The sequence below is a fragment of the Streptomyces sp. CNT360 genome, from assembly GCF_000424785.1.
Map to the genome: position 1 here is coordinate 301188 of NZ_KE384243.1, position 114427 is coordinate 415614.

Genomic DNA, 114427 nt, shown 5'->3' on the forward strand with positions numbered 1-114427 from the left:
CGGGGACGGCCACCGTGTCGGGCCTGGTCGCGGTGGCGTGCCTGACGACGCTGCCGCGCCTGGTCATGGTGCCGGGCGGAGTCACGCTGTTGTGCCTGACGACGACGCCCCGTCCGGTCATGCTGCCGCGCATGGGGACGCTGCCGCGTCTGGTCGCGCTGCCGGGCCTGTTCACGTTCCCGGATCCGGTCGCGCTGCCGGGTCTGGTGACGGTGCCGTCCATGACGACGCTCCCCGGCGGGGTCACGCTGCCGCGCACGACCACGCTGCCGCGCAGGGTCACGGTGCCGAGTCCGGTCGCGGTGCCGTGCGTGACGACGCTGCCGCGTCCTGCCACGCTGCGGGGTTCCGGTCAGGCTGCTGTGCCTGACGACGCCGCCGGGCAGGGCCACCCCGCCGCGTCCGGCCACGCCCCCGTGCCTGCTCATGCCCCCGTGCAGGGCCACGCCCCCGCGCAGGGTCACGCCCCCGTGCCTGCTCATGCACTCGTGCAGGGCCACGCCCCCGCGCAGGGCCACGCCCCCGCGCGTGACCGTGCTTCCGGGGCGGGCCGGTCCCGGGCAGTGCCGGACAGGCACCTTTCCGTACCGCACCGTTCGCTCGACAGCGAGAGGAACTCATGACCGCCACGGGGACGCACACCGTACGCAGCGACGCCGCACACGAACCCGGCGGGACCGGCGACCCCGGGCGGTGGGACGACGAGAGCCGGCGGCTCCACGCGGCAGCCCAGCAGGGGGCGGCGGGGGACCAGTACGGGTACGCCGCCCACCTGGTGGGCCGGGGCCGCGTCGACGACGCCCTCCCGTGGCTGGAGCAGGCGGCACGGGGAGGGGAGGCCGGGGCCGCGCGGCTGCGCGCGGTCGTGGCCAGGGACCGCGGCCAGCTCTCCGTCGCCGGCTACTGGTACCGCACCGCGGCCGACCGCGACGGCGACTGCGCGTTCGGCCTCGCCGAGCTGCTGTGGAAGCGGCTGGAGGACCTGGAGGGCGCCGCCGAGTGGTACGCCACGGGGGCGGCCCTGGGCAGCGTGAAGTGCCGCACCGACGGCGCCCTCTTGATGCTCGCGCGCGGCCGGACCGACGAGGCCAGGGCGGAACTCGCCCTGGCCGCACCGCACGACGAGGTCGCCGAGAGGATCGAGGAGCGCCTCGGCACGCTGAGCGGCTGGATCGCGCGGTGCCGGGCCGATGTGGCCGAGCTGTCCGCCCAGTTCGCCCTGCCGCCCGAGGAGCGCACGGCGGACCTCGCAGAGCGGCTGGCCCGGCTCCTGGAGGACGAGGAGCCGGAAGGGCCGCGGGCCGCGCTCGACGCCGACCCGGAGTGGTTCCGCGCGTTCCCCTCCTTCCTGCCGGAGGCCGAGGAGGTCTACCGGGAGGCCCGCGCACTCGACGACCCGCGTACCGATGTCCGGCACGCGCTGCTGCACTGGCACCTCGGCCGGTACGAGGACGCGTGCCGCGTGCTGGCGGAGGCCCTGGTGCGCCACCCCGGCTCACGGCTGCTCACCCGGGCCCTCGCCGACATCCACTTCGGCCAGGGCCGGCGCGAGGAGTACGAGACGGTGCTGACCGCCGGCGCCGAAGCCGGCGACCCTGACCTGCAGTTCCGGCTCGGCGGCACCTGCCTGTCCCAAGGCCGGCTGACAGAGGCCCGCCGCTGGCTGGAGGCGGCCGCAGCGGGCCTGGCGGACGACCCCGGCTACGGGGAGGACGCCGTTGCCGAAGTGGCCGGGCGCCTGGCGGAACTGGCGGAGAAGGAGCGCGCCCGGCCCGCGGCCCCCTCCGCCGCGGAGCAGCAGCGCGTGACCGGGCTGCGCGCCGCCGCCGAGGACGGTGACGCCGGAGCCCACCTGGAACTCGGCCGCCTGGCCGGCAAGGCGCGCCGCTGGACGGAGGCGACCCGCCACTACCGGTCCGCCGCCGCCGTCCCCGACGACCCGCGCGCGGCTACGGCCTCCTACGAGCTGGGCCGGATGCTCCACGAGGAGTGCTACGCGGACGAGTCCGCGATCGTCCCCCTCTACCTGGCCGCCGCCCGGGCGGGCGACCTGGACGCGACGGAGGCGCTGGGGGCCCTGCACGTCCGCTCCGACCGCCCCGAACAGGCGGAGCCGTGGCTGCGGAAGGCCGCCCGGTTCGGCAGGCCGGAGGCGGCGGCCTGGGTCGGCAACCGGGCCGGTGACGTGTACGGCGACATGGAGGAGGCCATCCGCTGGTGGACGCGCGCGGCGAAGGGCGGCAGCGTCTTCCACGGCTGGCGCGCCGGCAAACAACTCGTCCTGCGCCGGCGGTACGAGGAGGCCGAGACCCCGCTGCGGCTGGCCTGGTCGGGCCGCGCGGACAACGCCCCGCTGCACGAGGCCGCCTACTGGCTGGGGTGCGCGGCGAAGGGCCGCGGCCGGACCGGGGAGGCGGTGGAGTGGCTGCGCACCGCGTGCGAGGTGCACCCCGTCGTGCGGCAGGGCTACAGCGGCTTCCTGCTCGCCACCCTCTTCGACCCCGCCGTCGACCTGGCGGAGCTGCTGGTCGTGCGGGTGGCGCCGGAGGCGGGGGACGCGGCCGGGGACGGGACGGCAGCGGGCGAGGCCGGCCAGCACGGGAGTGCGGACAACGACGACGCGGAGGAGGCGTACGCGGAAGCCGAGGCACTGCTCGCCCCCGTGCTGGAACACACCCCCCGTCACGCCACCGCGCACTACCTCCTGGGACGGATCGCCGAGCGGCGCGGCGACCAGGAGACGGCCCGCTTCCACCTGGACCAGGGGCAGTCCCCGGACGACGGCGAACAGCCGCACCGGATGCGGGAGGCCGTGTCCCTCGCAGACACCCTCCGCCACGTGACCGCCTGACCCCCGACGACGGGGACGGCGCTGCCCGCCGGAGCGGCCCCGTTACAGTGGCGACATGAGTGGTGGCGGACAGGTGGCACGGGCGCGGCAGCGGACCGCGTTGCTCGCCGGGCTGCTGCTGCCGCTGCTGCTCGCCTCCGTGTTCACCGTGTGCGGTGCCGCGGCTGCGGAGGCGGGGACGCCGCACCGGACGGCCCCCTCGGCGACGTCCGCCGACTCCCACGCGGACGTGTCCGGCACGCTCGCCGCCGCCGACGACGCGGGCCCCTCCCGCTGTCACAAGTCGAAGGGCGAGGGCGGCGGGGCGCTCCCTGCCGCGCCGTCCGCCGGACAGCAGCAGTCGCTGGCGCTGCCCGCCTGCCCGGCCCCCGAGTCGCACACCGCGATCGGCGCGGCGCACGAACGGCCGCCGGTGCGCGGCCCCGCCCCCGCACCGCCCCCCACCCCCGTCGAGCTCTCCGTCCTGCGCGTGTAGAGGCCCCGGCCGACGCGGCGTGCCCGTACGAAGGCGCACACGGCTGCCCGTACGCACGTCGGCACGCGGCAGCAGCACGCGGCAACCGCGTGCCGGATACCGCGTGCCGGATGCCCGTACTCGGGCGCGTGCACCTTCGACGCGCCCTCCCCGCGTGCCCACCGGCTCGCACGGGCGAGGTGTGGTCGGCGTCGGCCCGGACGACCTTCCGTCCGTCTCTCCGCGTACTCGACAGGAGTCGATTCCGTATGGTTCCGCTCGCTCTGCGTGCGGTCGCGGTCTGGTCCGCCCGGCGCTGGGGCGCCGCCGCCGGGGCCGCCGCGCTGACCGCGCTCGTCGTGGGAGTGCCCACCGCCGTCGTCCCGACCCCGCTGTTCGGCCGCACGGTGCCCACCCCGTGGTGGGCCTGGCCCACGCTGGCGCTCACGGCCGTCCTGACGGGGCTGCTGCTGGCCACCTACGTCCGTGTCGCCGGCCAGGACGGTGACCGGCGGTCCGCCCGGTTGGGCACCGTCGGCGGGGCGCTGAGCTTCTTCGCCGTCGGCTGTCCCGTCTGCAACAAGCTGGTGCTGCTCGCGCTCGGGACCTCCGGGGCGCTCACCGTCTGGCAGCCGGTACAGCCCGTCCTCGCAGTGGCCTCGTCGGCGCTGCTCGCCGCGGCGACGGTGCGGCGGCTCGCGGGAGAGGCCGCGTGCCCCGCCACCGGCGACCGCGCCACCCCCGCCTGACCGCACCCTCCCCCCTCCACTTCTTCCCCCTTTCCCTCTCCTCCAGGAGCTCCGTATGTCCGCGAAGCCGCCCACCACCAAGGCGTCCTCCACCCCCACCTCGTCCTCCCGTCCCCGCTCGCGCAAGGGTGTGGTCATCGGTGCGCTCGTCGCCGTGACCGCGCTGCTGGCCGGCTGGCTCTCGCAGTACATGACCGGCGGGACCGGAGGCTCGGGCGGAAGCGGTGCCGGCTCGTCCGGCAACTCCGCCGCCGACGAGGGCCGGTCGGAGAACACGGCCGTCGGCGACCCCGCGCTGATGAAGCTGGCACGCCGGGACGCCGACGACCCCTTCGCGCGCGGCGAGGCGGACGCCCCGGTCGTGATGATCGAGTACGCCGACTTCGGCTGCTCGTTCTGCGGCAAGTTCGCCCGCGACACGGAGCCGAAGCTGGTGAAGAAGTATGTGGACAAGGGGGTGCTGCGCATCGAGTGGCGCAACTTCCCGGTGTTCGGGAAGGGCTCCGAACGGGCCGCGCTGGCGGGGTACGCGGCGGGCGAGCAGGGCCGGTTCTGGCAGTTCTACCAGGCCGTCTACGCCGACAAGGGCAACGAGAAGAACGCCTTCGGCGACGCCCACCTCCACGAGATCGCCGACCGGGCCGGGGTGCGCGACCTCGACCGGTTCGACCGCGACCGCGCGAGCAAGGCCGCCGGGAAGCTGCTGGAGAAGGACAGCGCCGAGGCGTACGCGCTCGGTGCCGGCGCCACTCCGGCCTTCCTGGTCAACGGGCAGCCCATCGCCGGTGCCCAGCCGGACGAGGTCTTCACCGACGCCGTCCGGCGCGCCGCGGCGGCCGCGAAGAAGGGCGGAGCCGGGGCCGGGTCCGGTGACCGGAAGCGGGCGGGACAGGACTGATGGACGTCGGATACCTGGCCGCCTTCCTCGGCGGCCTCCTCGCCCTGCTGAGCCCGTGCAGCGCCCTGCTGCTCCCCGCGTTCTTCGCCTACTCGATCGACTCGACGGGCAGGCTGCTGGCCCGTACCGGCATCTTCTACCTGGGCCTGGCCACGACGCTGGTGCCGCTGGGGGCGGCCGGATCGTTCGCGGGCCGCCTCTTCTACGGCCACCGCGAGCTGCTGGTGCCCATCGGTGGCTGGCTGATCGTCGCGCTCGGCGTGGCGCAGATCGTCGGCCTGGGGTTCGCCCCGCGCCGGCTGCGGGAGGTCTCCGGCCGCATCCGCCCGACCACCGCGCTGTCCGTCTACGCCCTCGGCGCGGTCTACGGCCTGGCCGGCTTCTGCGCGGGCCCCGTCCTCGGCAGCGTGCTGACCGTCGCCACCGTGAGCGGCAACCCGGTCTACGGCGGCATGCTGCTGGCGGTGTACGCGCTGGGCATGGCCGTACCCCTGTTCGTACTGGCGGCGCTGTGGGACCGCTTCGACCTGGGGCGGCGGCGGTGGCTGCGCGGGAGGGAGATCGCGATCGGCAGCCGGTTCCGGATGCACACCACCTCGCTCCTGTCCGGCCTCTTCTTCGTCCTGCTCGGCGCCCTCTTCCTCGCCTTCGACGGTGCCGCAGGACTGCCCGGGCTGACCGATGTGGACGGGGCCTTCGCCGCGGAGACCTGGGCCCGGCGGGTGGGGGACGCCGTGCCGGACGCGGTACTGCTGGCGGTTCTGGCGGCGGCGGCCGTCGCCGTCGCCCTGGTGGCCGCGGTGCGTGGGCGACGGCACCGGCGGGCGGGGGGTGGCGCCTAGCCCCGCGACGGCGGCGGCGCCGCTGCACCGGGCACGCGCGGGGGGTGCCCGTTTCCTCCCATATGTCCGCCTAGTGTGACGGGTATGAGCGAGGAACCGGAGTGGTCCGAGCGCCGACCGGACCCGGCACCGCCGCACCGCACCCACGCCCGGCACGGCGCCCGGCGGAGCCTTCCCGACCTGTGGCGGGACTTCAAGGACTCGCCGTTCCTCCCGGCGACCGTCCTCGTACTGATCCTCGCCGCGGGTGCGGGGCTCTTCGCCGGGTCGTACACGTACGCGATGGCGAATCCGACCCCGCACCACGTGCCGGTCGCCGTCGTCGGCAAGCCGGACAGCGCGCAGGACCGCGCCGCGTTCGTCGCGGGTATGGAGAAGGCGCTGGGCTCCTCCCTCGCTCTGCGCCACTTCCGCAACCACGGACAGGCGGAGCACGCCATCGAGGCCCAACGCGTCTTCGCGGTCATGCGGATCGAGCGGCCCAAGGGCGTGGAACTGGACGTCTCCAGCGCGTCCGGTGCCTCCGTCGCGCAACTGTTCCAGGAGGCGGGACCGAAGGTCGGCAAGAAGATCGGCGTGCCCGTCCAGGTCCGGGACCTCAAGCCCCTGGCCAAGGGCGACCCGCGCGGCCTGGCGATCTTCTACATCTCGCTGGCCGCCGTCATCATCGGCTTCGTCGGCGCCATCCAGCTCAGCGTCCACGCCCGCGGGCTCAACCCGCCCGAACGCATCGCCTACACGGCCGCCTATGCGCTCCTCGGCGGCTTCGTCATCGCCGCCGTCGTCGACTGGGGACTCGGAGCACTGCAACTGCCCTTCGTGCACTCCTGGTTGATCCTCGCGCTGACGATGTTCACCAGCGGCATGGTCTTCACCATGTTCAACACCCTCATCGGACGCTGGGCCATGGCCCCCACCTGGGGCGTCATGGTCCTGCTGGGAAACCCCTCCTCGGGCGGCGCCGTCTCCTGGCCGCTGCTGCCCTCCGTCCTCGGCGAGATCGGCCGCTGGCTGCCTCCCGGCGCCTCCGTGAACGCCCAGCACACCGCGGTCTACTTCCCCGAGTACCAGCTTCTCCAGCCCTACCTGGTCCTCGCGGCCTGGGCCCTCGTCTCCTGCGGCGTCTTCTGGATCTGGCGCCACCGCCACCCCGGCGGCCGCGACCGCACCGCCGCCCACGCCGCCGCCCCGGGCTGACCCGCCCCCCACCCCACGCACGAAACAGGCCCCGTCCCAAACGGAACGGGGCCTGACTCGTGCGGTGTGGCTGGGGCCGGGGTCGAACCGGCGACCTTCCGCTTTTCAGGCGGACGCTCGTACCAACTGAGCTACCCAGCCGCAGCGGTCCTGACGGGATTTGAACCCGCGGCCTCCACCTTGACAGGGTGGCGAGCACTCCAAACTGCTCCACAGGACCAAGCGTTCGTGCGAGCTCCAGTCTCGCACAGTGCGACCCGTGCTCCCAACCGCTTTCGCGGCTTCCCGGGGGCTCCCCAGCAGGGGTGACGTCGCCGGAAAAGACTAACAGACCCGAGGGGCTGCCCCGTACCGGAGCAGTGCGGCTCGCGGCGGTGTGTGCACATGCGAAAGCCCCTGGCCGGACGAGAGCGACCAGGGGCTTCGGCGAAGGTCCTGCAAGGGTGCCCCCAACGGGATTCGAACCCGTGCTACCGCCTTGAAAGGGCGGCGTCCTGGGCCACTAGACGATGAGGGCGAGTGGCTCGGCCGAGCGCCCGGACAGCGCTACGGCAGGCTTCGGCAGCATATGGGATGCGCGGACCGTTCGCCAAAACTTCGTGTGCCGTAGCCGATGGCGGCGTCGGGTCGGTGCGGGGGTCAGCGGCCCGTCGCCGGGCTCTACCGCGCGACCCGGACCCTGACGGGGACGAAGGCGGGGACGGCGACAGGGACGGGACGGGGGTGAGCCGGGCTGCACCTCTTCCGGGAGGTGGCGGGAGACCTCCGCCTTGGACAGGCCGAGGCCGCCCAGGGTGAGCTCGTCCCAGGCCTGGAGCCGTCCGGTGAATCGGTCCAGGTAGAGGACGGAGGCCTGCCCCTTGTCCCGGTGCTCGCCCTCGACGGCAGGCAGCCCGCTGCCGCCGGTCGAGCCCTGGGTCACCAGCCGGGTGTCGCGCGGCAGCACCTCCGTCCGCCGGTTGTGCGTGTGCCCGGTGAGGGCCAGCGGGACCCGGCCTTCCGTCTGCCTGGCCAGTACCGGATCGTGGCCGACCGCGATGTCGACCGCGATGTCGACCGGGGGGGCCGGCCGCGTGCTGGGCCCGCAACGTGGCGGCCAGTTCGCGAACGGCCGACCGCTCCGCCGGGTCCCCCTCGGGCGCCACGGAGCGGTCCGGGGCGAACTGCGGGTCGCCCCAGCCGGAGATCCGCAGGCCCGCCACGTCGACGGTCACGCCCCGGTCGAGTACGTGGACCTGCGCACCGTCCTTGCCGTCCAGGTTCTCGACGGCCCGCTGCGTGGTGGCGGAGTCGTGGTTGCCGCGGACCCACACGTAGGGGGGCGCCGAGGTCCGTGAGCGGGTCGAGGAAGCGGTTCTCGGCGGCGGTGCCGTGGTCCAGGGTGTCGCCGCTGTCGACGATCACGTCGATGCCGTACTGCTCGACCAGCGACCGGACGAGGTGCCAGACGGCCGGGTCGAGGTGGATGTCGGAGACGTGCAGCAGGCGCGTCGTCGAGGGGTCGGGCTGGTAGGCGGGGAGGGCGGAGACCGCGTCGTACAGCTTGGTGACGTTCGTCACCAGGCGGCCAACTCCTTGTGAAAGACGTCGAACTCGGTCGCGATGCTGCGCGCGTTGCCCACCACGGCCAGCAGGCCGGAGAACCCGGGCTCCAGCACCGACTTCGGGTTCCACATCGCCGCCGTGGTCCCGGCGGAGGCCACCAGGAGTGCGAGGGAGAGGCCGTCGGCGGCCAGTGCGGTGCGCGGGCGGCGGTGGACGGCCAGGGCGAGGGCGCAGGAGCCGGACGGTACGGCGACGGCCGAGCGCAGCCCGAGGTCCAGCGCACCCGCCCCGACGTCCCGGGTGATCTCGTCGTCCAGTCCCTCGATCCGCTCGGGATGGTCGACGAGCGTCGCGGCACGCTCCTGGTCGAGCTGGTCGACGTCCACGTCCAGCCGCAGTGGGGCGGCGTGGCTGCGCAGTTCCAGTGCGCCCAGCGGGGAGACGTCGGCCTTGATCCCCCGGTGAGGGAGGGCCGCAGTGTCGACCGGGCCGACCGGCGTACGGACGTTTCCGACGACGAGGAGGCAGCCCGGCCCCGAGCAGCGTGACGACGACGAGGACGGCTGCGCGTCGGCAGGGCCCGGGCCCCGTCGACGGTGGCCTCCACCGGGCGGCCGCAAGGACGGCCCGGCCCGGCGGGAGGGCGGGCCGGAGGCGGCGCCGGGGCTCCGGGCGACGGATCCTCAGCCGTGCGACGTGTTGCCGGTACCGGCGCGTCAGGGCACGCGACAGCCGGGAGGCAACGCCGGCCATGTCGGCCGGTGTGCCCCTCGGGCGGGGCGATGCGCCCGCTCCGGGCGGGGGCCCGTACGCCCGCTCCGGGGCACATGGGCCCCGCGGCTGCGGACGTGGCGTGAGTCCTGTCACGGCGGACGCGGGCAGGTGTCCGGTGACCGGGGGAGGACGTCAGCGGGCGGGCTGGCCGACAATGGGCGCGTGCTGGAGATGACGCGTGAGGACTTCGAGGAGCTGGTCGCCGAGGCGCTCGACCGGATACCGCCCGAACTGACCCGGCTCATGGACAACGTGGCGGTCTTCGTCGAGGACGAGCCGGCCGCGGACGATCCCGAGCTGCTCGGGCTGTACGAGGGGACGCCGCTGACCGAGCGCGGCGAGTGGTACGCGGGTGTCCTGCCGGACCGCATCACCCTCTACCGCGGGCCCACCCTGCGCCTGGCCGAGCGGGATCACGGGGGTGACCGGGAGGGTGTCGTGGCGGAGGTCGAGATCACCGTCGTGCACGAGATCGCCCACCACTTCGGCATCGACGACGAGAGGCTGCACGCGCTCGGTTACGGCTGAGGCGCGGCCCCGCCCCGGGAACCAGGGCGCGTGCGGGCCGGTCGAGCGCCTTGTGACGCGCCGTGAGCGCTGCGAAGCGTGACCTGTTGGGGTGACGGGGAGTTGGGCACTGCACTGGCCGTAACCCGCGCAGGAGGTCCCGCCGTGCGCCTGTCCCATCCCGCCTCCCCTGTTCCTCCCCCGTCCTCCGCGTCCGGCACCGGCCGCGTCGCCCGGTCCACGACCGTCGGCGCGCTGGTGCTCGCGGCCGTCTCCACGCTCAGCGGCTGCATGACGGTGCAGGGTGCCGACGACGCGGGGGACGGCCGCACCGTACCCGTGGGGAGCCGCTCGGACGACCACAGCGGCGCGACGGAACCCGAGGGCGGTCTGGACGGCGCGGGATACCGCGACGGGCGCGTCCCCGGGCAGGGGCACGGCGGCGCCGGCCACGACGGGCGCGGCCGGGGCGCGGGCGAGGGGCACGGCGAACGCGACCAGCAGGACCGGCAGGGCAAGCGGGACAAAGGCAAGGACGTGGCGCACTCCGCGGGCCGCGGCAGCACGGGCGGAGACGGCGGCGACGGAAGCTCCGGTGCGTCCGCCGGTACCGGCTCCTCCGGCGGGGACTCGGGCGGCGACCGCGGGCGTCCGCGGCCCCGGCCGAGCGGCGGCACCGGGGGTTCGGACGGTTCGGGCGGCGACTCCGGCTCCCCGACCACGTCGCCGTCCCCCACCCCGAGCGAGCCCGACCCGGACCCGTCGCCGACACGCACCACGGCGTCACCCGGCGGAGCCTCCCGGTCGCAGGTCGGGGGAGGTGCCGACACCCTCTCCCCGCAGTCCCTGCCGCACCCGGCATGAGCCCGCGGGACCCCCGTTTGCACCGTGCAGCGCGGGCCGCGTATGCTGGTAGATCGTTTGATCCCATTTGCCCGGCGCCCCCATCGAAGCGCGCCGTGTGGCGCGTTCTCTCCTGCCGTGGCTGACCGCATCGAGGCGGTTCCTTGCGAATTTCACGGAGTTATGGGCGCGTGCCAGTGACTCCGGAAGGTTCGCATTTCGCATGTCTGTCACCACCGCTGACGCCGTCGACCCCGTACCCGCGGACGACGCGTCGCACGCTGCCGTAGCAGCCCCCGAGACGGCCGAGGCCCCCGAGACGGCCGGAACGACCGAGACGGCCGAAACCTTGGCCGAGACCGCCGAGGCGCAGGCCGAGGAGGCGGTTCCCACGTTCGCGGACCTCGGGCTGCCCGAGTCCGTCGTCCGCAAGCTCGCGCAGAACGGTGTGACCGCGCCGTTCCCGATCCAGGCCGCCACCATTCCGGACGCACTGGCCGGGAAGGACGTGCTGGGCCGTGGACGTACCGGTTCCGGCAAGACCCTCTCCTTCGGGCTTCCCCTGCTGGCCCGCCTGAGCGGTGGCCGCACCGAGCGCAAGCGCCCCCGCGGTGTGATCCTCACCCCCACCCGCGAGCTGGCGATGCAGGTCTCCGACGCGCTCCAGCCCTACGGGGACACCCTCGGCCTCAAGCTGAAGGTCGTCTGCGGCGGCACCTCCATGGCCAACCAGATCTCCGCGCTGGAGCGGGGCGTCGACGTCCTCGTCGCCACCCCGGGCCGGCTGCGTGACCTGATCAACCGGGGCTCCTGCTCCCTCGACGACGTCCGCACGGCGATCCTCGACGAGGCCGACCAGATGGCCGACCTGGGCTTCCTGCCCGAGGTGACCGAGATCCTCGACCTCGTCCCCGAGGGCGGCCAGCGGATGCTCTTCTCCGCCACGATGGAGAAGGAGATCGACTCGCTGGTACGGCGCTACCTGGTCGACCCCGTCTCCCACGAGGTCGACGCGGCGCAGGGTGCGGTGACGACCATGACGCACCACGTGCTCGTCGTGAAGCCGCGCGACAAGGCGCCGGTGACGGCCGCCATCGCCACCCGCAAGGGCCGCACCATCGTCTTCGTCCGCACGCAGCTCGGTGCCGACCGCGTCGCCGAACAACTGCGTGAGGTAGGCGTGCGCGCCGACGCACTGCACGGCGGCATGACGCAGGGCGCCCGTACCCGCACGCTGGCCGACTTCAAGGACGGCAAGGTCAACGTGCTGGTCGCCACCGACGTCGCGGCCCGCGGCATCCACGTCGACGGCATCGACCTCGTCCTCAACGTCGACCCGGCCGGCGACCACAAGGACTACCTGCACCGCTCGGGCCGCACCGCGCGGGCCGGCGAGTCCGGGACGGTCGTCTCCCTGGCGCTGCCCCACCAGCGGCGGCAGATCTTCCGGCTGATGGAGGACGCCGGGGTGGACGCCTCCCGGCACCTCATCGGCCGCGGCGACGTCTTCGACGAGGACGTGGCCCGCATCGTCGGCGCCCGCTCCCTCACCGAGGTCCAGGCCGACTCCGCCGTGAACACCGCCCGCCAGGCCGAGCGCGAGGCGAAAAAGCTCAGCCGCCAGCTCGAAAAGCTCCAGCACCGGGCCGCCGAGCTGCGCGAGGAGGCCACCCTGCTGATCGCCAGGGCCGCCCGCGAGCGCGGCGAGGACCCGGACGCCGCCGTCGCGTCCGCCGCCGAGGAGGAGGCCGCCCAGGCCGCCGAGGAGGCCCGCGCCGAGGCCGCCCGCCAGGCGAAGGCCGAGGCGGAGCGACGCGAGCGCGAGCGCGCCGAACGCGACCGCGACCGCGGCGGCCGTCCGTCGTACGACCGCAAGGACCGCAACCGGGACCGGGACCGCGGCGATCGCCCGTACGGCCGGGACCGGGGCGACCGTTCCTACGGCCGTGACGACCGCGAGCGCGGCGACCGCCGCTCCTCCGACCGCGGCGACCGCGGCGACCGCGGCGACCGCGGTGACCGCGGCGGTTTCCGCCGGGACCGCGACCGGGACCGGGGTCGTGACGAGCGTCCGTACGGCGGACGCGACCGCGACCGTGACCGTCGCGACGGTGGCCGGGACGGCCGGGACGGCGACCGTGGCGGTTACCGCGGCGACGGCCACCGCCGTGACGCCGGCGACCGCCCCGTCCGCCGGGACGGCTTCCGCGGCGGCGAGCGCTCCTTCCACCGGGACCGCCGCGACGACCGCCGCCCCCAGGGCCGTACCGGCGACCACCGCTCCAGCTCCCCCCACGGCCCCGGCCGCGGCGCCCCCCGCACCACGGACCGCCGCGCCGACAAGCCCCGCTGGAAGCGCAACGGCTGACCCCGCGCGGCCCGCTGCCGAGCCGCCGTATGCCGGCCCGACCGCAGCCCCGATGGCGTGCAACCCGGAATGCCTTCGAACTGCGCCGGACGGCCGGGCTATGCTGCTCGGTGCGGGCCGTTAGCTCAATTGGCAGAGCAGTGGACTTTTAATCCATTGGTTGTGGGTTCGAGTCCCACACGGCCTACCGTCGACGGGGCGGGCTTCGCCCGCTGACCTGCGAGGGAGCGCCCGGGCCGAGATCATCGGTCCGGGCGCTTCGGGGTTTTGGGGTGCTGTGCGTGAGCAGGAGAGACCAACCATCGCAGGTAGGGCGAACGCCTGGGCTCCAGCCGGCCGGTTCACAGCTATGTCGGCAACCTCACAGTCGGCCTCACCGCGCCGGCTCGGGTGCGAAGCCGCAGTGAGTGCGAGGTCGCCTGCCAATCCTGGCCCTGCGCCTCCGACTCGGGCTCGCCGCTGCCGACGCGGCGTGCGCCGCGAGAGCGGTCGCGGCGCACGGGACCTGACGGCGTTTTCCTCTACTTCCTCTACTTCGCTTTCCCCCCGTTGCGCAGCAGGGGCGGGCTGAGCAACCAGGCGTTCCCGCGACGGTAGAGGGCGGCGGGACGTCCGGCCGCGGGGAGCCGCTGGGCTCCCGTCGACTGGACGAAGCCCGCGGTGTTGAGCACCTTGCGGCGGAAGTTGCTCGGGTCCAGGTACTGCCCCCAGACGACTTCGTACACCGTGCGTAGTTCGCTCAGCGTGAAGGTTTCGCCGCAGAAGGCCGTGGCGACAGCGGTGTACTCCAGCTTCCCGCGAATCTGTTCCAGCGCGTCCGCGAGGATGGATACATGGTCGAATGCCAAGGCTTCTTGGTCATCGGCCAGTTCTGACGCGGGAAACCAGTAGGCATGTCTAGCGTCGGTGCCGCCAGTGGGAGCGGGAAGGTCAGGCCCCAACGCGAGGTAGGCGATCGTGACGACGCGGCCCCTGGGATCACGCCGGGGATCGCCGTAGGCGCCCAGCTGCTCGAGATGCAGGCGGCTACCGTCGATGCCCGCCTCCTCCCAGAGTTCACGCTGAGCCCCCTCGCGCAAAGTCTCGTCCTTCTGTACGTACCCACCTGGTAGCGCGGGGCGACCCAGGAAGGGTTCTACGCCGCGCTCGATCAGGAGGACCATCAGCCGGCCGTCCCGGATGGTGAAGATCGTCAGATCGGCTGTCACCCAAGACGCTTCCACCTCCGTGGAGTGATTGAGCCAGTCATCCACCGGGGACCCCTTAAAGGTCGTATTGACTATAACGCGTTGAACATTTAAGGTCACCTGAACCATAACGCGACCCAGGGGACGGGCATGATCACCTCCCACGCGTCACCAGCCAAGGAAGCGCCCGGCGAACCCACCACGGCCACTCGTCACTTATGCGCCGGCGTCTACGTGGACGAACGGTTCCGTGACCTGGTGATCGACGAGGTGTGCACCGCCCCGCACCGCCGCGTCGCTCCCTCGTACGGGTTCGACATCGTTCCGGTCATGCATCACGCCTGGCGGGCCGCAGCGTTGAGCGCACTGCATCGCGTGACGCTTGTGGGGGCGGTGGGCGGCCCGGCCCTCGCGGGCGCCGCACCCGCTGCCATCGTGGCGATGTGCGGTATCGCTCTTCTGTGGCACATTCACCTCGCGAGATCGCTCCCTGAGGCGGGCCCGGACCCAGGCTTCGGGCAGAAGGCGCGGCGCCGCGTGCCGGCACAGCGACGGGAACAGCGGGGACGGCGCGGTCTCCTCGCGCTGATCTTCACCGAAAGAGATCCAGAGATACGGCGCAAGCTCAGGCGCCTCGGCTGGACCGCTCTCACGGTGGCTCTCACCGGCCTGGCCGTCGCGACGCTGTACCCGGCCGACGGTGCTCTAGCCCTGCTGTTGCTCGGAACAGTTCTGGTTGTGTGTCTTGCCGTCGGAGCCCTGCGCCAGGTGTTGCTGAACCGCATTCTCCGGGCGGGCAGCCTCAGGCCACGCAGGCTGTCCCGTCGACAACGGGCTGCGGATGCGCAGCAGCAGCACGTCTGTGTCGTGTACTGCCGTTCCCGCCACACCGAGGAAGAGGACGACGAGGACGACCTGACCATGTTCACCGTCTTCGGCGACGCGTCACCGTTTGTCGGGGCCGGGGAACTGGTTTATCAGTGGAACCCGCCGATGAGCATCCAACTGCTGCGTCCCGGTGACGACGAGGAACCCTTGCACGAGCGTGAGCACCCCACGCCTCCGTTCCAACCGCACGAGTTGGTCGATCATTTACGGGAAGCAGTCGGGGAGTTGGCGGCGGATGATTTCGACGTCCGGCTTCCTGCACAGGTGCGCGACCGCGTCTATGTCGCGGATACCGACGTCGCTGCCGATCGTGCTCTGCTGCCCCGGCGGATCGGCGAGCTCGACATGCGGGAAATCATCGACACGCCAGGAGCCAAGCAGCACCACTTCCTCGAGGTCATCACACCCACTGGCGGCGGGGAGTTCGTCGCCACTCTGCTTCTGCACGTCAATGTGCAGGGGCGGACCCTGAGCATCTCCACGGCAGCATGCGTGCTCTCACACACGCCCAGGTCCTTCCAGCGAGTCACGGAGTTCGGGCAGCACGGCGCACCAGCCGTCATCTGGGCCGCATTCGGGGAAATCGCCAAGTTGCCGCAAGAGATTCCGCGGCTATGGCGGATCGCTCGCTACGCCTACACCCTGGGCAAAGCCGCGCTGCTCCCTCGTGATCTGACGAGGGCACGGATTCGCAATGTGCTGATCGGAACCCGGGTCAGCATCCGGCAGGAGATGTCACAAGCATGGCCCAAGATACAGCTGGAGAAGAGCCACATCCTCGGTCAAATGAAGACGATCGAGTGGCGCCTGCTCCGGGCGGCCGGCGACTTTCTGCGCTCCCGGGGCGTGGAGATCTCCGATTTCAACGACCGAGCACTCAAGATCATCAGTAGTGGCATCGTCAACATAGGCGACAACAATACCTTCACCAACAATGCGGTAGGCAGCGGAGCTCAAGCTGGCGGCCCCGCGGGCGCACCACCTGGTTCAAGCGCTCAGAGCAGCGGAGGGGAATCATGACGACCAATCGCGGCATCTTCAGTCGCGGAAACAACAACGTCTTCACCAACAATGCCATCGGGGAGCATGCACAAGTCACCGGGGGCGCACCTTCGCCCGAGCCCGGTACCCACTCGGCACAGGGCTTCGAGGGAGCCGACGCCTGGGACATTGGGGTCGTCGCGATTCTCAGTGAGGAACTGCGGGCAGTGGTGGACGAGTTGCAGCTGGAGCGTCACAGGGCGCCCGGTGGACTCTTCTTCTATCAGGGCCGCTGTGCTGGCCCTGATGCGGACATCCGAGTCGTGGCTACGCAGAGCCAGAGTCAAGGACAGCGATCGACGATGGCCGCCTTCGAAAATCTGCGCCGGAACTACAGTCCACGACTGTGGGCCCTTGTCGGCGTCGGCGGAGGCATCCACAAGGCGCATGCCCGGATCGGCAACGTCATCGTCGCGACCGACATCGTCTACTACGAGAACCGCAAGATCAATCCCGGCGGGAATGTTCGACGTCGTGGGGAGCACCGCCAGGCCCCAGCATCGGTAATCCATGGTGTGAATGCTTATTTCGCCGATCACGGAACCCCCGCGCGGATCAATGGTCAAGTCTCCTCACATGCGTCGGACATGTTCGAGGTCTATCCGGGAGTCATCGGGTCGGGCGAGGCTGTGATCGCCGACCGGGAAAGCGACATCCGCAGCTACCTCAGCACCTACAACGAGAAGGTTCTGGCGGTGGACATGGAGGCCGGTGGACTGAGTCAGTACTGGCAGGAGAACTCCGTACATGGCGAGCACAACCCCGGCTGGGTGGTCGTCCGTGGCGTATCCGACAACGCCGACGAGAACAAGGGCCACGGACACCACGAGCTTGCGGCGCGCAACGCGGCGCACGTGCTGCAGCAACTCCTGCACTACCTGTGTTGAGCGCATCTGCGGGACCAGTAGACCACTCACAACGCAGGGAGGGTTCGGATGACCGGTTTTCTGCTCGGGGTCCTCAGCTCTTTAGCGGCCAGTACGATCGTGCTCGTTCTCGGACTGCTACGCGGCTCACGCCCACTATGGTGGTTGGTCGCCCTCGGCTCCCGTTGCACGGGCACCGGCCTCGGCCGTGTGTACCGTCACCAGTCCGCCGCAGAGCCGGATTTGGCCCGGGACCTGAGCCGGGCCCGCTGGATCAAGGTGCTGGCAGGGCGTGGAAACGTACTCACACGTGAGGCATTCTCCCCGGTGTGGACGGGTGCCCTGCCGATGGATTCGGTACAGGTTCTCCTTCCCGACCCGCACCCCGGGGCCGGCTCATGGCTTGAGCGGCGCTCGCGCGACGTGGGAATGTTCGACGCGGGTTTCACTCCCGATCTCCTCCGGAGGCAGGTCGAGACGAACATCAGCTATGTCTCCCGGGCCGCAGGCGCTCAGCGAAACTTCGAACTTCGAAAATTCGATACGCCCCACACCTGCCGAGTGATCGCGACGGACCATTTCGCCTACCTCACCTTCTACAGCAGTTCCATGCACGGCAGGAACTCACCGTGCCTCTACGCGCGAGCACCGGGCGTTCTGTACGCCATCGCCTTGCAGCTCTTCGACGCGACCTGGGTGGGCAGTTCGCCGGTCAACCCCTCGACGTGAGTCCTCGCTCAGCGGGTATTCCTCCGTGCGGAGCACCCTCGCGGCATCGTGCCCCCGCATAAGGTGTCGCTCTCGCGTACGTTGCACGAACGGGGGATGTCATGGTGCGGGGGACGACGGCGGTGGGCATGGTGGGGTGTGCCGTCGCGCTGACGGCTTTGCTTACCGGGTGCGGCGAGCGGGCAGCGCACCAGGATCAGCGGGGCCCCGCGGCCTCGGGCACCTCGTCGACTGCGGCGCCGTCGAGCAGGCCGACGACCGCGCACCCCACGGCACCCGGCGCCGACGGTGGGGACGTGGCGGACCGGGCCTTCACCGAGGCGGAGTTGCAGGCCGCGCTGCTGCCCGCCGGAGCGTTCGGCACGCAAGCACGAGTGACCGAGACGCACGTGGGGGGCTTCGACGAGTGGGGGCAACCGGGGTACGACTGGAGCGGCTGCGGTGCGGGGGATGAGCTGCGCAGGGAGATCACCGGCCTCCGTGGGGCGAGTGCTGCGCAGATCGTCGACCTCGGACCCGGCCCGGACGACGCCGACAGCGCCACCGTCATGCTCGTGTCGATGCCGTCCTCGCACACCGAGCGCTATCTGAGGCTCCAACGCGGCCTGCACAGGGACTGCCCCACCGCCGTGGTCGACACGGAGGCCGCCCCCGTCGAGGAACACCACGAGATGCAGGAGGTCCGCGGGCTGGGTGACGAGGCGGTGCTGGAAGCCTCGTGGTGGACCGGCGGGCCGGAGTACGACCGGAAGCGCTCCTACCGGGTCGAGTCCCGGGTCGGGGGAGTGCTCGTCGTCGCGAGCGCGGAAGGCGGCGTCGCCGAGGACGGCCATGAGCACAGCCTCTCGCTCGCCGTACGGGCGGCCCGGCGCGTCCACTCCGAGCTGTACCGGGCGGACGGTTGAGAGCGTGCCCCGGGCTCCTCGGCCCGGCGCTCCCCGTCCGGGGGCGCACAGGGTGTCAGCCCGGCAAGGCGTGCTCGTCGCGGGGGCGGTCAGTGGAAGGCGAGCTCTTCGCAGTGGTCGACGCTGCGTCGGATCGAGGCGCGGTCGATGCCGAGGAGTGCGGTGAGCCACAGGCCGTTCTGGGTGACGTCGATGTCGGTGGCGCGCCGGCTCGCTTCTCCCCGGGGCAGGTCCGGGCGGGCCGCCCGGATGAGCGCCGTGAGGCCCTTGCGGTAGCGCTTCTGGGCGGCCGTGTTGATCTTCTCGAAGTCGGGGTGCGCCTGTGCGAGCGCCCACAGTTGCAGGCGGAGGGACAGGTATTCCGTCGTCAGGAACTCGGCGTCGGCGACACGGCGGAGGGCGGCGCGGAGGTTGTCCTGCGGGCTCTTGGCCGGGTCCGGCTCCACCAGGGCGACGTCCTGCTCCTCGATGCGGCGCAGGGCGGCACAGATGAGGGTGACCTTGTCGGCGTAGTAGTAGCTGACCAGTCCGAGCGCGACTCCGGCCTGCCGGGCCACCGCGCGCATGCTGACCCCCGAGATGCCGTGCCGGGACAGGAGGGCGAGGACGGCGTCGAGGATCTGCTCCTGCCTGCCGCCCTGTCCTCCGGCGTCCGCGACCTTCGTACCCGCCTCGCTCACGGAGCCGATGCTAGCCACGCGGGCGCCCGGCGTGCACGGCGCGGGGCGCGTACCGGGCGTACTCCGGGACGGGCGGGCGCAGGAGAGGGCTCGGGCTCAGGGCGCGGGCCGGTCCTCCACCAGGGCGCGGTAGGCGTCGAGGACGAGGCCGTGGAAGTGGTGCACACCGTGCTCGGAGAGGCCCGGCGCCCTCTCGGGGTCGTGGACGATCCGGCCCTGGGAGAAGGCGGGCGTGCTCATTCCGCGCTGGACGCTCTCGACCAGGTCGATGTCCTGCACCTGCAGCACCTCGTCGATGTAGCGCACCGACTCCTCCTCCGCCTCGTCGAGCTCCGTGCCCTCCAGGAAGAAGTCCCAGGTCTCCGTGGTGCGGTCGGGGCCGGCCGGAAGGATCTGGAGGACCATGAAGTTGCCCCGCCCGGGGTAACGCAGCAGGCAGGTGTTGGGCCACAGCCACCACACGGCGTGCTCGGTGACGGTCGCGTCGGAGGTGTCGTAAGCGGTGTTCCGGGACGTGCCCGCGTCGGCGAAGTGGCTCGACCAGATGCCGTGGGTCTTCACGTCGTAGGTGTTCATGTCGACGAGCGACACGAACTCCTTGTGCGCGACGTGGCAGTGGTAGCACTCCAGGAAGTTGTCGACGACGTTCTTCCAGTTGGTGCGGATGTCGTAGTGCAGCCGCTTCGCGTGCGTGAGCTGCGCGATGTCGGGCGCCCGCCGGGTGATCTCGGCGGCGAGGCCGGGTGCCTGCTGGGCCAGTGACCGGGCGCGCGGGTCGAGGTTAACGTAGACGAAACCGCAGAACTCCTCGACCTGGACCTGGTCGAGGCAGATCCGCGACGTGTCGAACGTCGCCATCCGGTCCGTCCTGCGGGCAGCGATCAGGCTGCCGCTCAGGTCGTACGTCCACGCGTGGTACGGGCACACGAGAGTGCGCGTGGTGCCCGAGCCGGACAGGAGTGCGTGCGCCCGGTGCTTGCAGACGTTGTAGAACGCCCGCAGCTTCTGTGACCCGTCCCGGACGACGACCACCGGCATCCCGGCCACCTCCGTGGCGACGTAGCTGCCCGGCAGCGACACCTTCTCGCTGTGACAGACCCACTGCCAGGTGCGGGCGAAGACCGCCTGGAGGTCCGCGGCGTGCCACTTGGGCTCCGTGTAGGCCTCGGCACGCAGGGACAGGGAGTGCGCTGGATCCTTGTCGTACCCGGCGGCGACCGCCGTGACCTCGTTCGCGGTGACAGCGTCCATGCATCGACGATAGGGCCCGACTGGACGACCGTTCAATAGGTGAGTGGACGCTCGTCCCATGCGGGTCCGCCCGTGCGGTCTGCCTCCGCCCGCTCCACGGGAACCCGGAGTCCCGGTGGCCTGATGGCCCGACAACTCAGCGGCCCCGCGCCGTTGGCTCGCGGCTCAGCAGCCCTGTGCTCCGTGCAGGGTGAGGGCGCGATGGCGGGGTCCGGGCAGGGCACTCCCAGGCCGGCGCGGGAGCTTGCGCGCGGGCGGCCGGAGAACCATGCGTGCGGTAACCGCGTACAGCGTGCGCGACCGCAGTGGGCGGACAGGCCGGTGGCCCTGGGTCTTCCCGGGCCCCGTGGCGGACCACGGCGAGGGCGTTTACTTCCGGCGACCCCCGCGTTCCCCGCGCTCCCGCGATCTCCGTGAACCTTTTCGCCGATCCCGTCATCGAACCCAGTGAACAGCCCGACAGCGGGGGAACACAGCAGGGAGTTGACGGCGATCATGACACGGGAACAGGACATCGCGGCCGGACAGGACGAGCGGGCGGTCACCGACGGCGGCCGGGCGGCACGCGGGACACGGCGCGGCCTCTCCCGCCCGGCCAGGATCGCGACGGCCACGGCGGCCCTGCTGGCGGCCGGCGGCCTGCTGACGGCGTGCGGTGGCGGGGAGGACGACGCCTCCGCCGGTCACCGGGCCGGAAAGGCGGCTCCGGCCGGCTCCGTCCAGAGCGAGGGCAGCCTCGGCGGCGGGAACGACAGCGACAGCGGCAGCGGAAGCAGCGGCGGGGACACCGGGGGCTCCACGGCCGGTGGCGGGTCGACCAGCGGCGGCGGGTCGACGACCGGTGGCGGGTCGACGAGCGGTGGTGAGTCCAAGACCGGCACGGTGTCCTCCCGGAGCGGCAAGGACAGCGCCCACTACGGGTCCAGCTCTTCGGAGGCGTGCACCACCTCGGACCTGAACGCGAAGATCGGCCCGAACCACCCCGGTGCGGGGCAGGAGAACTTCGCGCTCGTGCTGACCAACACCTCCCCCGGCACCTGCACGCTGCACGGCTACCCCGGCTTCGCCTTCCTCAACAGCGACGGCGACCAGGTCTCGGTGGACCCGGAGCGCAACGGCGACAGCGGCAAAACCGTCCGGCTCACCTCCGGCGAGAGCGCGTGGGCCCCGCTGTCCTTCAGCAACCCCGGCATGACCGGGGTGCCGACGGTCACCCCCGACTCGGCCCTGATCACGCCGCCCGACCAGCGCGCGTCCCTCAAGGTCGACTGGCAGGGCGGGGCCGTCTCGGCCACCGGCAAGGCCTCCGTCCCGAAGATCGGCGCCCTCACTCCCGGCACGGGCGCCTGATCCACGAGGCGCGGAGCGCGCGTTTCGGGCGGGCAGGGGTCGGGAACCGCGTGGGTCATGATTCGTCAGACTTGCGCCGGAGCGGTGGCCGGTGCCGCCGGTACGACGGCGCTCAACGCGGTCACGTATCTGGACATGGTGCTGCGGGGGCGGGGCGGGAGCTCGGCCCCCCAGCAGCTTGTGGACGAGGTCAGCGAGCGGACCGGCGTGCCCGTGCCCGGGGAGGGCGAGACGCGGGAGAACCGCACGTCCGGCCTGGGTGCCGTGCTGGGGATGCTCACCGGGGTGGGTGTCGGCGCGCTGTACGGGGCCTCGCGTGCGCTCCCGTGGCGGCCGGCGGTCCCGGTCGCGGGCCTGCTGACCGGGGTGGCGGCGATGGCGGGCTCGGACGTGCCGATGGCCACGCTCAAGATCTCCGACCCCCGCACCTGGCGGGGCTCGGACTGGCTCGCGGACATCGTGCCGCACCTCACCTACGGGGTGGTCACGGCGGCCGTCTACGAGATGACGACCCCCGCCCGGCGCCGCTCGTGCCGCGCCTGAACCCGCCTGCGGGAGGGTAGGAGCCCGGCAGGACGAGGGGCCGGGCAGCCAGGCGGCCGGATGGCGGCGAGTGGCCGAGTGGCCGACGACCGGGGTGGCCGGGTGGCCGGACGGCGGCGCGATGCGGCGCTTCGGCCGATGAGTTCCCCGCCTCGCGCGGGTCCGTACCCCCGTACGGTCCCGACCGAGGAGGCACCCGTGGCTGCGGAACCCGCGACCCGCTCGACCAGCACGACCCGCACGCTGCCGGTACCCGGTGCGACGCTCACCTACGACATACGCGGTGACCTGGCGCAGGCCGGCCCGCACCGCCCGGTGCTGATGCTGGTGGGTTCGCCGATGGCCGCCGAGGGGTTCGCGACGCTCGCCTCGTACTTCACCGACCGGACGGTGGTCACCTACGACCCGCGCGGCGTCGGGCGGAGCGTCCGCCAGGACGGGCACGGGGAGTTGCGGCCCGAGGAACACGCGGAGGACCTGCGCCGCGTCGTCGAGGACCTGGACGCCGGCCCGGTCGACCTGTTCGGCAGCAGCGGCGGCGCGGTCAACGGACTGGCGCTGGTGGCGGCGCGGCCGGACCTGGTACGCCGGTACGTCGCCCACGAGCCGCCGGTGGCCACCGTACTGCCGGACAGCGCGCAGGTGTCGGCCGCGTGCGCCGACATCCACGCGACGTACCAGCGCAGCGGCACCGGCCCCGCGATGGCGAAGTTCCTCGCGCTGACCAGCAGGAAGGGCCTCTTCCCGGACAGCTCGGCGGACCCGGACGGCGAGGGTGAACCGGCGCTTGATCCGGCCGCGTTCGACCTGCCCACCGAGGACGACGGGACCCGCGACGATCCGCTGCTGGGCCAGAACCTCCGCGGCTGCACCACCTACCGGCCCGACTTCGCGGCGCTGTCCGCCGCCGGGACCCGGATCGTCCTGGCAGCAGGCGAGGAGTCGGAGGGCCAGATGTGCGCCCGCGCCGCCGAGGCGGTCGCCGACCGCCTCGGCACGCGACTCGTCAGCTTCCCGAGCCACCACGGGGGCTTCCTGGGTGGCGAGTTCGGGCAGCAGGGCGAGCCCGAGCCGTTCGCGTGGGCGCTGCGTGAGGCGCTGGAGTAGGCAGCGGGACGACGCAGAAACGGCATGCATGCCGAGGCCACGGCTCGGTCGAAAGGGTTCGCCGTGGACCAGGCGATGGACGCCGCCATGGAAGCGTCCCGGGAGCGGGTCGGGCCGCCACCTCGGACCAGGGCCTGGTGGACAGCACGGGGCTGGGACGCGGCAGCCTCTACCGCGCCTTCGACAGCAAGCACGGACTGTTCGAGGTCCGCCGAACGGGAGCAGAACGCGCAACATGCTGAATTGCGAAAGTTTGCAATTCATTAGATGCTGTGCTGCCTGGGCCGGCTGGTAGCCGCCGGCCCAGGCCGTTGTTTCGTCCCCTGGTGGGGCGCTGTCGGGGAAGTTGAGGCGACGTGTCCGGTCCGCTGTCACCACGAAAGGCGTTCGTGTCCGTAGGCACTCGGCTGCTGGGGCTGCTGCCCCGGCGCGCCGATGCGGCGCAGGTGCGCCGAAGTCCGCGCGGCGATCTGCTGGCCGGGCTGACGGTGGCGATCGTGGCGCTGCCGCTCGCGTTGGGCTTCGGGGTCTCGTCCGGTCTCGGCGCCGAGGCGGGGCTGGCGACCGCGGTGGTCGCGGGTGCGGTGGCCGCGGTGTTCGGCGGTTCGAATCTGCAGGTGTCCGGGCCGACGGGAGCCATGACGGTGGTCCTGGTGCCCATCGTGGCCGAGTACGGGCCGTCCGGGGTGCTCACCGTCGGGTTGATGGCGGGGGTGATGCTCGTCGCGCTGGCGGCGCTGCGGGCCGGCAGGTACATGCGGTACGTGCCCGCGCCGGTCGTCGAGGGGTTCTCCCTCGGCATCGCCTGCGTGATCGCCCTTCAGCAGGTTCCGAACGCTCTGGGCGTGGACAAACCCGAGGGCGAGCGGGTGCTGGCCGTCACCTGGCGCGCGGTGCGGGAGTTCGCGCAGCACCCGAACTGGACCGCCGTCGCGTTCGCCGGTGCGGTCGCCACCGTCATGCTGGTCGGATCCCGGCGGTGGCCAAAGGTCCCCTTGTCGATCGTCGCGGTGGTCGCAGCCACGGTGGTCGCGCAGCTCGCCGGCCTCGATGACGCCCGGCCGATCGGTGACCTCCCCTCGGGCCTGCCCGCGCCGTCGCTGGCCTTCCTGGACGTGTCCGCGCTGGGCTCGCTGTGCACTGCGGCGGTGGCGGTGGCGGCGCTGGCCGCCCTGGAGTCGCTGCTGTCGGCGTCCGTCGCCGACGGCATGACGGTCGGCCAGGAGCACGACCCCGACCGCGAGCTGTTCGGACAGGGACTGGCGAACATCGCTGCCCCCCTGTTCGGCGGGGTCCCCGCGACCGGCGCCATCGCCCGTACTGCCGTCAACGTGCGGACAGGCGCGCGCTCCCGGCTCGCAGCGTTCACCCACGCTGTCGTGCTCGCGGTGATCGTCTTCACTCTCGCACCCCTGGTGTCCCGGATTCCGCTCGCCGCGCTCGCCGGTGTCCTGCTGGCCACCGCGGTCCGCATGGTCGAGGTCGGCTCGCTCAGGGCCATGGCCAGGGCCACCCGGTCGGACGCCCTGATCCTGGTGCTCACCGCGGTGGCCACGCTCGTGCTGGACCTCGTCTACGCGGTGGTCATCGGCCTCTTGGTCGCGGGTGCCCTGGCGCTGCGGACGGTGGCCAGGCAGGGCCGTCTGGATCAGGTGCCGCTCGATCACGCGGACCACAGTGCCGAGGAGCACGCCCTGCTGGCCGAGCACATCGTGGCCTACCGCATCGACGGGCCCCTGTTCTTCGCCGCGGCCCACCGTTTCCTGCTGGAACTGGCCGAGGCGGCTGACGTCCACGTCGTCATCGTGCGCATGTCCAGGGTGACCACCGTCGACGCCACCGGTGCCCTGGTGCTGAAGGACGTCGTGGAAAAGCTGAACCGGCGCGGCATCGTCGTCATGGCCTCCGGCATCCGGTCCGACCAGCGCCGCGTGCTCGCATCGGTCGGCGCGCTGGATGTGCTGTGCCTGGAGGGGCGCGAGTACGCGACGACACCCGAAGCGATCCAGGGAGCGCGCAGCTATCTGGAGCGCGCCGGTGTGCTGCCCTCGCTGCCCGCTCAGGCGTCCCGGGCCGCCGGTGTCCCGGCAGAGGACGCGGTGCCGTGAGCACTGTCCTCGCCGATGTCCTCGCCCGATGCGCATGGTCGGGGCGCCCGGGACGGAGGCCCTGTGGCTGCTGGAGGGCAGCACGCTGGGCCGCGTGGTGTACGTGAGGCGGGGCGCAGCCGTCGTACGACCGGGCCGTCACGGGTGGGAGACGGGCCGTGCGGTGGTGCGCACCCCCGCGCCGGCCGCCGCGATGCCCGCGGTGGCGAGCTACCACGTGGACGAGGTTGCTCCGGCCGCTGGCGCGGGCTGGTCGGTCACCGTCACCGGCCCGCTCGATGCCGTCACCGACCCCGACGAGGCGGCCCACTACCGGCGCCCCCTCACCGGCTGGACCCGCGGCCCGCACGACACGCTGCTGCGCCCGCATCCTCACACCGTGGCCGGGTTCCGTCTCGCTCGCGGGGTGAAGCGATGACCGCGCTGCGCGCACCGCTGCCGGACCGGCCTGTGGTCACGCTGCCCGCTGAGCCCTCGGCTGCCCGGCCGGTCCGGCGCACCGCCGAGCAGGTCCTCGCCGGGCAGGGGTGCACGCCTGCCGTGCCACCGTGGGCCCGCCCTGCTGATGCTCAGCGAACGGGTCAGCCGCATCCGCCACGCCGTACCGCTCTCGGATCGGGTGAGGGCCGTCTCCGCGGTCGGTGCGGACTGCCTGGCGTGCGCCGTCCACGACCGTCACCGTCGCCGAGGTGGCCCGCCGTCTTCGGTGGCGGCCGGAGCCCGGAGCCGGCCGGCAGCGCCACTGCACCGCGGGGCCGGGGGCGGTTCAGGAGCGGGCGTAGCCCGTCAGCGGTGGCGTACGCAGGGCGATGACGGCCTTGTCGTCGTGACCGTCGCTGGGACGGTTGTCGACCAGCGCCCGGCACAGTTCGTCCGGTGGCAGACCGGCCAACCGGGAGGCGGCGACGGCCAGGGCGTCCAGCCCCCGGTCCAGCGGCTGGCCCGGCACCTCCACCAGGCCGTCGGTGAACAGTACGACGGTGCTGTCCACCGGCACCGTCTGGCAGTGGTCGGGCCGCGGCGGGTCCGGGACCACTCCCAGGGGAACTCCGGGCTCGGTGTCCAGGTAGCGGACCCGTCCGTCGGGCGGCAGCACGAGCGGAGGCGGGTGCCCGGCACTGGACCAGCGAAGATGCCAGGCGCAGTCGGCCGGTTCCAGCCGGGCCAGCAGGGCCGTGGCCATGGGCGCCTCGTCCAAAGCGGCGCCCATGATGCGGTCGAGCCGGGCGAGGGAGGCGCTGGGCGGGGCGTTGCTGTCGAAGCACAGGGCACGCAGCATGTTGCGGATCTGGGACATGTCGGCCGCGGCCCGCAGATCGTGCCCCACGACGTCCCCGATCACCGCCGCGCACGCCCCGTTGGGCAGCAGCACGGCGTCGTACCAGTCGCCACCCACCGCGGCCGGGGCGCTCGCCGGACGGTAGGCCGCCCCGGCTGCGAAGGGCCGCAGGTCGGGCAGGCGGGGCAGCAGCAGCCGCTGGAACTGCTCGCCGCTGTTGCGGACCTGCTGGTACAGGCGGGCATTCTCGATCGCCACGCCCGCCGTTCCGGCCAGCGCACGGATCACCCCTTCGTCGTGCGGGTCGAACGGCTGCCCGTCCTTGCGCTCGGACAGATACAGATTGCCGTACACCCGCCCCCGTACGCTGATGGCGACGCCGAGCAGGGTGCGCATGGGCGGATGCCCGGGTGGGAAACCCGCCGACTCCGGATGGCGCGCGATGTCCCCGACCCGCAACGGCTCGGGATGGTGGATCAGATGCCCCAGCAGGCCCCTGCCTCGGGGCAGCTCCACCCCCTCCAGTTCGGCCAGCTCCTTCGCGGTGAGCCCCAGCGGAACGAACTCCTCCAGGAGCCTGCCCTCTTGGTCGAGCACGCCCATCGCCCCGTAGCGGGCACCCACCAGATCCATCGCGGTGCGCACGATGCGCCGCAGCACCATGGGCAGCTCCAGCTCACCCGTGATGTTCACCACTGCCTGGAGCAGCTCCTGCAAGGTGCTCTGCGCACGGGCCAGAGCGTGCAGCTGCTCACCGATCCGGTTCAGGTCCGAGCTGAGCGGCAGGCCGAGCAGTGAGGTGTAGGGCTCGTCGGGGCCCTCGTCGACCCGGTCGTCCTCCGGTGGCCCCTGCCGGTCCGCCGCCATCACATCTGCCTTCCCTCGCCCGTCCGGGTGCCTCGCGCGGCCCGCCCCGCATCCGGCAGGTGCCGTTGCGCATCCGGAGCGCACTGCGAGCCCGATCCGCTGGTCGAAGCGGCCCGCTGCCAGCATCACCCGGCAGCCGGACGGGTGCCGCCCACGGGCAGCCGGTCGGCGTAACACCCCGGCGCCGCGGGGTGCCGTCGATCCGGTCCGGGGAATGCGGCCGCACGTGCCACACCGGCGAGGATGGACGGCATGGTGACGACGACGAGATGCACGCGGCGTATTGCGGACCGGGCGCCGGGAGCCTGCGGCTGCCGGGACGCGGAGAAGGCGGTGGCCCGGTGAGTGCGCCGCTCTACCAGCTGAAGGCGGAGTTCTTCAAGACGCTCGGTCACCCGGCCCGCATCCGCGTGCTGGAGCTGCTGAGCGAGCGGGAACACGCGGTGGCCGAGATGCTGCCCGAGGTAGGGATCGAGCCGGCCCACCTGTCCCAGCAGCTCGCCGTACTGCGACGGGCGAACCTGGTGGTGTCCCGCAAGGAAGGCTCGACCGTCTACTACGCGCTGACCAGCCCGCAGGTGGCCGAGCTGCTCAGGGTCGCTCGCACCATCCTGTCGGGAGTGCTCGCCGGGCAACAGGAACTGCTCGCGGATCTCCGGTCCGGGCCGCCCCCGACGCAACCACCGGCGTAGCGCCGTCCACCAGGGACCCGCGCGGCGGCTTTTCACGGCCCTCTCCGAGGCGAGCCCCGCGGTCACGGGCAGTCGCCCGCCCGACCGGGGCCAGGCTGGAGCGGCCGGCTTCGGCCTGCTGCCCAGCCGTTCCCGGCACGTTTCCCCGCGCGTCCCGGCGCCGGGGACGCGTCGTTGTTCTCACCTGGTTGTGCTCACTTGTGCGCGTGCTCGCCCAGGTAGAAGAGCAGCCAGAGGAAGCCGGCGAGCAGGTGTGTGCCGAAGATGTAGAAGCCTGCCCGGAGGGCGATGCCCCGTTCCATCCAACGTTCCTCGTTCCTCTTGTTCCCCTTCTTCGGCGGCTTCTTCGGCGGCGGTTCTCCGTCGGGCTGCGCAGCGCTGGTCTCCTGGCTCATCGAGTCGCCCTCCGGTCTTCGGTCCCCCGCACCTCACCGGGCGCCGGCATGGCCGCAGGTGCCGTCCGCCCGGACGCCTGCCGGGCGCCGCGGTGACGGGGCAGCCCGGCGGCGCGCAGCCGGACGCTCACGACGTCGGCTCCACGGTCTGCAGTTCCTCGAGCAGCCGCTGCTGTCCCGCGATCAGGACGGACAGAATGCGCCTGGCGGCGGCCAGCAGATCGGCCACGTCCCCGCCGGCCAGCTCGTACACGGCGGTGGAACCGGTGCGGGTCGCGGTGACGATGCCGGAACGGCGCAACACCGCGAGCTGCTGTGACAGGTTCGACGGCTCGACCTCGATGTCGGCGAGCAGCTCACGCACGGGTTTCGGCCCGTCCTGAAGGAGTTCCAGTACACGGATCCGCACCGGGTGTCCGAGCAACCGGAAGAACTCCGCCTTCGCCTCGTACAGCGGAACGGGCATCCCGCTCAACTCTTCTCCACTTCCGCTGCCCGGCCACGGGCCGTCAGCGCCTCGGCGATCCCACGCACCCGCACTCCCTCCGCAACGAAGACCTTCAGAACCATTGCAATTTCCTAATTGAAGAACTCTTCAATTCTACTCCGGTGTCCCGCAACCACACACCCCCTGGGGCCGGGACAGAAGCCCTCCCGCGACCGATGTCCGGCCGGCCCGCCCCTCGTGCAGAACGTGCGCAGACCTTACGGACGACGGCGCCACCCGTGCCCCCTGCTCCGTCCCGGCGCACGCGGCGGGGGCGGCTCCACTGCCGGTGACCGGCGGCCGAGCCCCGGGGCGGCGCCGGCGCTGTACTGGCCCCCGGAGACGGCGGTGCCCGCCGCCTCACGCGGTCCGGTAAGTTGCCTGCATGCCTGATCTCAGTTGGTCCTCGCCCGCCGAGGCGTACACCGCGCTGCTGCAAGGCAACGAGCGCTTCGTCCGGGGCGAGCGGCTGCACCCCAACCAGGACGCCGACCGCCGAGCTGAACTGGCACCGCGGCAGCGCCCGTTCGCCGTCCTCTTCGGGTGCTCGGACTCCCGGCTCGCGGCCGAGATCATCTTCGACCGGGGCCTGGGAGACTTCTTCGTCGTCCGCACCGCCGGCCACATCTCCAGCGCCGAGGTGCTCGGCAGCGTCGAGTACGGGGTCGAGGTGCTGGGCGCACCGCTCGTCGTGGTCCTCGGGCACGACTCCTGCGGCGCCGTCACCGCGGCCTCCGAAGCCGAACGCAAGGGCGTGGCGCCCGCGGGATACATCGGAGACGTGGTGGAACGAGTGATGCCGAGCGTGCTCGCGGCGCGTGCCCGGGGCTGCACCGAGGTCGACGAGTTCGTCGACGAGCACATCGGGCGGACCGCCGACGCACTGGTGGGACGATCCGTGATCCTGGCCGACGGGGTGGCTGCCGGCCGGTGTGCGGTCGTCGGCCTGTCCTACCGACTGGCCGACGGAACGGTGAACCGGGTAGCGGCTCACGGACTCGACGCCTAGCGGGCCGGGCGGACAAGACGCCCATGACCGACCGGGAGACATTCCACCGGTGAACCCGTCCGGTTCCGTCCGGAACGCTCGCGGTGATCAGCATCGGCAGCGCCCTGGACGAGGAGAGCGCGTCGGAGCCTGCGCGGTCCGCCCCCGTGCGCCGGCTCGGCGACGCCGGGTCCGAAGACCGGAGGCCCGGCCCGACGACCTGGACGGCGCCCGGGGACGACCGCCTCTCCGTGGACCGGCACGTGGCGAGGCGGGGCGGCCACCCGGTGGACATCGTCCCGCTCTCCGTTCGGCCGGCTGCCTTCCGGGCGGACTGCCGGGATCGTGGCCCGGAGTCAGGTGGGAGGCCCGATTCCTGTGCTGCGCGGATCTGGTCGGGCGGTCACCGGTCGTGGTCCTGCGGGGATCCGTCGACAGCTGTTCAGCTTCGCGGGACCGGCCCGGCCCCTGACTCACATCCGGGAGATCCCGGGGCCGACTCACCGGCCGGTGGCGAGAATCCACACCCCGGCCGTGAGCATGAGGAGACCGATGACGAAAGAGAAGGCAGTCTCATGGATGCGCCTGCCTCTGAGGTCGATGCGCGCGTTCTCCGGGGCGTCGGGAAGGTAACGGACCGGAACCTCACCGCCCACCGGCAGGCCCTTGACCCCCGAGAGACCGGCCTGGAACGTCTGCCGACGGCCCAGCGCGTCAACGAATTCGATCACCGCGAAGTGGACCGGGCCGTCCTTACCGCTCCGCACCTGGTGGTGCACCACCAGGCCGCTGACGCTGATCCCCTCCCGCTGGAGACGGCGCTGGATCACGCTCTCACGGATACCGGCCCCCAGCCCTAACAGACCGGCCAGCAGACATATCGCAATCCACACCCTGGCCTCCCCACGGATGTTCGGTGCGCTCCCCGTGCACCTCCGCCGTGGAAGCTGACGCCGCGTCGACGGGCAGTAATTCCCGGCCGGAGCGCCCGGCTGCTGAGCAAGCGTAGCTGGCCTGTGCGCTGAGCGAAGAGGATCCCGGACAGGGCGGCTGGACGCTCCTCGTCGGCGCTTCCCTCCGCCTTGCCAGGGCACGCACCAGGCCCTCGCCGTTCCCGGTACCGGTGCGCTGGGCGCCCCCGTCGCTCGCGACCTCGCCCGGCGCGGCTTCCCCGTCCGCGCGGGGAGCCGCATCGTGCTGACGAACGGGGTGGGCGAGAGGCTCGCTCTGTCCGAGGGGCCGGGCGTCGATGCGGCGCGCGTCGTCGGCGCCGTCACCGGCGGGCCGAGGGACAACGCCCCCCAGGTCACGGCCGTCGCGATTCAGGGCAAGGACTTCACCGTCGCGGCGCCGTCTCCGCCGTTGACGACGCGGCCGGGGGTGCCCGGCTCGTCCCGGAGGCCGCCCGGCGCGCGGGGGCGGTTGGACGGAACGGAGGCGGGTCCTCGGGCCGACGGCAGGCCCGAGGACCAGTGGGCTCAGGTCAGCGGGCGGCCGCTGAGCCACGCCGGCAGCGGCCGGTAGACGGTCAGCGGGGTGGCGGGCTTGTCGATGAGCAGCGCCGTGGGCGAGGGCGCCGCCTCGCCGTCGTACGAGCACAGCGTGCCCTCCGGGACGCCGGTCAGGTGCAGGCGGCGCCCGCGTGAGGCGGCGTGCACCGGCGAGCGGTGCAGGACACCGGCCAGCGCGGAGGCCACCAGCCGGGTGCGGGCCCAGCGGCCGGCCTTGACCAGGTGGATGTCGAGCATGCCGTCGGCCAGGTTGAACCGGCGCGCGCCGCCGGGCCCGCCACCGATCGTGTGGTACGAGCAGTTGCCGACGAACAGCAGCCACAGCGACCGCGTGCGGCCGTTGATGCGGGCCTCGAACGGGCGCGAGTGCCGCAGGACGTGCACCGCGGCGATCAGCCCGGCCGCCCACGGGCCGATCCGCTGCCGCCAGCGGTCCCGCACCTCCACCAGGTCGCCGTACGCGCCGAGGCTGAAGGTGTTCACGAAATAGCCGGGCTCCCGCGCGTCCGGGTCCGGCCCTCCCTCCGTACCGCCCCCGGCGGGCGCGCCCGCGCTGCGCGGCGGGCCGAAGCGTGCCACGTCGACGGCGATGGCGTGGCCCTGGGAGACCGCGCTCGCCAGGTCGCCGCAGGTACCGATGCCCAGGTCGAGGGCCAGGTGGTTGTGGGTGCCGCCGGGCAGTACCGCGAGCGGCACACCGCAGTGGAGGGCGGCGCGGGCCGCGGCGTTGACGGTGCCGTCCCCGCCGAAGACACCCAGGGCGCCGCCCTCCTCGGCCGCGCGCTGGGCCTCCTTGGCGAGCAGCTCAGGCAGCCCGCACGTGTCCGGGTCCCAGCGGGTCACCCGCGCGGCGGGCAGTGCCCCGGTGACCTCCTCCACGAACGCCGCGGACCCGGAACCGGGGTTGGCCACCACCGACAGGCCCCGCCCCTCGGGCAGCGCGGGCGCCTCGACCAGCGCCTGGGCCGGAGGTACCCGGCGCCGCGCCTCCAGCACCGTCCGCACGCCGAAGGCGGCCGCGACGCCCAGCGTGGCACCCACCAGGACGTCGCTCGGGTAGTGGACACCGGTGTAGACCCGGGAGAAGGCCACCGAGGCCGCCACCGGGGCGACCACCGCACCCCAGCCGCGCGACTCCAGCGCCACCCCGGTGGCGAACGCGGCGGCCGACGCCGCATGTCCGGACGGGAACGACGTGCTGGTCGGCAGCCGCTTGAGCCGCCGTATCACCGGCACGTCGTCCAGCACCGGACGGTTGCGCCCGAAGGCGCCCTTGGCGAGGGTGTTGACCGTCGCGGACGCCAGCGCCACCGAGGCCAGCCCGCGCAGCGCCCCGCGCCGGGCCCGCGGGCCGCCGATGCCCGAGAGCACGATCGCCGCGGCGGCCCCCGTCCACAGCTTGCTGTGGTCGGCGGTACGGCTCAGCCGCGGCAGCACGCCCTCCGCACGCGGCCAGTCGGTGACGGCCACCCGGCGGAAGAGGGCGCGGTCCCATTCGCTGAGCTTGCCGCGGACGGTCGCCCGCGCCCCGGTCGCCCCCGCACCGCCCGGTACCCGCACCCTGCCGGGGCGACCGGCAGCGCGCCGCGCCGTACGGGACCGTCCCCCCGCAAGAACCCGTCCGCCCCCGAGAGTCCGGGCGGCCCGGACTCTGGCGGGCCAAGGCCGCCGGTGCGTCTCCATCGGGGTGCCCCCTCGCTTGTGTCGTGTGCGCCGAACCGGCCGGGTTTCCGCGGTACGGCACGTGCATGCCGCATCGGTCTCCGCCGGCTCCCACCGGCCCGTCCCTGCGGGTCGCGGCGTACCGGCCCGTCCGTACCGGCTGTTCCGTACCCGGGTCTGCCGGAAGCATCCCTCATGCCCGGCACCGCACACGACGCACCCGGCGGGTGAGGTGAGGGGTCTCACTCCGGCGGGGCGCCTGGCGCCGGGCCCTCATGTCCACCGCGGGAAGGGGAGCGGGCGGCACACGCCGCGTACCCGGTGAGCACCACCAGCGCGGCGGCCACGCCCAGGGCCAGGCCCGCCGCCACGTCCGTCGGCCAGTGCACCCCCAGATACAGGCGGCTGGCCCCGGCCGCCAGGCACAGCAGCAGCGCACCCGCCCACAGCGCCGCACGCCCGGCACGGGAGGCGATCCCGGCCGCCGCGACGTACGCCAGGACCAGCAGCACGGCCGTGGCGATCACCGTGTGCCGGGACGGAAAGCAGAAGCCGTCCTCGTGGACCGCCCACAGCCGTGCGGGCGGCCGCGTCCGGTCCGTCACCTCCTTGGCGACGGTCGCCATCGCGACGGCCAGCGTCCCCGTCGCCCCCACCAGCGCGAGCGGCAGCCAGGAACCGCGGCGCCAGGACAGCCACAGCGCCGCCAGCAGCGCGACGGCGAGCAGCGGACCCTCCGACGCCTGCGAGACCACCGTCATCGGTCCGTCCCACGGCGCCGCCCGGTGCCGTACGGCCTCGTCCAGCGCGGGCCGGTCCACGACACCCGCGTCCACGCCGAGCGCCAGGTACGTCAGTACGGCGAACAGCGTCAGGCTGACCGACAGCCCGACACCCAGCGGCCGCAGGGGCATCCGCCGCGGCGCCTCCTCCCGCTGCCGCACCTCGCTGCCCTGCGGCAGCGGTACGGACACCGGTGCGAGATGCCTGAGCAGCCGCCGCGGGTCCACGGATTCCGGTGCGCCGCCCTCGACGGGACCTTCGCCCTGCCCCTCGTCCGCCTCCCAGCACGGCTGCCGGGCCCGCACGGGTTCGTACGGTCCCGGAGTCCCGGACGGCGACACTGAGAACTGCCCGCTCATCGGTGGGCTCCTTCGGCAGCTTCGGGGCACGACCTCGAAACCCAGTAGACCGGCCCCGCACCCCCCGTGCGACCGGAAGGCGGCTGCGCGGGTGGCTCCGTGCCCCGGACGCCACCGGCCTGATCCGTTCTCGCCCCGAGCCAGGGACCTGGTCCGCTGCCACGGCGCAGGGCCCCACCGCCTCGGCGGTGGGGCCCTGCTGCCTGCCCGCCCGGCGAGACCGGACGGAGGCGTCGCCGCTCACTTCGCGGTGGCGTGTTCGATCCAGTCGCGGTGGGCGGTCAGGTCGGTGTAGATGCCGGGGCCGGTGGCGCACTTGGGGTCGCTGTCGCCGTCGCGGCTGGTCGCCCCGATCAGTTCCCAGTGTCCGGGACGGCCCTTGAGCTGCGGACCGCCGGAGTCGAGGATGCACGCCTGCGCGTTCTTGGTGGGGCTGTCGGTGCACAGCTCGTTGTCCCCGTTGTAGTTCTCGCTGCACCGGTCGCCGGGCACGAGCTCGGTGTCCAGCTCCTGCAACCGCTTCGGCGGGTTCGGGCACTCGCTGCCGTCCTCACAGGTCATCCCCCAGCCCAGGATCCGGGTCTTGGTACCCGCAGGACCGGAGTCGGCAGCCAGCTTGACGGGCTTCGCGTCCACGGGGTGGTCCAGCTTCATGACGGCCACGTCGTTGCGGAACGGCTCGTAGGAGAAGTGCGGGTGGGCCACGACCTTGGTGACCTCCGCCTCGGCGCCCTTCGTGCGGTCGCGGTCGCCGACCCGCACGGAAAGCTGCTTGGGCTTGACGTTCACCGTGCAGTGCCCGGCGGTCACGATCCAGTCCCGCTTGATCAAGGACGCTCCGCAGTAGTGGTGCCCGTCCTTCTGCACGCTCGCCATGAACGAGTACGACGAGGTGGCGTCGTGCCCGCCGATGATCGCCGATGCCTGCGGTGCCCCTGCCAGAGTGAGCGTGACCGCCCCCGCCACAGCGCACAGTGCCGCCTTGCCTCGCTTGATCATCAGTCCTCCTGCGTCTCGTCTCGTCTGTCTCGACTGCCGCGTCGTCCCCGGCTGTCTCGTCCACGGGCCGGTCACACGCAACGGCTGCGACGGCTGCAACACCGTGGGCGCTGCCGACGACGCGGGGTACCGGCTGTGACCCGACACCGTCGATCCTGTGCCGGCCGGCACCCTCGCCGCGTCCCCCTCTCCGCTCGACCGGCCGTGCCCGAAAGTCGTACGGCCCACCGGCCGGATCGTGCTGCGGGACGACCGCGGGTCCGACGGTGGATAGCGTGTGCCGGGCGATGTGGCCCGTACGCGGACGAGGTGGTGGCGTGAGTGACCGTGAAGGTGGTTCTGCTCGACGACGAGGAGTTGGTGCGCAAGGGGCTGCGGCTGATCCTCGAAGCCGACCCGGACATCGAGGTGGTGGCCGAAGGCGGTGACGGCTCGGCGGCACTGGAGCTGGTGGCCGGGCACCGCCCGGACGTGGTGCTCACCGACATCCAGATGCCCCACGTCGACGGACTGGAGGTCGCCCGGCAACTCGCCGCGCTTCCCGACCCGCCCGCCGTCGCCGTCCTCACCAGCTTCGACGTCGACGAGTACGTCCACGCCGCACTGCAACAGGGCGCGGCGGGGTTCCTGCTCAAGGACACCCTGCCGCGCGAACTGGCCGGCGCGGTACACGTCCTCGCGCGCGGTGAGGCGATGCTCTCCCCGCGCATCACCACCCGGCTGCTGGCCACCTTCGCCGCCGGCGCAGCCGCCCCGCGGGCACGCTCACGCATGGCGGAACTGACCACTCGGGAGCGCGAGGTCGCCGTGGCGGTCGCCCGGGGCCGCAGCAACTCCGAGATCGCCACCGACCTGTTGATGAGCCCGTCCACGGTCAAGGTCCACCTCAGCCGGATCATGACCAAGCTCGACGCCACCAACCGCACCCAGGTCGCCCTCATCACCCACGACGCCGGACTGACCCCACCCACGACGTAGGGCCCCACCGGCGAACCGGTGGGGCCCTACGTGCAGCCCGGTGAGGCTGGGCGGAGGATACGAGATTCGAACTCGTGAGGGGTTGCCCCCAACACGCTTTCCAAGCGTGCGCCCTAGGCCACTAGGCGAATCCTCCGCCGCAAACAATACAAGACGTCGAGGGGTGCTCGCGAACACGTCTCCGGGGGGTGGGGGTGGGCGGGGAGGGAGGTCGTCGGGGGGTCGGGGGATCGGGTAGGCTGGCGTCAGCCCCTCACGTGGCGCTATCTGACTGAACTCCCCCAGGGCCGGAAGGCAGCAAGGGTAGGTCGGCTCTGGCGGGTGCGTGGGGGGCGTTTGCGTGGGCCGGGTGACCGGACAGGGGCCCGGCGGGTGTGGGCCATCTCTCACCGGGTGCCGTGGCAAGCGAATGCCGCCTCGTGAGGGCGGCCGTTCACGGGTGGGCGTCACTTGTCGGTGCGCGCCTATATCGTCGGGGGTGTGTCGTCCCTCGCCCTGTACCGCCGCTACCGCCCCGAGACCTTCGCGGAGGTCATCGGGCAACAGCATGTGACCGACCCGCTTCAGCAGGCGCTGCGCAACAACCGTGTCAACCACGCGTACCTCTTCAGCGGTCCGCGTGGCTGCGGGAAGACGACCAGCGCGCGGATCCTGGCCCGCTGCCTCAACTGCGAGCAGGGGCCCACGCCGACGCCCTGCGGCACGTGCCAGTCCTGCCGTGACCTGGCGCGGAACGGGCCCGGGTCGATCGACGTCATCGAGATCGACGCCGCCTCGCACGGCGGTGTGGACGATGCCCGCGAGCTGAGGGAGAAGGCCTTCTTCGGGCCGGCCTCCAGCCGGTACAAGATCTACATCGTCGACGAGGCGCACATGGTGACCCCCGCGGGGTTCAACGCGCTGCTCAAGGTCGTCGAGGAGCCGCCCGAGCACCTGAAGTTCATCTTCGCGACGACGGAGCCGGAGAAGGTCATCGGGACCATCCGGTCGCGCACGCACCACTACCCCTTCCGGCTGGTTCCGCCGGGAACGCTGCGGGACTACCTGTCCGAGGTGTGCGCGCGCGAGCAGATTCCCGTGGACGAGGCGGTGCTGCCGCTCGCCGTGCGGGCCGGAGCCGGTTCCGTCCGGGACTCGATGTCCGTCATGGACCAGCTCCTCGCCGGCGCGGGGGCCGACGGTGTGACGTACGCCATGGCCACGGCGTTGCTCGGCTACACGGACAGCGCGCTGCTGGACGAGGTCGTGGACGCCTTCGCCGCGGGCGACGGCGCGCGTGCGTTCGAGATCGTGGACCGCGTCATCGAGGGCGGGCACGATCCGCGCCGGTTCGTGGCGGACCTGCTGGAGCGGCTGCGGGACCTGGTGATCCTCGCCGCCGTTCCCGACGCCGTCGAGAAGACGCTGATCGACGCGCCGGGGGACGTCGTCGAACGGATGCAGGCCCAGGCCTCGGTCTTCGGCGCCGCCGAGCTCAGCCGCGCCGCGGATCTCGTCAACACGGGGCTGACGGAGATGCGGGGTGCCACCTCCCCCCGCCTCCAGCTCGAACTGATCTGCGCGCGGGTGCTGTTGCCCGCCGCGTACGGCGACGAGAGGTCCGTCCAGGCCCGGCTCGACCGGCTGGAGAGAGGCATCGCGTTCGCGGGAACGGGAACAGGTGCGGGAGTTGGGGCCGGAGCCCTTGGGGGTGGCACCCCGGGTGCCCCCCCGGGTGGTGCCTCCGCTCCCGAGGGCGCCGCGGTCGGCGCGGGGGCCGAAGCGGGTGAGTCCGGCGCCGGGGCGCCAGCGGTGCCGCCCCCCGCCTCAGCCGACGCGGGGGGCGTATCCGGCACGGCCCCGCCTCCGTCCAGCCCGACCGCGGCCGAACCCGCACGTCGCCCCGGCGCCTGGCCCGGTGCCACCGCACCCGGCGGCGGGGCACCCGGGGCGGCACCCGGCACCGCGGCACCCGGCACCGCGGCACCCGGTGGCACAGGGCAGGGCAGCGCGGGACAGGGCGCCGCCGCACCCGGGACCGCCGCACCCGGGGCCGCCGCACCCGGGGCCGCCGCATCCGGTGACGGCGGTCACGGGGATGCGCCCGCGGAGTCCGGGCGCCGTCCTGGCGCGTGGCCCGGTGCGACGGCCCCGGGCGGCGGTGCGCCGTCCGCCTCCCCCACGGGAGGGGACCCGGCGTCGTCGGCGCCCGCTCCCTCGTCGGCCTCGGCGCCCGCCCCCTCGCCCGCGTCGGCCCCGGCACCGGCGAGCGGCGGGGGCGATCCCGCGCAGATCCGGCAGATGTGGCCGCAGATCCTGGAGGCGGTCAAGAACCGGCGCCGCTTCACCTGGATCCTGCTGAGCCAGAACGCGCAGGTCGTCGGCTTCGACGGGAAGACCCTCCAGATCGGTTTCCCGAACGCCGGTGCGCGCGACAGCTTCGCCAACGGCGGCAGTGACGAAGTGCTGCGCCAGGCGCTCAGCGATGCGCTCGGTGTGCAGTGGCAGGTGGAGGCGCTGGTCGACCCCTCCGGCGGGGCGGGCGGCAGCGGGGGCGGTCCCGGGGGCGGTGGTCCCGGGGGCCCTAGCGGGCCGGGTTCCGGGTTCGGCACCGGGCCCGGCGCACCAGGCCCGGCGGCGGGCGCCCGCAGCGCGACGGCGGCCCCGGCGCAGGCGGGACCGCCCCAGCAGTGGTCGGCCGGTCAGCCCGCGCAGGGGGCGCCCGGCGGGGCGGGGCAGCCCGCGGCGCCTGCTGCGGCCGCCGTCCCGCCGTCCGCTGCGGTGCCGGCCCCTGCTGCGGAGCCGGAGCCCTCGCACGCGAGCCCTGCCACCCCGCCCCCGTCCCGGCCCTCGCCCGCGCCGTCGGCCGGTTCCGTGCCGTCGGCACCGTCCCCGTCCTCGTCCGCGTCGGCCTCGGGATTCGGGCTGGAGGACGACATGCCTGCCGAGGACGATCCCGACCTCGACGACTCGGCTCTCTCCGGCCACGATCTGATCGTCCGCGAGCTCGGGGCGACGGTGGTGGAGGAGTTCCAGCACGAGTGACCATGGGTGGCGCATGCTGGCATATGAGTGACCCACGGGCGGCCTGGTAGGGGGCGGGTGGGGCGGGCGCCCGGGGATCGTCCGGGGCGGGGCGCCGTGCCGGAGCGGAGCACGTAGGCTCGGAGACGTTCAGTACGGCGTCTAGTGAGCCAGGAGCGATCCGATCGTGATTCCCGGTGGTGGGCAGCCCGACATGCAGCAGTTGCTGCAGCAGGCGCAGAAGATGCAGCAGGATCTGGCCTCGGCGCAGCAGGAGCTGGCCGAGACGTCCGTGGAGGGCACGGCGGGTGGTGGCCTGGTGAAGGCGACCGTCAGCGGTTCCGGTGAGCTGGAGGGTCTGGTCATCGACCCGAAGGCCGTCGACCCGGAGGACACCGAGACCCTCGCCGACCTGGTGCTGGCAGCCGTTCGGGATGCGAACGGCGCGGCTGCCGAGCTCCAGCAGCAGAAGCTGGGCCCCCTCGCCCAGGGCATGGGCGGCATGCCGGGCCTTCCGTTCTGACCTGCTGCTGCGAGTCGCTGTGCCTTCTGCCGACGGGCCGAAGGAGCGGCGGGGCTCCCGGGCCGGCCGGGTCCGGTCCGGCAGTCGGTGGCAGTGGCTAGTGGTGGCCCGTACGGGCCACTAACGTACTCACAGAACGAGACCTGCCCGGGCCCGAGGCCCGGGCAGCGAGCGCAGGCGGGAGCCGTCCGTGTACGAAGGCGTGGTCCAGGACCTGATCGACGAGTTGGGCAGACTGCCCGGCGTCGGTCCCAAGAGCGCGCAGCGGATCGCCTTCCACATCCTGCAGGCCGAGCCCGCGGACGTGCGCCGGCTCGCCGCCGCGCTGACCGAGGTGAAGGAGAAGGTCCGGTTCTGCGCGGTGTGCGGGAACGTCGCGCAGGAGGAGCAGTGCCGGGTCTGTCTGGACCCGCGCCGTGATCCGTCGGTCATCTGTGTGGTCGAGGAGCCCAAGGACGTCGTCGCGATCGAGCGGACGCGTGAGTTCCGCGGCCGGTACCACGTGCTGGGCGGGGCGATCAGCCCCATCGAGGGTGTCGGCCCCGACGACCTGCGGATCAGGGAACTCCTCTCCCGCCTCGCCGACGGCACGGTCACCGAGCTGATCCTGGCCACCGACCCCAACCTGGAGGGCGAGGCGACGGCCACATACCTGGCGCGGATGGTCTCCGCGATGGGGCTGAAGGTGACGCGGCTGGCGAGCGGGCTGCCCGTGGGGGGAGACCTGGAGTACGCGGACGAGGTCACCCTGGGGCGGGCCTTCGAGGGAAGGCGGCTCCTTGACGTGTGAGCTTGGCGGGGAGCTCCGTAAGTGCGAGCGCAGGGGAGAGGTTGCCCGATGTCCGATGCGACGTTGAACGCCATCACGCAGGATCCCGACGACTTCGCCGTCCAGATCGGCGACCAGATCCAGAGCTTTCTCGTCTCTGTCGCGGAGGTCGCCAAGGGCGACGAGCCGGACAGCGCCGTGCCCTATCTCCTGCTGGAGGTCTCGCAGCTCCTGCTGGCGGGCGGCCGGCTGGGCGCGCACGAGGACATCGTCCCGGACGAGCGGTACGAGCCGGACGTGGGCCCGGAGCCGGACGTGGACGAATTCCGCGAGCGGCTGGCCGCGCTGCTGGACCCGGTGGACGTCTACTCGGAGGTCTTCGACCCGTACGAGCCGCGGTCGGCGCCGGTCGCGTGCCGGATCTCCGACGACCTGGCGACCGTCGTGACGGATCTGCGGCACGGCATGGCGCACTTCCGCGAGGGCCGGGTCAGCGAGGCCCTGTGGTGGTGGCAGTTCTCCTACCTCTCGAACTGGGGGCCGACCGCTTCGGCCGCGCTGCGCGCCCTCCAGTCGCTGGTGGTCCACGTGCGGCTGGACAAGCCGCTGGACGAGCTGAACGGCCTCGACACCGACAGCGGCGCCGCCGGCGACGACGACGGTGACGGTCTCCTGGAGGCGGAGGCGGGCGCGGTGATGGCCGCCGAGATCGGCGTACCGCTCGGCCTCAAGGAAGCCTGAGCCACCCGCGTCGACCGGCCTCCGCGCGGCCGGGCCGTTCTCGCACCATCCTCGGTGGAAAGTCCCACAGGCCCTTCGTTCGCGTACGCGGAAGCGTCCTGCGCCTTCCGTGTCCGCGGGCGGAGTTCGTGAACTTCGTGAACAGGGTCACGTTTCCGTGTCATCCGTGGCGCGGCGGGCAGGGGTTTCGCCGGGCGGGTGCGGAACCCGCCCGGTCGTTACACTGAGCCGATCAGTGGATCCCTTCCTTCCGGGCAGCGTCGCGCGGAGCGCCGGGGTCCCGGGAAATGATTTCGAGGAGCGAGCAGACGTGGGCCTTGTCGTGCAGAAGTACGGCGGCTCCTCCGTTGCCGATGCCGAAGGCATCAAGCGTGTCGCCAAGCGAGTCGTCGAGGCCAAGAAGAACGGCAACCAGGTTGTCGTGGTGGTCTCGGCGATGGGTGACACGACGGACGAGCTGATCGACCTCGCCTCAGAGGTGTCTCCGGTTGCCTCCGGGCGCGAGTTCGACATGCTGCTGACCGCCGGAGAGCGCATCTCCATGGCGTTGCTGGCGATGGCGATCAAATCCTCCGGGCACGAGGCGCAGTCGTTCACCGGCAGCCAGGCTGGTCTGATCACGGACTCCGCGCACAACAAGGCGCGGATCATCGATGTCACCCCGGGGCGGATCAAGGACTCGGTGGACGAGGGCAACATCGCGATCGTCGCCGGCTTCCAGGGCGTCTCCCAGGACAGCAAGGACATCACCACGCTGGGCCGCGGCGGTTCGGACACCACTGCGGTGGCTCTGGCGGCGGCGCTGAACGCCGAGGTCTGCGAGATCTACACGGACGTCGACGGTGTCTTCACCGCCGACCCGCGGGTGGTCAAGAAGGCGCGGAAGATCGACCGGATCTCCTTCGAGGACATGCTGGAGCTGGCCTCGTCCGGTTCCAAGGTGCTGCTGCACCGCTGTGTGGAGTACGCGCGCCGATACAACATCCCGATCCACGTGCGGTCGTCCTTCTCCGGCCTGAGGGGTACGTGGGTCACGAACGAGCAGCCGGACGGGCAAGGGGAAGAGTCGATGGAGCAGGCGATCATCTCGGGTGTGGCACACGACACGTCCGAGGCGAAGGTCACGGTCGTCGGGGTGCCGGACAAGCCGGGCGAGGCCGCGGCGCTCTTCCGCGCCATCGCGGACGCGGAGATCAACCTCGACATGGTCGTCCAGAACGTCTCGGCGGCGGCCACGGGTCTGACCGACATCTCCTTCACCCTCCCCAAGGCCGAGGGCAAGAAGGCGATCTCGGCGCTGGAGAAGGCGCAGGGCAGTGTCGGGTACGACTCGCTGCGCTACGACGACCAGATCGCGAAGATCTCGCTCGTCGGTGCGGGCATGAAGACGAACCCCGGTGTGACGGCGACGTTCTTCGAGGCGCTGTCCAACGCCGGGGTCAACATCGAGTTGATCTCCACGTCGGAGATCCGCATCTCGGTGGTGACCCGCGAGGAGGCGGTGGGCGACGCGGTGCGCGCGGTCCACTCGGCCTTCGGGCTGGACAGCGAATCGGACGAGGCCGTGGTCTACGGCGGCACCGGCCGCTGACGAGCCGGTGCGCCGAGGGGCGCCACCGGTCGCTGCGCGCACGCCTGTTGCGGGCCGGTGTGTGGGTGGTGTGTGCTCCCTGCGTGCGCGGTGTGTGCGCCGGGCCCCTGGCCACAGCGGCACCCGCTGACGGACAATGACGCTCCCCGCCCCTGCAACCGGCAGGCGGCGGGGAGCGTCTTTGTCCCTTCCGGGCCCGTCCCGGGACCGCGCTGGGGGAGTGCGGGACACAGGACGGGAGACTGACCGGAGGAACGGGACGCCGAACGGGGTGCGTGTGAAGACTGAGAGATGTGTGTATGACGACATGCGGTGTGTTTCCCGGCACATGGCCTGTCGCGTACAACCCTGACGGGGGGAAACGTGTCAAACAGGCGTGGCAGAGGTACTCGGAATCGCAACGGCCCCTGGCCGACCCGGCCCCGCGGCGCGCGCCGGCGGGCTTCCGGTGGCCGGCGGCATGCCGGTGATCGCGCCCTGGTCCGCCGCGCGGCCTGCGCGCCCGCTCGCACAGCGTGGGGACGCTGACGAGGCAATGGCATCGGGCACCACAGTCGACCATCTGACCGAGACCTACCGCGCCCATTACAAGTCCCTGCTCGGGCTCGCGGCGCTCCTGCTGGACGACACCGCCTCCTGCGAGGACGTCGTCCAGGAGGCGTTCATCCGGGTTCACTCCGCCCGCAAGCGTGTCCGCGACCCCGAGAAGACCCTCGCCTATCTGAGGCAGACGGTCGTGAACCTCTCCCGCTCGGCGCTGCGCCGCCGCATCCTCGGGCTGAAGCTGCTGTCCAAGCCGATGCCCGACATGGCGAGCGCCGAGGAGGGGGCCTACGAACAGCTCGAACGGGATCAGTTGATACAGGCGATGCGCGGCTTGCAGCGGCGCCAGCGTGAGGTTCTGGTGCTGAGGTACTTCGCCGACATGACCGAGGCTCAGGTCGCCGAGGTGCTCGGCCTCTCCCTCGGCTCGGTGAAGGCGTACGGCTCGCGCGGTATCGCCGCGCTGCGCACCGCCATGGAGACGGCGTCATGACTGAGGGCAAGGAGCCCCGTGAGGAGAGAGAGCCCCGGTCGGGCGCTCCCCGGGGCGAGCACGAGAAGGCGGCGGCGGACCGCTCGTCCGACGACGAGATCTCCCTGGACTTCGCCGACGAGTCCCCGCTCGGCTCCGACGAGGAGGCGTTCCGCCGTCTCCTCCAGGACAGCGTCCGGGGCATCGACCCGCCCCCCGAGAGCGTCGACCGCACCCTGGAGCACCTGCGCCGTGCGGTGCCCGCGCGGCGTGCGCACCGTCGCCAGGCGATGGTCGGCGGGGCGGCTGCCGTGCTGGTGGCGGCCGTCGGGGTGCCGGTGCTCCTCTACGGCGGGGTGTCCGGCGGCGGGGACGACGACCATCCGGTCAGCGCCGCCAGCTCCCACGGCCAGACGCGCGGCCCCGAGGCCGGTGACGGCGCGGACGGCGGCAAGGGCAAGGACGACCACGGCGGCGCCGAGGACAAGGACAAGGACAAGGGCGACAAGGACGACGACGGCGCCCACCCCTCGCCCTCCGGCGGGCCCGACGGCAGCGGCGGCGGCGCGGACGAGACGCTGAGCGCCAGCGCGCCCGCCTGCGGCAGCGACCAGTTGGGGCGGGGCCTTGCCCAGTCGGGGTCCCCCGACGGCACGGGAACCGTCTACGGCAGCTTCCGGGTCGCCAACGTCTCCAGCGACACCTGCACGGTGGAGGGCGAAGGCGTCGTCGGCGCCTCCTTGCAGGGCGGCGCCCGGGGCCAGGTGGCGGTCGTCGACCACACGGCCGGTGACGCGGCCCCCGGGCTCGGCGATCCGGCGGTCGCCCGCGACGAGGTCGTGCTCCAGCCCGGGCAGTCGTACGTGGTGAAGTTCGCGTTCGTGCCGAGCGGGACGTGCGGCGGCAACTCCCCGGCGCCGCAGGGCGGGCGGAACGAGGGCGAGCCGTCCGGCGGCCCGGACACAGGGCCCGGTGACGGCGGCCAGAACAACGGCGGCGGTGACGGTTCCAACGGCGGCACCGGTACGCCCGGTGAGGGCGACGGCGGGGGCGGCGACGCGGGCGGCGGCGCCGACGTGCTGGTCTCCCACACCCCGGAGGGCGGCGCCCCCGTCGCCAACACCCGCCTGGCGGGCACCTGTCCCGGCGGCACCCTGTACCGCACGGGCGTCATCCCCCAGGGCTGACAGGGCTGACAGGGCTGACAGGGCCGACAGGGCCGGGACCCGCGGGGCCGGATGCGTCGTCCCCGCGGGGTGCGCCCCGCGGGGACAGCGGTGCCCTCACGAAGCGGTGCGCAGGCCGGGGCGTACCGTGGTGGTGTGTACCGGTTCCTGCTGACCCCGCGGTGGTGGGGGATCAACATCTTCGCCGTGCTGGCGATTCCGGTGTGTCTGTTCATGGGGAGCTGGCAGTTGAGCCGGTTCGACGACCGGGTGGACCGGCACCACGAGCAGCAGGCGCAGTCGCAGAGCGCGACCCATGAGAAGGCGCGGCCGCTGGCGTCCCTGCTGCCGGTGACGGAGGGCACCGTGGGCCACACCGCCGAGGTGCGGGGCCGGTTCGATGCGGAGCACCCGCTGCTGGTGCCGGACCGCACCGTCAAGGACGAGCGCGGCTTCTACGTGCTCTCGCTGCTGCGCCCGGACGGGCCGCAGAGCGGCAAGGCGCTGCCGGTGGTGCGGGGCTGGCTGCCCGGCGATCCGGACCCCGCGCGGGTGCCGGCGGCGCCCAGGGGCGAGGTCACCGTCAAGGGTGTGCTCCAGGTGTCCGAGTCGCAGAACGACGCCGGGGCCGGGGCGTCGGGCGCGCTGCCGAAGGGCCAGCTCGGCTTCGTCAGCGCGGCTTCGCTCGTGAATGTCGTGCCGTACGGCGTGGAGAACGCCTGGATCACCCAGCAGCGGACCGAGCAGCCGCTGCGCCCGGTGCCGCCGACGGCGCCCGAGGGCACCGGGCTGGACATGAAGGCGTTCCAGAACCTGGGTTACACGGCGCAGTGGTTCGTCTTCGCCGGGTTCGTGGTCTTCATGTGGTTCCGCTTCTTCCGCCGTGAGGCGGAGACGGCCAAGGACGCCGCCCTCGGTCTCCTCCCGGAGGGCGAGCCCTCGCAGGAGGAGACCACCGGCGCGGGCGCGGTCACGCCGAGGGGAGACGATCCCTTGGAGCCTGCGCCGGAAGGTGCCGGAGCGCGAAGTCGATCTCCAGCCTGACCTGCTTGATCCGTTCCTCGACGACGAGCGAACCGTGCCCGGCGTCGTAGCGGTACACCTCGTGCGGGTGGCCGCGCTCGGCGAGCCGGGTCACGTAGTTCTCGACCTGCCGGATGGGGCAGCGCGGGTCGTTGACCCCGGCGGAGATGTAGACCGGGGCGCGCACCTTGTCGACGTACGTCAGCGGGGAGGACGCCTCGAACCGCTCGGGCACCTCCTCGGGGGTGCCGCCCAGCAGCGTGCGGTCCATGGACTTCAGCGCCTCCATCTCGTCGTGGTAGGCGGTGACGTAGTCGGCGACGGGGACCGCTGCCAGGCCGAGCGCCCACACCTCCGGCTGGATGCCGAGTCCCAGCAGGGTGAGGTAGCCGCCCCAGGAGCCGCCGGCCAGCACGAGCCGGTCGGGGTCGGCGAGCCCGGAGTCGACGGCCCAGGCCCGCACCGCGTCGATGTCCTCCAGCTCGATGAGGCCGACCCGGTGCTTGAGGGCGTCGGTCCAGGCGCGGCCGTAGCCGGTGGAGCCGCGGTAGTTGACGCGGACGACGGCGAAACCGTGGTCGACCCAGGCGGCGGGCTGCCCGGCGAAGGAGTCGGTGTCGTGGTGGGTGGGCCCGCCGTGCACCTCGAAGACGGTGGGGAAGGGCCCGTCACCGGCCGGCTTCTGGATCAGGGCGTGGACGGTGCCGCCGGGCCCCTCCACCCAGGCGTCCTCGACGGGCACCGAGCCGGGCGCCGTCATCCCGGGCGGGTCCAGCACGGTGGCCCCGGAGGTGGAGCGGACCTGCGGCGGCTGGGCGGCCGACGACCACAGGAACTCCACGGTGCCGTCGGGCCGCGCGGTGGCGCCCATCACCGATCCGGCGGGGGTGTCGATGCGGGTGAGGGCGCCGCTGTCCAGGTCGAACCGGAACAGCTCGTCGCGGGCCTGGTGGCTGTGGGCGATCAGGAGCGCCGAGGCGTCCGGGTACCACTCGGCGCTCAGGTCGCCGGGCAGGTCCAGCTCCAGGTCCCGTTCCGTGCCGGTCAGCGGGTCCCAGATCATCGGCTCCCAGCGGCCGCGCCGCTGGTGGCCGACCAGCAGCCGCGGATCGCCGTCCACGGGGGCGAAGCCGAGCACGGTCGAACCGAGCTCCTCGGTGCCGCCCTTGCTGTCGTCGAGCTCGGCGACGGTCGCGCCGTCGGGCCGTACGACGCGGAGTGCGGAGTGCATGGCGTCGCCGTGCTCGGTGTGCTCGATCACCAGCAGCGTGCCGTCGTGCGAGAGGTCACCGACGCCCGCGGACTCGGTGTGCCGGTAGATCTCGACGGGCGCGGGGGAGCCGGGGCGCTTGAGGTGGATCGTCGAGCCGTCCTCGTCGGTGGAGCGCCCGACAACCACGGTGCCGTCCCGGCCCAGGGCCAGGCCCGCCGGGTAGGAGGCGTCGAGGCCCTCGACCGCGCGGACGTCGGGGCCGCCGCCGAAGGGCTGGCGCATCCAGACGCCGAACTCGTCGCCGTCGGTGTCGGAGAACCACCAGATCCATGCGCCGTCGGGGGTGAGGGTGCCGTCCGTGGTCCCGTTCGGCCGGTCGGTGGCCTGCCGCTGCGTACCGGTGGTGCGGTCCCAGGCGTACAGCTCGAACGTACCCGTCGCGTTCGAGATGAACAGCGACCGGTCGGGGGCGTCCTCGGCCCACTCGGGCAGCGAGACGCGCGGCGCCCGGAACCGCTTCTCCCAGTCGGGCATGGCCCCGCCGGGTGCGGCCTTCTCGGGCTGGTCGGGCAGTGCGTTCGGATCCATGGGCCCCATTGTGGACCGGGACCGGTGGTGGGGGTGCGGGGAGGCGGACAGTAGGGTTCCAGCCGTCCCCTGTCCGCAAGCCCGAGGTGCCGCACGTGACGTCCCCCGCCCCCCGCCGTGACGTCGCCGCGCCGGCCGGTGTGACCGTCGTCGGCATCGGTGCCGACGGGTGGGCGGGGCTGCCCGCGCCGTCGCGGGAGGCGCTGCGCGGGGCGGAGGTCCTGGTGGGCGGCGCCCGTCAACTCGGCCTGCTGCCCGCCGCCGAGTGCCCGGGGGAGCGGGTGACGTGGCCCTCGCCGCTGGGCCCGGCCGTGCCCGGGGTGCTGGCCGCGCACGCCGGACGCCGGATCGCGGTGCTGGCCAGCGGCGACCCGTACTTCTACGGCATCGGGCGCACGGTGACCCGGGCCCTGGGGACGGTGCCCCGTGTGCTGCCGCACCCCTCCTCCGTCGCGTACGCGTGCGCCCGGTCGGGCTGGGCGCAGGAGGAGTGCGAGGTCGTCAGCACGGTGGGCCGCCCGGTGGCGCGGCTGGCCGCCGTGCTGCACCAGGGGCGGAAGGTGCTGGTCCTCAGCGCGGGGGCCGCCACGCCGTGCGAGGTGGCCGCGCTGCTGCGGGAGCGCGGGTTCGGCCCCAGCCGGCTGCGGGTGCTGGAGCAGTTGGGCGGTCCCGGCGAGCGCGTGACCGAGGGCACGGCAGCCGACTGGCCGCATCCGCCGGGTGACGCCCTCAACATCGTCGCCGTGGAGTGCGTCCGCGACGGCGGCCCGGCGGGCGGGCCGCGGCTGGGCGCCGTGCCCGGCCTGCCCGACGAGGCGTACGAGCACGACGGGCAGCTCACCAAGCGCCATGTGCGGGCCGCGACGCTGGCCGCGCTGGCGCCCGCGCCCGGCGAGCTGCTGTGGGACGTGGGCGGCGGTGCGGGCTCGATCGCGGTGGAGTGGCTGCGCACGCACCCGGTGTGCCGCGCGGTGACCGTCGAGCGCAACGGGGAGCGCGCCGCGCGCATCGCCCGCAACGCCGAGCGGCTCGGGGTCCCCGGGCTCCGCGTCGTCACCGGTACGGCGCCGGGTGCCCTGGCCGGACTCCCGGCCCCGGACGCGGTGTTCATCGGCGGCGGACTGACCGCCCCCGGTCTGCTGGCGGCCTGCTGGGCGGCGCTGCCTGCGGGCGGGCGGCTGGTCGCCAACACCGTCACCCTCGAATCGGAGGCGCTGCTGGTGGAGTGGTACCGGCGGCACGGCGGCGAACTGGTGCGGCTGGCCGTTTCGCACGGTGTGCCCGTGGGCGGCTTCACCGGCTGGCGCCAGGCGATGCCGGTGACCCAGTGGGCAGTGACCAAGCCCGCCGCGGACGGCTCCGAGGGGGACGGCGGCGACGGTGCCGGGCTCGTCGAGTGCGGCGCCGGGCAGGAGAGCGGGGGAGCCGAGGCCGGGAGGCCGGGAGCGGTGGGAGACGAGAGTTGACCGTGTACTTCATCGGCGCCGGACCCGGCGCCGCCGACCTGATCACCGTGCGGGGTTCCCGCACCCTGGCCGCCTGCCGGGTGTGCCTGTACGCGGGCAGCCTGGTGCCCCGCGAACTGCTCGCCGAGTGCCCGCCCGGCGCGCGGCTGGTGGACACCGCGGGACTCGACCTGGACGCCATCACCGACGAGCTGGTCCGCGCCCACGCCGACGGGCACGACGTGGCGCGGCTGCACTCGGGCGACCCGTCCGTCTTCAGCGCCGTGGCCGAACAGATGCGGCGGCTGGACGCGGCAGGGGTGCCGTACGAGGTGGTACCCGGCGTGCCCGCGTTCGCCGCGGCGGCCGCCGCCCTCAAACGGGAGCTGACGGTGCCGACCGTCGGCCAGACGGTGGTGCTCACCCGCGTCGCCCGCCAGGCCACGCCCATGCCGGACGGCGAGGACCTGGCCACGCTGGGCCGCAGCGGCGCCCTGCTGGTGCTGCACCTGGCGGCGCGGTACGTGGACGAGGTCGTCGCCGAACTGCTGCCGCACTACGGCGCCGACTGCCCGGCCGCCGTGGTGGCCTTCGCCAGCCGCCCCGGCGAGCTCGTCCTGCGCGGCACCCTGAAAGACCTCGCGGACCAGGTGCACGGTGCCGGGGTGACGAAGACCGCCGTCATCATGGTGGGCCGCACCCTGGCCGCCGAGCACTTCCGCGACAGCCACCTGTACTCCGCGGAACGGGACCGGCACGTGTGCTGACCCTCCCCTTTACCCGCGGGTCAGGCCACGGCGCTGCGCCCCACCACGGTTCCGGCGCGGTCGATGCACAGGACGTCGACCCATACCGGCGCGCCCCGCAGCACCGACAGGGCCTCGTCGCGCGCTGTTTCGGCCACCACGTCCCCCAGGGGCACCCCGGCGGCGGTGCACAACTGGAGCGCCGCCAGCCCGGTGTTGGCCTCGGCGACCGAGGCCGCGAGTGCCTCCCCGGCGCCTCCGCGCCGGGCCAGATCGGCCAGGAAGCCCTTGTCGACCTGGGACCGTTCGGAGTGCAGATCCATGTGGCCTGCGGCGAGCTTGGACAGTTTGGCGAACCCGCCGCAGAGCGTGAGCCGTTCCACTGGGTGGCGGCGCACGTACTTGAGGACGGCGCCCGCGAAGTCGCCCATGTCCAGCAGCGCGTCCTCGGGCAGCCCGTAGGCGGCGACCACCGTGCGCTCCGACGTGGAGCCCGTGCACCCCGCCAGATGGGTCCGCCCGGCCGCGCGGGCCACGTCCACGCCGCGGCGGATCGAGTCGATCCACGCCGAGCAGGAGTAGGGCACGACGACGCCGGTCGTGCCCAGGATGGACAGCCCGCCGAGGATGCCCAGCCGCGGGTTCCAGGTGGAGCGGGCGATCTCCTCGCCGTTCTCCACCGCCAGGGTGATCTCCACGTCGCCGCTGCCGCCGTACCGCTCCGCGACGCGGGCCACATGCTCGCGCATCAACTGCCGGGGCACCGGATTGACGGCCGGCTCCCCCACGTCCAGCGGCAGCCCGGGCCGGGTGACGGTGCCCACGCCCGTACCGGCCCGGAAGACGACACCCGCGCCGGGTGCGAGGGGGCGCACGGTCGCGCTGACGACGGCGCCGTGGGTGACGTCCGGGTCGTCGCCCGCGTCCTTGACGACGGCCGCCGTCGCGTACCCCGGGCCCAGGTGCTCGCGGGACAGCGCGAACGACGGGGTCTCGCCCTTCGGCAGCGTGATGCTCACCGGGTCGGGGAACTCGCCGGTCAGCAGCGCGGTGCAGGCGGCCGTCGTCGCGGCTGTCGCACAGGCGCCCGTCGTCCAGCCGGGCCGCAGACCGGTGCGCCGAAGCTGGGCTCCGCGCCCGCCGACGGCCTCACTCACGGAGGGAACCGGGCGTCGTGCACGTACTGATCCTGGGCGGGACGAGCGAGGGCAGGCAGCTTGCCGAGCTCCTGCGGGACGTGCCCGACCTGAGAACCACCAGCTCGCTGGCCGGGCGGGTGGCCGCCCCCCGGCTGCCGGCGGGTGAGGTGCGGATCGGCGGCTTCGGCGGCGTCGCGGGGCTGGCGGAATGGCTGCGCACCCACCGTGCGGACGCACTCATCGACGCCACCCATCCCTTCGCCGAGACGATCAGTTTCCACGCCGCCGAGGCAGCGGCCCACGCCCATGTTCCCCTGCTCGCCCTCCGCCGGACCGGCTGGGTGCCCGTCGCGGGCGACCTCTGGCACGAGGTCCCCTCCCTGGAGGCCGCCGCCGCCCGGCTGCCCGCCCTGGGGCGGCGGGTCTTCCTGACGACGGGACGCACGGGCCTGGCCGCCTTCGCCGGGCCCCGCACCGCCGGCCTGTGGTTCCTCGTCCGCTCCGTGGACCCGCCGCAGCCGGGTACGCCCGTCCCGGCGCGGACCGAGCTGCTGTGCGCGCGGGGCCCCTTCACCCTGGACGGCGAACGGGATGTGCTGCGCCGCCACCGCATCGACGTCCTCGTCACGAAGGACAGCGGCGGCACCGCCACCGCCCCCAAGCTGCGGGCGGCCCGCGAACTGGGGGTGCCGGTGCTCCTCGTCCGCCGCCCGCCGGTGCCGGAGGGGGTGCGCGTGGTGCACAGCGCTCAGGCGGCGGCGGAAGCGCTCCTGACCGGCCGTCCCGGAGCGGAGCGCAGCTTCGGGGAGGGCCGCGCCCCGCAGCAATGACGGGTCCGGGGACGCCGGGTTCAGGGCACCGGGCGGGCGGTCCCACCGGCGGCTCCGTCGGCCCCGGCGGCTCCCTCGTTCCCGGCGGCTCCGGCGGTCCCGGCGGCTCCCTCGTTCCCGGCGGCTCCGGCGGCTCCGGCGGTCCCGGCGGTTCCGGTGGCTCCGGCGGTTCCGGTGGCTCCGGCGGTCCCGGCGGTTCCGGTGGCTCCGGCGTTCCCGGTGGCTCCGGTGGCTCCGGTGGCTCCGGCGGTCCTAACGGTGGCTCCGGCGGTCCTGGTGGTCCCGGTGGCTCCGGTGGTCCCGGTGGTCCCGGTGGTCCCGGTGGTCCCGGTGGTCCCCGCGGTCCCGGTGGTCCCGGTGGCTCCGGCGGTCCCACCGGTGGCTCCGTCGTTCCCGGTGGCCCCGGTGGTCCCGGTGGTCCCGTCGGCTCCGGTGGCCCCGGCGGCCCCGTCGATGATGTCCGCGAGCGTCGGACCGGCACGCAGGAGCGCGAGCATGCGTTCCGCGAGGGCGTCGATCCTCGACTCCAGGGCGTCGAGCGGCCGGCCGACGTCGTGCAGGTCCCGCAGCGCGGTGAGCGCCCGGTGCACGTCCGGGATGCGGTAGCCGGCCGCCCGCAGTGCGGCGGTGATCCGCGCCTCCCGGACCGCGGGCAGCGGATACCGGCGTGCCGCGCCCGCCGCGGTGGTGACGCGCTCGGGCGAGACGAGCCCGGCCTTCTCCCAGAACCGGAGCGTCGAGGCCCGCACGCCGAGCGCTCCGGCGAGCTCGCTGATCGTCATGGTGTCCGCCGCGGCCGGCGCCGCGTCGGTCTCCGCCTCGGCGCGCACCGCGCGGAGCGCCCGCTGCGCGGCCAGCGCCTCGTCCCGCTCCCGGTGCAGCGCGGCGTGGCAGGAGGACACCAGGGCGAGGGCCTCGGCGCGGGGCAGCGTACGGATCTCGCGCATCGCCCGCCGCGCCACCACGGGTCCCACCGCGTGGGCGAGGTCCCGGTAGGCGCGAAGGTCGCGCACGTGGTGCGCGGAGAACCGGCGGTACCCGTTGGCCGGCCGGCGCGCGGCCGGGACGACACCCCGCGCCTCCAGGTCCCGCACCTGCTGCGCCGAGTAGCCGGTGAGCGCCGAGACGTCTGCCGTGCCGAGCACACCGCGTCCGTCGGCCTCCAGGCCGCCCTGCACGTCTGCACCGGTCACCGGAAACCCTCCACAAGCACTTCAACCTCACACTTCAAGCATGAGCACTCCCAGCGCGAGTATGGAGCAGATCCTCGCCGCCGTGCGCGGCTTCGACGGCGTCCTCGAACTCGCCCCCACCGAAGGCAGCGCCCACCCCGAGATCGCCTGGGGCGACCACTTCTTCTACTACGCCCCCGACGGGCAGGTCCCGCAGCGCACGCAGCCCTACGCCACCGCCGTGACGAAGGACTACCCCGGCGACACCCTCTCCGTGCTCGACCCGCCGGGGCGTTGGCGCCTGAACATCCACGTCGGGCGCGCCGCGTTCACCGAACTCCTGGGCGCCGGCCCCGGAACCCTGCCCGCCCCCGCCGACTTCAGCACCCCCGATGTCCTGCTCCCCCACCCCGTCCACGGGGCGCACGCCTGGATCGCCGTCGTGAACCCGGGCCCGCGCACGGCCCCCACCGCGCTCGCCCTGCTCCGGTCCGCCCACGAGGCCGCGCGGCGCCGGTTCCTGCGCCGCGGAGCTGACGGCACATGAGCGGTCGGTGCCCCGTGCCGCTACTGCCCCGGTACGAGACGACATCGGACCGGTGCGGGACGACTCGGCGGCGGCCCCGGGCGTAGCTTGGCGGCAGCGGGCGGACGCAGCGGCGAGGCCGCGTGTCGGCGGGGGTGCCGGGCGCGGAGGGACGCGTCGGGGCCTCGGCGCCGGTGCTGTCCGTCGCAGGCGGGGAGCGGCGGGCGTGGCACACGCACTGCCCGGAGGGGACCGGGGGCGGCGATGACGGAGATCGATCACCACGAGGCGCAGCTTGCGGCCGCACGCGTCCAACGGCTGTCGGACGAGCACTGGCACGCACTCGACGCCTCGTGCAGCGCCATGGAGGACGACGCCTGGGTCGGCCCGGTGGGCCGCCGCTTCCACGAGGAGCTGGAACAGCAACGGCTCGCGCTGCACCTCCTGCTGCAGGAAGCCGTGCACAGCGCCAAGACCAAGGAGCACTCCCTGCGGAGGAAGCCGTGACCACTCCCAGCGGCAACCCGGAATTCTCCGGGGCCAAGCAGCCGGCGTTCGACAATCTGACGCGCAGTTACGTGCGGGCCGCGTCCGCACTGGAACAGCTCGCCCGGGACCTGTGGGCCCAACTCGACCGGATGGGTGCCGACACCTCCTCGGCGGTGGAGATCCGCGACCTCGCGCGCCGCGTACGCGGCCGGGTGACCGACTTGCAGGCACGAGCGGGCCGGGTGCACGCGATGCAGAACAGCGGCAAGGGCTCCGTGCACACGGCCGAGGGCATCTTCTGGCCGTTGAACGAAGCCGCCACCCCCTCCCCCCGGCCCGGGATGCCGCCCCCCAGCGACCCGGCGCTGCTGTCCTACGAGCTGTACGACGCGAACTACCTGCCCCGCACGGAACGGCTGCGGCCCGACGGCAAACCCTTCTCCGCGGAGGAGAACGCGGTGCTCAGCTGGATCAGCGCGCACCGGGCGACCATCGTCGAGGAAGCGCGGAAGTGGAACATCTCCCCGCAGGCGATCGTGGCCGCGATCTCCTGGGAGGCGATGAAGAACGTGCAGCTGGCACGCCATCCCGTCCCGGCAGGTTCGGGCCTCGGCCACCTCAACAAGCGGCTGGCCCGCTGGGCGACCGGGCCGGGGAAGGTGCACACCGACTTCCCGTTGGTGAAACAGGTCGAGGCGCGGGGCTATCTGCCGCGCCGGAGCCTGGCGGAGCGGGAGGCGCTGCTGAGCACCGACGAAGGGGCGATCAAGTACATCGCCGCCATCATGGGTGCCTTCGCCGACAGCACGGACCGGGACGGAAGGTTCCACATCCGCTACGACGTCCCGAAGCTCACCCACCTCTACCAGGGAACCGACCTGAAGCAGTGGGAGGACCACCTTCGTCACAAGCCCCCGGGCGAGCCCTTCAGGACGGGCAACGACATGTCGGAATGGGCCGCACGCAATCGGGTCTTCCTCGACGAGTCCCTGCCGTTGCGGCCCTGGGAGAAGGACCCCGTCCCTCACACCCCCGCCCCCACCCCCGAGCAGCCGCACACCCCGCGCCCGACTCCGGGCACATGCCCCACGCCCCGCTGAGGCGGACCGCGCCGACGGGTCCGGGTCACTCCCGGGGGCGCGGTTCCCCGTCCGGGTAGCGGCGCGGTGTCCAGGTGAGGGCCGAGCCGCCGGAGCCCGGCAGCGCCCCGTCTCCCCGGTGGCAGACGCGGGTGCGGGACGAGCCGACGATCAGCAGGGTGCGCATGTCGACCTGGGCCGGGTCGAGCGCGGCCAGCGGCACCACCTGGACCCGCTCGCCGTCCCCGCCCACGTCGCGGGCGACGACCACGGGTGTGTCCGGCGCCCGGTGCTCCAGCAGCACCTCGCGGGCCTTGCCGACCTGCCACGTGCGGCTCCGGGAGCCGGGGTTGTAGAGGGCGAGCACCAAGTCGGCCGCGGCGGCGGCGCGCAGCCGCTCCGCGATGACCTCCCAGGGCTTGAGACGGTCGGAGAGGGAGAGGACGGCGTAGTCGTGGCCCAGGGGGGCGCCCGCCCGTGCCGCCGCCGCGTTGGCGGCCGTCACCCCGGGCAGCACGCGGACCGGCACACCGGTGTACGGCTCCTCCGCGGCGGCCTCCAGGACGGCCGTCGCCATGGCGAACACCCCCGGATCGCCGCCCGAGACGACCGCCACCCGCCGTCCGCGCAGCGCCAGGTCGAGGGCGAACTCGGCGCGCTCGGCCTCCACCCGGTTGTCCGAGCCGTGCCGGCGCTGACCGTCCCGCCGGGGCACCCGGTCCAGATAGGTGGTGTACCCGACGAGGTCGTCGGCCGCGGCCAGCGCGCCCCGCGTCTCGGGCGTCAGCCACAGGGGCCCGGCCGGACCGGTCCCCACGACCACCACGTCCCCGGTCACCTCACCGGGAACGTCACCGGCGTCACCGTCGGCACCTCCGGAAGCCGGATCCTCCCCGGTGGCCGCTCCGTGCCCGTGGGCCGCCGCGTGTCCGTCGGCCGGTGCGCTCACGGTGTCCGGCTCGTGCGCGGCGAGGAGAAGCCGTTCCCGAGCCCGTGCGGCGGCCACCTTGCTGGGCAGGACCGCCACCGAGAAGTACGGCACGGAGTCCGGGTCGATGTCCGCGACGCGGCCGGTGCGTTCACCCTCCATCGTGGCGCGCTCGACGTAGCGCGCCTCCGCCAGCCGCCCCGAACGCTCCAGCGCACGGCGCACCTTGGGGAAGGTGCGCCCCAGCTTCATCACGGCCACCGCATCGCTGGAGGCCAGCCGCGCGGTCAGCTCCTCCTCGGGCAGCGTGCCCGGCAGGACAGTGAGGGCCTCCTCGGCCTCCGAGAGCGGGGTGCCCAACCGTGCGGCCGCCGCGCTCACCGACGTCACCCCCGGCACCACCTCCGTGGGGTAGCGGTGTGCCAGCCGCTGGTGCATGTGCATGTAGGAGCCGTAGAACAGCGGGTCGCCCTCGGCCAGTACCGCCACGGTCCGCCCCGCGTCCAGGTGGCCGGCCAGCCGGGCGGCCGCCTCGGCGTAGAACTCCTCCAGTGCGCCCCGGTAGCCACCGGGGTGGTCGGTCGACTCCGTCGTGACGGGGTAGACGAGCGCCTCCTCCAGGTGGTCGGCGCGCAGGTACCGGGCGGCGATGGACCGCGCGATCGACCGTCCGTGCCGGGCGCTGTGGTACGCGACGACATCGGCCTCACCGATCGCCTCCACCGCCCGTACGGTCATCAACGACGGGTCGCCGGGCCCCAGTCCGACCCCGATCAGCCGTCCGCCGGCCGGCCGGGCGGCCGACGCCGCGCTTCCCGTCCACGTCTGCGTCCCTGTATCCCCTTCCGTCCCTGCCCTCGTCTCCGTCTCCACCGCGGGGGCCGTCACCGGGGCCGGGGCGTCCGGCGGCTGCGGGCGCGCGGGGGGCTGCGGGTGCGGGGTGGTCACCTGGCTCACTCCTCCTCGCTGGCGATGGCGTTGAGCGCGGCCACGGCCAGGGCGCTGCCGCCCCGGCGCCCGTGCACGACCAGGTGGTCGAGGCCCGAGGGGTGCTCGGCCAGCGCCTGCTTCGACTCGACGGCCCCCACGAACCCGACGGGCACGCCGATCACCGCAGCCGGCCGCGGCGCCCCCTCGGCCACCATCTCCAGCAGCCGGAACAGCGCGGTGGGCGCGTTGCCGACCGCGACGACCGCCCCCTCCATGCGGTCCCGCCACAGTTCGAGGGCGGCGGCCGTGCGGGTCGTCCCCAACTCGGCGGCCAGCGCGGGGACCCGCGGGTCGGACAGGGTGCAGACCACCTCGTTGTCGGCGGGCAGCCGCCTGCGCGTCACGCCACTGGCCACCATGGCGACGTCGCAGAGGACGGGTGCCCCGGCCCGCAGCGCGGCGCGGGCCCGCGCCACGGCGTGCGGAGTGCAGGCGAGATCCTGTACGAGGTCCACCATGCCGCAGGCGTGGATCATCCGTACCGCGACCTGGCTGACGTCCGCGGGCAGCTCCGCCAGGTCCGCCTCGGCGCGGATGGTGGCGAAGGACTGCCGGTAGATGGCAGCGCCGTCCTTCTCGTACTCGAACACTGTTGGTCTGCTCTCGCTCATCGGGTCGCATTGTCGGAAGAACCGGGAGAAGTCGCACTGTTGCCGGGGCCGTGCCCCGCGCGGGCCGCCGCCACGGCCACGGCAAGACGTGTGCGGGCACCGAAGGGGACGAGGGCACCGGTGGACGCGGGGGAGTGCGCCGGTGGGGCGGCGGGTACCTCCGTGACGCGGTAACCGTCCGGCTCCGCGACCACTTCCACGTGGGCGCCCCGGGGGTGGCCGCACCGGCGCGCGCAGCCCGACCAGTACACGGGCAGGCCCCCGGCGTGCCCCGCGCCGGCGGGAGCGGTAGCGGTGGCGTCGGCCCGTACGTCCGCCAGCGCCTTGCCGCAGCCCGGCCGCCCCGTGCACGCCCCCACCCCGCGCCAGGGCGAGCCGGACTCCGTCACCAGCCCGGCGTCGCCCAGCGCGGCCAGCGCGCCCCGCGCCCGCCCGGCCGCCACCCCTGGCACGACCACGCCGCGCCACGGCGTCACCCGCACCTCGCCGGTGCCCTCGCGCCGCGCCAGGCGCGCCACCGACCGCCACTGCTCGCCGCTGAGGCGGCCCAGCGGGGCGAGTACGGACAGCGCTGCGCGCCCGCCCCCGCCGGGGTTCTCGACGATCCCCGGCTCGGGACCGCCGTCGGGCGCGGAGCGCGCCGCCGCCCGCAACGGGACGGAAGCCAGGCACGCGGCGCCCTCCACCCGGGCTGCGACACGGCGCAGGAGCGCCGCGCCGCCGGTGGCGAGGCCGGTGCCGGGGCGGTCGGCGGCACCGGCGCCAACAGCCCCGGCGGTGTCCGTGCCCGTGCCCTCCGGCGGCAGCTCGGCGATCCGCCACACCCGGGCGCCGCGCTCCCGGGTGACGGTGAGGAAGACCTCGGCGGCGGCGAGCGCGGCAGCCGGCGCGTGCGTACCCGCCACCCGCACAGCGGTCCGGTCTCCGTGCCCGCCGGCCCCCAGGAGGAGCAGCGCGTCACCGTCGGGCGTCGCGAGCAAGGTCACATCCGCGTCGAGCCCCAGGACGTCCCCGCGCCCGTCGTCGCACGCGAACAGGAAGCGCCCCGACAGTTCACCGGCTGCTTCGCTTTCGCACAGCAGGCGGTCCAGTCCGGAGACCCACGCCGCTACGTCACGGTGCCCGCCGGCGTCCAGCCCCGACAGCGGGGACGCCACGATGTTGCGTACCCGCTCGTGTGCGGGGGAGGGCAGCAGCCCGGCGGCCGCCAGCAGCTGTGCCAGCCGGGTGCCGGACTCGGCGGGCAGCCCGCGGAGTTGGATGTTGCCCCGGGACGTCAGGTGCAGGTGCCCGTCGCCGAGGTGCAGGGCGGCGTCGGCGAGGGCTTCGGCCTGCGCGGCGTCCAGCACCCCGCCGACCACGCGTATCCGGGCCAGTGCGCCGTCCTCCGCCTGGTGCAGCCGCAGCGCTCCCGGGCAGGCGTCCGCACGGGGACGCGGCGCCGCGCCAGGCGTCGCGCAATGCGTTGCATCGGCAACGTGCGCGGCGTCCGGCGGGGACGAGCTGGAGGGGGTCGGGGCCATGGCGGCGAGCATACCCACCGCCGGGAACGCCCTCCCGGGGCCACGGGGCGGGCGGGGTGCGCCCGGGCCCGGCGGGGGAGGGCGCCCAGGGTGCGCCCTCCCCCCGCGCAGGGAACCCCCGTACGATGCTCTGGGCGGATCACCCGGTCCGCCCGCATCGCCGGTGACGGCGACAGGGGAGGAAGCCCGGTGCGAATCCGGCGCGGTCCCGCCACTGTGAGCCCGCTCTCGAAAGAGGGAGGGGCGAGTCAGGAACTCCCTTCCCCGCGCCTCCGGCCCGCCGGAGCGGGGGGACCCCATTCCGCAACCCGGGGCGTGGACACCCCGAGGAAGGGCCGACCGCAGCATGCTGCTTTCGTCAGGCGACGCCGCCCAGGGCGACGACACCCCGCGGGTGATCCTTCTCCTCTCGACCTCCGACACGGACCTGCTCAGCGCCCGCGCGGCGAACAAGGGCGTCGGCGCTGCGGAAACCAGCGCCCAGGTGGCGGCGGACGACCAGGAGCAGGCACCGGTCACGTACCGGTACGCCAACCCGAGCCGCCTGTCCCAGGAGGCGCTGGAGGACGACCTGCGGGAGCTCCTCGACGGCGTCGACCTCGTCGTCGTCCGCCTCCTCGGCGGCGTCCGCGCCTGGCAGCAGGGCATCGACCTGCTGCAGGCCGGCGGGCTTCCCCTCGTCGTGCTGACGGGTGAACAGGCCCCGGACGCACAGCTGATGGCGGTCTCCACGGTGCCGATCGGGGTCGCCGCGGAGGCGCACGCCTACCTCGCGCACGGCGGCCCGGCCAACCTCACCCAGTTGGGACGGTTCCTCGCGGACACCGTGCTGCTGACGGGACACGGCTTCGCGCCCCCGGCCCCCGCACCGTCCTGGGGCCCGCTGACCAGGGAACCGGGCCCGCACAACGCGCCGCTTCCGGCGGATGACGAGGGCACGCCCACCGTCGCGGTGCTCTACTACCGCGCCCACCACATGAGCGGGAACACCGCCTTCGCGGTGGCGCTGTGCGAGGCCGTCGAGGCGGCGGGCGCCCGGGCGCTCCCGCTGTACGTGGCGTCGCTGCGCACGCCGGAGCCGGAACTTCTCCAGGAGCTGCGGGCTGCGGACGCGATCGTCACCACCGTGCTGGCGGCGGGCGGCGCGGGCGGCACCGCCCCGGCCGAGGCGGGCGCGGGCGGCGACGACGAGGCGTGGGACGCCGGCGCGCTGACCCACCTGGACGTGCCGATCATCCAGGCGCTGTGCCTGACCGCGCCCCGCGCGGACTGGGAGCGCAACGACGAAGGCGTCTCCCCCCTGGACGCGGCGAGCCAGATCGCGGTCCCCGAGTTCGACGGCCGACTGATCACCGTCCCGTTCTCCTTCAAGGAGATCGACGCCGAGGGCCTGCCCTCGTACGTGGCCGACCCGGAGCGGGCGGCGCGGGTCGCGGGCATCGCCGTGCGGCACGCGCGCCTGCGGCACATACCGGCCGCCCGCAAACGGCTCGCACTGGTGCTGTCCGCCTACCCGACCAAGCACTCCCGGATCGGCAACGCGGTCGGCCTGGACACCCCGGCGAGCGCCATGGCACTGCTGCGGCGGCTGCGGGCGGAGGGCTACGACTTCGGGCCCGCCGAGGACGTCCCGGGCCTCCTCGTGGCGGAGGACGGCAACCACGGCGGGAACGGCGACAACGGCGCGGACGCCGCTCACGACGGCACGGACACCGACCACGACGGTGACGCCCTCATCAACGCCCTGATCGAGGCGGGCGGGCACGACCAGGAGTGGCTGACCGAGGAGCAGTTGGCCAAGAACCCGGTCCGCATCCCGGCGGCGGACTACCGCCGCTGGTACGCCACCCTCCCGCAGGAGCTCCGCGACGCGGTGGAGGAGCACTGGGGGCCGCCCCCCGGCGAGCTGTTCGTGGACCGCACCCACAACCCCGAGGGCGACATCGTGCTGGCGGCGCTGCGCCGCGGCAACCTGCTCGTCCTCATCCAGCCGCCGCGCGGCTTCGGCGAGAATCCGATCGCCATCTACCACGACCCCGACCTGCCGCCCTCGCACCACTACCTGGCGGCCTACCGCTGGATCGCGGCCCCGCAGGACGAGGGAGGCTTCGGCGCCGACGCGATGATCCACCTGGGCAAGCACGGCAACCTGGAGTGGCTGCCGGGCAAGAACGCGGGCCTGTCCGCCGCCTGCGCCCCCGACGCCGCACTGGGCGACCTCCCCCTCGTCTACCCGTTCCTGGTCAACGACCCGGGCGAGGGCACCCAGGCCAAGCGCCGGGTGCACGCCACGCTCGTCGACCACCTCGTCCCGCCGATGGCCCGCGCCGACTCCTACGGCGACATCGCGCGCCTGGAGCAACTGCTGGACGAGTACGCGCAGATCAGTTCCATGGACCCGGCCAAGCTGCCGGCCATCCGCGCCCAGATCTGGACCCTCATCCAGGCCGCGAAGCTCGACCACGACCTGGGGATGCAGGAGCGCCCGGACGACGAGGGCTTCGACGACTTCCTGCTGCACGTCGACGGCTGGCTGTGCGAGGTGAAGGACGCGCAGATCCGTGACGGCCTGCACGTCCTGGGTGCCGCGCCGTCCGGCGCGAGCCGGGTCGACCTCGTCCTGGCGATCCTCCGCGCCCGCCAGATCTGGGGCGGGCAGCGCACGCTCCCCGGTCTGCGGGAGGCCCTCGGTCTCGACGAGTCGGCGGCCACCCGCACCTCGGCCGACGCGGCGGAGGCGGCGGCCCGCGCGCTGGTGGAGGCCATGGAGGAGGCCGACTGGGACCCGGCGGCGGTCCCCCGCGTCGCGGCCGGGCACTCCCCCCACGTGGCGGACATCCTCGACTTCGCCGCCCGCGAGGTCGTACCCCGGCTGGCCGCCACCACCGCCGAACTCGACCACACCGTGCACGCCCTGGCCGGCGGCTTCGTCCCCGCTGGCCCCTCCGGGTCGCCGCTGCGCGGGCTGGTCAACGTCCTGCCGACGGGCCGCAACTTCTACTCGGTCGACCCCAAGGCCGTGCCCTCCCGCCTCGCGTGGGAGACCGGTCAGGCGCTGGCCGACTCCCTCCTGGAGCGGTACCGCACCGACACCGGCCAGTGGCCCACCTCCGTCGGGCTGTCCCTGTGGGGCACCAGCGCCATGCGCACCGCGGGGGACGACATCGCCGAGGCCCTCGCGCTGCTGGGCATCCGCCCGGTGTGGGACGACGCCTCCCGCCGGGTCACCGGCCTGGAACCGGTGCCGTCGGCCGAACTGGGCCGGCCCCGTATCGACGTCACCCTCCGCATCTCCGGCTTCTTCCGTGACGCGTTCCCGCACACGGTGGGGCTGCTGGACGACGCGGTGCGGCTCGCCGCGTCGCTGGACGAGCCGGACGAGAGCAACCACGTGCGCGCCCACGCCCGCCAGGACCTGGCCGAGCACGGTGACGAACGCCGCGCCACCACCCGCATCTTCGGCTCGCGCCCCGGCACGTACGGCGCGGGGCTCCTCCAGTTGATCGACAGCCGCGACTGGCGCACCGACGCGGACCTGGCCGAGGTCTACACCGTCTGGGGCGGCTACGCGTACGGCCGCGAGCTGGACGGCCGCCCGGCCCGCGAGGAGATGGAGACGGCCTACAAGCGGATCGCGGTGGCGGCCAAGAACACCGACACCCGCGAACACGACATCGCCGACTCCGACGACTACTTCCAGTACCACGGCGGCATGGTCGCCACCGTCCGCGCCCTGCGCGGTACCGCCCCCGAGGCGTACATCGGCGACTCCACCCGCCCCGAGACCGTCCGCACCCGCACCCTGGTGGAGGAGACCTCCCGCGTCTTCCGCGCCCGCGTCGTCAACCCCAAGTGGATCGAGGCCATGCGCCGCCACGGCTACAAGGGCGCCTTCGAACTGGCGGCGACCGTGGACTACCTGTTCGGCTACGACGCCACCACCGGCGTCGTGGCCGACTGGATGTACGACAAACTCACCGAGGCCTACGTCCTCGACGAGACCACCCGCACCTTCCTCCAGGACGCCAACCCCTGGGCCCTGCACGGCATCGCCGAACGCCTGCTGGAGGCCGAATCCCGAGGCATGTGGTCCAAGCCCGACCCCACGGCCCTCGACGCACTCCGCCAGATCTACCTGGAGACGGAGGGCGAACTGGAAGCGGACGACCAGGAGTAACGCCCCGACTGCGCCGCTCCGCTCAACTCTGCCGGTCCCGCCGGTCCCGCCGGTCCCGCCGGTCCTACCGGTCCCGCCGGGGTCGGCGGCGCCCGCCGGATCTGCCGGGTTGGTCGGTTCCGGCAGGCTGTTCGGGCCCGCCAGGCGGGCTGGGGTGTCCGTGTGTGCCGGACCAGCCGAACCGTGGGGTGGGCTGTTTCCGCTCGGCGGTCTGGGTGCGTCGCGGTGGCTGGGTCCGTCGGGTCCGCCGCTGGGTCGGCTGAGCGGAATGGGCTGCCCGGGGTGGCCGGTTCCGCCGGTGCGCCGGGTGGGCTGGGTCTGCCGGGTCGACCCGGTCCGTCGGCTCCCGGGTTGCCGGGTTCGTCGGGCGGTTCGGGTCCGCCAGGTGGCCGGGCCAGCCGGGGCAGGCACGCCGACTGGGTCTGCCGGGTCGGCCGGGTTCGCTGGGCCGGTCGGGTCCGCCGGGGGCGGCCCCGGTCCGCAGGGCTGTGCCGGTTCGTCGGACCGGATGCACCGGCCGGGGGACGGACACTTCGGGCCGGACGCCACGCGGCCTCCGGGGAGCGTCGCCACGGATCGCCGGTTCGGGGCCACGAGCCGGGCTCACCGACCCGGACTCGTAGACAGCCGCTCGTGGGTCCGGGCGCGCGAGCCCGGAGCGTGTCGGCCCGGATCACCCGGGGCCGTACATCGGGGGTCGGCCCCGGGACCGGAGGTCCCGGGCCGGGTCATCGGCCCGGGGTCACCAGGCCCACCTCGTAGGCGAACACCGCCGCTTGCGTGCGGTCCCGCAGCCCCAGCTTCACCAGGATGCGGCTCACGTGCGTCTTGACGGTGGACTCCGCGACCACCAGATGCCCGGCGATCTCCCCGTTGGACAACCCCTGGGCGACCAGCGACAGCACACCCGTCTCCCGCTCGGTGAGGTCCTCGACGCGCTCCCGCGCCTGCGGGCGCGGCCCGCCGAGCCGCGAGAACTCGCTGATCAGCCGCTTGGTGACGGCCGGCGCCAGCAGCGCCTCGCCGGCCGCCACCACCCGCACCCCCTCCGCGAGCCGCTCCGTGGAGGCGTCCTTGAGCAGGAAGCCGCTGGCACCGACACGCAGCGCCTGGTACACGTACTCGTCCAGGTCGAAGGTGGTGAGGATGAGCACTTTCGCCCCGCTCTCCCCCGCGGAGATCTCCCGGGTGGCCTCCAGGCCGTTCATGCCGGGCATGCGGATGTCCATGAGGACGACGTCGGGGCGGAGTCCGGACACCTTCGCGACCGCCTCCGTGCCGCTCGCCGCCTCCCCCACGACCTCGATGTCCGGCATGGCCCCCAGCAGGACGGAGAAGCCCTCGCGGACCATGGCCTGGTCGTCGACGATCAGCACCCGGATCATGCGGCACCCTGCCCGGAGCCGTTGCCCCGCGCGGGCCCGCCCGACCCCGCCGACCCACTCGGTGCCACGGACTCCAGCGGCTCCGGCGCATCCATCGACTCGATCCCTTCCGTCGGGCCCGTCGGCAGGAAGGCGGTCACCTCGAAGCCGCCCGCCGCCGTGGCACCCGTGCTCAACTCGCCGCCCAGCACCTGCACCCGCTCCCGCATGCCGAGCAGACCGTGCCCGGCACCCGGCTGCGAGGCGGTGGGGCTCTCCGCCGCGCCGGGCGCCCGGTCCGGCGCCCCGTTGACGATCCGCAGCTTCAGTCCGCCCGGCACGTACCCGAGTTCCACCCTGGCGGCGGCGCCGGGGGCGTGGCGGAGCGTGTTGCTCAGCGCCTCCTGCACGATGCGGTACGCCGACAGCTCCATCCCCTGCGACAGCGGCCTGACCTCACCGGTGACCTCGCTGTCCACCGCCAGCCCGGTGGTGCGCACGCTGTCGAGGAGGGCGTCGAGGTCGGCGAGGGTGGGCTGTGGTGCCTGCGGAACGTCGGTCGCGCAACCGTCGGGGTCCTCGGCCCGTACGACCCCCAGGATGCGGCGCAGTTCGGTCAGCGCGGCCACGGCGTTCTCCCGGATGGTGGCGAAGGAGGTCGCCAGCTCGGGCGGCGTCTCCGCTACCCGGTAGGGCGCGGCCTGCGCCTGGATGGCGATCACGGACATGTGGTGGGCCACCACGTCGTGCAGCTCACGGGCGATGGTGTTCCGTTCCTCCAGCAGCGTACGGCGGGACCGTTCGCGCGCGGTGACCGACTCCGTCTCCACCACGTGCTGCCGCTCCTGCCACCAGGCCCGCACCGCGGCGGCGGCCACCAGCAGCAGTCCCGCGTACGTGGCGAGCGCGGCCACGGCAGAACCGACGCTGCCCGTGACGGCCCCCGCCAGCGCGCTGAAGACCACGGTGGTGATCAGCCACATCTCCGCCGCGACCCGGGGCCGCGTACGCAGCACCACGAGCACCAGCACCAGCAGATGGCACACCATCGCCACCTCGCTGCGGGGTGCGGCGAGGTTCGGCACGCCGAGCGGCACGCTGACCACGAGCCCGAGCAGGGAGAGCCAGTACGCGGCCGCCGGACGGGACAGCACCAGGGCCACCGGGGCCGCCATCAGCGCCATGAGGGACAGGTTGAAGAGCGTGTCGGGCGGCGCCCCGAAGTCCGCACTCTGCTGGAGACCGGTGACGAACAACACCACGGCGGCCACCATGATCAGCACATGTGGCAGCCACCGCAGGCCGCGGCCCAGCCCGCCCGGCAACTGCTGCGCCCACCGGGCCACCGGACCGCTGTCGGCCGGCGGCAGCGGGCGGTGGGCGAGCGCCCCGGACAGCAGGTCCTCCCGCAGGGCCGACCACCCGCTCGTGGCGGACCGCGGCTTCGAGGGAGTTTCTGCGCGGGACCGGGTACTGGCTTCGGTGTGCTTCGTGATCGTCATGCGGCCACGTTATGCAGGCACCCTTCCTGCCCGCGTCCGCAGGAAAGACGAACCCTCCGCGTCCGCCTCAAGTACTACGCGGCTACCCGGGGCGTACCCGACCGAGCACCCCCACCCCCTTCCGCGTCGCTTCGTTCCGCTCCTTCTGCCGGACATCCGGCACATCCGTCACCGCGACCGACCCCGTTCGCCTCGCACGCAGCACCTGCGCAGCCGCTGGGCAGAGCATCCGGTGACGGCGGCCGCGGAGACTGCGGCTTCCGCGCTGCGGGCCCTCACGGACCATGGTGTGCCGACCGCCGACCGCCGACCGCCGACCGCCGCCGCACTCCGGGCGGCGGCTACGCGGCGTCCCGTACGGGACCGAGATGCTCGTCCAGGAAACGCTCCACGGCGCGGTACACGGTGATCAAATTCTCCGGGTTCTCGATGGAGTGCCCTTCGTCCGGCATGAGTATGTACTCGACGGGGACCCCGCGCGCCCGGAGGGCTTGGACCATGTTGTCGGATTCTGCCTGCGCCACCCGGGCGTCGTTGGCGCCCTGGGCGATGAGCAGCGGTGTGCGGACCCGGTCCACCCGGCTGATCGGTGAGCGGGCCAGCATGTCGGCCTCCTGCTGCGGATCCGCGGGGTCGCCGACCCAGCGGAACCAGTTGGAGGCAAGGGCCGGCCGGACGAACTCCGGCTGACTGCGCAGGAAGTCGGCGAGGTCGGAGACGCCGAAGACGTCCACCGCGGCGGCGAAGACATCGGGGGTGAAGGTGACGCCGACCAGCGCCGCATAGCCCCCGTAGGAGCCGCCCAGGACGGCCACCCGGTCCGGGTCCGCGTATCCCTGGTCGACGGCCCAGTTCACGCCGTCGATCAGGTCGTCGTGCATCTTGCCGGCCAGCTCCCCGATGCCTGCCCGCATGAACGACTTGCCGTACCCCGTTGAGCCGCGGAAGTTCACCTGAAGCACCGCGTAGCCCCGGTTGGCCAGTAGTTGGACGAGAGGGTTGAAACCCCAGCTGTCCCGGTCCCAGGGACCGCCGTGCACGAGCAGGACCAGCGGCAATCGGTGCGGCTCCGTCCCGACCGGCAGTGTCAGATGGGAGGGGAGCGCGAGGCCGTCCCGAGCGGTGACGGTCACCGGTGTCATCGGTGCCAGCTTCTCGGGATCCAGGTGACCACGGGGCCGGAACAGCAGGCGGCTCTCGCCCGTGGAGTGGTCGTAGAAGTATGTGGCTCCGGGATCACGGTCGTGGGTGAAGCTGACGACCCACCGCTGCTCGCTCTCGTCGGACGAGATGTCGGCCAGGTCGCCGTCGGACAAGTTCCCCAGGTTCTCCAGGACCTCGGCGAAGTGCGGGTCCAGTGCGTTGATCACCAGTCGTTCCCCGAGGTAGCGCACTCCGATGAGCTCGCCGGTACGCCGACTGAAGATCAGGGGCGAGGGCAGTGCGGGGAAGACGCGGGCTCGGGTGTCCAGGTCGTACTGCGGGTGGGAGTCGACCTCCGTCTCCTGCCCTGTTGCGGTATCCAGCCGGGCCAGGCGCAGTCTGTCCGTGCCCCGGTGCGAACCGAGCAGAACGCCGTCGGCGTCGGTGGTGACTTCCAGCGGATAGACGCCCAGCGGATGGTCCGCACCGTCGAACTGCGCGAGATGGCGCCGTGTTTGCGCGGGCTCGCTCCAGCGGGAGAGCCGTAGGTCACCCCGTTCGGTCACCTCGTTGACGAGGAGGTCCCCGCTGCCGCCATGGATGAGGGTGGTGGCAGCGCCCCCGGTGTTCTCCGCAAGCGTCCGCAGGTCACCGGTGGCGATGTCCAGCTCGAAGAGGTCGAACGCGGCGGGGTCGCGGCTGTTCGAGGAGAACACCGCCTTACCCGGCTGCGCGGCGGGCAGCTTCAGATCCATGATGCGTGCGCCGGGGAAGGGGGTCAGGTCAGTGGCCCCTGCGTCCGGGTCTTCGAGATCGACGCGGTACAGGTGCCGGTTCTCGTCGCCCCCCTGGTCCCGGGTGAAGAGCAGCCACCTCGGATCGTCGGTCCAGTGATAGCTCAGCAGGTTGCGGTCCTCGCAGGTGACCCGCCGCGCGTCCCCTGGCGCGTCGACGCTCTCGATCCACAGGTTGAGGTGGTCTCGCCAGGGAGCCAGGTACGCGATCTTGGTTCCGTCCGGCGAGAGGGAGGCCCTCGAACGGACGGGAGGGGCGAAGAGCTCCTCGACGCTGATCGGCTTCGGCAATGCCATGTGGTCCCTCCTGTGGCTGTCCCGGACAGCGAGTGATGAGGCCCCGGTGGGGGTCGGCAAGGGCTCTGAGCGGGTTCGCAGCCTCGGGCCGGGTACCGTTCCGCGGTCGAAGGCTGTCACTTAATGACACTGGCACTAAGTGACAGCGATGGCAAATGTGTCGCGCGTCCAGCCGTCACGGGTCGTCGGTCGCGGCTCCTGCTGAGACTGCGTCCTTGAGTTGGCCCGGGTGAGCGTCGTGGTTGGCCCGCAATCAACGCCCCTGTCCAGAGGGTGGTTGTTCGGCGAACGAGGTGCGGTAGGTGCGTGGGCTGGTCGCCAGGCGCGATGCGAAGTGCTGGCGCATGGTGACCTCGCTGCCGAAACCGGACCGGCGGGCGACCTCGGGCATGGGCAGGTCGGTGCGTTCGAGGAGTTTCTGGGCTGACGCGATGCGGTGGTCCAGAAGCCAGCGCAGCGGGGTGGTTCCGGTGGCCGCCGCGAAGTGCCGGGTGAAGGAGCGCGGTGACATCCCGGCACGGGCGGCGAGTGCGGACACGGTGAGCGGCTCGTCGAGATGCGCCAGGGCAAAGGCGCGTACCTGGGTCAGTGCGTCCGCGTCGCGGGCGGCGTGTGGGGTCGGGTGTTCGATGAACTGGGCCTGGGTGCCGGTCCGGAACGGTGCGGTGACCATGGATCGGGCGACCGTCGCGGCCGCCTCCGCGCCGTGCATGGTGCGGAGAAGGTGCAGGCACAGGTCGATGCCGGCGGCCGTGCCGGCGGACGTCCACAGATTGCCGTCCTCGACGAACAGGGCGTCCGGCTCGACCCGCACCCGTGGGTGCCGGTTCCGCAGCAGGTCGGCCAGTGCCCAATGGGTCAGCGCCCGGCGGCCGTCCAGCAGGCCCGCCTGGGCGAGCGTGAACGCGCCGCCGCACAGCGCGGCGATGGTGGTGCCCCGGGCGTGGGCGCGGCGCAGTGCCGCGAGGACCGGCTCGGGTGCCGGGGGGGCGTGGTCGTCCAGGCCGGGTACCAGGATCAGATCGGCGCGGGGTAGCCAGGCGAGGGTGCGGTCCGGTGTAAGTGCGAGCCCGCCGCGCATCGGTACCGGTTCGGGGCCGACGGCCACCCGGTGCAGCTCGAACGTGGGCACTCCGCGGTCGGTGCGGTCCACGCCCCAGACCTCGGTGATCACCGAGACGTCGAAGGCCCGGATGCCGGGGGAGGCGAGCAGGGCGATGCGGTGGGCCGGGGCCGGTTGTGTCACCGTGGCAGTAAACCATCGATCGCTGTCTTTCTGCCTCCTGTGGACCGGCCCGGACCGGCGGCAGGATCGTGGGCATGGAGATCACACAGAACGCGGCGCTGGTAGTGGTGGACGTGCAGAAGGGCTTCGACGAGTCGGAGTTCTGGGGCCCGCGCAACAACCCGTCCGCCGACGACAACATCGCTTCCCTGATCACGGCCTGGCAGGAGGCGGACCGGCCGGTCGTCTTCGTACGGCACGACTCCGACAAGCCCGGCTCGCCGCTGCGGACCGGGTACGAGGGCAACGACTTCAAGGAGTACGTCGAGGAGCGGCGCGGCAAGGGCGGCGGGCCGGAACTTCTCGTCACCAAGTCCGTGAACTCGGCGTTCTACGGCACCCCCGACCTTGACGACTGGTTCAAGGCGGCGGGCATCACCCAAGCCGTAGTGGCCGGTATCCAGACCAACATGTGCGTGGAGACCACCGCCCGCATGGGCGGCAACCTCGGCTACGACGTGCTGGTCGCCCTCGACGCCACCCACACCTTCGACCTGACCGGCCCGAACGACTGGCACCTGACGGCCGACGAGCTGGCCCGGGCGAGCGCCGTCTCACTGCATGGAGGAGGCTTCGCCCGGGTGGTGACAATCAGCGAGCTGGTGGCCGCCGTCCACCCCTGACACCCCGATCAGGGGTGCAGGCCAACCCCGGCGCTCACCCGGGCCAACTCGGCCGCTCACGGGCCAGGTCAAGGACTCAGTCGCACCTGCGCCTCCGGGTGGCCGACCGGTCGACGGCAAGCCTGTGTTGCAGGTCACATGTGCAGGGGTGGCGAAATCTGTCACTAAGCGTCAACCTAGCAGTTAGTGACGCGACGGTGAGGCTACGCGTGGCGCACTTGGGGAGAGCCGACCGCCATGAAGAGCGCGAGCTGCCTGCTGTGTGTCGGGCGAACCGTGGTGCGGATCCATGGCGCCTTCGAGTGGTGCAGTCCCGTCGAGTCAGGAAAAGCGCTGTGCCGACAGGCCGACGGCCCCTTGCGGGCCGCGCCGTGCAACAGGAACCGGGCCTGTTGCCACGTATTCAAGGAGTACCCATGGATCTTACGCTTCCGCAGCAGATCTACCTGTGCGCCTACGCCTTCAAGAAGGACAAGTTCCCGGCCACGCTTCTGCAGTTCCGCGGGCAGCGGATACGCGCTGCCGCCCTGACCGAGCTGATCCTTGCGCAACAGGCCGAGACCGACGGGCGCCGGGTTCGCGTACTTGGAGACCGGTCACCGGCGGATCCGTTTCTTGCCTCTGTGTGGGAAGAGCTGCACGCGGGGCCGAAGAAGTGGATGGCACTGGTGCACAACAGGGCGCATACGGCGGAGAAACCAGTCGAGGACCAGTTGATGGCTGCCGGGATCATCGAAAAGAAGACCGGCCACACCTTCAGCCTGCTCAGGGGAAGCAAGGTTGTCCTGCGGCAAAAAGAGGAGGCCCGAGCCGTGCAGCAAGCGTTGCGCACGCGGGTCACCACCACTCCCGACCCGTCCACGCTGCCCCTGGAGCAAGTGGCACTGCCGGTGATCGCCCTGGAGAGCGACGCGACCATGGGGGTCGTGCTGGACCGATCCGAGCGCCGCCAACACAAAGAGGCTCTGGAGGAATCGGCCCGGAAGTTCGATCGAGAAGTACCGGGCCTGCGTAAAGCCCTGTCGAACTCGGTGCTTTCCAGCCGGGCTGTCGGCGGCGGATGGAGCTGAGCAGGCCGAACCTGCAATTGCGCGACCCTCGGCATGCGACTCCGAGGAAAGAAGCCAAGTGTCGAGCTCACGTCCCTCCCTTGGCTCGCCCCGACCACCGTCGGCGTCACAGTCGTTGCAACGCGGTGGCGGACAAAGAACGGCCACTGCAAGACGAACAGTGCAACGGAACACCGCCGTACCCGATCGCGGTTCATACGCGCCGCACCTACCGCCCGCGACCGGTGAATGCACCACCGGTGAGCGGGAGCCGGACGCGCCGCAACGCTTTTCCGGCCGTCTGGACGACGTCACCGGAACCGCAACCGTCCCTCCCGTACTCCCGGCGGGCCTTGTGCTGCACCCGGGGCGGTCGGAACGCCCGGGCGCCGACAGACGGCTTGGCAGTGCACGGCGGGGAGCGGTGGTGGTGTGGCTCACTCGGCGTCGTCCAGCTCGGCCACACGGAGGAGTTCGGAGGGCGTGCCCGGCGTATCGAGGGTGACGGCTGCACCGTGCCGAATGCGGCCTGGTGGTTGGCCGCTGTGGGTGGTGGTTGGCCGCGCCGCGGTCGAGCATGAGGCCGACCGCAGCGGTGGACACAACGCCATGGCTGGTGCCGTGCTCGCCGGGCAGCCATGGCCGATCTGCGAGCTGCGCGGCGCACGTCGGCGCTCGTCCTGCCCCGAGCGCCGACGTGAACACCGCCGTTGCCCCGGGGGATCGGCGACCCGTGTCCGTCGTAGGTCTGTTCCTACCGGGGCCGACCCCCTGTCGGGGGGCCTCACTCCCTTTGGCCGACAACTCGGCGAGGTCGGCGCGGAGTATGTCGGCAGGAGAGGGGAGGCCCGGCCTCATCTCTCCCCCGGTGTCACCTGCCGCCGTGCGGTCGGAGGTCGCGCTGCCCGGAGTGTCGGCGGGCACGCCGTTCTGCGCGGCGCGGACCTGGTACTGGCGTACACACCGTTACCGGGCGTCGCCTGACGGGAATGCGGCGGGGGCCGACGGGCGGCATCCGGTCCGGCGCCGATGGCCCGACCTGTCGGTCGGCCTGGGTCATACACGGGGAACAGTGCGGGAGGCCGGCTCAGGCAGATGCCGAACGGGACACCGAATGCCGGTGTCCGTACGGTCCGACGGAGGTCCCGCGTACGGATCTCAGGCCGTAGCCGCGTCCCCCACGGCGCCTCCCGTGGCGCTGCGGACCGCCTGGGCCAGGAGCTGGTGCGCATGAGCGAAGCGGCGTACGTCGGCACCGCCGAGCAGGGCCTCGCCGATCTCCTCGTTGACGACCCGTAGGGCGCCCGAGGCGGCTGCCGCGTGCTTCTGCACCCTGATGTCGTCGGCCGGCAGGTCAAGTCGGCCGGCGATGCTCTCGGCCAGTACGTGTTCCAACTGGTCACAGGCCATCAGCCAGGCCGTGCGGAGCGCGGGCTCCCTGCTGCCGAGCGCGATCATCTTCATCGCGAGCGCATCGTCGGCGCGCTCCGCCCTGTCGGTGCCGCGGCCATGCATGCTCATCTCATCGGCGAGGTGGTCATCCAGGGGGACTTCGGGTTTCCAGCGTCGCAGGGCGGCCATCTCCCATGCGACGCCACGCAAGATGATCGGTTCGGCACAGCTCTCCTTGCTCCGGAAGTGCCGCCAGACGGTACGCGTCGACAGGCCCACTGCTTCGCCGATCTGGTCGCCGCTGGTCGCGGCAACGCCCCGTTCCCAGAAGAGACGCGACGCCTCCCGAGAGATCTCCAACCGGACCCGGCAGCGCCGCCGCTCGCGCATCCCAGTTCCGACGCGACTGCTCACCTGCACGGGTTCACCTCGTCATTCATCCCTCGGACGCAGACGTCGTCCAGCGGCGGCTCTGCCGTTCACCGGCGGCTCTGCCGACGAAGGCCAGGAAGTGCCCGGCCGTGTGCTCGCCAGCGGCGGCGCGGGGCCGGCGACCCCGCAAGAGACGACGCCTGTGGTCGCGGCAGTGCGTATGCGTGTGCCCCGAACGGGCCGTGGGCGGCCGATCCGGGGCACACGCGGAGCGGAGCCGTTGGTCAGGTGCGCTTGGCAGGCAGCAGCCCTACGGCCTTCAGCCGCTTGTCGGAAGCCCGGGCGGCCCAGGCGACGGTCAGGAGGCCGACGGCGAGGAGCGGGTAGCCCATGGCGATCTTGGCGAAGCCCAGCGAGCCGACCTCGTCGGCCTGGTAGAGGTACTGCTGGACGGCGAACCGGGCGCCGAAGATGGCGGCCAGCACCAGGGTGGCGATGTCGTAGTAGATCCGCGAACGCTTGTCCGCCCGCCAGACGGTGCCCTTGCCGGTCATCGAGTTCCAGATCAGGCCCGCCAGAGGCCGGCGCAGCACCACGGAGAGGACGAAGGCGACGGCGCCGACCAGGCTCGCCCAGATGCCGATGAGGAAGAAGTCCTTGGCGGATCCCGTGTACCAGGAGATGCCGGCGGCGATCGCCACGCCGAACACGCCGCCGAGCGCGGGCTGGAGCGACTCCCTGCGCATCAGCCGATGCACCGCGATGCCGCAGGCGACGAGCAGAGCGGCGAGGATGCCCACCTTGAGCCCACCGGCGCTGTGGGCGACGACGAACACCAGGGCGGGCAGCGCCGAGTAGACGACCCCCTTGGTGCCGCCCGCCTGTTCCAGCGCCGACTTCTTCTTCTGGCCTGCCGCCTGCATGCCGGTCGCCGCCTCCTGGGAAGTTGTGGTCTGCACGGTGATCCGCTCCTCCGGGTTGGCCTGCGGTTCGTCACTAAGTGACATCCTGGCACCTAGTGACGATCGGAGCCACCTCATGCGGTGTGACCTGAGTCACTTCTGGTTGAAACCCCAGCTCAGCGAGGTGCCCGTCTTCAGGTGAGGCGATCACGGTCGGGGACGTCCCCGGTGGGCTGCGGCTGACGCGCACCATTGCGCGCGGCCCGGCTTTCCCGCCCTCGGTCTGCGCCTGCCCCCACCGTCGTCCGCGGCGTGCTCGCGCAGGTCCTCGGACATCGACGTCCGACGACCCGCACCCGCGCCACCTCGACGGCCGCGACCACCACGGAAGTCGGCGGCGCCGCACTGAGCGAGACGACTGGGACAGGCCGACAGTGATCGGCGCACCGCCGTACACCTCGGCGTCGCAAGAAGGCGGACGGGCCTGCACCGGCCCGGCAGCCGGACACTCCTGACGCCTCCGGTCGGCCCGACCGTCACCGCGCGCCCGCGCCCGGTGCCGCGCCCAGAACTTGGCGCGGTGTGATCCTGCTGTCCATGCTCCTGGACCCGTCGCGGACGCCTGGTGACAGTTCCGGCGGGTCCGCGGCGACCGCCGTGGCCGTCGCGCCCGTCGCGGCCGGAGTCGTCCCGGTCTGGGCGGGCACGACGGCGGGGGCTCCGTCCGGGTCCCGGCTGCGGCCTGCGCGCTGTTCGGACTCAAGCCGGGGCGTGGCGACGTCCCGCCAGGGCCTCACGCCGACGGAGGCTTCCACGGCACCGCGGTGCAGGGCGTGCTGTCGCGCACGGTCCGTGACTCCACCGCGATGCTCGACGTCCTGGTCGGCTCCCCACCGGAGGGTCCGTACCGGGTGGCCCCGGCGGAGCGTCCGTACGCCGACGCCGACGCCGACGCCGACGCCGACGCCGACGCCGACGCCGACGACCCGCGCCCGCCGCGGATCGGGCCGACCCCGGTGGCCTCGCTCGGCTGACCGCTCGACCCACAGGCCACCGACGCGGTGCGGGACGCGGGGGAGGCTGCTCATCGGCCCCTTACCCAACTGGCGGACGTGACCGGGTACGCGGCGGCATCGGTGCCGCTTCACCGGACGTCGAGCGGGCCGCCGCTCGACGTCCGGTCCGTCGGGCACCCGGGCCCGGAGCCCGAACTGCTCGCACGGGCCGCACAGTGGAAGCGGGCGCGGCCCTGGGCGCGCCTCCGGCCGGAGGCGCCCGCACGCCGTCCGCAGCCTGACATCCTCTGAGGACGATTTCCGTATGACTACTGTTCCCACGCATCATCGCCGGGGAGCTGCCCGGACGCTTCGCCTGGCAGGATCCCTGTGAGGCCAGGGCAGCAGGCAGGTGCCAGGCGCCACCGCTCGTTGCAGCCGGGGTGGAGAGCCGACGTCTTCGTCGGACCGGCCGGAACGACGCCCTGAGCCACGCAGTTCGCATAGGCGCCACGGCGTTGTCGTGTGCAGGGAGCTCGGCAGTTGAGCGGCGTACACAGCACGTGCAGCAGCGGGCGGGTCCCCTCCCGCGTCCGCGACCGAGCCCGTCGGAGTGTGCCCCCTCGGGGGCACCGCTTACTGCTGTCGAGCGGCGGCGCCTTCCTCCGGCTCGGCGGGCGCCTCGTCGAGGTGGACCGGGTCGCCCACGGCGCCCCCCGTGGCCGTGCGGACCGCGTCCGCGATGAAGGCGAAGTTCTCGTCCCCGAGCTCCCGCGGATCGGTGCCGTCCAGAAGGCCGGCCCCGACGTGCTCGTTGATGACTCGCAGAGCAGCCGCAGCGGCCGCGGCGTGCAGACGTACCTGTAGGTCGTCGGGCTTGCATCCGAGCCGAGTCGCGATGACCGCGGCCAGCTCGTGTTCCACCTGGTCGCAGGCCATCAGCCAGGCCGTACGCAGGGCCGGTTCGGTCTCGGCGAGTCGAACCATCTTGACGCCCAGCCCGGTGTCGGCCTGCTCCAGCGGGCTGATCTCGCTGACCAGCCGCTTGGCCTCCGTGGCGAAGTGCTCCTCCAAGGAGCGGTGCGGCGGCCAACTGTGCAGAGTAGCCAGTTCCCACTCCACGCTCTGGGCGACGATCGGCTCGGCGCAGCTCTCCTTGCTGCGGAAATGACGCCAGATGGTGCGGGTCGACAGGCCCACCGCCTCCGCGATCTGGTCACCGCTCGTGCCGTCCACGCCCTGCGCCCAGAACAGGCGTGCCGCCTCCCGCGAGATCTCCAGACGTACACGACGGCGCCGCTGCTCACTCATCCCGCCACGGCTGCGTCCGGTCGGTGCCACGTCGTCGGTCATCTTTCCGCCACCCTTCACCAGGATATTCGCTAAGTGCCATATTGGCATTAAGTGACGCAACGTGCTAGCTGGTGTGACCGAGGCTTCGGACTTCGCTCGCTCCCGGCCCGCACGCCGAGCGCATCCGTGGGAGGGCGTCGCCGCCCGCACGGGCATGCGTACGGGGCGCGCCCTTGTGAGTGCTCGCTGAAGGCGTCATGGTGCGCCGTCCCGCACCCCTCCCTCGCCGCGACAGGCTGTGGGGCTGCCCGGGATCCACGTCCCATGTCTGCCACTTGATGAAGTCGGTGGTGGTCTCGTCGGGCAGCGTGACTGCCCAGCCCCTGTAGTCGCCGGAGGGCAGGGCGCCGGTTTCTACCAGCGGGCCCGCGTCGACGGGCGGATCGAGCGACTCTTCCGCGCTGTGGGCGGGAGAGCGCGGTGCGCCAGGTGTCTGCGTCGCGGCTGACCTGGAGGAGGCCGAAGTCGGTCCCGACCCGGGTGACTTCTGTCATTGCACGGTAGGAGTCGTCCCAGTTGCGAGGCCGGGCCCAAGCCCCGGCGCATCTCGGCGGCGACGATGTGGAGGTGATCGTCCGCGTGGTGCACGGCGCTCCATCGGCAGCCGTCTGGGGCGTTGCCGGTGACGTGCAGGACCCGGCGGGCGAGGGTGGCCCACGCGGTGTCGGTCAGAATGCGGTCCTCGGGGGCGGCCCCGCGCGAGCGGTGCCCCGCGTGTCCCTCCGGGCCTTGGCCGCCGGACGGCTTGCCCCGCAGGCCGGGCGCCTTGACGAACTGGCCCGTCCGCTTCCTGTGGCTGGGGCTGCCTTCCGGGCCGGGGCCGGGGTCGGGGGGCGAAGCTGTCCCAGGAGGGGACGATGTGCTGATCGGTGTACACGGTCGCCGTGCCCGGCCGACAGACCAGCATGCCCCGGACATTGCTTCCCGGCTGGACGACGTCCGCGATCAGGCCCGGCCCTGTCTCTTGCCCGGACGCCGAGGCTGCTGCCGATTCTGACGATCTGTTCCGCAGCTACGCCGTCCTCTCACAGGCCAAGGGGGAGGTGCAGATCACTGATGAAGACATCCATACCGCCTTGTCGGATTGGACGCAGTCGGTCGACGAAACATGAGCCGTTGGCCCCCTTTCGAGAACTCGATCCAGAGATGCGGGCGTTCGATGTCCCGTACGCGCGAGCGGTCCGAGCGACAGCTCGGAGCATGGGCGGTGGCGCGGGTCGTCGGCGCCGCTTCCTTGGCCAAGACCGGGCAGGGGGGCTCGTGTCGAGCTGGTTCGAGGGCTGTGGATGCACACACGCGGAACAGTGGGATGCCAGATGCGCGATGTCCGACGAGACGGGTCACGGGCTCGTCTGGAAGAAGACGACCAGGATCTTCTCCGATCATCTCCCAAACGATCTCCAGCAACCACTCAGGGGCCCGACCCGCTCTCACGGATCAGGCCCCTGACCTGGTATTTCCTCTGTCGGGGTGGCGGGATTTGAACCCACGACCTCTTCGTCCCGAACGAAGCGCGCTGCCAAGCTGCGCTACACCCCGAAGCAACGAGGACTACTTTAGCTCAGGGGGGCGCTGAGGTGAAATCGGGTTTCGCGGGGTGACCGCGGGCGTCTCGGAGGTCAGGAGTCGCGGGGGTGGAGGGTGAGGAGGGTGGCCTCCGGGGGGCAGGCGAAGCGGACGGGGGTGTAGCGGTTGGTGCCGCAGCCGGCGCTGACGTGGAGGTACGACTCGGTGCCGCCTGCCCGGTGGGTGGACAGGCCCTTCACGCGGTCCGTGTCGAGGTCGCAGTTGGTGACCAGGGCGCCGTAGAAGGGGACGCAGAGCTGGCCGCCGTGGGTGTGACCGGCCAGGATCAGCGGGTAGCGGTCCGCGGCGAACGCGTCGAGCACGCGCAGGTACGGAGCGTGTACGACGGCGAGGGAGAGGTCCGCGTCCTCCTCGGGGCCGCCGGCCACCTCGCCGTACCGGTCCCGCTTGATGTGCGGGTCGTCCAGGCCGGTCAGTGCGATCTCCTGGCCGCCGTCCAGCTTGAGGCGGCCCCGGGAGTTGGTGAGCCCGACCCAGCCCGCGGCGTCGAAGGCGTCCCGCAGCTCTTCCCAGGGGTTGTGGACGGCGCCGACGGCCGGCGGGTTGCCGTTGAGGCCGTGCCTGCCGCTGGCCTTCTCCAGAAGGTACTTGGCGGGGTTGCGCAGCTTGGGCCCGTAGTAGTCGTTGGAGCCGAAGACGTACGCCCCGGGGTACTCCAGCAACGGGCCCAGCGCGTCGAGGACTTCGGGTACGCCCTCGGGGTCGGACAGGTTGTCCCCGGTGTTGATCACGAAGTCGGGACGCAGGGCGGCCAGCTCGCGCAGCCACCGCTGTTTCCTGCGCTGGCCGCACACCATGTGGATGTCCGAGACCTGCAGGACGCGCAGCGGGTGCATGCCGGGTGGCAGCACGGGCACCGAGACCCGTCGCAGGCGGAACGAGCGGACTTCGACACCCGCCGCATATCCCACGCAGGCCGCGCCGAACGCGGTGAGGCCGACGGCTGTCTTCAGGGGGATCCGGTATCGCGCGCGCATGGCCCCATGGTGGCAGACCCGGGCCCTTCGGCGGAGGTCTCGCAGCGGTCGAGGCAGCGATCAAGGGGGGTCGGTCCGGGCGTCATATGCCGGGCGTCCGGCGTACGCAGGGTGGCACACTGACCTCATGACCACGCTCAAGTCCCGGCTGCAGGACGACCTGACCGCAGCGATCAAGGAGCGCGACGAGCTCCGTTCCGCCACTCTCCGGATGACCCTGGCCGCGATCACCAAGGAGGAGGTCGCCGGCACCAGCGCCCGCGAGCTCTCCGACGACGAGGTGCAGAAGGTCATCGCCCGTGAGGCGAAGAAGCGGCGTGAGGCGGCCGAGGCGTTCGCGGGTGGTGGCCGTACCGAGCAGGCCGAGCGGGAGCGGGCCGAGGGCGAGGTGCTCGCGGACTACCTGCCGCAGCAGCTCTCCGACGAGGAGCTGGAGGCTCTCGTCGGCGAGGCCGTGGACGAGGCGCGGGCCGGTGGCGCCGAGGGTCCGAAGGCGATGGGTGCCGTCATGAAGATCGTCAACCCGAAGGTGGCCGGGCGCGCGGAGGGCGGCCGTGTCGCAGCGGCGGTCAAGAGGCGGCTCGCCCAGTGAGGCGCCTCCCGTGGCCGCACTGCTGCTCCGGCAGGTGAAGCGGCTCCACGGGTGAGGCCCCGGTCCGGGAACGCTCCCGAGCCCGGTGACGCCCCGCCTGGGAGAACTCCCGCCCGGTGACGCTCCCGCCCGGCGCGGCTCCGGCCTGGTGCCGCTCCACAGGAGAGACGGTGCCTGTACGGAAGCTGCTCCCGCAGTGAGGTGGCTCGAACGCCGCCGTCATCTGGTGAACAAGGCTTACAGGTAAGGGGCGCCCTCCATGGGAAGGCGCCCCTTACCGTTGCTCCGGTGCACCTGGTGCACCCGGCGCACCCGGGTCGGACGGTCTACGGCCAGCCGCCTCCGCCGCCGACATCCCAGCCACCGCCCCCGTCACCGTTCCCGCCGTTGCCGGGCCAGTCGCCGCCGATGCCTCCGCCGTTGTCGCCGCCGCCGATGATGTCCGGCGGCACGCTCGGGTGGTCCCAGTCGCCGCCGGGCTGACCGCCTCCGCCGTGATCGGCGGCGTCGTCGTCCGGCTTGTCCGCCGGCGGCTTGTGGGACGGCGAGCGGGGCTTCTTGTTGCCGCCCCGGATCGGTACGTGGTGGAAGTCGGGCGCGTCCTCGCCGTCCAGTGCGCCCGCCATCGCGTCGCGCCAGATCGGACCGGGCACCTCACCACCGAAGACCTTCGCGTACTGGTGGCCGCCGATGCTGATGTCGACCATCCTGGTGCGGTGCGCGGGGTCGCCGACCCAGACGGCTCCGGACATGTTCGGGGTGTAGCCGACGAACCAGGCGGCGTACCGTTCGTCGGTCGTACCCGTCTTGCCCGCGCTGTCGCGGCCGCTGAGCCCCGCCTTCTTGCCGGTGCCGTCCTCGACCACGCCGCGCAGCAGCGAGTTGACCGTGTCGGCGGTCTTGGTCTTCATGGCCCGCTTGCAGTCGGTCTTGGGCACGTCCATCTTGTGGCCCTGCGCGTCGGTGATCGACTCGGTGGCGACGGGTGTGCAGTGCACGCCGCGGTTGGCGAGGGTGGCGTAGCCCTCGGCCATCGTCAGCGGCGACATCTCCTGGGTGCCGAGGGAGATCGAGGGCACCTGGTCGATCTTCTTCCCGTCGGCCCGCTGGACGCCCATCTTCTTGGCCATGTCGGTCACCGGGCAGATGCCGGTGTCCCCTATCAGGGAGACGAAGTAGGTGTTGACCGACTTCGCGATCGCCTCCTTCATGCGATAGGGGCCGACCTCGGAGGAGTTCTCGTTCTCGACCGGCGCCTTGCCCCGCCAGGTGCCCTCGCACTTGTCGACGGGCGAGGGGTACTGCATGCGGTACGGCGAGGCGTACGACCGGTAGGGGCTGACGCCCTTGTCCAGCGCGGCGGCGGCGATCACGGGCTTGAAGGTCGAGCCGGGCTGGTAGCCGGCGCCGCCGCCCATGTTCCCGTTCACCGAGAGGTTTATCTGGGTCTCGTTGTCCTTGGCGTCGAAGCCGTAGGGGCGCGACTGGCCCATGCCCAGGATCTTGCCGGTGCCCGGCTGGACGAGCGCCGCCGCGGTGGCGACCTTGTCGGACCGGTTCACATGGGACCTGATCGAGTTCTGGACCGACTTCTGCGCCTTGGGGTCGAGTGTGGTCCTGATCGTGAGGCCGCCCCGGTTCCACCGCTTGACCCGGTCCTTGTGGGTCTTGCCGAACGCGTCGTCGGAGAGGAAGACGCGTCGGACGTAGTCGCAGAAGAAGCCGGACCCCGAGGTGGCGGTGATGCAGCCGTTCTTGGGGCTGCTCACCTTCAGACCGAGGGGTTCGGCCTTGGCCTTCTTCGCCTGGGCGCGGGTGACGTGGCCGTGGACGGCCATCCGGTCGAGCACCACGTTGCGCCGTTTGAGGGCCGTCTTCTCGTGCAGGACGGGGTCGTACTGGGTGGGGGACTGGACGAGCCCGGCGAGCAGGGCCGCCTCGTCCAGGTCGAGATCCTTCGCGGACTTGGAGAAGTACCGCTGCGCGGCCGCCTCGACGCCGTACGCCTGCTGTCCGAAGAAGGAGATGTTGAGGTAGTTCTCCAGGATCTGCTTCTTGCCGAGCTCTTCTTCGACCTGGATCGCGTACTTCAGCTCGCGGATCTTCCGGCCGATGGTCTGCTGGGTGGCCTGGGCGACCTTGTCCCGGTTGTTGCCCGCCTCCTCCACGAAGACGTTCTTCACGTACTGCTGGGTGAGGGTGGAGGCTCCCTGGGAGACCTGGCCGGAGCGGGCGTTGCGGTTCAGCGCCCGCAGGACGCCCTTGAGGTCGACGGCGCCGTGCTTGTAGAAGCGTGCGTCCTCGATGTCGACGATCGCCTTGCGGACGTACGGCGACATGTCGTCGAGGTTCACGACCGTGCGGTCCCGGGAGTAGACCTTGGCGATCTCGCCGCCCTCGTTGTCGAGGATGGTCGTGCGCTGGCTGAGCGGCGGTCGCTTCATGTTGGCGGGCAGCTCGTCGAAGCCCTCGACCGTGCCCTTGGTCGCCAGCCCCAGCGTTCCGACGGCCGGCAGCGCGAGCCCGGCCATCACCGTGCCCGCCAGCACACTGACGCCGACGAACTTGGCGATCTGCTGGGGCCGGCTCGCTCCGCGACCCGCACGCTTCTTAGCCATGAAGAAAAGCCTACGACGGCCGGGCCGTCAGCAGACCGTGGGGAACCGTGGCAAACGCCGGACAGCGCCGCGCCGGTCGCCTACGCTGGGCCTGTCGTCACTCTGACCTCCCTCGTCACCACCGCCCCACCTGCTGTTTCGCCCCGTTCCGGTTTCTGTTTCGGTTCTCGATCCTGTCGTGGGCATGCCCCACCGCTGTCGTAGGGCTGTCGAGCCTCCGCCGTACGGCTCCGGCGCACTCGTCTGCCGCCCGGGTGGCGCCTCCCCGTGACCTCCGGGTCACTCCGTTGGGTGATGTGGTGCGCACGCATAGTCCGTTCGGGCCATGCAAGATTGGGCCCGAAGGGGGTGTTGCGCCCGGACTGCTCTTCCGTAACGTCCTCAACTGGCAACGGTGAATATGCCGTTCGCCGCCGTGGGGGAGCCTCGATTCGGGAGAGGACGGCACCGGCAATGAGCTGGGTGACAGACTGGAGTGCGCAGGCGGCATGCCGCTCTACGGATCCGGACGAACTGTTCGTGCAGGGGGCCGCGCAGAACCGCGCGAAAGCCGTGTGCACGGGCTGCCCGGTCCGTACGGAGTGCCTCGCCGACGCACTGGACAATCGCGTGGAGTTCGGGGTGTGGGGCGGGATGACGGAGCGCGAGCGCAGAGCCCTGCTGCGCCGTCGGCCCACGGTCACCTCGTGGCGGCGCCTGCTGGAGACGGCGCGCTCGGAGTACGAGCGCGGCACCGGCATGGTGCTGCCGGTCGAGGTGGAGCCGGTCGGCGTGGAGCTCGGTGCGGAGGAGCGTGAGCCGCGGTACGCCGCGGTGGGTTGACGCCGACACGGTGCGCGGCGCCGAGCCGGTCGGAGCGGATGCGCCGGGTGGCAGGCGTTCTCGGACGTAGCGGAAACGATACTGCGCTGGTCGAAGCCCTCGCCGGCCCCCGGTGAGCCGCTCAGGCCCTTACGGTTCCTCAGCCGTCAGGGCATCCGGGTCCTCGCGGGCCCTCGGTCCTTACGGACTCTCGGCCTCGCGGGTCCTCGGCCGTACGCTCGCGCGTCCTCGGCCGTACGGTGCCTCGGGCCTTACGGATCCTCGCGCTGCCCGGACAGTCGGTCCCCGATGGCGCGCAGCCCGGCCAGGTCGTGCACGTCGCCGGGGAGCGCCGCCACCTCGGCCAGCGGGACGTCCGGGTGCCGGGTGGTGAAGCGGTCACGGGTGTGCCGCTCGCGGGCCATCAGGCGCAGGCGTGCGGCGTGCAGCCGCAGGAGACCGGCGGCCAGTCGGACGGTCTCGTCGGTGGTGTCCTGCTCCACCACGCCGCCGGCAAGGTTCTCGGCCGCCGCGAGAGCTGCCTCCGCGCTCAGTCCGGCCGCGTCGCTGCGGTGCATGCGGTTGAGTACCAGACCGGCCAGCGGCATCCGGTCGGCGGCCAGCCGCTCCACGAAGTAGGCCGCCTCGCGCAGCGCGTCCCGTTCCGGCGCGGCGACCACGAGGAAGGCCGTGCCGGGCGCCTGGAGCAGTCGGTAGGTCGCGTCCGCGCGGGTGCGGAAGCCGCCGAACATCGTGTCCATCGCGGCCACGAAGGTCTGCACGTCCCGCAGCAGCGCCGCGCCGAGGAGCTTGTCGAGGGCGCCGGTGAACAGGGACAGGCCGGCCATGGACAGGTTGACGAACTTCATCCCGGCCCGGCCGCCGACCCGCGCGGGGGCCATCAGCAGCCGGATGAGCTTGCCGTCGAGGAAGGAGCCGAGCCGCTTGGGGGCGTCGAGGAAGTCCAGAGCGGAGCGGGAGGGCGGGGTGTCGACGACGATGAGGTCCCACTCGTCGGCGGCGCGCAACTGGCCGAGCTTCTCCATCGCCATGTACTCCTGCGTCCCCGCGAAACCGGCCGAGAGCGACTGGTAGAAGGGGTTGTCCAGGATGGCCTTGGCGCGGTCCGGCTCGGCGTGCGTCTCGACGATCTCGTCGAACGTCCGCTTCATGTCGAGCATCATCGCGTGCAGTTCGCCTCCGGCCCCGGTGTCGACGCCGGGGACCTGGCGGGGGACGTTGTCCAGGTGCGTGAGGCCCATCGACTGGGCCAGCCGCCGTGCGGGGTCGATGGTCAGGACGACGGTTCGGCGGCCCCGCTCGGCCGCGCGGAGCCCCAGGGCGGCGGCCGTGGTGGTCTTGCCGACGCCGCCAGAACCGCAGCAGACGACGATCCGGGTCTCCGGGTCGTCCAGCAGCGGGTCGACCAGGAGAGGGTCGGCCAGATGGTCCGGCGGCACGCTCATGGACGCTGCTCCTTCCGCCGGCCGGGCGGGTTCTGCCACTGGTGGTGCAGCTCGGTGGCGAGCCCGTACAGGCCCGCGAGGTCGACACCCTCGTCGAGCCGGCCGAGTTCCCGTACGGGGAGGCCCTGCGCGTGCAGGTCGTCGCGGAGCCCCCGTTCGAGCGCGACCCGCGCCGCGTGCTCCCTGCCCTGTTCCAGCAGTGGCGCGACGAGCTGCTCGGCGTGGCCGCTGGTGCGGGTGAGGGCACGCGTCAGGGTCCGTGCGAGGGCGTCCGGGCGCTGATGCGCCGTCAGAAGCTGCTCCTCGCCGGGAAGGCGGGGGCGCACCATGTTCACCACCACGGACGCGGCCGGCAGGCCCGCGGCCCGCAGGTCGGCGATGCCGTCGACCGTCTCCTGCACCGGCATCTCCTCCAGCAGGGTCACCAGGTGCACCGCGGTCTCGGGCGACTTGAGGACGCGCATCACGGCCTGCGCCTGGTTGTGGACGGGGCCGACCTTCGCGAGCCCGGCCACCTCCTCGTTGACGCCGAGGAAGCGGGTGATGCGGCCCGTGGGCGGGGCGTCCATGACGACGGCGTCGTAGACGGGGCGCTGGTTCCTGTCCCGGCGGCGGACGGCCTCGCACGCCTTGCCGGTCAGCAGCACGTCGCGCAGCCCCGGCGCGATGGTCGTCGCGAAGTCGATGGCGCCGAGCTTCTTGAGGGCGCGTCCCGCGCTGCCGAGCTTGTAGAACATCTGGAGGTAGTCGAGGAGGGCCCGCTCGGCGTCGATGGCGAGCGCGTACACCTCGCCGTTGCCGTGCGAGACGGCGATCTTGCGCTCCTCGTAGGGCAGCGGCTCCGTCTCGAAGAGCTGCGCAATGCCCTGCCGGCCCTCCACCTCGACGAGGAGCGTCCGCTTCCCGTCGCGGGCCAGCGCCAGCGCGAGTGCGGCGGCGACCGTCGTCTTGCCGGTGCCGCCCTTGCCGGTCACTACGTGAAGCCTGCCCACGGCTGGGAGCCTAACCAGCCCGCGCGGCGGCTACGCGTGCGGTCCCGTTCGTTAGGGTCTTCCCCATGACGAAGTGGGAATACGCGACCGTGCCGCTCCTCGTGCACGCGACCAAGCAGATTCTGGACACCTGGGGCGAGGACGGCTGGGAGCTCGTCCAGGTCGTGCCAGGACCGAACAACCCCGAGCAACTGGTGGCCTACCTGAAGCGGGAGAAGCAGGCGTGAGTGCCGCCGAGGACCGGCTCGCGCAACTCGGGCTGTCCCTGCCGGAGACCGCCGCCCCGGCCGGTGTCTACGCGCCGGCGGTGCAGACCGGCCCGTACGTGTACACCGCGGGCCAGCTTCCGCTGGTGGCGGGCACCCTGCCGACGACCGGGAAGGTCGGCGCGGAGGTCACCCCCGAGGAGGCCAAGGACCTGGCGCGTACGGCGGCGCTGAACGCGCTGGCCGCCGTCAAGTCGGTCGCCGGGGACCTCGACCGTGTCGCGCATGTCGTCAAGGTCGTCGGTTTCGTCGCCTCCGCACCGGACTTCACCGGTCAGCCGGGCGTCCTCAACGGCGCCAGCGAGCTCCTCGGTGAGGTGTTCGGCGACAAGGGCGTGCACGCGCGCAGCGCGGTCGGTGTGGCCGTCCTCCCGCTGGACGCCCCCGTCGAGGTCGAGATCCAGGTCGAACTCGCCGGCTGACGCCCCCCGCCTGCGTGGGGCCGCCGGGGCGCCGCTCCTCGCGGTGACGCCCCGGCCCGCCCCTCGCAGCTCCCTCGGCCCGCTGCCTCTCGAACATCGGGGCGGCGGGCCGTAGCATCCGGGCATGCCGTCCACGCCATCCACGCCGCCCATGCCGTCGAGCCCGTCCGCCGCGGCCCCGGGCGGCGGACAGCACGGGTCCCCCGCGGGGAACGGCCAGTGGTACCCGCCCGAGTGGCCCGAGCGCATCAGGGCCCTGGCCGCCGGTGAGCTGACACCGGTGACGCCGCGCACCGCCGCCACCGTCATGCTGCTGCGGGACACCCCGGAAGGGCCCGCCGTCCACATGCTGCGGCGCCGCACCTCCATGGCCTTCGCGGGCGGTGCCTACGCCTACCCCGGCGGCTCCGTCGACCCCCGGGACGCCCGCGCCCTGGAGGCCGCCGGGCCCTCCGCGGCCGAGTGGGCCGAGCGGCTGGGCACCGACGAGGCGACCGCGGGGACGATCGTGTGCGCCGCCGTGCGGGAGACGTTCGAGGAGGCCGGTGTGCTGCTGGCCGGGCCCGACCCGCACACCGTCGTCGACGACACCACCGGCGACGACTGGGAGACCGACCGTGCGGCGCTGGCCGCCCACTCCCTCTCGTTCGCCGACTTCCTGCAGCGCCGCGGACTCGTCCTGCGCGGTGATCTGCTGGGGGCCTGGGCCCGCTGGATCACACCGGAGTTCGAGAAGCGGCGCTACGACACCTCCTTCTTCGTCGCCGCCCTGCCCGAGGGGCAGCGCACCCGCAACGCCTCCACGGAGGCCGACCGCACCGTCTGGGTGCGCCCGCAGGATGCCGCGGACGGCTACGACCGGGGCGAGCTGCTGATGATGCCGCCCACCATCGCCACCCTGCGCCAGCTGACTCCGTACGAGGCGGTGGCCGACGCGCTGGCCGGGGCCGGCGGACGCGACCTGACGCCGGTGATCGCGCAGGCCCGCATGGAGGGCGGGGCGCTCGTCCTCAGCTGGCCCGGACACGACGAGTTCACCAAGAGGATCGATCCCGCATGACCGACCCCGCAGCACTCCCCGGACGGCCTCTCGGCGCCGTCGGCGGCCGGGCGAGCCCCCGTGCCTACTGCGTCCTGGCCCCCAATCCCTCTCCGATGACGCTGGACGGCACCAACACCTGGATCGTGGCCGAGCCGGACTCCGCGTCGGCCGTCGTCATCGATCCGGGCCCGCTGGACGAGGCCCACCTGCACCACGTCGTCGCCGCCGCCGAGCGGCTCGGCAAGCGCGTGGCGCTCACCCTGCTCACCCACGGCCACCCGGACCACGCGGCGGGCGCGGCGCGGTTCGCCGCACTGACCGGTACGTCCGTACGCGCGCTCGACCCGGCGCTGCGCCTGGGGGAGGAGGGGCTGGCCGGTGGCGATGTCGTCACCACGGGCGGGCTGGAGCTGCGCGTCGTCCCCACTCCAGGGCACACCGCCGACTCGCTCTCCTTCCACCTGCCGGCGGACGCCGCCGTGCTCACCGGGGACACGGTGCTGGGGCGGGGCACCACCGTCGTCGCCCACCCGGACGGCAGGCTCGGCGACTATCTCGACTCGCTGCGTGCCCTGCGCTCCCTCACGGTCGACGACGGCGTCAGCCACGTCCTGCCCGGACACGGCCCTGTGCTCGCCGACGCCCAGGGGGTCCTCGACCACTACCTGGCGCACCGCGCGACCCGGCTGGCCCAGGTGGAGAGGGCCGTCGAGGAGGGCCACCGTACGGCGGCCGAGGTCGTGGCCCACGTGTACGCGGACGTGGACAGGGCGCTGTGGCCCGCAGCGGAGCTGTCCGTACGGGCACAGCTCGACTATCTGGCGGGACGCGGCCAGGTCTAGAGCCCGGCAGTGACTGCGCGGTGCCGGGCATCGGTAAGGGGCGCCCTCCATGGAAGGGCGCCCCTTACAGGTACGGAGCCGGGACGGCCGTCGGCAGAGGTGGCCGTCGTCAGCGGGAGCGCTTGGCCAGCCGCTCGATGTCCAGCAGGATCACGGCGCGGGCCTCCAGCCGCAGCCAGCCGCGCCCGGCGAAGTCCGCCAGCGCCTTGTTGACCGTCTCGCGGGAGGCGCCCACGAGCTGGGCCAGCTCCTCCTGCGTGAGGTCGTGCACCACGTGGATGCCCTCCTCGGACTGCACGCCGAAGCGCCGCGACAGGTCCAAAAGCTGCTTGGCCACACGCCCGGGGACGTCCGAGAAGACCAGGTCGGACATGGAGTCGTTGGTGCGCCGCAGCCGCCGTGCGATCGCCCGCAGCAGGGCGGAGGCCACCTCCGGGCGGGCGTTCAGCCAGGGCTGGAGGTCGCCGTGGCCCAGGCCCAGCAGCTTGACCTCCGTCAATGCGGAGGCCGTGGCCGTGCGCGGGCCCGGGTCGAACAGGGAGAGCTCACCGATCAGCTCGCCGGGGCCCAGGACGGCGAGCATGTTCTCCCGCCCGTCCGGCGAGGTGCGGTGCAGCTTCACCTTGCCTTCGGTCACCACATACAGACGGTCACCCGGGTCACCCTCGTGGAAGAGGGCCTCACCGCGAGCCAGCGTCGTCTCCGTCATGGAGGCGCGCAGCTCGGCGGCCTGCTCCTCATCGAGCGCCGCGAAGAGCGGGGCGCGCCGCAGAACGTCGTCCACGAGTTCTCTCCTTGTCGACCTGCCCATGGGGTCCGTGACTCCCATGATGCCGGACGGTGAAACCATGCGATCAGTCACAGCAATCAGTCCCAAGTTTGAAGCATCCGTGCGGTGAGCCCCAAGGCGGGGCGCGCTAGGGCTCCGGATCGCGCTGCACGGCCCACGAATGTCGGCGGGCGCCCTTACGCTGGCCGAGTGTCCACTCTCCCGTGAAGCAGACGTACGGGCGGGGGGCTGTACGGGTGACGGCGACAGAGGATTCCGCTGTGAGCGAACATGAGCCCCCCAGGGGGACGACGGGCCGGACGACGGCCGAGGCAGGCACGGGCAAGAAGGCCTCGCCCGGCAAGACGGTCACCAAGAGTACGGCCGCCAGGACGGCCTCCGCGAAGTCCTCCACCACGAAGAAGGCCGCCACCACGAAGAAGGCCGCCGCCGGGAAGAAGGCGGCTGCGAAGAAGGGCGGCGGGGCCGCGAAAAAGGCCACCGCTGCCCGGCAGGCTTCCGGCAGCAAGCCGGAGTCGCAGGGGTCGAAGGCGAAGCGGGCGGCGCGGATCAACGACGCGCTGGCGGAGGTCTACTACTACGCCCACCCGGAGCTCGATTTCGAGAATCCGTTCGAATTGCTGGTGGCCACGGTCCTCTCCGCGCAGACGACCGACCTCCGCGTCAACCAGACGACCCCCGCTCTCTTCGCCGCGTACCCCACCCCCGAGGACCTGGCCGCAGCCAACCCCGAGGAGCTGGAGGAGCTGATCCGTCCCACCGGGTTCTTCCGGGCCAAGGCGAAGTCCCTGCTGGGGCTGTCGGCCGCGCTGCGGGACGACTTCGGCGGCGCCGTCCCGGACACCGTGGAGGACCTGGTGAAGCTGCCGGGCGTCGGCCGCAAGACGGCCTTCGTGGTGCTCGGCAACGCCTTCGGCGTCCCCGGGCTGACCGTCGACACGCACTTCGGGAGGCTCGTGCGCCGCTGGAAGCTCACCGAGCAGACGGACGCCGTCAAGGTCGAGCAGGAGATCGACGACCTGCTGCCCGAGAGCGAGTGGACGATGTTCTCGCACCGCACGATCTTCCACGGCCGCCGCATCTGCCACTCCCGCAAGCCCGCCTGCGGAGCCTGCCCCATCGCGGAGCTGTGCCCCTCCTACGGGGAGGGAGAGACCGACCCGGAGAAGGCGAAGAAGCTGCTCAAGTACGAGATGGGCGGCCAGCCGGGGCAGCGGCTCAAGCCGCCGGCCGACTACCCGGGGCAGCCCGCGCCACCGCTGCCCGGGCGTGCGGCGGACCGGGCCGGCGCCGGGACCGCCCGGTGACGCCTGCCAGGCACCCCGAGGGCCGGGTGACGCCGGAGGGCGCCGACAGCCGGACGATCCCGGGCGGCCCCACCGGCCGGGCGGCCCCCGACGGCTCCTCCGGGACCTTGCCCGCCGTCGAGGTCAGCGGGCAGGGCCTGCCCGCGTGGCTGAGGCCGGTGCGGGACGCGGCCGAGACGGTGGAGGCGCGCCAGCTCAGCCGTTTCCTGCCCCCGCAGGACGGCGGCGGCCGCCCCTCGGCCGTCCTCGTGCTGTTCGGCGAGGGCGCGGAAGGCCCCGAGCTGCTGCTCATCCAGCGGGCCTCCAGCCTGCGCGCGCACGCCGGTCAGCCGTCCTTCCCCGGCGGCTCCCTCGACCCGGAGGACGGCGACCCGCAGGGGGACGGGCGGCTGCGTGCCGCGCTGCGCGAGGCCGAGGAGGAGACGGGGCTCGATCCGTCGGGCGTGCAGGTGTTCGGCGACCTGCCGAGCCTGTACATCCCCGTCAGCGGTTTCGTCGTCACGCCGGTGCTCGGCTGGTGGCGCAGCCCGAGCCCGGTCGCGCCCGTGGACCCGGCGGAGACGGCGCGGGTCTTCACCGTCCCCGTCGCCCACCTCACCGACCCCGCCAACCGCGCCATGGCGGTCCACCCCGCCGGGCACGTGGGGCCCGCCTTCATGGTCGGCTCGGCGCTGGTGTGGGGGTTCACGGCGGGGCTCATCGACCGGCTGCTGCACCATGCCGGGTGGGAACGCGCCTGGGACCGCGACCGCCGGGTCCCGCTCGACTGGCACGCGTGATCGCGCCGCGCGTCCGCATGAGACGGTGTCCTCCCCGCTGTCCGTACGGTGCTCCCTGCGTGCCGTACGGTGCCCCGCGGGCCGGGGCCGGGGGACAGGCGGGGCGGAACGGGACTTTCGTGGCGAACTCAAGGCGAGGCTGATTCGGTGAACGTGCTGGACGTACTGCTGATCGTGGCAGCCGTGTGGTTCGCGATCGTCGGCTATCGCCAGGGCTTCGTCGTCGGCATCCTGTCCGTCGTCGGCTTCCTCGGCGGCGGGCTGGTGGCGCTGTCGGTGCTGCCCGTGCTGTGGGACCAGTTCACCGACGGGAACCGGCCCGGTACGGGGATGGCGGTCGGCGCCGTGGTGCTCGTCATCGTCTGCGCCTCCGTCGGCCAGGCCCTCACCACGCACCTGGGCAACAAGCTGCGCCAGTACATCACCTGGTCCCCGGCGCGGGCACTGGACGCGACGGGCGGCGCGCTCGTCAACGTACTGGCGATGCTTGTCGTCGCCTGGCTGATCGGCTCCGCGCTGGCCGGCACCGCGCTGCCGACGCTGGGCAAGGAGGTCCGCAGCTCCAAGGTGCTCGTCGGCGTCTCACGGGTGATGCCCCAGCAGGTCAACGGCGCCTTCGCCGACTTCTCCTCCGCCCTGGCCAAGAACGGCTACCCGCAGGTCTTCTCGCCCTTCTCCGACGAGCCGATCCGGGACGTGGCCCCGCCCGACCCCCGGCTGGCGGGCAGCCCCGTGGTCCAGAGGGCCCAGCGCAGCATCGTGAAGGTCGTCGGTACGGCAGCGGGCTGCGGCAAGGAACTGGAGGGCACCGGCTTCGTCTTCTCGCCGGGCAAGGTGATGACCAACGCCCACGTCGTCGGCGGCGTCCGGGAGCCCACCGTGCAGATCGGCGGGGAGGGGGCGCGCCACGACGCGCGCGTCGTCCTCTACGACTGGAAACGCGACATCGCCGTCCTCGACGTCCCCGGGCTGGGCGCGCCGGCGCTGCACTTCGCCCAGGAGGGCGCCGACAGCGGGGACGGCGCGATCGTCGCCGGCTTCCCCGAGAACGGCAGCTACGACGTACGCTCCGCGCGGGTGCGCGGCCGCATCCACGCCAACGGGCCCGACATCTACCACCGGTCCACCGTCACCCGCGACGTCTACTCGCTCTACACCACGATCCGGCAGGGCAACTCCGGCGGCCCGCTGCTGACCCCGGACGGCCGGGTCTACGGCGTCGTGTTCGCCAAGTCCCTGGACGACGACCGCACCGGCTACGCGCTCAGCCTCGACGAGATCCGCGAGGACGTCACCAAGGGCCGCACCGCGCAGCGGCCGGTGGACAGCCAGGGCTGCGCGATCTGAGCCGCCCGCGCGGGAGTCACCTCGGGGCCGGTCTCAGGTGCGGGTGGTGTGCCGCAGTCTGGCGCCGACCCAGCGTGCGCGGCGGCGCAGGATGCGGGGGATGCCCAGCTCGGCGTCCGCGAGGTGCGGCCAGGTGGCGGCACGGGGGGAAGCCTGTCCACGCGTCTGCCTCAGATGGCCGCGGTTCCGTGCCACGTCACCGAAGTCGTGCGTCAAGCCCATACCGGCTTCCTTGCCCCTGTCCCAAGGTCAGTAATCGTGCGTTCGCCGCCCGTTCGGTCTATGCGGCAGGCATGTGTGCGAACGGCGGACGCGAGGGGCGCGAGACCGGGAGGAACCGGGCCGGAGGCGTGGAGGAGACCGGCTCAGCGGTCCGGTTCAGGGTCGCTGAGCCAGTGCACCAGTTCGCTGGTGAAGGCTCGCGGATCCTCCTCGTGCGGCCAGTGCCCCAGCCCGTCGAAGAGCCGCCAGCGGTACGGGGCCTCCACGTACTGACCGGAACCGGCCGCGCTGCGGGTGCGCAGCACCGGGTCGAGCGAACCGTGCAGATGGAGCGTGGGGACCCGCACCGGCCGCTTCATCCTCCGGTAGAACTGCACCCCGTCCGGGCGGGCCAGCGAGCGCACCAGCCACCGGTACGGCTCGACCGAACAGTGCGCCGTGGAGGGTACGCACATGGCGCGCCGGTAGTTCCCGACAGCCGCCTCCTCGGTCGCCCCGGCCAGCTTGGGGCCCGCCCAGTCGCGGATCAGCTTGCCCACCAACGCGCCCTCGTCCGCGACGAGCTGACGCTCCGGTAGCCACGGGCGCTGGAACCCCCAGATGTGGGAGCCGGCCGCCGTCTGCCGTACGTCCCCCAGCATCGCCGCCCGCCACCGGCGTGGGTGCGGCATCGAGACGGCGACGAGCCGGCGGATCAGCTTGGGCCGCATCACCGCCGCCGTCCACGCCAGGTAGCCGCCCACGTCGTGTCCGACCAGCGCCGCGTCCGGCTCGCCCAGCGAACGGATGACCCCGGTCACATCGAGTGCGAGGTTGGCCGGGTCGTAGCCGCGCGGCGTACGGTCGCTGCCCCCCACACCGCGGAGGTCCATGGCGACGGCACGGTAACCGGCGTCCGCGAGGGCGGGGAGCTGGTGCCGCCAGGCCCACCAGTACTGCGGAAAGCCGTGCAGCAGCAGCACGAGCGGCCCCTCGCCCATCTCGGCGATGTGGAAACGCGCTCCGTTGGCGGCCACGTCCCGATGCGTCCAAGGGCCCTCGGGACGGATCACGGCCGCGGGACTGTCTGCGAGCGTCATACGGACGAGCGTGTCACACCCTGAAGCTGCGGGCGCTCGGCCCCCGGGTCCTCCGCCGTGCGCGGGTGCGGCTTGGCGTGCGAGAGGACCGAAGCGCTCTGCTTGGCGGAGGCCATCGACTTCTGCGGGCTCTTGCTCTTGGCGACCTTCGTGAACTTCATCCGCGCCAGCAGCAGCAGGAGCAGCGCGAGCACGATGTAGGCGCCGCCCACGATCAGGAACGACCAGGCCAGGCCGAGGCCGAGGTTGTGGATACCGAACGCGGCGGCGAAGCTCAGTACAGGCAGGGCGAACAGCAGGAGGACCCCGGCGACCGTGGCGGCCCCGCCGCCCATCACGCCGCGTTTGACGTCCTGTCGCAGCTCGGCCTTGGCCAGCGCGATCTCGTCGTGCACCAGCGCGGACATCTCCGCGGTGGCTGCCGCGACCAACTGGCCGAGGCTGCGGCCGTCGTCGGCTGCGCTCATCGCTGTCTCTCCCTTGTTCCTCGTACGGGCGCGTGGCGTGCGGACCGGCCCCTCGGGGGCGCGGGGCCGGAGCTTTCCCTGGCTGGTGCCCCGATTACCGGCCGGTCAACATGCCGTCAGGCTCAGATCATGCCGGACCATCGTCCGTCACGTCCCGGCCCCGGGCCACCTCGGCGAGCCCGACACCCCTTCCGCCGCCCCACGTGTCCCGTTTTCCGGCGCCGTTCGGGGGCTGTTGCTGTCCCGCCGGATCCCACCGGGGCACCACGGCGGGCCGCTCCTTGCCCGCCGCGGACACGGGCGAGGGGGCGCCCGGCGCGCTGCCGGGCGCCCCCTCGGGGCTGCCGCGCCTGACAAGCCGGTGCCCGTCGGCTCAGGTGTCCGGCGGTCAGTCCTCGCTCGGCGCGCTCGGCAGCTTGGACTGGATGAGGTCCATCACGGAGGCGTCGGTGAGGGTCTGGGTGTCACCGAGCGTCCGGTTCTCCGCGACGTCCCGCAGCAGCCGGCGCATGATCTTGCCCGAGCGGGTCTTGGGCAGCTCCGCCACCGGCAGGATCCGCTTCGGCTTGGCGATCGGGCCGAGCTGCTTGGCCACATGGTTGCGCAGCTCCTCGACCAGCGCCTCGTCCTCGGCGGTCTCCGCCTCGCCGCCGCGCAGAATGACGAACGCACAGATGGCCTGCGTCGTCTGCGGGTCGGTGGCGCCGACGACCGCCGCCTCCGCCACCTTCGGGTGCGAGACCAGCGCGGACTCCACCTCCGTGGTGGAGATGTTGTGTCCGGAGACGAGCATCACGTCGTCCACCCGGCCCAGCAGCCACACGTCGCCGTCGTCGTCCTTCTTGGCACCGTCACCGGCGAAGTACCTGCCCTGGAAGCGCGACCAGTAGGTGTCCAGGAACCGCTGGTCGTCGCCCCAGATGGTGCGCAGCATCGAGGGCCACGGCTCGGTCAGCACGAGGTAGCCGCCCGCGCCGTCGGGCACCTCGGCGGCCTCGTCGTCCACGACGGTCGCCGAGATGCCCGGCAGCGGCACCTGCGCCGAGCCCGGCTTGGTCTCGGTGACGCCCGGCAGCGGGCTGATCATGATGCCGCCCGTCTCCGTCTGCCACCAGGTGTCGACCACCGGCGTGCGGTCGGCGCCGATGTGGTGCCGGTACCACATCCACGCCTCCGGGTTGATCGGCTCGCCGACCGACCCCAGGACGCGCAGCGACGACAGGTCGAACTTCGCCGGGATGTCGTCGCCCCACTTCATGCAGGCGCGGATCGCCGTGGGCGCCGTGTAGAGGATGGTGACGCCGTACTTCTGCACGATCTCCCACCAGCGCCCCTTGTGCGGCGAGTCCGGCGTCCCCTCGTACAGCACCTCCGTCGCCCCGTTGGCCAGCGGGCCGTAGACGATGTACGAGTGCCCGGTCACCCAGCCGACGTCGGCCGTGCACCAGAAGACGTCGCTCTCCGGCTTGAGGTCGAAGACCGCGTGGTGCGTGTAGGCGACCTGCGTCAGGTAGCCGCCCGTGGTGTGCAGGATGCCCTTCGGCTTCCCGGTGGTGCCGGAGGTGTAGAGGATGAACAGCGGGTGCTCGGCGTCGAAGTGCTGCGGAGTGTGCTCCTCGGACTGGCGGCCCACCAGCTCGTGCCACCACACGTCGCGGCCCTCGGTCCAGGAGATGTCCTCCTGGCCCGTCCGCCTGACGACCAGCACGCTGCGCACGTTCTCGGTGCCCGGCCGGGTCAGCGCCTCGTCGACGGCCGGCTTGAGCGCGGAGGGCGCCCCCTTGCGGTAGCCGCCGTCGGAGGTGATGACGACCCGGGCGTCGGCGTCCTCGATACGGGTCGCCAGAGCGTCCGCCGAGAAGCCGCCGAACACCACCGAGTGCGGGGCGCCGATGCGGGCGCACGCCAGCATCGCGACCACCGTCTCGGGGATCATCGGCAGGTAGATCGCCACCCGGTCGCCCGCCTGGACGCCCAGCTCGGTCAGCGCGTTGGCCGCCTGCGAGACCTCGCGCTGGAGGTCGGCGTAGGTGAGCGTACGGGTGTCCCCGGGCTCGCCCTCGAAGTTGATGGCCACCCGGTCGCCGCGGCCGGCCTCCACGTGGCGGTCCACGCAGTTGTAGGCGACGTTGAGCTTGCCGTCCTTGAACCACTTGGCGAACGGCGGGTTCGACCAGTCGAGCGTCTCGGTCGGCTCGGTGCCCCAGCTCAGACGGCGCGCCTGCTCGGCCCAGAAGCCCAGCCGGTCAGCCTTCGCCTGCTCGTAGGCCGCGGCGGTGACATTGGCGTTCGCGGCCAGCTCCGCGGGCGGGGCGAATTTCCGCTCCTCCTTCAGCAGGTTGGCCAGGCTCTCGTTGCTCACGGCATCTCCCTTTCCCGGGCTGTGCGCTCTGTCCCGGGCCATAGCTCATCAGCCCCCGTACCCCCATGACAAGGGCCGTTGCCGAAATTGGTGTAGACCTGTCGGATGTCGGGTGTGACGGTATGTTCTTCGCACCTCGGGGACTGCCGCGCAAGCGGTTCGTGGCCGCAGGGGTCCGCTTCCGCGCCGGTCCCGCCCCCGGTGCCGGGCCGAGTGTCGCAGGGTGGGGCCGCCGCGCCGCAGCCGGTGGGGCGCCGTACGGAGAGCCGTCCCCGGGCGGGGTGCCGTCGTCCGCCGGAGCCGAACACGCCTGCCGGTAGTTGCAGTCGGAGAGGTGTGCTGCGGGCGGGCCCGGCGTCGCCCGGCTGACGCCGGAAGCTCGCCCGGGCGCCGCCCTGGAGGTCCACGAGTCGCTCCCGCCCCGGGTCCACGACTGCCCCCGCCCCAGCGGGCACCTGTGCCGGGGTGCGGCTGGGCCGGGGCTCCGCGCACCGCCCAACTGCCCCCGGACGGCGAGGCGGTACCGGCCGCGTGGGCCCGTCGCCCTGCGGCCCCTCCCGTCTCAGGGGGTCCGCCGTCGGCCCTGCGGGGTCACGTGAAGCGGCTGCTCTTCCACCGGCCTGTCCGGCTTGACGACGATCCGCACCCTGCGGTGGGGCCCTGGTCGGTCGGCACGGGGCTCCGCGTTTCCTCGCCTCCTTTTTCTCACCCTCAAGCAGAAGCAAAGAGGACGTAAGCCCACGTCAAGCCTCTTCCAGGTGCGGAGCAGGGTCTGGCGGCTCACCTTCGGCCCATCGGGTGAACACTGGTAAAAAAGCAGCTTGTCCTATTTGTCTGATTAACGTCTTGTGTCACTTTTGTCACGCACGGCGACGCCGGTCCCGCCCGGTGACCGACGAGACAAGGCGAGAGGACGAGGTGAGCCGATGGCAGCCACGCGAAGACGACCCGCTCTCACCACCGCGGTCCTGGGAGTGCTGGTGCTGTCCCTGGCCGCCGCCGGGTGCTCCGGCGGAAACGACCCGCATCACACGGAAGAGGCGCCGCGCGGAGCGCCGCAGGCCAATCCGCAGAGCAAGGCCCAGGTCCTGGGCGACGGTTCGACCTCGTTGACGGGCCGCCAGCCGTACCAGCCCACGCCGCGCAAGCTGAAGCCCGGCCAGAAGCCGCCGCAGTTCGTCGTCTTCTCCTGGGACGGCGCGGGCGAGGACAGCAAGAAGCTCTTCTCGCGCTTCCGGGCCGCGGGCAAGAAGTACGGCGCGTCACAGACCTACTTCCTCAGCGGCATCTACACGCTGCCGGAAGGCCAGGCGAAACGTTACTCCCCGCCCGGACACGCCCCCGGCGCCTCCGACATCGGCTACCTCAAGGACAAGAACGTCCGGGCCACGCTCAAGCAGGTGCGCAAGGCGTGGCTGGACGGCAGCGAGATCGGCACCCACTTCAACGGCCACTTCTGCGGGCCGAGCGGGGTGAACTCCTGGTCCGTCGACCAGTGGAAGAGCGAGATCAAGCAGGCCCGTTGGTTCGTCGAGCACTGGAAGACCACGACCGGGTTCGACAAGGCCAAGCCGCTGCCGTTCGACTACACGCGCGAGCTGGTCGGCGGTCGTACCCCCTGTCTGGAGGGACAGGAGAACCTGCTGAAGGCGGCCAGCCAGATGGGCTTCCGCTACGACTCCAGCGGCAACGGCACCCAGGTCTGGCCGGACAAGCGGCACGGCCTGTGGAACCTGCCGCTCCAGGAGGTGCCGGTCCCCGGAAGGAAGTTCGAAACCCTTTCGATGGACTACAACTTCCTGGCCAACCAGTCCGGGAATGTCAACGGGCCGGTCGAGAAGCGTCCCGAGTGGAAGCGGCAGATGCGGGACGGGCTGCTGAAGGGCTTCGAGCGGGCCTATCACAGCAACCGGGCGCCGATGGTCGTCGGCAACCACTTCGAGGACTGGAACGGCGGCATCTACATGGACGCCGTCGAGGACGTCATGAAGACGGTCTGCCGCAAGAAGGGCGTGCGCTGCGTCTCCTTCCGGCAACTCGTCGACTGGCTGGACGCCCAGGACCCCCAGGTGCTCAAGAAGCTGCGGTCGCTGGAGATCGGGGCGAAGCCCGCCGAGGGATGGCGCCGCTTCACGGCCGCGGAGGCGTCCTCACAGGCGCGGTGACGCACCGGCGGAGGGGGCCTTCGCACCGTGCCGGGCGGTACGGAACGAAGGCCCCCTCCGTCCAGCGCCGCCCGGTGCCGGTTGTGTCCCCGCTGTCAGGCGGGTTGGGGTGTGGAGGGGGAGGAGTGCGGGGGCTGCGGTACGGCTGCTCCGTTCCGCTGCTCGCCCAGTACGAAGGAGGGGTCGACCTGTGCCGCGAGGTCCGCGCCGGTCTTCGCGTTGCCCCAGCTCTCCGCGTTGCGCAGGTGGAAGTGCACCATCTGACGGGTGTAGCGCTCCCAGTCGCGTCCCTCGTACACCGCGTCGGCTGCGTCGTGAAGAGTGCACAGGGCGCGGCGGTCCGCCTCCGCGAGCTCCGGGAAGGGGCGCGGCCGGCCCTTCTCCATGGCGCGGACCCAGTCCGAGTGGCCCAGCGTCACCAGGAGGTCGTCGCCCACCTCCTGGCGGAGGAAGTCGAGATCGTCCTCGCCCTGCACCTTGTTGCCCACGACCTTGAGCGGGACGCCGAAGTCGCGGGCGTACTCCTTGTACTGCCGGTACACGGAGACGCCCTTGCGGGTCGGTTCGGCCACCAGGAAGGTCATGTCGAAGCGGGTGAACATCCCGGAGGCGAAGGAGTCGCTGCCCGCCGTCATGTCGACGACCATGAACTCGTCGCGGCCGTCGATCAGATGGTTGAGGAACAGCTCCACCGCGCCGGTCTTGGAGTGGTAGCAGGCGACGCCCAGGTCCGACTCGGTGAACGGGCCGGTCGCCAGCAACCGGATCGCGGTGCCGTCCAGCGTGACCGACCGCGCGCACGCGTCGTAGACCGGGTTGTCCTCCTGGAGGCGCAGCAGCCGGGAGCCCTCACCGGGCGGTGTCGTCTTGATCATGGTCTCGGCGGAGGCGATCCGCGGGTTGCTGCCGCGCAGATACTCCTTGATCAGCGGCAGGTGCGCCCCCATGGCGGGTAGCGCGGCGGCCTCCTCGTCGTCCAGCCCCAGGGCCGCTCCCAGGTGCTGGTTGATGTCGGCGTCGACGGCGACGACGGGTGTGCCGGTGGCGGCGAGGTGGCGGATGAACAGCGAGGACAGGGTCGTCTTGCCGCTGCCGCCTTTCCCTACGAAAGCGATCTTCATGTTCAGCAGCGTAAGGCGACAGGGGTGCCGGCCCGTAATACGTGAGTGAAGAAGACCACTCGATCGTGGGGTTGGGCCGCCCGGGTGGGTGCGTAGGGTCGTGCGCATGAGTAGCACCGCCGGCTCCAACGGTCGCGCCCCCGCGGCCCCAGCGCCCGCCGCCGACCCGCTCGCCCCTCTTGCTGCGCTGCCGGGCGTGCCCGAAGCCGTGGACTCCGTGCGCGCCTCGGTCGACCGCGTCTACGGGCACCGGATCATGCGCCGCCGCAGCAGTGAGGTCAGCGCGGAGGCGGCGCTGCGCGGGGCTCGCGCCTCCGCCGCGGTGGAGGGTGCCGACTGGGCGCTGGAGGAGGTGCGACGGCGCAGCGACTTCGGCAGCGAGGCCGAGGCGCGCACCGTCGGTGCGGCTCTGCGGGTGTCCGCCGAGGCCGGACAGCTGCTCGACATCTGGCAGCAGTCCCCGCTGCGGGTCCTCGCCCGGCTGCACCTGGTCTCGGCCTCCGGCGCGGCCCCCGACGAGACCGTCGGTCGTCCCCGGCGTGCCGGGGAGCCGGTGGAGGGCGCCGGGCCGGGCCTGGAGCCTCCCGGTGCCGACGAGGTCGCGGCACGCCTGGACGGCCTGGCCCAGCTCGTCTCCGGCGGTTCCACGGCGCCGGCCCTCGTCGTCGCCGCGGTGGTGCACGGCGAGCTGCAGGCACTGTGCCCGTTCGGCTCGTACAACGGGGTGGTCGCGCGGGCCGCCGAACGCGTGGTGCTGGTCGGCAGCGGCCTGGATCCGAAGGCCATCTGTCCCGCCGAGGTGGGCCACGCCGAACTCGGGCGGGAGGCCTACAGCACGGCGTTGGCGGGTTACGCCTCGGGAACACCCGAAGGGATGAGCGCGTGGATCGCGCACTGCGGGCGCGCCGTCGAGTTCGGTGCGCGGGAGAGCACGGCGGTCTGTGAGGCGATGCAGCGCGGAGCCGCCTGACGCACGTGCGGTGGCCCCGCCGCTCGGGCGGGGCCACCGCTGGCATGTCGACCGGGTTACCAGTGCGTGCTTCACATGTGTGTCCGGACATCAGGGTGGGTGCTTTGCCCTTCCCTGGTGGGACCTGCCCCGTCGCGGGCTGTGCGTCGCGTGGGTGCCCGATGTTCATGCATCCGGTCCGTGGGGCCTTGAGTGGGACGGGATCCTCTCGGATGCCGCTGGTCTCGCGGGCCGTTGTCTCCTTTGTACCCCCGGCCGCGGGGGAGCGGAACCCCCGCCGCCAGATCTTTACTTTTACGTGCAACTACGGGCGTTCGGAAGGAAACGGGCATTTCCCTCCTGGCGGGCGGACCGCACCCGTCAGAAGAGACGGAAGCGTGGGCGGTTCCGGAGCTGACGCCGGTTGTTGAACCAGACCAGGCCCGCGGTCGCCGCCGCTGCTCCGACCGCCACCGCCGTCAGTGCCAGCGTCGGACGCGAGGGCATCGACAGGGAAGGGATGCGCTGCCTGAGGCGGACGGGGCGCGAGAACGTCAGTACGGGCCACTCCCGCGCGAGCGCCTCCTTGCGCAGCGCCCGGTCCGGATTGACGGCGTGCGGGTGGCCCACCGCCTCCAGCATGGGCAGGTCCGTCGCCGAGTCGCTGTAGGCGTAACAGCGCTCCAGGTCGTACCCCTCGGAGGCGGCCAGTGCGCGCATGGCCTCCGCCTTGGTGGGGCCGTAGGCGTAGTACTCGATCTCTCCGGTGAAGCGGCCCTCCTCGACGACCATGCGGGTGGCGACCACGCGGTCGGCACCGATCATCCGCCCGATCGGTTCGACGACCTCGGCGCCCGAGGTCGAGACGATGACCACATCGCGTCCGGCGAGGTGGTGCTTCTCGATGAGGGAGGCCGCCTCGTCGTAGATGATGGGGTCGATCAGGTCGTGGATGGTCTCGGCGACGATCTCCCTGACCTGCTCGACGTCCCAGCCGCGGGCGAGCGCCGAGAGGTACGCGCGCATCCGCTCCATCTGGTCGTGGTCGGCGCCGCCGAGGAGATATACGAACTGCGCGTAAGCAGTCCGCAGCACTGCGCGGCGATTGATCAGGCCACCTTGATAGAAGGACTTGCCGAAGGTCAGCGTGCTCGACTTCGCAATGACCGTCTTGTCCAGGTCGAAGAAGGCGGCTGTGCGGGGCAACGCGAGATTTTCCACGCCACTGAGCATAGGCGCCCACCATTCGGCGTAAGCTGTGGCGCGTGGGTTTGCCTGAGAAGGCTCTCGGGTACACCATGGAAGTCACGGATCGTTCGCGACCGTGCTAACCCGGCCCGACTCCTCCCCCCCCGAGTCGGCCGTGGAGACGACCCCCGCTCTCCCCCCCGGCGGGGGTCGTCGCATGTCCGGGGGTACTTTTCCGCTCCGGGCCGCGCCGGACCGACTGTTCCCGGCCCTCGGAGAGCGGACTCTCTGATTCCTTCGAGCTGTTACCGAGCGTAATCGGAACGCTGCTCTCCGGCAGTCACCGGTTTGGGTGAGCGAGTTATTCACAGACCCCAGCTTGTCCACAGTTTTCGACCATGATCCACAAGTTTTTCCGGTTCGCCGCACCGTGAATCCCGTCGGCGTCCGCAGCCGTTTGCGGACGCGAGTGCCCGACGGACGGGGAGGTCCGGACCATGGCCGAAAACATTCTGATTGTCACCGAGGACGAGGAACTCCTCGATGACCTACTGCGACTGTGCGCAGCCGCCGGGGCGCCCGAACCGCAGGTGGCGCACGGCGGACCCGACGGCGCCGCGGGGTGGGCCTCCTGGAGCGGCGCCGCACTCTGGGAGCGGGCACCGCTGGTGCTCGTCGGGGACGACTGCGCGCTCGCCCCCGGTTTCGGCGACGCCCCCGGACCGGGCTCCCCGGGCGGCGCCGTCCCCCGACGGCCAGGAGTGCTGCTCGTGGGGCGCGACTGGGACGACCCGGGGGTATGGGAGCGGGGCGTCCGCGTCGGCGCCGAGAGCGTGGTGCTGCTGCCCGACGCGGAGAGCTGGCTGGCGGGCCGCATCGCCGACGCCGTGGAGGGGGTCGGGAAGTCCGCGCTGACCGTCGGCGTGATCGGGGGACGCGGCGGTGCCGGAGCCTCCACACTCGCCTGCGCCCTCGCTGTCACGGCGGCGCGGCACGGAGAGCCCACCCTGCTCGTCGACGCCGATCCGCTCGGCGGCGGGCTGGACATCCTGCTGGGAGCGGAACGCACCAAGGGGCTGCGGTGGCCCGACTTCGCCGAGTCCCGGGGCCGGGTCGGCGGCACCGCCCTCGCGGACTCGCTGCCGCGCTGCCACGAACTGCGCCTGCTGAGCTGGGACCGGAGCGATACGGCAGCGGTGCCCGCCGACGCCGTGCGGGCCGTGCTCGGCGCTGCTCGCCGCCGCGGTGGGGTGGTGGTCGTGGACCTGCCCCGGCACGTGGACGAGACCGTTGCCGAAGCGCTCGTCCAGCTCGATCTCGGGCTGGCCGTCGTCCCCGCCGAGCTGCGCGCGGTCGCCGCGGCACACCGCGTCGCGGGCCGGTTGCGACTGGCGGTACGCGACCTGCGCGCGGTCGTACGCGGCCCCGCGGGGGAACGCCGCTACGAGACCGGTCTCGACGACGCCGAGGTGGCCCGCCTGCTCGACCTGCCGCTGGCCGGCGAGCTCCCCTGGGAGCGCGGACTGGTCGAGGGCATCGACCGCGGCCTGCCTCCCGGGTCCGCGAAGGACGGAGCCCTGGCCCGCTTCTGCCGCCGGTTCTGGGAGCAGGCGCTGAGCGGCGGAGGGGTGGCCGCATGACACCCGACCACGCCCGGACCCGGACTTCCTGGCGGCCACCTCCCGGGGCCCCGTCGTCGGCCCCCGACGGTGCGGCAGCGGGGGACCGGTTGCTGGACACGGTGCGGCGCAGCCTCGCCGAGACCGGAGCCGCACCCACGCCCGCGCGAGTGGCCGCAGTGCTGCGGTCCCAGGGCAGGCTCATGGGGGACAGCGCGGTACTGGACGTCGTGGAGACCCTCCGTTCGGAACTGGTCGGCACGGGCCCGCTCGAACCCCTGCTCGCCGACCCCGAGGTCACCGACGTCCTGGTGACCGCGCCCGACGAGGTCTGGATCGACCGCGGGCGCGGGCTCGAACGATCGCCGGTGCGGTTCGCTGACGCCGCTGCTGTCCGCAGGCTGGCCCAGCGGCTGGCGACCTCCGCGGGGCGACGGCTGGACGACGCCCACCCCTGGGTGGACGCCCGGCTGCCCGACGGCACCCGGTTGCACGCGGTGCTGCCTCCCGTCGCCGTGGGCTCGACCTGTCTGTCCCTGCGCGTGGTCCGCCACCGCGCCTTCAGCCTCCCGGAACTCGTGGCCGCCGGCACGGTGCCCCCGGGCGGGGAGCGGCTGCTGCACGCGGTTCTGGCGGCACGCCTCTCCTTCGTCATCAGCGGCGGTACCGGATCCGGCAAGACGACGCTGCTCTCCACCCTGCTGGGACTGGTCGGCCACGACGAGCGCATCGTCCTCGCCGAGGACTCCGCGGAGCTGCGCCCCGACCATCCGCACGTCGTCCGTCTGGAGGCCCGCCCCGCCAACCAGGAGGGAGTGGGCATGGTGGACCTGCGCGAACTCGTCCGGCAGGCCCTGCGGATGCGGCCGGACCGGCTGGTCGTCGGCGAGGTCCGCGGCGCCGAGGTGACCGACCTGCTGGCCGCCTTGAACACCGGCCACGAGGGCGGCTGCGGAACCGTCCATGCGAACGCCGCCGCCGACGTTCCCGCGCGCCTGGAGGCCCTGGGGATGACCGCGGGGCTCGACCGGGCGGCGCTGCACAGCCAGTTGGCGGCCGCACTCGATGTGATCCTGCACCTGGTGCGGGGGCGCGACGGGCGGCGGCGCATCGCACAGATCCACGTGCTGGAGCGGGACACCGCCGGACTGGTCACGACGGTGCCGGCCGCGCTGTGGAGCGGGCCGGACGGTGCGGAGACGGCGGCAGGCGGCTTTGTCCGAGCCAGCGGCTGGGAGCGACTGCGCCAACTGTGCTTGAGGCGTTCCGACGAGGAAGGCCCCACCTCCTGGACGGAAGCACCGGCAGGCAGCACCACGGCCAGGCGCCGGCCCGGGGGCTCCGCGAACGGCTGCGCCGGCACGGAGAGTCCGGACGGCGCGAGGACCACCGGCGGGCGGAACAATGCGTACGGCCTCCACCCGCAGCTCCGCCCCGGGCACCCGTACGAGCCGCCGCCCGCCACCCCCGCAGCCGAGGTCGCCCCCCGTGCGGACGCGACGGCCAGGAGCCCGCGGTGACCGGCGTCTTGGGCACGGGCACGGCTGCGGCCCAGGAGGCCGGCACCCACGCGGCGTACGCGGCGATGGCGTGCGCGGGGGCCGCCGCCTGGCTGATGACGGGACGACACGAGGGCGGTCGGCGGGCCCGTTTGCTGCTCGCGGGCGGCGGGGAACCGGTGGACCCGCAACGGACCTACGAGCTCCCTCGCCGATGGCAGGAGGTCGTCCGCTCGGCCCGCCGCGTGGTCACCACCCGCCTCGGACAGGCCGGATGGTGCCTTCCCGTGGGCCTTCTGATCGCCCTGCTGGGCCGGTCCTGGCTCCCGGTCGTGGCCGGGGCCCTGGCGGTGCCTGCCGTACGCCGATGGCTGCGCCTCCGGGAGGCGGACCGCCACGCCCGGGACCGAGAGTCGGCCGTGGTCGAGCTCTGCGCAGGCGTGGCGGGAGAACTCCGCGCCGGCAGGCAACCCGGTGCAGCCCTGCTCGCCGTCGACCGGGCGGTGTTGGAGCGCTTCGGAGACCACGGCGCGGCCGTGCTCGCCGCGGCACGCTTCGGTGGCGACGTGCCCGCGACCCTGCGGGAGGCGTCCGCACTGCCGGGCGCCACGGGGCTGGCCGGAGCCGCCGCCTGCTGGCAGGTCGCTGTCGACGGTGGGGCCGGGCTGGCCGAAGGGCTCGCACGCGTCGCCGCTTCGCTGCGGGCCCGCCAGGAACAGAGGGAAGAGCTGAACGCCCAGCTTGCGGGGCCGCGTTCCACCGCGCTGGTGCTCGCGCTGCTGCCGGCCTTCGGGCTGGTGCTGGGCGGCGCCATGGAAGCGAACCCCCTGCAGATCCTGCTGCACACCCCCGCGGGGTTCGCCTGCCTCGTGACAGGGCTGGCCCTGGAGTGGGCGGGGCTCGCCTGGGTCGCCCGTATCGTGCGCTCGGCCGAGGGGACAGTCCGGCGGGAGCGGAGGGCCGGGACCGACGCGGTGGAGCGTTTGTCGACGCGCGCGACGAAGGGGTCGCGATGAGCGGCGCATGGGCGGAGGTTGTCCCCAGGCTGTGGACACCGTCGGCGTGGCTGACGCTCGTGATCGTGGCCGTATCCGCTGCCGCCGGGTGCGTGGTGGGGACCGTCGAGGCGTTCCGGCGCCGGCACCACGTGCAGGGGCGGGCGCATCTCGTGTGCCGGTCGGCCCGAGGCGGACCGGGCAGGGGCGAGGGCACGTCGAGGGGACCGCTGCTGAAGGGGCGGGCAGCGCTGCACAGCAGACGGGTACGGGAAGGGGCGGGGGCCGCAGGCGCCGGTGCCGCCGCTCTCCTTCTGCTCGGCGGACCACTGGGATGGGCGGCCGGAGCGGTGGCCGCCTGGGCCGCGTGGCGATGGCTGCGCCGCCAGTCGGACCGCGATGCCACGCGGGACCAGGACGAGCAGGACGCCGAGGAACAACTGCCGCTGGCCGCGGACCTGATGGCGGCCTGCCTGGCGGCCGGTGCGGGGCCCGAGCGGGCGGCAGAGGCCGTGGGCGGGTCGATCGGCGGCCCGCTGGGGGAGCGGCTGACCGGAGCGGCGACGGAGCTGCGGCTGGGGGCGGAACCGGCCCTGGTGTGGGGACGGTTCGCACAGCGCCCCTGGGGAGTGGAGTTCGCCCGGTGCATGGAGCGCGCCGGTGTCGCCGGGGTCCCTCCCGTGGAGTCCGTGACGCGCCTGGCCGGTGAGTTGCGTGCGCGGTGGGCCCGTGCGGCGAACAGCCGGGCGAGACGGGCCGCCGTACTGGTCACAGGCCCTCTCGGGCTCTGCTTCCTCCCCGCCTTCCTTGCGATCGGGGTGGCGCCCGTACTGCTGGGACTTGCCCGCTCGCTGTGGTGAGCCGGCCGCGCGGGCCGACGGCACCTGCGCCGGACCGGTCACCTACGGCGCCGTGAGGCAGGGCGGAGGAGAGCAGGAGACCGGCCCCGGGGCAGCCGCCGACGGGGCCGACGGGGCCGACGGGGCAAGGAGCGCACGCGCCCTCAAGAGCGGGCCGGGCTCGGCAGCACAAGAGGTAACAGGCCCGCAGAACACGGAAGACAGGGAGTGAAGTGGGATGTGGACAAGGACGGTATTGCGGCGGTCGAGGCTGCGCCGGCTCCGGGAGAAGGCGTGGGCGGCACGCAGGCCGGGCGGCGACCGGGGGATGAGCACGGCGGAGTACGCGATCGGCACGCTGGCGGCGGTGGCACTGGCCGCGGTGCTCTACAAGGTCGTCAACAGCGGCCCCGTGAGCGACCAGTTGCAGCAGCTCATCACGCGGGCGCTCCGTGGACGGTTCTGAAGCCACGGCCGACCGGCTCCCATGGGCGGCGCCATGCGGCCACGACGAGCGGAGCGGACCCCGGCGCGGCAGGTGGAGGCGGGACACCGACTGGAGTGCGGGTTACGTGACCGCGGAGGCCGCCGTGGTGATCCCGGCGCTCGTGCTGCTGGTGGCCGGACTGCTGTGGGGATTGATGGCCGCGGTGACGAGGATCCAGTGCGTGGACGCGGCCCGGGCCGGTGCGCGGGCCGCAGCACGTGGAGAGTCCGAGGCCGGGGTGGCGAGTGCCGTGCGGTCGGCGGCTCCGCCCGGGGCCCGGCTGAAGGTGACGAGCGGGGGAGGGCTGGTGCGCGTCGCAGTACGGGCGCGCACGGCCGGGCCCGGTCCCCTCACCGCGGAGCTGCGGTCCGAGGCGGTCGCCATGGAGGAAGGCGACGACGGTCGGGTTTCGGAAGACGGCGGCCGGAAGGAAGGCGATCGGGAACGCGAAGGGAGGGAGGACGGATGAGGAGGCGGCTGAGCAGCGACCGGGGGTCGGCGTCGGTGTGGGTGGCGCTGGGCGCGGTGGCACTGTGCGCGGTGTTCGCGGCGGTGCTCGCGTTCGGCCAGGCGGTGCACATCCGTCACCGGGCAGGCTCCGCGGCGGACCTGGCCGCTCTCGCGGCAGCCGATCGGGCACTACAGGGCCAGGCCACAGCCTGCGCGGCGGCGCGGCGGGTCGCGCGTTCACAGGAGGCGCGCGTGTCCCGGTGCGCCGTGCGGGGAGAGGTCGCGGACCTCGACGCGCAGGTCCGATGGGGACCGTTCGACGCACGGGTGCGCTCCCGCGCGGGCCCTGCGGACCCAGCCCCCGCCCCCACCGGATTCGCCGCCCGCCCGCGGACAGCCGACTGCCCGCCAGCCGCCTGCCGAGCAGCCCCCAGCAGACGTGCCCTGCCGGGACGGCCCGTTGCGGGCGCTCGCCGGAGTCCGGCTGTGGACGCCCTGATTGTTGAGGCAGCCTGCCACGGGTGTTCGTGGGGGAGGGCTGGGCCCCGCTTGTTGAGGCAGCCTGCCACGGGTGCTCGTGGGGGAGGGCTGGGCCCCGCTTGTTGAGGCAGCCTGCCACGGGTGCTCGCGGAGGACGGATGGGCCCCGATTGCTGGGGCAGTCCGCCGCCGGTGCTCGCCGGAGGACGGCTGGTGGGGCTCCGCCGCGGGCAGTCGGCTGCCGGTGAGCCTGGGGCGGGCCGCCAACTGACGGGGTGCCTCTTCGCGGATGGCCGCCTGCCGGGACGGCCCGTTGCGAATGCTCGCTCGCCCGTCGGCCGTGAACGCTCGGGTGCCGGGACGAACCACTGCGGACGGTCGGTTGCCGGAAGGACCCATTGCGGACGGTCGGGTTGCGGACCCCGCGCCCACAGGGGCCAGTCGCCACGGGCACCAACCGTGCAGCGTCCGGTCGGCGGGACCGCCGGGTCCGGCTTCCGGGCCGGAGCGTTCCATCGCTGGGACGGCCACCCCCGGGTACCGACACCGCAGCGTCCCGTCGCCGACACCGCAGCGTTCCGTCGCCGGGACCGACACCGCGGCATCCGGTAGCCCGCCCCAAGCGTCCGGTCGTCAGGGCCACCAGGCCTGGTCGTCCGTACCGCGGGCTTTCGGCTGCGTGCGTGGGGACCACAGGGTGAGCCGGGGGCCTGGCCGTTCGTACCGCGGGCTTTCGGCTGCCGGGCCGGGCACCACACCTGGCCGCCGCACCGAGGGCGGCCGGTCGTCCGGGGACGCTTCGAAGAGCGGCCCAGCACGGGGAGTTCGCCAGCTTTCAGGCCGCCGTGCGCAGGAGCTCCGTGAGGAGCCGTACGGCGCCGCGTTTGTGGAGGGGGTCGTTGGCGTTGCCGCACTTGGGCGACTGGATGCAGGAGGGGCAGCCCGCCTCGCACTCGCAGGCGGCGATCGCGTCCCGGGTGGCGGTCAGCCAGGACCGGGCGGTGTGGAAGGCCCGTTCGGCGAAGCCCGCTCCGCCGGGCTGGCCGTCGTAGACGAAGACGGTGGGAAGGAGGGTGTCGGGATGCAGGGCGATGGAGACACCGCCGATGTCCCAGCGGTCGCAGGTCGCGAACAGCGGCAGGATGCCGATGGCGGCGTGCTCCGCAGCGTGCAGCGAGCCCGCGAGGATCTCCGGGGTGATGCGGGCGGCGTCGAGCTGGTCCTCGGTGACCGTCCACCACACGGCGCGGGTGCGCAGTGTGCGGGGCGGGAGGTCCAGCTTGGTCTCGCCCAGCACCTCACCGGTGATCATGCGGCGGCGCAGATAGGAGACGACCTGGTTGGTGACCTCCACGGAGCCGAAGCACAGACGGGCGTCCCCCCAGGGGACCTCCGACTCGGTCTCCAGGACGGTCAGGGAGGTGGTGTCGCGGGCCATGGTCGTCCACGGCGGGCTGGCTTCCTCGACGAGTGCGGCGGAGTCCTCCACGTTGAACCGCCGCACCACGTAGGTGCGGCCCTGGTGCAGGTGAACCGCGCCCTCGTGGACGGTGGTGTGCGCGGCCGCGGCGTCCACGGTGCCCAGCAGCCGGCCGGTGCCCTCCTCCACGACCTGGACGGGCTCGCCGCCGCTGCCGCGGATGTCGGTGAGGTCGGCTGCACGCTCCTTGCGGGTCCAGTGCCAGCCGGAGCTGCGGCGGCGGAGCAGCTTACGCTGTTCCAGCTTGTGCAGGAGCTGTTCGGTCTCGGGGCCGAAGAGGGCGAAGTCGGCCTCGGTGAGAGGGATCTCGGCTGCGGCTGCGCACAGGTGGGGCGCCAGGACGTAGGGGTTGTGCGGGTCCAGGACCGTGGACTCGACCGGGGTGGCGAAGATGGATTCGGGGTGGTGGACGAGATAGGTGTCCAGCGGTTCGTCCCGGGCGATCATGATGGCCAGCGCACCCTGACCGGCGCGGCCCGCGCGGCCTGCCTGCTGCCAGAGGGAGGCCCGGGTGCCGGGATAGCCCGTGATGAGGACGGCGTCGAGGCCGGAGATGTCGATGCCGAGTTCGAGGGCGTTGGTGGCGGCCAGGCCGAGCAGCTCGCCGGTGTGCAGGGCCCGCTCCAGGGCGCGCCGTTCCTCGGGGAGGTAGCCACCGCGGTAGGCCGCGATGCGCGACGACAGACCGCCGCGCCGGCCCACTCCCGGTACGGGACCGTCGCTTGTCGGATGGGGGACCGCGGTCCCTCCCGGGGAGGCGTCCGCCCCCGGCACCGGCACCGGCGCCGCCCCAGGACCGTGGCCCTCCGCTGGAGGGGCCGGGGGCGCGTCGGCGCTCCGGCGGCCCGTCGGCGTCGCCGTTCCCCCGCCCGCGGGCCACGGGTGCGGCGGGCCGCTCCCGGTCGTGACGGGCTCCTCCCCCGGCGGAACGGACCCGCCAGGAGAGCCCGGCGCGGCGTCGCGGACCGGCCCGCGCGGCGCGGGGACGGCCGCGAGGCGGTCCTGGGCGATGAGGGAGATCAGCTCGGCACCCCGTCGGGACCGTACGAAGGCGACGGTGCGCACGCCTTCGATCGCGAGGTCGGTCAGCAGTTCGGCGGCCTCGGCGGTGGCGGTACGGCGGACGGGGGCGCCGCGCTCGCCCTCGTACTCGGTCAGTGGCGGTTCCCACAGGGCGAAGACGGTCTCGCCCCGCGGCGAGGTGTCCTCGGCGATCTCGACGGGCCGTACGCCGGTGAGCCGGGCCGCGCCCTCACCGGGTGAGGCGGCGGTGGCGGAGGCGAGCACGAAGACCGGCTCGGCGCCGTAGCGGGCACACACCCGGCGCAGCCGGCGCAGTACCTGGGCGACGTGGGAGCCGAAGACGCCGCGGTAGGTGTGGCACTCGTCGATGACGACGTAGCGCAGGGCGCGCAGGAAGGAGGACCAGCGGGGGTGGCCGGGCAGCAGGCCGCGGTGCAGCATGTCCGGATTGGTGAGCACGTAGTTGGCGTACTGCCGCACCCATTCGCGCTCCTCGACGGGCGTGTCCCCGTCGAAGACGGCGGGCCGTACGGCGGTGCCCAGCGGGGCGGCCAGGTCGGCGACGGCGCGGCGCTGGTCGGCGGCGAGAGCCTTGGTGGGGGACAGGTACAGCGCGGTGGCGCCGCGCCCGTTGGGGGCCTCGGCGCCGTCCAGCAGGGTGCTGAGCACGGGGACGAGGTAGGCGAGGGACTTGCCGGAGGCGGTGCCTGTGGAAATGATCACGGATTCGCCGTCGAGGGCGTGCCCGGCGGCGCGGGCCTGGTGCTCCCAGGGGCGCTCGATGCCTGCTCTGCGTACGGCCTCGATCACTTCTGGCCGGATCAGGTCGGGCCAGGTGGCATGGCGACCGTTTCGCGGGGGCAAGTGCTCCGTATGGGTGACGCGCCCGGCGCGGTCGGTCCCCCTGGTGAGACGGGCCAGCACATCGCGAGGGTCGCCGTGGGGAGCCGAGCGGTCGGGCTCGGCTCGCGGGCGTACGCTCGCGGACCGGGTGTGCTGTTCGTTGGCCATCGGTACCGAGTGTGTCACTGGCGAGGCGGACAATGGCCGCAAGGCGTCGTCCTCGCCTGCTGGTAAGTGATTGAATGCCTCTGCGGCTGCCGATCCGTCCCCTGCCTTTGGGGGTACCTCCCTCCGTCAGGGCAGGGGGAGGGAGAACCGAGGGGGCTGACCGCTCGATAGCAAGGTGCTGGAGGATCCGTGGACCTGTCCCTGTCGACCCGTACTGTCGGCGATCGCACGATCGTCGAGGTCGGTGGCGAGATTGATGTATACACCGCGCCCAAGCTGCGCGAGCAGCTGGTCGAGCTCGTGAACGACGGCAGCTACCACCTCGTCGTGGACATGGAGGGCGTCGACTTTCTCGACTCCACCGGGCTCGGCGTGCTGGTGGGAGGGCTCAAGCGGGTGCGAGCGCATGAAGGCTCGCTGCGCCTGGTCTGCAACCAGGAGCGCATTCTCAAGATCTTCCGGATCACGGGCCTGACCAAGGTCTTCCCGATCCACTCCTCGGTCGACGAGGCCGTAGCGGCCACTGACTGACGCGCCCGGGCTGCCGGACCGTCCCCACCCGGGGGCGGTCCGGCAGCCTCCCGCTTGACCGGTAGGCGGTCGCCGGGGCGCGGCTTCCCGGGCCTCACGGCCTCGGAGCCTCAGCGCCTCGGCCGGGCCCCGCAGACACTCAGGAAGACCGAGGGGGATGGCATGGCCACCGTGGAGCTGCTCTTCAGCGCGCTGCCGGAGCACGTGCGTACGGCCCGGCTGGTGGCCGCGGCCGTGGCGCGGCGGGCAGGCGTCGACGAGGCGGTGCTCGACGAGGTGCGGCTGGCCGTCGGTGAGGCGTGCACGCGGGCTGTCGGCCTGCACATGAGCCACGGCCTCAACACCCCCGTGCGGGTCTCCCTGATCGAGGACGAGAAGAAGTTCTCCATCGAGGTGGGCGACGACGCGCCGCACCGCCGTTTCTCGTTGCCCGGCGGCACGCTGGGTGCTTCCGCCGCCGCTCCGTCCGCAGGCGGGGCTTCCGCCGACGGCGGCCCCTCCGCCAACGGGGCAGGCGCCGGCGCGGGTCAGACCGGCGGCCCGGGCGGTGGCGGGCTCGTGGAGGCCGAAGGGGCGCTGATGCCCGGGGCGCGGGACGAGATCCCCGAGCCCGTGGCCGAGGAGGACGAGGGGGACGGCGAGATGGGCCTGGCGGTGATCAGCGGGCTCGTGGACGACGTCGAGGTGACGACGGACGAGAACGGCGGGGTGATCCGCATGAGCTGGCCCACCACCGAACCCGTCCTCCCCTGAACCTCCACGATCTCACCCAACCTCACCCACCTCGCAACGTCATGTGCCCGCCGTCCTCACGGCGGGCTTTTTGATCTTCCGGAGATCTTTTTCGCGCCCTTCCCCGCGCTGATCATCGGACCGACTCCCGGCGATTGTGACCGGTACTGACCAGCGTCTAAACGAGGTGGAGCTGCTTTTTCCGGTCACTCGGCAGATCGTTTTTCCGTGGTCAGTTGAATTTGCACATTCCCTCGTGCGAGCGAATTGCCGGGCTCGTGTGCGGCTGATCTTCGCCGTTCCCAGCGAATTCTCGCTGCTGCGCTCTGTTTTGATCTAGTGGCGCTCCCTACAATCCGTCCACATCTTTGCAGCAGGACGCCTGAGCGTGCTTGCGCGCGCCCATGTGCCAAACGTCAAGGAGGACGAATGGCGGGGCAACTCAGCCCACTTCACCACCCCCAGCACCTCGCTGACGCCGCGGAACTGACCAGTGGCAACCGGGGACTAGCGATCGTGATCGCAGTAGTCGCGCTCGCGGCGCTCGGTGTCGCGCTGGTGCTGGTACGACAAGTGCTCGCCGCGGGCGAGGGCACCGACAATATGAAGAAGATCGCCTCTGCCGTGCAGGAGGGGGCCAACGCCTATCTGGCGCGGCAGCTCCGTACCCTCGGGGTTTTCGCGGTGGTCGTCTTCTTCCTGCTCATGCTCCTGCCGGCCGATGACATGAAACAGCGGATCGGCCGTTCGTTGTTCTTCCTGGTCGGTGCGGCTTTCTCGGCGGCGACCGGCTATATCGGCATGTGGCTCGCGGTGCGCAGCAATGTGCGTGTGGCTGCTGCGGCACGAGAGGCGACCCC

Annotated in this window: 97 protein-coding genes, 6 tRNA genes, 1 other RNA gene, 2 pseudogenes and 1 riboswitch (1 of these 107 running past the window's edge); of the genes and pseudogenes, 64 read left to right on the plus strand and 42 right to left on the minus strand. The window is 72.7% G+C overall.

All coding sequences use genetic code 11. From position 1 onward, the window contains the following. A pseudogene (locus H297_RS38685) lies at positions 1-337 on the minus strand (hypothetical protein); the annotation flags it as partial. 282 nt (positions 338-619) lie between these two features. Here H297_RS38685 and H297_RS0127135 point away from each other — a divergent pair. From H297_RS0127135 to H297_RS0127160, 6 genes are all read left to right on the plus strand, one after another. Beyond that, complete coding sequence (locus H297_RS0127135) at positions 620-2851, plus strand: tetratricopeptide repeat protein (RefSeq protein ID WP_027739614.1); 2232 nt, start codon at positions 620-622, stop codon at positions 2849-2851. Positions 2852-2906: 55 nt separating this feature from the next. After that, entirely contained in the window at positions 2907-3326 is a 420-nt protein-coding gene (locus H297_RS0127140) for a hypothetical protein (protein ID WP_158693755.1), read from the plus strand. Positions 3327-3574: 248 nt separating this feature from the next. Then, on the plus strand, positions 3575-4054 hold the full coding sequence (locus tag H297_RS0127145) for a hypothetical protein (protein ID WP_027739616.1): 480 nt from the start codon (positions 3575-3577) through the stop codon (positions 4052-4054). A 55-nt stretch (positions 4055-4109) separates the two neighbouring features. Further along, the gene (locus H297_RS0127150; RefSeq protein WP_027739617.1) at positions 4110-4952 is read left to right on the plus strand and encodes a thioredoxin domain-containing protein; all 843 of its coding nucleotides are present in this window, start codon (positions 4110-4112) and stop codon (positions 4950-4952) included. After that, a complete protein-coding gene (locus H297_RS0127155; protein WP_199787267.1) occupies positions 4952-5794 on the plus strand; it encodes a cytochrome c biogenesis CcdA family protein in 843 nt (280 codons plus the stop codon). Before H297_RS0127150 ends, H297_RS0127155 begins: the two co-directional genes overlap by 1 nt. Before the next feature lie 84 nt (positions 5795-5878). Then, complete coding sequence (locus H297_RS0127160) at positions 5879-6991, plus strand: membrane protein (protein ID WP_027739619.1); 1113 nt, start codon at positions 5879-5881, stop codon at positions 6989-6991. Between the two features lie 67 nt (positions 6992-7058). Here the strand turns inward: H297_RS0127160 and H297_RS0127165 are convergent. From H297_RS0127165 to H297_RS42130, 4 genes and pseudogenes are all read right to left on the minus strand, one after another. Beyond that, positions 7059-7132: transfer RNA gene (locus H297_RS0127165), tRNA-Phe, on the minus strand. A 4-nt stretch (positions 7133-7136) separates the two neighbouring features. After that, a tRNA-Asp gene (locus H297_RS0127170) sits at positions 7137-7211 on the minus strand. A 224-nt stretch (positions 7212-7435) separates the two neighbouring features. Then, positions 7436-7508, minus strand: a tRNA-Glu gene (locus H297_RS0127175). 105 nt (positions 7509-7613) lie between these two features. Then, a pseudogene (locus H297_RS42130) lies at positions 7614-9289 on the minus strand (metallophosphoesterase family protein); the annotation flags it as partial. 183 nt (positions 9290-9472) lie between these two features. Here H297_RS42130 and H297_RS0127195 point away from each other — a divergent pair. The 4 genes from H297_RS0127195 to H297_RS0127210 all read left to right on the plus strand — a co-directional run bounded on the left by H297_RS0127195 (position 9473) and on the right by H297_RS0127210 (position 13215). Next, positions 9473-9838, plus strand: coding sequence for a metallopeptidase family protein (locus H297_RS0127195; RefSeq protein ID WP_027739622.1), 366 nt, complete (start codon positions 9473-9475; stop codon positions 9836-9838). 144 nt (positions 9839-9982) lie between these two features. After that, positions 9983-10681, plus strand: a complete 699-nt coding sequence (locus H297_RS0127200) for a hypothetical protein (RefSeq protein WP_027739623.1) — start codon at positions 9983-9985, stop codon at positions 10679-10681. 202 nt (positions 10682-10883) lie between these two features. Next, positions 10884-13028, plus strand: a complete 2145-nt coding sequence (locus tag H297_RS0127205) for a DEAD/DEAH box helicase (protein ID WP_027739624.1) — start codon at positions 10884-10886, stop codon at positions 13026-13028. A 114-nt stretch (positions 13029-13142) separates the two neighbouring features. Beyond that, positions 13143-13215: transfer RNA gene (locus H297_RS0127210), tRNA-Lys, on the plus strand. Between the two features lie 343 nt (positions 13216-13558). On the opposite strand, the gene H297_RS0127215 is transcribed toward H297_RS0127210, so the two are convergent. After that, a complete protein-coding gene (locus H297_RS0127215; RefSeq protein ID WP_027739625.1) occupies positions 13559-14281 on the minus strand; it encodes an NUDIX hydrolase in 723 nt (240 codons plus the stop codon). Between the two features lie 84 nt (positions 14282-14365). Between H297_RS0127215 and H297_RS0127220 the strand changes: the two genes are divergently transcribed. From H297_RS0127220 to H297_RS0127235, 4 genes are all read left to right on the plus strand, one after another. Then, the gene (locus tag H297_RS0127220) at positions 14366-16123 is read left to right on the plus strand and encodes a hypothetical protein (RefSeq protein WP_027739626.1); all 1758 of its coding nucleotides are present in this window, start codon (positions 14366-14368) and stop codon (positions 16121-16123) included. Then, positions 16120-17031: a phosphorylase family protein gene (locus H297_RS38695; RefSeq protein ID WP_037795524.1), complete on the plus strand. Its 912-nt coding sequence runs from the start codon at positions 16120-16122 to the stop codon at positions 17029-17031. The genes H297_RS0127220 and H297_RS38695 overlap by 4 nt, the downstream gene beginning before the upstream one ends. Before the next feature lie 48 nt (positions 17032-17079). Further along, a complete protein-coding gene (locus tag H297_RS0127230; RefSeq protein ID WP_027739628.1) occupies positions 17080-17739 on the plus strand; it encodes a hypothetical protein in 660 nt (219 codons plus the stop codon). A 101-nt stretch (positions 17740-17840) separates the two neighbouring features. Further along, the gene (locus H297_RS0127235) at positions 17841-18644 is read left to right on the plus strand and encodes a hypothetical protein (protein WP_158693756.1); all 804 of its coding nucleotides are present in this window, start codon (positions 17841-17843) and stop codon (positions 18642-18644) included. Between the two features lie 89 nt (positions 18645-18733). On the opposite strand, the gene H297_RS0127240 is transcribed toward H297_RS0127235, so the two are convergent. After that, on the minus strand, positions 18734-19324 hold the full coding sequence (locus H297_RS0127240) for a TetR family transcriptional regulator C-terminal domain-containing protein (protein WP_027739630.1): 591 nt from the start codon (positions 19322-19324) through the stop codon (positions 18734-18736). Positions 19325-19420: 96 nt separating this feature from the next. Then, on the minus strand, positions 19421-20575 hold the full coding sequence (locus tag H297_RS0127245; protein WP_037795526.1) for a ring-hydroxylating oxygenase subunit alpha: 1155 nt from the start codon (positions 20573-20575) through the stop codon (positions 19421-19423). A gap of 495 nt (positions 20576-21070) precedes the next feature. On the opposite strand from H297_RS0127245, the gene H297_RS0127250 reads away from it, so the two are divergent. The 5 genes from H297_RS0127250 to H297_RS0127270 all read left to right on the plus strand — a co-directional run bounded on the left by H297_RS0127250 (position 21071) and on the right by H297_RS0127270 (position 26101). Continuing rightward, positions 21071-21925: a DUF4232 domain-containing protein gene (locus H297_RS0127250; protein WP_051352215.1), complete on the plus strand. Its 855-nt coding sequence runs from the start codon at positions 21071-21073 to the stop codon at positions 21923-21925. Positions 21926-21982: 57 nt separating this feature from the next. Next, complete coding sequence (locus tag H297_RS0127255) at positions 21983-22468, plus strand: hypothetical protein (protein ID WP_027739633.1); 486 nt, start codon at positions 21983-21985, stop codon at positions 22466-22468. 198 nt (positions 22469-22666) lie between these two features. Further along, entirely contained in the window at positions 22667-23575 is a 909-nt protein-coding gene (locus H297_RS0127260) for an alpha/beta fold hydrolase (RefSeq protein ID WP_051352216.1), read from the plus strand. Positions 23576-23964: 389 nt separating this feature from the next. Then, entirely contained in the window at positions 23965-25683 is a 1719-nt protein-coding gene (locus H297_RS0127265; protein WP_027739635.1) for a SulP family inorganic anion transporter, read from the plus strand. Positions 25684-25717: 34 nt separating this feature from the next. Continuing rightward, the gene (locus H297_RS0127270; RefSeq protein ID WP_027739636.1) at positions 25718-26101 is read left to right on the plus strand and encodes a pyridoxamine 5'-phosphate oxidase family protein; all 384 of its coding nucleotides are present in this window, start codon (positions 25718-25720) and stop codon (positions 26099-26101) included. 348 nt (positions 26102-26449) lie between these two features. On the opposite strand, the gene H297_RS0127275 is transcribed toward H297_RS0127270, so the two are convergent. Beyond that, entirely contained in the window at positions 26450-27829 is a 1380-nt protein-coding gene (locus H297_RS0127275; protein ID WP_027739637.1) for a GAF domain-containing SpoIIE family protein phosphatase, read from the minus strand. A gap of 341 nt (positions 27830-28170) precedes the next feature. Between H297_RS0127275 and H297_RS0127280 the strand changes: the two genes are divergently transcribed. Next, on the plus strand, positions 28171-28521 hold the full coding sequence (locus H297_RS0127280; RefSeq protein WP_027739638.1) for a metalloregulator ArsR/SmtB family transcription factor: 351 nt from the start codon (positions 28171-28173) through the stop codon (positions 28519-28521). Positions 28522-28715: 194 nt separating this feature from the next. Here H297_RS0127280 and H297_RS38700 read toward each other — a convergent pair whose 3' ends face one another. Both H297_RS38700 and H297_RS0127290 read right to left on the minus strand, forming a co-directional pair. Further along, entirely contained in the window at positions 28716-28916 is a 201-nt protein-coding gene (locus H297_RS38700) for a DUF6126 family protein (RefSeq protein WP_037795527.1), read from the minus strand. 127 nt (positions 28917-29043) lie between these two features. After that, a complete protein-coding gene (locus H297_RS0127290) occupies positions 29044-29382 on the minus strand; it encodes a metalloregulator ArsR/SmtB family transcription factor (RefSeq protein WP_027739639.1) in 339 nt (112 codons plus the stop codon). A 406-nt stretch (positions 29383-29788) separates the two neighbouring features. Between H297_RS0127290 and H297_RS0127295 the strand changes: the two genes are divergently transcribed. Next, positions 29789-30412, plus strand: a complete 624-nt coding sequence (locus tag H297_RS0127295; protein WP_027739640.1) for a carbonic anhydrase — start codon at positions 29789-29791, stop codon at positions 30410-30412. Between the two features lie 479 nt (positions 30413-30891). On the opposite strand, the gene H297_RS43415 is transcribed toward H297_RS0127295, so the two are convergent. Further along, positions 30892-31284, minus strand: coding sequence for a DUF3592 domain-containing protein (locus tag H297_RS43415; RefSeq protein WP_064744883.1), 393 nt, complete (start codon positions 31282-31284; stop codon positions 30892-30894). A gap of 301 nt (positions 31285-31585) precedes the next feature. Between H297_RS43415 and H297_RS0127305 the strand changes: the two genes are divergently transcribed. Beyond that, positions 31586-31915 carry a hypothetical protein gene (locus H297_RS0127305; RefSeq protein WP_027739641.1) on the plus strand — a complete coding sequence of 110 codons (330 nt, stop codon included), beginning with the start codon at positions 31586-31588 and terminating at the stop codon, positions 31913-31915. Here the strand turns inward: H297_RS0127305 and H297_RS38710 are convergent. The 3 genes from H297_RS38710 to H297_RS0127320 all read right to left on the minus strand — a co-directional run bounded on the left by H297_RS38710 (position 31870) and on the right by H297_RS0127320 (position 35705). After that, complete coding sequence (locus H297_RS38710) at positions 31870-33585, minus strand: phosphatase PAP2 family protein (RefSeq protein WP_078514649.1); 1716 nt, start codon at positions 33583-33585, stop codon at positions 31870-31872. The genes H297_RS0127305 and H297_RS38710 overlap by 46 nt on opposite strands. A gap of 221 nt (positions 33586-33806) precedes the next feature. Continuing rightward, positions 33807-34706, minus strand: a complete 900-nt coding sequence (locus H297_RS40525; RefSeq protein WP_064744884.1) for a phosphatase PAP2 family protein — start codon at positions 34704-34706, stop codon at positions 33807-33809. A 240-nt stretch (positions 34707-34946) separates the two neighbouring features. After that, on the minus strand, positions 34947-35705 hold the full coding sequence (locus H297_RS0127320; protein WP_027739642.1) for a serine protease: 759 nt from the start codon (positions 35703-35705) through the stop codon (positions 34947-34949). A gap of 321 nt (positions 35706-36026) precedes the next feature. On the opposite strand from H297_RS0127320, the gene H297_RS0127325 reads away from it, so the two are divergent. Further along, positions 36027-36683, plus strand: a complete 657-nt coding sequence (locus tag H297_RS0127325; protein WP_027739643.1) for a response regulator transcription factor — start codon at positions 36027-36029, stop codon at positions 36681-36683. 51 nt (positions 36684-36734) lie between these two features. Here H297_RS0127325 and H297_RS0127330 read toward each other — a convergent pair. Further along, positions 36735-36819: transfer RNA gene (locus H297_RS0127330), tRNA-Ser, on the minus strand. 109 nt (positions 36820-36928) lie between these two features. Between H297_RS0127330 and ffs the strand changes: the two genes are divergently transcribed. From ffs to H297_RS38725, 9 genes are all read left to right on the plus strand, one after another. Next, positions 36929-37023: signal recognition particle sRNA small type (ffs, locus tag H297_RS40855), an RNA gene on the plus strand. Positions 37024-37163: 140 nt separating this feature from the next. After that, entirely contained in the window at positions 37164-39707 is a 2544-nt protein-coding gene (locus H297_RS0127335) for a DNA polymerase III subunit gamma and tau (protein WP_027739644.1), read from the plus strand. A gap of 166 nt (positions 39708-39873) precedes the next feature. After that, a complete protein-coding gene (locus tag H297_RS0127340; RefSeq protein ID WP_027739645.1) occupies positions 39874-40209 on the plus strand; it encodes a YbaB/EbfC family nucleoid-associated protein in 336 nt (111 codons plus the stop codon). A 190-nt stretch (positions 40210-40399) separates the two neighbouring features. Further along, entirely contained in the window at positions 40400-40999 is a 600-nt protein-coding gene (gene recR / locus H297_RS0127345; RefSeq protein ID WP_027739646.1) for a recombination mediator RecR, read from the plus strand. A 48-nt stretch (positions 41000-41047) separates the two neighbouring features. Then, entirely contained in the window at positions 41048-41719 is a 672-nt protein-coding gene (locus tag H297_RS0127350) for a DUF5063 domain-containing protein (RefSeq protein ID WP_027739647.1), read from the plus strand. Positions 41720-42029: 310 nt separating this feature from the next. Next, the gene (locus H297_RS0127355; protein WP_027739648.1) at positions 42030-43310 is read left to right on the plus strand and encodes an aspartate kinase; all 1281 of its coding nucleotides are present in this window, start codon (positions 42030-42032) and stop codon (positions 43308-43310) included. A 460-nt stretch (positions 43311-43770) separates the two neighbouring features. After that, the gene (locus H297_RS0127360; RefSeq protein ID WP_199787269.1) at positions 43771-44346 is read left to right on the plus strand and encodes a SigE family RNA polymerase sigma factor; all 576 of its coding nucleotides are present in this window, start codon (positions 43771-43773) and stop codon (positions 44344-44346) included. Further along, positions 44343-45512: a DUF4232 domain-containing protein gene (locus H297_RS38720; protein WP_051352217.1), complete on the plus strand. Its 1170-nt coding sequence runs from the start codon at positions 44343-44345 to the stop codon at positions 45510-45512. The genes H297_RS0127360 and H297_RS38720 overlap by 4 nt, the downstream gene beginning before the upstream one ends. Positions 45513-45647: 135 nt before the next feature. Then, entirely contained in the window at positions 45648-46535 is an 888-nt protein-coding gene (locus tag H297_RS38725; protein WP_037795530.1) for an SURF1 family protein, read from the plus strand. Here the strand turns inward: H297_RS38725 and H297_RS0127375 are convergent. After that, positions 46462-48315 (minus strand): prolyl oligopeptidase family serine peptidase, encoded by a 1854-nt coding sequence (locus H297_RS0127375; RefSeq protein ID WP_051352218.1) that lies wholly within the window; start codon positions 48313-48315, stop codon positions 46462-46464. The genes H297_RS38725 and H297_RS0127375 overlap by 74 nt on opposite strands. Positions 48316-48410: 95 nt before the next feature. Between H297_RS0127375 and cbiE the strand changes: the two genes are divergently transcribed. After that, complete coding sequence (gene cbiE, locus H297_RS38730) at positions 48411-49781, plus strand: precorrin-6y C5,15-methyltransferase (decarboxylating) subunit CbiE (RefSeq protein ID WP_078514651.1); 1371 nt, start codon at positions 48411-48413, stop codon at positions 49779-49781. Further along, complete coding sequence (gene cobM, locus H297_RS0127385) at positions 49778-50527, plus strand: precorrin-4 C(11)-methyltransferase (RefSeq protein ID WP_027739651.1); 750 nt, start codon at positions 49778-49780, stop codon at positions 50525-50527. The genes cbiE and cobM overlap by 4 nt, the downstream gene beginning before the upstream one ends. Before the next feature lie 20 nt (positions 50528-50547). On the opposite strand, the gene H297_RS0127390 is transcribed toward cobM, so the two are convergent. Then, complete coding sequence (locus H297_RS0127390) at positions 50548-51663, minus strand: cobalt-precorrin-5B (C(1))-methyltransferase (protein WP_027739652.1); 1116 nt, start codon at positions 51661-51663, stop codon at positions 50548-50550. Positions 51664-51680: 17 nt separating this feature from the next. On the opposite strand from H297_RS0127390, the gene H297_RS38735 reads away from it, so the two are divergent. Beyond that, entirely contained in the window at positions 51681-52475 is a 795-nt protein-coding gene (locus H297_RS38735) for a cobalt-precorrin-6A reductase (RefSeq protein WP_037795532.1), read from the plus strand. 20 nt (positions 52476-52495) lie between these two features. On the opposite strand, the gene H297_RS44620 is transcribed toward H297_RS38735, so the two are convergent. Then, positions 52496-53668 carry a MerR family transcriptional regulator gene (locus H297_RS44620; protein WP_486589686.1) on the minus strand — a complete coding sequence of 391 codons (1173 nt, stop codon included), beginning with the start codon at positions 53666-53668 and terminating at the stop codon, positions 52496-52498. A gap of 61 nt (positions 53669-53729) precedes the next feature. Here H297_RS44620 and H297_RS0127405 point away from each other — a divergent pair, with 61 nt between their 5' ends. The 3 genes from H297_RS0127405 (at position 53730) to H297_RS0127415 (ending at position 55762) form a co-directional block, all read left to right on the plus strand. Continuing rightward, positions 53730-54194, plus strand: a complete 465-nt coding sequence (locus H297_RS0127405) for a DUF6194 family protein (protein ID WP_027739653.1) — start codon at positions 53730-53732, stop codon at positions 54192-54194. A 243-nt stretch (positions 54195-54437) separates the two neighbouring features. Next, a complete protein-coding gene (locus H297_RS0127410) occupies positions 54438-54680 on the plus strand; it encodes a hypothetical protein (protein ID WP_027739654.1) in 243 nt (80 codons plus the stop codon). Next, a complete protein-coding gene (locus H297_RS0127415; protein WP_027739655.1) occupies positions 54677-55762 on the plus strand; it encodes a hypothetical protein in 1086 nt (361 codons plus the stop codon). Before H297_RS0127410 ends, H297_RS0127415 begins: the two co-directional genes overlap by 4 nt. A gap of 25 nt (positions 55763-55787) precedes the next feature. On the opposite strand, the gene H297_RS0127420 is transcribed toward H297_RS0127415, so the two are convergent. From H297_RS0127420 to cobG, 3 genes are all read right to left on the minus strand, one after another. After that, on the minus strand, positions 55788-57446 hold the full coding sequence (locus H297_RS0127420; protein WP_027739656.1) for a precorrin-2 C(20)-methyltransferase: 1659 nt from the start codon (positions 57444-57446) through the stop codon (positions 55788-55790). 176 nt (positions 57447-57622) lie between these two features. Continuing rightward, positions 57623-58249 carry a precorrin-8X methylmutase gene (locus tag H297_RS0127425; protein WP_027739657.1) on the minus strand — a complete coding sequence of 209 codons (627 nt, stop codon included), beginning with the start codon at positions 58247-58249 and terminating at the stop codon, positions 57623-57625. A 17-nt stretch (positions 58250-58266) separates the two neighbouring features. Beyond that, the gene (gene cobG / locus H297_RS0127430; RefSeq protein WP_486589687.1) at positions 58267-59793 is read right to left on the minus strand and encodes a precorrin-3B synthase; all 1527 of its coding nucleotides are present in this window, start codon (positions 59791-59793) and stop codon (positions 58267-58269) included. A 157-nt stretch (positions 59794-59950) separates the two neighbouring features. Further along, a riboswitch (cobalamin riboswitch) is annotated at positions 59951-60051 on the plus strand. A gap of 136 nt (positions 60052-60187) precedes the next feature. On the opposite strand from cobG, the gene cobN reads away from it, so the two are divergent. Further along, on the plus strand, positions 60188-63970 hold the full coding sequence (cobN, locus tag H297_RS0127435; RefSeq protein ID WP_027739659.1) for a cobaltochelatase subunit CobN: 3783 nt from the start codon (positions 60188-60190) through the stop codon (positions 63968-63970). Between the two features lie 728 nt (positions 63971-64698). Here the strand turns inward: cobN and H297_RS0127440 are convergent. From H297_RS0127440 to H297_RS0127455, 4 genes are all read right to left on the minus strand, one after another. After that, on the minus strand, positions 64699-65355 hold the full coding sequence (locus H297_RS0127440) for a response regulator transcription factor (protein WP_027739660.1): 657 nt from the start codon (positions 65353-65355) through the stop codon (positions 64699-64701). Beyond that, positions 65352-66836, minus strand: a complete 1485-nt coding sequence (locus H297_RS38750) for a histidine kinase (RefSeq protein ID WP_051352219.1) — start codon at positions 66834-66836, stop codon at positions 65352-65354. Before H297_RS38750 ends, H297_RS0127440 begins: the two co-directional genes overlap by 4 nt. Positions 66837-67177: 341 nt before the next feature. Continuing rightward, positions 67178-69070, minus strand: coding sequence for an alpha/beta hydrolase family protein (locus H297_RS0127450; RefSeq protein ID WP_027739661.1), 1893 nt, complete (start codon positions 69068-69070; stop codon positions 67178-67180). A gap of 253 nt (positions 69071-69323) precedes the next feature. After that, positions 69324-70316, minus strand: a complete 993-nt coding sequence (locus H297_RS0127455) for a helix-turn-helix domain-containing protein (protein ID WP_027739662.1) — start codon at positions 70314-70316, stop codon at positions 69324-69326. Positions 70317-70390: 74 nt separating this feature from the next. On the opposite strand from H297_RS0127455, the gene H297_RS0127460 reads away from it, so the two are divergent. Together H297_RS0127460 and H297_RS0127465 are read left to right on the plus strand one after the other, a co-directional pair. Continuing rightward, the gene (locus tag H297_RS0127460; protein WP_027739663.1) at positions 70391-70978 is read left to right on the plus strand and encodes a cysteine hydrolase family protein; all 588 of its coding nucleotides are present in this window, start codon (positions 70391-70393) and stop codon (positions 70976-70978) included. Between the two features lie 416 nt (positions 70979-71394). Then, entirely contained in the window at positions 71395-72048 is a 654-nt protein-coding gene (locus tag H297_RS0127465; RefSeq protein ID WP_027739664.1) for a GOLPH3/VPS74 family protein, read from the plus strand. A 1137-nt stretch (positions 72049-73185) separates the two neighbouring features. Here the strand turns inward: H297_RS0127465 and H297_RS0127470 are convergent. Next, positions 73186-73833 carry a TetR/AcrR family transcriptional regulator gene (locus tag H297_RS0127470; RefSeq protein ID WP_486589688.1) on the minus strand — a complete coding sequence of 216 codons (648 nt, stop codon included), beginning with the start codon at positions 73831-73833 and terminating at the stop codon, positions 73186-73188. Positions 73834-74075: 242 nt separating this feature from the next. Next, positions 74076-74750, minus strand: coding sequence for a DUF3159 domain-containing protein (locus H297_RS0127475; protein WP_027739666.1), 675 nt, complete (start codon positions 74748-74750; stop codon positions 74076-74078). Positions 74751-75388: 638 nt separating this feature from the next. Here H297_RS0127475 and H297_RS42150 point away from each other — a divergent pair. Then, on the plus strand, positions 75389-75727 hold the full coding sequence (locus H297_RS42150; RefSeq protein WP_486589691.1) for an amidase family protein: 339 nt from the start codon (positions 75389-75391) through the stop codon (positions 75725-75727). A gap of 597 nt (positions 75728-76324) precedes the next feature. On the opposite strand, the gene H297_RS0127485 is transcribed toward H297_RS42150, so the two are convergent. Further along, complete coding sequence (locus H297_RS0127485; RefSeq protein ID WP_051352220.1) at positions 76325-77041, minus strand: TetR/AcrR family transcriptional regulator; 717 nt, start codon at positions 77039-77041, stop codon at positions 76325-76327. A gap of 869 nt (positions 77042-77910) precedes the next feature. On the opposite strand from H297_RS0127485, the gene H297_RS38755 reads away from it, so the two are divergent. Further along, the gene (locus H297_RS38755) at positions 77911-78153 is read left to right on the plus strand and encodes a DUF7701 domain-containing protein (RefSeq protein ID WP_037795534.1); all 243 of its coding nucleotides are present in this window, start codon (positions 77911-77913) and stop codon (positions 78151-78153) included. Between the two features lie 353 nt (positions 78154-78506). Here H297_RS38755 and H297_RS0127495 read toward each other — a convergent pair. Together H297_RS0127495 and H297_RS0127500 are read right to left on the minus strand one after the other, a co-directional pair. Further along, positions 78507-78580 (minus strand) — tRNA-Pro (locus H297_RS0127495). Between the two features lie 80 nt (positions 78581-78660). Beyond that, entirely contained in the window at positions 78661-79605 is a 945-nt protein-coding gene (locus H297_RS0127500; protein ID WP_027739669.1) for a metallophosphoesterase, read from the minus strand. Positions 79606-79732: 127 nt separating this feature from the next. Between H297_RS0127500 and H297_RS0127505 the strand changes: the two genes are divergently transcribed. Beyond that, positions 79733-80197 carry a GatB/YqeY domain-containing protein gene (locus H297_RS0127505; RefSeq protein ID WP_027739670.1) on the plus strand — a complete coding sequence of 155 codons (465 nt, stop codon included), beginning with the start codon at positions 79733-79735 and terminating at the stop codon, positions 80195-80197. Positions 80198-80523: 326 nt separating this feature from the next. Here the strand turns inward: H297_RS0127505 and H297_RS0127510 are convergent, their stop codons facing one another. Next, entirely contained in the window at positions 80524-82815 is a 2292-nt protein-coding gene (locus tag H297_RS0127510) for a transglycosylase domain-containing protein (protein ID WP_027739671.1), read from the minus strand. Positions 82816-83268: 453 nt separating this feature from the next. On the opposite strand from H297_RS0127510, the gene H297_RS0127515 reads away from it, so the two are divergent. After that, positions 83269-83637, plus strand: a complete 369-nt coding sequence (locus H297_RS0127515) for a WhiB family transcriptional regulator (protein WP_027739672.1) — start codon at positions 83269-83271, stop codon at positions 83635-83637. A gap of 251 nt (positions 83638-83888) precedes the next feature. On the opposite strand, the gene bagB is transcribed toward H297_RS0127515, so the two are convergent. Together bagB and bagA are read right to left on the minus strand one after the other, a co-directional pair. Further along, entirely contained in the window at positions 83889-85082 is a 1194-nt protein-coding gene (bagB, locus tag H297_RS0127520; protein ID WP_027739673.1) for an ATPase BagB, read from the minus strand. Next, the gene (gene bagA, locus H297_RS0127525; RefSeq protein WP_027739674.1) at positions 85079-86074 is read right to left on the minus strand and encodes an ATPase BagA; all 996 of its coding nucleotides are present in this window, start codon (positions 86072-86074) and stop codon (positions 85079-85081) included. The genes bagB and bagA overlap by 4 nt, the downstream gene beginning before the upstream one ends. Positions 86075-86139: 65 nt before the next feature. On the opposite strand from bagA, the gene sp36 reads away from it, so the two are divergent. From sp36 to H297_RS0127545, 4 genes are all read left to right on the plus strand, one after another. Further along, the gene (gene sp36 / locus H297_RS42985) at positions 86140-86301 is read left to right on the plus strand and encodes a Sp36 family protein (RefSeq protein WP_003975360.1); all 162 of its coding nucleotides are present in this window, start codon (positions 86140-86142) and stop codon (positions 86299-86301) included. After that, on the plus strand, positions 86298-86762 hold the full coding sequence (locus H297_RS0127535; RefSeq protein WP_027739675.1) for a RidA family protein: 465 nt from the start codon (positions 86298-86300) through the stop codon (positions 86760-86762). The genes sp36 and H297_RS0127535 overlap by 4 nt, the downstream gene beginning before the upstream one ends. 151 nt (positions 86763-86913) lie before the next feature. Continuing rightward, the gene (locus H297_RS0127540; RefSeq protein WP_051352221.1) at positions 86914-87822 is read left to right on the plus strand and encodes an NUDIX hydrolase; all 909 of its coding nucleotides are present in this window, start codon (positions 86914-86916) and stop codon (positions 87820-87822) included. After that, entirely contained in the window at positions 87819-88646 is an 828-nt protein-coding gene (locus H297_RS0127545; protein WP_027739677.1) for an MBL fold metallo-hydrolase, read from the plus strand. The genes H297_RS0127540 and H297_RS0127545 overlap by 4 nt, the downstream gene beginning before the upstream one ends. A 109-nt stretch (positions 88647-88755) precedes the next feature. On the opposite strand, the gene H297_RS0127550 is transcribed toward H297_RS0127545, so the two are convergent. After that, positions 88756-89430, minus strand: a complete 675-nt coding sequence (locus H297_RS0127550) for a Crp/Fnr family transcriptional regulator (RefSeq protein ID WP_016473040.1) — start codon at positions 89428-89430, stop codon at positions 88756-88758. Positions 89431-89696: 266 nt separating this feature from the next. Between H297_RS0127550 and nth the strand changes: the two genes are divergently transcribed. From nth to H297_RS0127565, 3 genes are all read left to right on the plus strand, one after another. Beyond that, a complete protein-coding gene (gene nth / locus H297_RS38760) occupies positions 89697-90743 on the plus strand; it encodes an endonuclease III (RefSeq protein WP_064744885.1) in 1047 nt (348 codons plus the stop codon). A 107-nt stretch (positions 90744-90850) separates the two neighbouring features. Then, positions 90851-91522, plus strand: a complete 672-nt coding sequence (locus H297_RS0127560; RefSeq protein WP_027739678.1) for an NUDIX hydrolase — start codon at positions 90851-90853, stop codon at positions 91520-91522. Positions 91523-91669: 147 nt separating this feature from the next. Next, complete coding sequence (locus H297_RS0127565) at positions 91670-92869, plus strand: MarP family serine protease (protein ID WP_027739679.1); 1200 nt, start codon at positions 91670-91672, stop codon at positions 92867-92869. Positions 92870-92902: 33 nt separating this feature from the next. On the opposite strand, the gene H297_RS0127570 is transcribed toward H297_RS0127565, so the two are convergent. The 4 genes from H297_RS0127570 to acs all read right to left on the minus strand — a co-directional run bounded on the left by H297_RS0127570 (position 92903) and on the right by acs (position 96999). After that, entirely contained in the window at positions 92903-93091 is a 189-nt protein-coding gene (locus H297_RS0127570; RefSeq protein ID WP_027739680.1) for a hypothetical protein, read from the minus strand. A 143-nt stretch (positions 93092-93234) separates the two neighbouring features. Continuing rightward, entirely contained in the window at positions 93235-94170 is a 936-nt protein-coding gene (locus H297_RS0127575) for an alpha/beta fold hydrolase (protein ID WP_027739681.1), read from the minus strand. Continuing rightward, on the minus strand, positions 94167-94637 hold the full coding sequence (locus tag H297_RS0127580) for a phage holin family protein (RefSeq protein ID WP_027739682.1): 471 nt from the start codon (positions 94635-94637) through the stop codon (positions 94167-94169). The genes H297_RS0127575 and H297_RS0127580 overlap by 4 nt, the downstream gene beginning before the upstream one ends. Before the next feature lie 388 nt (positions 94638-95025). Further along, positions 95026-96999 (minus strand): acetate--CoA ligase, encoded by a 1974-nt coding sequence (acs, locus tag H297_RS0127585; RefSeq protein WP_027739683.1) that lies wholly within the window; start codon positions 96997-96999, stop codon positions 95026-95028. Positions 97000-97925: 926 nt separating this feature from the next. On the opposite strand from acs, the gene H297_RS0127590 reads away from it, so the two are divergent. Beyond that, entirely contained in the window at positions 97926-99164 is a 1239-nt protein-coding gene (locus H297_RS0127590; protein WP_027739684.1) for a hypothetical protein, read from the plus strand. A gap of 95 nt (positions 99165-99259) precedes the next feature. Here the strand turns inward: H297_RS0127590 and H297_RS0127595 are convergent, their stop codons facing one another. After that, positions 99260-100285 (minus strand): nucleotide-binding protein, encoded by a 1026-nt coding sequence (locus tag H297_RS0127595; protein WP_027739685.1) that lies wholly within the window; start codon positions 100283-100285, stop codon positions 99260-99262. Positions 100286-100391: 106 nt separating this feature from the next. Here H297_RS0127595 and H297_RS0127600 point away from each other — a divergent pair, with 106 nt between their 5' ends. Further along, positions 100392-101255 (plus strand): hypothetical protein, encoded by an 864-nt coding sequence (locus H297_RS0127600; protein ID WP_027739686.1) that lies wholly within the window; start codon positions 100392-100394, stop codon positions 101253-101255. Between the two features lie 360 nt (positions 101256-101615). On the opposite strand, the gene H297_RS0127605 is transcribed toward H297_RS0127600, so the two are convergent. Next, positions 101616-102467: an HAD family hydrolase gene (locus H297_RS0127605; protein ID WP_027739687.1), complete on the minus strand. Its 852-nt coding sequence runs from the start codon at positions 102465-102467 to the stop codon at positions 101616-101618. 452 nt (positions 102468-102919) lie between these two features. Between H297_RS0127605 and ssd the strand changes: the two genes are divergently transcribed. The 7 genes from ssd (at position 102920) to H297_RS42155 (ending at position 108917) form a co-directional block, all read left to right on the plus strand. After that, positions 102920-104062 carry a septum site-determining protein Ssd gene (gene ssd, locus H297_RS0127610; protein WP_027739688.1) on the plus strand — a complete coding sequence of 381 codons (1143 nt, stop codon included), beginning with the start codon at positions 102920-102922 and terminating at the stop codon, positions 104060-104062. Further along, complete coding sequence (locus H297_RS38765) at positions 104059-105561, plus strand: TadA family conjugal transfer-associated ATPase (protein ID WP_078514657.1); 1503 nt, start codon at positions 104059-104061, stop codon at positions 105559-105561. Before ssd ends, H297_RS38765 begins: the two co-directional genes overlap by 4 nt. A gap of 65 nt (positions 105562-105626) precedes the next feature. Further along, positions 105627-106556 carry a type II secretion system F family protein gene (locus tag H297_RS38770; protein ID WP_078514685.1) on the plus strand — a complete coding sequence of 310 codons (930 nt, stop codon included), beginning with the start codon at positions 105627-105629 and terminating at the stop codon, positions 106554-106556. Further along, positions 106553-107395 (plus strand): type II secretion system F family protein, encoded by an 843-nt coding sequence (locus tag H297_RS0127625; RefSeq protein ID WP_027739689.1) that lies wholly within the window; start codon positions 106553-106555, stop codon positions 107393-107395. Before H297_RS38770 ends, H297_RS0127625 begins: the two co-directional genes overlap by 4 nt. A gap of 250 nt (positions 107396-107645) precedes the next feature. After that, the gene (locus H297_RS0127630) at positions 107646-107840 is read left to right on the plus strand and encodes a DUF4244 domain-containing protein (RefSeq protein ID WP_486589692.1); all 195 of its coding nucleotides are present in this window, start codon (positions 107646-107648) and stop codon (positions 107838-107840) included. Positions 107841-107946: 106 nt separating this feature from the next. After that, complete coding sequence (locus H297_RS38775; protein ID WP_037795540.1) at positions 107947-108330, plus strand: TadE family type IV pilus minor pilin; 384 nt, start codon at positions 107947-107949, stop codon at positions 108328-108330. Beyond that, complete coding sequence (locus H297_RS42155; protein WP_078514661.1) at positions 108327-108917, plus strand: Rv3654c family TadE-like protein; 591 nt, start codon at positions 108327-108329, stop codon at positions 108915-108917. Before H297_RS38775 ends, H297_RS42155 begins: the two co-directional genes overlap by 4 nt. Before the next feature lie 708 nt (positions 108918-109625). Here H297_RS42155 and H297_RS0127640 read toward each other — a convergent pair. Next, positions 109626-112304: a DEAD/DEAH box helicase gene (locus tag H297_RS0127640; protein WP_486589689.1), complete on the minus strand. Its 2679-nt coding sequence runs from the start codon at positions 112302-112304 to the stop codon at positions 109626-109628. A gap of 189 nt (positions 112305-112493) precedes the next feature. On the opposite strand from H297_RS0127640, the gene bldG reads away from it, so the two are divergent. The 3 genes from bldG to H297_RS0127655 all read left to right on the plus strand — a co-directional run. Then, positions 112494-112835, plus strand: coding sequence for an anti-sigma factor antagonist BldG (bldG, locus tag H297_RS0127645; protein ID WP_016473000.1), 342 nt, complete (start codon positions 112494-112496; stop codon positions 112833-112835). 162 nt (positions 112836-112997) lie between these two features. Beyond that, the gene (locus tag H297_RS0127650) at positions 112998-113588 is read left to right on the plus strand and encodes an ATP-binding protein (RefSeq protein ID WP_027739692.1); all 591 of its coding nucleotides are present in this window, start codon (positions 112998-113000) and stop codon (positions 113586-113588) included. A gap of 408 nt (positions 113589-113996) precedes the next feature. Continuing rightward, positions 113997-114427, plus strand: partial view of a sodium-translocating pyrophosphatase gene (locus H297_RS0127655; RefSeq protein ID WP_027739693.1) — the 5' end (the start) only. Its footprint extends 2041 nt past the window's final position; only the first 431 of its 2472 coding nucleotides appear in the window; its start codon is at positions 113997-113999; its stop codon lies beyond the right edge, outside the window.

What these genes read in the sequence shown, in the direction of transcription:
- H297_RS0127135 (WP_027739614.1), top strand. Translation starts at nt 620, where the DNA reads ATGACCGCCACGGGGACGCACACCGTACGCAGCGACGCCGCACACGAA.
- H297_RS0127140 (WP_158693755.1), top strand. Translation starts at nt 2,907, where the DNA reads ATGAGTGGTGGCGGACAGGTGGCACGGGCGCGGCAGCGGACCGCGTTG.
- H297_RS0127145 (WP_027739616.1), top strand. Translation starts at nt 3,575, where the DNA reads ATGGTTCCGCTCGCTCTGCGTGCGGTCGCGGTCTGGTCCGCCCGGCGC.
- H297_RS0127150 (WP_027739617.1), top strand. Translation starts at nt 4,110, where the DNA reads ATGTCCGCGAAGCCGCCCACCACCAAGGCGTCCTCCACCCCCACCTCG.
- H297_RS0127155 (WP_199787267.1), top strand. Translation starts at nt 4,952, where the DNA reads ATGGACGTCGGATACCTGGCCGCCTTCCTCGGCGGCCTCCTCGCCCTG.
- H297_RS0127160 (WP_027739619.1), top strand. Translation starts at nt 5,879, where the DNA reads ATGAGCGAGGAACCGGAGTGGTCCGAGCGCCGACCGGACCCGGCACCG.
- H297_RS0127205 (WP_027739624.1), top strand. Translation starts at nt 10,884, where the DNA reads ATGTCTGTCACCACCGCTGACGCCGTCGACCCCGTACCCGCGGACGAC.
- H297_RS0127220 (WP_027739626.1), top strand. Translation starts at nt 14,366, where the DNA reads ATGATCACCTCCCACGCGTCACCAGCCAAGGAAGCGCCCGGCGAACCC.
- H297_RS38695 (WP_037795524.1), top strand. Translation starts at nt 16,120, where the DNA reads ATGACGACCAATCGCGGCATCTTCAGTCGCGGAAACAACAACGTCTTC.
- H297_RS0127230 (WP_027739628.1), top strand. Translation starts at nt 17,080, where the DNA reads ATGACCGGTTTTCTGCTCGGGGTCCTCAGCTCTTTAGCGGCCAGTACG.
- H297_RS0127235 (WP_158693756.1), top strand. Translation starts at nt 17,841, where the DNA reads ATGGTGCGGGGGACGACGGCGGTGGGCATGGTGGGGTGTGCCGTCGCG.
- H297_RS0127245 (WP_037795526.1), bottom strand. Translation starts at nt 20,575, where the DNA reads ATGGACGCTGTCACCGCGAACGAGGTCACGGCGGTCGCCGCCGGGTAC.
- H297_RS0127250 (WP_051352215.1), top strand. Translation starts at nt 21,071, where the DNA reads ATGACACGGGAACAGGACATCGCGGCCGGACAGGACGAGCGGGCGGTC.
- H297_RS0127255 (WP_027739633.1), top strand. Translation starts at nt 21,983, where the DNA reads ATGATTCGTCAGACTTGCGCCGGAGCGGTGGCCGGTGCCGCCGGTACG.
- H297_RS0127270 (WP_027739636.1), top strand. Translation starts at nt 25,718, where the DNA reads ATGGTCGGGGCGCCCGGGACGGAGGCCCTGTGGCTGCTGGAGGGCAGC.
- H297_RS0127275 (WP_027739637.1), bottom strand. Translation starts at nt 27,829, where the DNA reads ATGGCGGCGGACCGGCAGGGGCCACCGGAGGACGACCGGGTCGACGAG.
- H297_RS38700 (WP_037795527.1), bottom strand. Translation starts at nt 28,916, where the DNA reads ATGAGCCAGGAGACCAGCGCTGCGCAGCCCGACGGAGAACCGCCGCCG.
- H297_RS0127290 (WP_027739639.1), bottom strand. Translation starts at nt 29,382, where the DNA reads ATGCCCGTTCCGCTGTACGAGGCGAAGGCGGAGTTCTTCCGGTTGCTC.
- H297_RS0127295 (WP_027739640.1), top strand. Translation starts at nt 29,789, where the DNA reads ATGCCTGATCTCAGTTGGTCCTCGCCCGCCGAGGCGTACACCGCGCTG.
- H297_RS38710 (WP_078514649.1), bottom strand. Translation starts at nt 33,585, where the DNA reads ATGGAGACGCACCGGCGGCCTTGGCCCGCCAGAGTCCGGGCCGCCCGG.
- H297_RS40525 (WP_064744884.1), bottom strand. Translation starts at nt 34,706, where the DNA reads ATGAGCGGGCAGTTCTCAGTGTCGCCGTCCGGGACTCCGGGACCGTAC.
- H297_RS0127320 (WP_027739642.1), bottom strand. Translation starts at nt 35,705, where the DNA reads ATGATCAAGCGAGGCAAGGCGGCACTGTGCGCTGTGGCGGGGGCGGTC.
- H297_RS0127350 (WP_027739647.1), top strand. Translation starts at nt 41,048, where the DNA reads ATGTCCGATGCGACGTTGAACGCCATCACGCAGGATCCCGACGACTTC.
- H297_RS0127360 (WP_199787269.1), top strand. Translation starts at nt 43,771, where the DNA reads ATGCCGGTGATCGCGCCCTGGTCCGCCGCGCGGCCTGCGCGCCCGCTC.
- H297_RS38720 (WP_051352217.1), top strand. Translation starts at nt 44,343, where the DNA reads ATGACTGAGGGCAAGGAGCCCCGTGAGGAGAGAGAGCCCCGGTCGGGC.
- H297_RS0127375 (WP_051352218.1), bottom strand. Translation starts at nt 48,315, where the DNA reads ATGGATCCGAACGCACTGCCCGACCAGCCCGAGAAGGCCGCACCCGGC.
- H297_RS0127405 (WP_027739653.1), top strand. Translation starts at nt 53,730, where the DNA reads ATGGAGCAGATCCTCGCCGCCGTGCGCGGCTTCGACGGCGTCCTCGAA.
- H297_RS0127410 (WP_027739654.1), top strand. Translation starts at nt 54,438, where the DNA reads ATGACGGAGATCGATCACCACGAGGCGCAGCTTGCGGCCGCACGCGTC.
- cobG (WP_486589687.1), bottom strand. Translation starts at nt 59,793, where the DNA reads ATGGCCCCGACCCCCTCCAGCTCGTCCCCGCCGGACGCCGCGCACGTT.
- H297_RS0127440 (WP_027739660.1), bottom strand. Translation starts at nt 65,355, where the DNA reads ATGATCCGGGTGCTGATCGTCGACGACCAGGCCATGGTCCGCGAGGGC.
- H297_RS38750 (WP_051352219.1), bottom strand. Translation starts at nt 66,836, where the DNA reads ATGACGATCACGAAGCACACCGAAGCCAGTACCCGGTCCCGCGCAGAA.
- H297_RS0127450 (WP_027739661.1), bottom strand. Translation starts at nt 69,070, where the DNA reads ATGGCATTGCCGAAGCCGATCAGCGTCGAGGAGCTCTTCGCCCCTCCC.
- H297_RS0127460 (WP_027739663.1), top strand. Translation starts at nt 70,391, where the DNA reads ATGGAGATCACACAGAACGCGGCGCTGGTAGTGGTGGACGTGCAGAAG.
- H297_RS0127465 (WP_027739664.1), top strand. Translation starts at nt 71,395, where the DNA reads ATGGATCTTACGCTTCCGCAGCAGATCTACCTGTGCGCCTACGCCTTC.
- H297_RS0127485 (WP_051352220.1), bottom strand. Translation starts at nt 77,041, where the DNA reads ATGACCGACGACGTGGCACCGACCGGACGCAGCCGTGGCGGGATGAGT.
- H297_RS0127500 (WP_027739669.1), bottom strand. Translation starts at nt 79,605, where the DNA reads ATGCGCGCGCGATACCGGATCCCCCTGAAGACAGCCGTCGGCCTCACC.
- H297_RS0127505 (WP_027739670.1), top strand. Translation starts at nt 79,733, where the DNA reads ATGACCACGCTCAAGTCCCGGCTGCAGGACGACCTGACCGCAGCGATC.
- H297_RS0127510 (WP_027739671.1), bottom strand. Translation starts at nt 82,815, where the DNA reads ATGGCTAAGAAGCGTGCGGGTCGCGGAGCGAGCCGGCCCCAGCAGATC.
- H297_RS0127515 (WP_027739672.1), top strand. Translation starts at nt 83,269, where the DNA reads ATGAGCTGGGTGACAGACTGGAGTGCGCAGGCGGCATGCCGCTCTACG.
- bagB (WP_027739673.1), bottom strand. Translation starts at nt 85,082, where the DNA reads ATGAGCGTGCCGCCGGACCATCTGGCCGACCCTCTCCTGGTCGACCCG.
- sp36 (WP_003975360.1), top strand. Translation starts at nt 86,140, where the DNA reads ATGACGAAGTGGGAATACGCGACCGTGCCGCTCCTCGTGCACGCGACC.
- H297_RS0127540 (WP_051352221.1), top strand. Translation starts at nt 86,914, where the DNA reads ATGCCGTCGAGCCCGTCCGCCGCGGCCCCGGGCGGCGGACAGCACGGG.
- H297_RS0127545 (WP_027739677.1), top strand. Translation starts at nt 87,819, where the DNA reads ATGACCGACCCCGCAGCACTCCCCGGACGGCCTCTCGGCGCCGTCGGC.
- H297_RS0127570 (WP_027739680.1), bottom strand. Translation starts at nt 93,091, where the DNA reads ATGGGCTTGACGCACGACTTCGGTGACGTGGCACGGAACCGCGGCCAT.
- H297_RS0127575 (WP_027739681.1), bottom strand. Translation starts at nt 94,170, where the DNA reads ATGACGCTCGCAGACAGTCCCGCGGCCGTGATCCGTCCCGAGGGCCCT.
- H297_RS0127580 (WP_027739682.1), bottom strand. Translation starts at nt 94,637, where the DNA reads ATGAGCGCAGCCGACGACGGCCGCAGCCTCGGCCAGTTGGTCGCGGCA.
- H297_RS0127590 (WP_027739684.1), top strand. Translation starts at nt 97,926, where the DNA reads ATGGCAGCCACGCGAAGACGACCCGCTCTCACCACCGCGGTCCTGGGA.
- H297_RS0127595 (WP_027739685.1), bottom strand. Translation starts at nt 100,285, where the DNA reads ATGAAGATCGCTTTCGTAGGGAAAGGCGGCAGCGGCAAGACGACCCTG.
- H297_RS0127600 (WP_027739686.1), top strand. Translation starts at nt 100,392, where the DNA reads ATGAGTAGCACCGCCGGCTCCAACGGTCGCGCCCCCGCGGCCCCAGCG.
- H297_RS0127605 (WP_027739687.1), bottom strand. Translation starts at nt 102,467, where the DNA reads ATGCTCAGTGGCGTGGAAAATCTCGCGTTGCCCCGCACAGCCGCCTTC.
- ssd (WP_027739688.1), top strand. Translation starts at nt 102,920, where the DNA reads ATGGCCGAAAACATTCTGATTGTCACCGAGGACGAGGAACTCCTCGAT.
- H297_RS38765 (WP_078514657.1), top strand. Translation starts at nt 104,059, where the DNA reads ATGACACCCGACCACGCCCGGACCCGGACTTCCTGGCGGCCACCTCCC.
- H297_RS38770 (WP_078514685.1), top strand. Translation starts at nt 105,627, where the DNA reads ATGGCGTGCGCGGGGGCCGCCGCCTGGCTGATGACGGGACGACACGAG.
- H297_RS0127625 (WP_027739689.1), top strand. Translation starts at nt 106,553, where the DNA reads ATGAGCGGCGCATGGGCGGAGGTTGTCCCCAGGCTGTGGACACCGTCG.
- H297_RS42155 (WP_078514661.1), top strand. Translation starts at nt 108,327, where the DNA reads ATGAGGAGGCGGCTGAGCAGCGACCGGGGGTCGGCGTCGGTGTGGGTG.
- H297_RS0127640 (WP_486589689.1), bottom strand. Translation starts at nt 112,304, where the DNA reads ATGGCCAACGAACAGCACACCCGGTCCGCGAGCGTACGCCCGCGAGCC.
- H297_RS0127650 (WP_027739692.1), top strand. Translation starts at nt 112,998, where the DNA reads ATGGCCACCGTGGAGCTGCTCTTCAGCGCGCTGCCGGAGCACGTGCGT.